The sequence below is a fragment of the Streptomyces sp. BBFR2 genome, from assembly GCF_044497305.1.
Taxonomy (GTDB): Bacteria; Actinomycetota; Actinomycetes; order Streptomycetales; family Streptomycetaceae; genus Streptomyces.
In genome coordinates, this window is record NZ_CP172415.1 from 5,383,089 (window position 1) to 5,498,431 (window position 115,343).

Below are 115,343 nucleotides of genomic sequence, written 5' to 3' on the forward strand. Positions count from 1 at the left end.
GCAACCGCCAGGCGATCGTCGCCGGAGTGGTGGTCCTGGCCTTGGCGGTGGCCGGCGCCATCGCCGTCTGGGCGTCCAACTCCGGCGGGGACGAGGAGAGCGCCAAGCCGCTGGCCGTGCCGAAGGGCGCGCGCGGCGGCGACCGGCCCACGGTGCCCGTCGGCGCGTCCGGCGCCCCCTCCACCCTGACGGTCTGGGAGGACTTCCGCTGCCCCGCCTGCCAGCAGTTCGAGACCGGCTTCCGCTCGGTCATCCACGAGCTGGAGGACGCCGGGCAACTGAAGAGCGAGTACCACCTCGTCACGATCATCGACGGCAACGGAGGCGGCACCGGCTCCCTCAACGCCGCCAACGCAGCGCTCTGCGCCCAGCACACCGGCCACTTCCGCGCGTACCACGACGTCCTCTACAGCAACCAGCCGCCGGAGCAGCAGGACGCGTTCGCCGACAAGAAGAAGCTGATCCAGCTCGCGGGCAAGGTCCCCGGGCTGACCACTGACGCGTTCAAGCAGTGCGTCGAGTCCGGTACGTACGACGCCTTCGTCCGGCGGTCCAACGACGCGTTCACCACGTCCGGCTACCGCGGCACCCCGACCGTGCTGCTCAACGGCAAGGATCTGGCGAAGGAGAAGAACGGCCAGTTCACGCCCGCGGACTTCAAGAAGATGGTGTCGGACGCCAACAAGGGCAAGAAGCCGGCCGAGTCCGCCTCGCCCCAGGGCTGATCACGCGGCGCCCGCCCGGGACGGCCTTGTTACGCAGCCGTTGCCGGGCGGGTTGCCGCCGACCCCGCCCGGCGGGGTAGCGTCGTGCCTGCCATGGACCTCGCATTCATTCCCAGCCCGTCGGTCGGCGTCGTACATCTCGGCCCGATCCCGCTCCGGGGCTACGCGTTCTGCATCATCATCGGTGTCTTCCTGGGCGTCTGGCTCGGCAACAAGCGCTGGGTGCAGCGCGGCGGCCGGTCCGGCACGGTGGCGGACATCGCCGTCTGGGCGGTGCCCTTCGGCCTCGTCGGCGGCCGGCTCTACCACGTCATCACGACGTACGAGCCGTACTTCGGCAAGGACGGCCATCCGCTCGACGCCTTCAAGGTGTGGGAGGGCGGCCTCGGTATCTGGGGCGCGGTGGCGCTCGGCGCGGTCGGCGCGTGGATCGGCTGCCGCCGCCGCGGTATCCCGCTGCCCGCCTACTGCGACGCGCTCGCCCCCGGTCTCGCCATCGGCCAGGCCGTCGGCCGCTGGGGCAACTGGTTCAACCAGGAGCTGTACGGCCGTCCGACCGATGTGCCGTGGGCGCTGAAGATCAGCGACGACCCGGCGATCGGCCGCATCGGCGGCACCTACCACCCGACGTTCCTCTACGAGTGCCTGTGGTGCCTGGGCGTCGCCGCGCTGGTGATCTGGGCCGACAAGCGGTTCCGCCTCGGCCACGGCCGGGCGTTCGCCCTGTACGTCGCGGCGTACTGCACGGGCCGCGCCTGGATCGAGTACATGCGGGTCGACGAGGCGCACCACATCCTGGGGCTGCGGCTCAACGTCTGGACCGCGCTCATCGGCCTGGTCCTCGCCGTGGTCTACCTGGTCGTCTCCGCCCGCCGGGTGCCGGGCCGCGAGGAGATCGTCGAGCCGGGCGCCCAGGAGGCCCTGGCCGGTGGTGAGCCGGCGGACGCGAAGGCGGCGGACGGCTCCGCGAAGGCCGAGTCCGGTGCCGCGGCGGAGAAGGACGCCGGGCCCGCGGAGGACGGGCCGGACGCCGGGGAGGCGGAGAAGTCCGCCGAGGGCGAGGCGAAGGCCGCCGGGAGCGGCAAGAAGAGCTGAAGAGCGCGCCGTCGCCCCGGGCGGCGGCCGTACGTCCACAACGCCGCGCCGGGCGGAACCGTAACGGGTTCCGCCCGGCGCGGCGTTGTGTGCGCCTCTCCCGGGCCGGTGTGCGCCGTCCGCGCCCGGCGGCCGGGCGCCGCCGTGCCGCGGTCCGCCGGCCCGTTCGGACGGCGGTGTGCGGGCGGCCGAGGACCGCCGTGCCGCGGGCCCTGTGAGCGGGATCTCATGGCGGGCTGCCGGAAGAAACCGCAGGTCAGAGAGGTAAGTTCGGCCTTCCTTGCTAGCGGTGGAGGGGCCGTCACGCCTAGTTTCGAGGTGTTGGAGGGGAAAGTGCCGAGCAGCGGCCCACACCTCGTTGAAGGGAGTAGGTCCCTATGTCCGTCATCGATGTCATGGATGTCCCGGCGTCCACCCACGCCGCCCACCGCGACAACCACACGCACCGCGACGTCAACGGCGGCTGGCTGCGCCCCGCCGTCTTCGGCGCGATGGATGGCCTGGTCTCGAACCTCGCGCTGATGACCGGCGTCGCCGGCGGCGCGGTCTCCCAGCAGACGATCATCATCACCGGACTGGCCGGGCTGGCCGCCGGTGCCTTCTCGATGGCCGCCGGTGAGTACACCTCCGTCGCCTCCCAGCGCGAGCTGGTCCTCGCCGAGCTGGACATCGAACGGGACGAACTGCGCAAGCACCCGAAGGACGAACGGGACGAGCTGGCGGCCCTCTACGTCTCGCGCGGGGTGGAGCCGGAGCTGGCCGGGAAGGTCGCCGAACAGCTCTCCCGCGACCCCGAGCAGGCGTTGGAGATCCATGCCAGGGAGGAGTTGGGTGTCGATCCGTCCGACCTTCCTTCGCCCGCCGTGGCAGCGGTTTCCTCCTTCGGATCGTTTGCGCTGGGCGCGTTGTTGCCCGTACTTCCTTACCTTTTGGGCGCTTCCGCGCTGTGGCCCGCGGTGGTGCTGGCGCTGCTCGGACTCTTCGCGTGCGGGGCGGTCGTGGCGCGGGTGACGGCCCGCTCGTGGTGGTTCAGCGGGGTGCGGCAACTGCTCCTCGGTGGCGCGGCCGCGGGTGTGACGTACATCCTGGGAGCGGTGTTCGGAACCGTCGTAGGGTGACGCTCCCATGCGGGAGTTCGCATAATTATTGAGTTACTCAGCGGTTTCGTCTCCGTGACCACCGGGCATAAGGCCGGGGCGCCACACGGGCAATGTCGCTCGGTGGGCGCCCCGTTTCCGGACCGGGTTGTCTGTCCGCGACCTCACACACCGCAGTCACGGTGTCCGCATGTTGGAAGGCTCTATCCGCTTCCTGAGAAGCGAGCCATCCTGTAACCTGCACGAAATTTCGCGGAGGGCCAACGTCGTCCCTCGGCAGTGCCTATGCCACGACGACGTTGGGAGAGCCGATGCGTTCCGCGTCCACGCACTCCGCGACCACCGCCGGCGCCACCCGCGCCGCCTGGTCGCCCATGGACGGGCGCCCCGCCCCGCAGGGGATGTACGACCCGCGCAACGAGCACGACGCCTGTGGTGTCGGCTTCGTGGCCACGCTCACCGGCGAGCCCGGTCACGCGCTGGTCGAGCAGGCGCTCACGGTGCTGACCAATCTGGAGCACCGCGGTGCCACCGGCTCCGAGCCCGACTCGGGCGACGGCGCGGGCATCCTGCTCCAGGTGCCGGACGCGTTCCTGCGCGAGGAGGTCGCCTTCGATCTCCCCGAGGCCGGCGGATACGCCGTCGGTATCGCCTTCCTGCCCGCCGAGGCCCATCAGGCGGCCGCGGCCGTCTCGCAGATCGAGACGATCGCCGGGGAGGAGGGCCTGACCGTTCTCGGCTGGCGCGTCGTCCCCGTCGCCCCCGAACTCCTCGGCAACGGCGCCCGCGCCACCATGCCGGCCTTCTCCCAGCTCTTCGTCTCCGACGGGGAGAGCACCGGTCTGGCGCTGGACCGCAAGGCGTTCGCGCTGCGCAAGCGCGCCGAGCGCGAGGCGGGCGTCTACTTCCCGTCGCTCTCCGCCCGCACCCTCGTCTACAAGGGGATGCTCACCACCGGGCAACTGGAGCCGTTCTTCCCGGACCTGTCCGACCGGCGGTTCGCGTCGGCCATCGCCCTGGTCCACTCGCGGTTCTCCACCAACACCTTCCCGAGCTGGCCGCTGGCCCACCCGTACCGCTTCGTCGCGCACAACGGTGAGATCAACACCGTCAAGGGCAACCGCAACTGGATGCGGGCCCGTGAATCGCAGCTCGCCTCGAAGCTCTTCGGCGACCTGGACACGGACCGGCTCTTCCCGGTCTGTACGCCGGACGCCTCCGACTCCGCCTCCTTCGACGAGGTGCTGGAGCTGCTGCACCTGGGCGGGCGGTCGCTGCCGCACGCGGTGCTGATGATGGTCCCCGAGGCGTGGGAGAACGCCCCGGCCATGGACCCGGCCCGGCGCGCGTTCTACCGCTACCACTCCACGATGATGGAGCCCTGGGACGGCCCGGCGTGCGTCACCTTCACCGACGGCACGCAGGTCGGCGCGGTCCTCGACCGCAACGGGCTGCGCCCCGGCCGCTACTGGGTCACCGATGACGGTCTGGTCGTGCTCTCCTCCGAGGTCGGCGTCCTCGACATCGACCCGGCCAAGGTCGTCCGCAAGGGCCGCCTCCAGCCGGGCCGGATGTTCCTCGTCGACACCGCCGAGCACCGCATCATCGAGGATGACGAGATCAAGGCGGAGCTGGCCGGCGCCCACCCGTACCAGCAGTGGCTGGACGAGGGGCTGATCGACCTCGCGGACCTGCCCGAGCGGGAGCACATCGTGCACACCCACGCCTCGGTCACCCGCCGCCAGCAGACCTTCGGCTACACCGAGGAGGAGTTGCGGGTCCTGCTCGCGCCGATGGCGAAGTCCGGCGCGGAGCCGATCGGTTCGATGGGTACGGACTCGCCGATCGCCGCGCTCTCGGCCCGTCCGCGGCTGCTCTTCGACTACTTCACCCAGCTCTTCGCGCAGGTCACCAACCCGCCGCTGGACGCCATCCGCGAGGAGCTGGTCACCTCGCTGATCTCCTCGCTCGGTCCGTCCGGCAACCTCCTGGAGCCGACCGCGGAGTCCTGCCGCAGCGTCACCCTGCCGTTCCCGGTGATCGACAACGACGAGCTGGCCAAGCTCATCCACATCAACGCCGACGGCGACATGCCCGGTATGGCGGCCGTGACGCTCTCCGGGCTCTACCGCGTCGGCGGCGGGGGCGAGGCCCTCGCCGCGCGCCTGGCGGAGATCTGCGCGGAGGCCGCCGCCGCCATCGAGGCCGGCGCCCGGCTGATCGTCCTCTCCGACCGGCACTCCGACGCCGAGCACGCCCCGATCCCGTCGCTGCTGCTCACCTCGGCCGTCCACCACCACCTCATCCGTACGAAGCAGCGCACCCAGGTGGGGCTGCTCGTCGAGGCCGGTGACGTCCGCGAGGTGCACCATGTCGCGCTGCTGATCGGCTACGGCGCCGCCGCCGTCAACCCGTACCTGGCGATGGAGTCCGTCGAGGACCTGGTCCGCGCGGGGACGTTCCTGCCCGCGGGCACCGACCCCGAGGAGGCCATCCGCAACCTCATCAAGGCGCTCGGCAAGGGCGTTTTGAAGGTCATGTCCAAGATGGGCATCTCGACCGTCGCCTCCTACCGCGGCGCGCAGGTCTTCGAGGCCGTGGGCCTGGAGGAGACGTTCGTCGACACGTACTTCCACGGCACCGCCACCAAGATCGGCGGCGCGGGTCTGGACATCGTCGCCCAGGAGGTCGCGGCGAGGCACGCCAAGGCGTACCCGGTGTCCGGTATCGCCGCCAGCCACCGCGCGCTGGACATCGGCGGCGAGTACCAGTGGCGCCGCGAGGGCGAGCCGCACCTCTTCGACCCGGACACCGTCTTCCGGCTCCAGCACGCCACCCGCTCGCGCCGCTACGACATCTTCAAGCAGTACACGGACCGGGTGAACGAGCAGTCCGAGCGGCTGATGACGCTGCGCGGCCTCTTCGGGATCAAGGGCGCGCGCCCGGCGGTCCCGTTGGACGAGGTCGAGCCCGCCTCGGAGATCGTCAAGCGGTTCTCCACCGGCGCCATGTCGTACGGCTCCATCTCCCAGGAGGCGCACGAGACGCTCGCCATCGCGATGAACCAGCTCGGCGGCAAGTCCAACACCGGCGAGGGCGGTGAGGACCCGGAGCGGCTGTACGACCCGGCGCGCCGCTCGTCCATCAAGCAGGTCGCCTCCGGCCGCTTCGGTGTGACCAGCGAATACCTCGTCAACGCCGATGACATCCAGATCAAGATGGCCCAGGGCGCCAAGCCCGGTGAGGGCGGTCAACTGCCCGGCCACAAGGTCTACCCGTGGGTGGCGAAGACCCGGCACTCGACGCCCGGCGTCGGTCTGATCTCGCCGCCGCCGCACCACGACATCTACTCCATCGAGGATCTCGCGCAACTGATCCACGACCTGAAGAACGCCAACCCGGCGGCGCGGATCCACGTGAAGCTGGTCTCCGAGGTCGGCGTCGGCACCGTCGCCGCCGGTGTCTCCAAGGCGCACGCGGACGTCGTCCTCATCTCCGGCCATGACGGCGGAACGGGCGCGTCTCCTTTGACGAGCCTCAAGCACGCCGGTGGCCCCTGGGAGCTGGGCCTGGCCGAGGCGCAGCAGACGCTGCTGCTCAACGGCTTGCGCGACCGGATCGTGGTGCAGACCGACGGGCAGCTCAAGACCGGCCGTGACGTGGTCATCGCCGCGCTGCTGGGCGCCGAGGAGTTCGGTTTCGCGACCGCGCCGCTGGTCGTCTCCGGCTGCGTCATGATGCGCGTCTGCCACCTCGACACCTGCCCGGTCGGTATCGCCACCCAGAACCCGGTGCTGCGCGAGCGGTTCAGCGGCAAGGCCGAGTACATCGTCAACTTCTTCGAGTTCATCGCCGAGGAGGTCCGCGAACTCCTCGCCGAGCTGGGCTTCCGTACTCTCGACGAGGCGATCGGTCACGCCGAACTCCTCGACACCACACGGGCGGTGGACCACTGGAAGGCCCAGGGCCTCGACCTCGGCCCGCTGCTGCACGTGCCCGAGCTGCCCGAGGGCGCCGTCCGCCACCAGGCCGTCGTCCAGGACCACGGGCTGGCGAAGGCGCTGGACAACGAGCTGATCCGGCTCGCCGCCGACGCGCTGGCCGCGGACACCCCCGAGGCCGCGCAGCCGGTCCGTGCGCAGGTCGCGATCCGCAACATCAACCGCACCGTCGGCACCATGCTCGGCCACGAGGTCACCAAGAAGTTCGGCGGCGCCGGACTGCCGGACGACACCATCGACCTCACCTTCACCGGCTCCGCCGGCCAGTCCTTCGGCGCGTTCCTGCCGCGCGGCATCACGCTGCGGCTGGAGGGCGACGCCAACGACTACGTCGGCAAGGGCCTCTCCGGCGGCCGGATCGTCGTCCGCCCGGACCGCGGCGCCGACCACCTCGCGGAGTACTCCACCATCGCCGGCAACACCCTCGCCTACGGCGCCACCGGCGGCGAGCTGTACCTGCGGGGCCGGGTCGGCGAGCGGTTCTGCGTCCGCAACTCCGGCGCCACGGTGGTCTCCGAGGGCGTCGGCGACCACGGCTGCGAGTACATGACCGGCGGCAGTGCGGTCGTCCTCGGCGAGACCGGACGGAACTTCGCCGCCGGTATGTCGGGCGGCACCGCGTACGTCATCGACCTCGACCCCGACCGCGTCAACAAGGAGCTGGCCGGTGCGGTCAGTCCGCTGGACGACGCCGACAAGGAGTGGCTGCACGGTGTGGTGCGCCGCCACCAGGAGGAGACCGGCTCGACCGTCGCCGCGAAGCTCCTCGACGGCTGGGACGCCGCCGCTGCCCGCTTCAGCAAGGTCGTCCCGCCCACCTACCAGGCAGTGCTCGCCGCCAAGGACGCCGCCGAGCAGGCCGGACTCTCCGAGTCCGAGACCCACGAGAAGATGATGGAGGCGGCGACCCATGGCTGACCCGAAGGGCTTCCTCAACCACGACCGCGAGGTCGCCACGGCCCGTCCCGTGACCGAGCGCGTCCAGGACTGGAAAGAGGTCTACCGGCCCGGCGCCCTGCTGCCGATCATCAGCGAGCAGGCGTCGCGCTGCATGGACTGCGGCATCCCGTTCTGCCACAACGGGTGTCCGCTGGGGAACCTCATCCCCGAGTGGAACGACTACGCCTGGCGCGACGACTGGAGCGCCGCGTCCGAGCGGCTGCACGCCACCAACAACTTCCCGGAGTTCACCGGGCGGCTGTGCCCGGCGCCCTGCGAGGCGGCGTGCGTCCTCGGCATCAACCAGCAGCCGGTGACCATCAAGAACGTCGAGGTCACCATCGTCGACAAGGCGTGGGACAGCGGCGACGTCACCCCGCGCCCGCCCGAGCGGCTCTCCGGCAAGACCGTCGCCGTCATCGGCTCCGGCCCGGCGGGACTGGCCGCCGCCCAGCAGCTCACCCGCGCCGGTCACACCGTCGCCGTCTACGAGCGCGCCGACCGCATCGGCGGGCTGCTGCGGTACGGCATCCCCGAGTTCAAGATGGAGAAGCGGCACATCAACCGCCGTATCGAGCAGATGCGGGCGGAGGGCACCAAGTTCCGTACGGAGACGGAGATCGGCCGCGACATCGACGCGAAGAAGCTGCGCAAGCGGTACGACGCCGTCGTCATCGCCGCCGGCGCCACCACCTCCCGTGACCTGCCGGTGCCCGGCCGGGAGCTGAACGGCATCCACTTCGCGATGGAGTACCTGCCGCTCGCCAACAAGGTGCAGGAGGGCGATCTGACCGTCGCCCCGATCACCGCCGAGGGCAAGCACGTCGTCGTCATCGGCGGCGGCGACACCGGCGCGGACTGCGTGGGCACCGCCCACCGGCAGGGCGCGGCGTCCGTCACTCAGCTCGAGATCATGCCGCGGCCGGGCGAGGAGCGCGGCGCGGGCCAGCCGTGGCCGACGTTCCCGATGCTGTACAAGGTGACCTCCGCGCACGAGGAGGGCGGCGAGCGGATCTACTCGGTCTCGACCACGCACTTCGAGGGCGACGAGGACGGCAACGTCCAGTGGCTGCACCTGATCGAGGTGGAGTTCAAGGACGGCAAGCTGGAGCAGAAGCCCGGGACCGAGCGGAAGATCCCGGCGCAACTGGTCACCCTGGCGATGGGCTTCACCGGTACCGACCGGGAGAACGGGCTGGTCGAGCAGTTCGGTCTGGAGCTGGACGCCCGCGGGAACATCGCCCGCGACGCGGAGTTCGCCACCAACGTCCCCGGTGTGTTCGTCGCCGGTGACGCGGGGCGCGGCCAGTCGCTCATCGTGTGGGCCATCGCCGAGGGCCGCTCCGCCGCCCGCGGGGTGGACCGCTTCCTCACCGGAGCCAGCGCCCTGCCGGCTCCCATCAAGCCGACGGACCGCGCACTCGCCGTGTGACGGTACGTCCCTTCCTGTCCCGTACAACGGCGTACGGCGGCATGGGTCCCGGGAGCGATACCGGGGCCCATACCGCGACGCCTGCCTGATTCCCCGACCGGCGGGCGGGCGTCGCGCGTCTCTTGGCGGGCCGCCCGCCCCTGACGTGGGGCGGACGGCCCGTACCGCTGAAGAGCCCGCCCGTACCGGAAGTGGTACGGGCGGGCTCCGCGCCGGTGGCCGGGGTGTTACTTCCCGGCTTCGTCGTCCTCGGCGACCAGCCGGGCCGGGAAACCGCCGGTGGCGATCGGGCCCCAGCGGCGCGGGGTGACCCGGATCAGGGACTTGCCCTGTGTGCGCATGGCCTCGCGGTACTCGTCCCAGTCGGGGTGCTCACCGGCGATGTTGCGGAAGTACTCGACCAGCGGCTCGACGGACTCCGGGGTGTCGATCACCTCGGCCTCACCGTCGATCTGCACCCACGGGCCGTTCCACTCGTCGGACAGCACGATCACGCTGACCGACGGCGCCCGGCGGGCGTTGTGCACCTTGGCGCGCTCGGGATACGTCGACATGACCAGCCGGCCGTCGTCGTCCACCCCGCAGGTCAGCGGCGAGCCCTGCGGTGTCCCGTCGGAGCGGCGGGTCAGCAGGATCGCGCGGTGCCGGGGACGGACGAACTCCAGCAACTCGGGCAGGTCCACTCGGGTGTTACGGGCGATGGAGGGGCTCATGGGCTCAGCCTAGGGGGTGGAGCGCACTCGAAGGCCCGTGTCGAACGGGTACGTACGGGGCGGGTGGGAGCGGTGTGGTCAAGGCGGGGGAGAGGACGTGCGCCGGTGCGCGGGCGTCCGCACGGCCGTCGTTTTCGAGCCGGCACGCAGCTCGGCCGTGCCCCGGGCGTGCGGGTGTCCGGTGCGGTCCCGCGCGGTCGCCCGGTGTGATGCCTGGTGCGGCCCCGGCGCGCGGGCGCTCCCGGTGTGACGTCCGGCGGACGGCCGCTCCCGGGGCCGCCGGGCCCGGTCGTGTCCCGGCGCCCGGCCCCGCATCACCGGAAAACGGGCCGGGGCGGGCCGGCAGAGGTACCGCGGCGCCCCACACGCCGCGGTACCCCTGCCGCCCCGCCCCGGCCCGCCGGAGCCGCCCGGACCGCCGTCCGCCGGGGCGTCGCGGGAAGGGGCGCGGCGCCGTGCGGACGGCGGGTGCGGCGGCGGTTCAGCGGTGACCGGCCAGCGGTTTGCCGGTGGCCGCGTCGACCAGGGTGCGGTGGCCCAGCGGCTGCTTCAGCTCCACCGTGACCTGGTCGGTGGCCAGTTGGGCGGTGCACATCTTCTTGTCGTCCTTCTTGCGGCTCCAGCCGGACACCACGACCAGCTTCTCCGACTCGCGTACGTGCGCGCCGTACTTCGCGTCGCAGGCGCCGTGCCCGACGGTCACCGTCACCTTCCGCGCCGAGACGCCCGGCTTGTCGGCCCCGGCCAGCGGCAGCAGCGCCTCCTTGTGCCCGGCGACCGGCTCGACCTTCGGCCAGTCCCGCACGATGGTGTCGGCGCGCTGCTCGAACGCGCTCCGCTTGCCGGGCGGCGCGGCACCGACGGTCTGCTTCGCCTGGCCGCACCCGGCCAGCGCCGTACCGGCGGCGGTCAGGGCGATCAGGGCGGCCAGGGTGCGCCGGGCGGCGCGGCTCTTCCCGGCGGGGGTGCGGGTCCGCGGTGCGGTGGGGTTCCACATGTCTGCCTCCTCGGGTCACGCATGGGACGGAGCCGGGGCCGATCGGGTTCCGCCCCCGTCCGCGGGATCCGCCGACGGCGGAGGACACCGCGCCGCGGCGGCCGGCTCCCGCTGCCCGGCGGCGGGAGCGCCGCCATGTCCTCTCCCGTACGGAGCCGCCGGCCGACCGGCACCCGCCGCTCGCCGTCGGGTGCCCGCTCATCGCGCCGCGCTGCCCGGGGCGGGAGCGCCGTCGGCGGCGTGGCGGCGGTCCGCGTGCCGTACGGAGATCCGCTGGTCGGCGGCGCGCGGGCGGTGCCGGGCGGGGTGACGCCGGAGCCGGGGCGGCGGTGATGGGGCGTGTGGGGCGGCCGGGGCCAAGGGAGTTGGCGGGTTGCACACCCTTGTCACGCTGAGCGTCCGCTCACATAATCACAGAGCGCTTTACGGACTCATCCCCCACTGGGTCCGCAGGCCGCACGGCAGGCTGCCTGTTCCGCAGCCGTGCCGCGCACCGGCTCCGGTGGGGCACGCGTTCGTCCTCGACGTGCAACCCCCCACGAAAGGAAGCCCGTTGCGCAGCTCCCTGAAGCACCTCAAGAGAACCGCCGCCGCCGGCGCCGTCGCCCTGGCCGCCTTCAGCCTCCTGCCCGGTACGGCCTTCGCGGCGCCCGCCCCCGACACCTCCGGCTCGGTGGGCACCAAGGTGGTCGGCGGCACCAAGGCCGACCAGGGTGAATTCCCCTTCATGGTCCGGCTGTCGATGGGCTGCGGCGGCGCGCTGTACGCCAAGGACATCGTGCTGACCGCGGCGCACTGCGTCGACGGCAGCGGCCCCAACACCGACATCACCGCCACCGGTGGCGTCGTCGACCTGGAGGACCCGGCCGCCGTGACGGTCAAGTCCACGGAGGTCCTCCAGGCCCCCGGCTACGACGGCAAGGGCAAGGACTGGGCGCTGATCAAGCTGGAGAAGCCGATCGACCAGCCCACCCTGAAGATCGCCCAGGACGACAAGTTCAACAACGGTGACTTCACCATCGCCGGTTGGGGCGCCGACAAGGAGGGCGGCGACCAGCAGCGCTACCTCCTGAAGGCGACGGTGCCGTTCATCGACGACGCCACCTGCGAGAAGGCCTACGGCGACTCGCTGACCCCGGGTGACGAGATCTGCGCCGGCAAGCTCGACACCGGCGGCGTCGACACCTGCCAGGGCGACTCCGGCGGCCCGATGTTCCGCAAGGACGAAGCGGGCGAGTTCATCCAGGTCGGCATCGTCTCCTGGGGCGAGGGCTGCGCCCGCCCCGGCAAGCCCGGCGTCTACTCCGAGGTGAGCACCTTCGCCGCGGACATCCAGAAAGCCGCGTCCGGCCTGGGCGCCTGAGCTCTCGCCGACGCGTCCCCCCACCGGTGTGGCGGACTTCCCCCGGTCCGCCGCACCTGACCGCCCCGGTACCGGCCGGCCCCGCCGGTACCGGGGCGGTGCGCGTACGGGGGCGGCCGTCCGCTCCGGCCCGCCTTCCGTTAGTCCAACTGCTCTCCTCCCTTTGTCCATAGGCGCGTCCGGCCCGGCGGCCGCACGCTGTCCGGCGACAGGCACCGCGGTCGCGATCAGGAGGACAGCGCGCGTGAACGAAGAGAGAACGGAGCCGGGCGGACCCGGCCGGCGGGCGGTCGTCGCCGCCACCGCACTCGCCTCGGCGGCGGCCGCCCTGCCCCTCGGCGCGGGCACCGCCCTCGCCGCGCCCGGCACCCGCCGCGGTACCGCGGTGCCCGGCGCCCGCGGCGGTGCGGAGCTGCGCTCCCCGGAGCTGACGGTCCGCGTCGCCACCGGATTCCCGCAGGTCGTCGCGTACACCGACCGGGCCACCGGCGCCGTGCTGCACGGCCGGGCGGACGCGGTGCGCGAGGTGCTGATCGACGGGCGGGCGCACACCCCCGAGGTCACCCACCGCGCCGCCGCCGACCGCGTCGCGTACACCCTCGATCTCGGCTCCGGTACCCGGATCGGGGTGGAGATCGCGGTGGCCGGACGGACCGTCACCTGGCGGGTCACCGGCATCGAGGACAGTGCGGCACTGCCCGTCGGCACGCTGGAGATACCGGGCCTCGCGTTGCTGAGCGTGCGCAGCGATCAGCCGGGCGCGCAGTTGCTCGCCGCCCGTATCGACCTCGACAAATCCCGCAGCGGCGACACCCTGGTCACGCCCCGGCCGGACACCGCAGCCGATCCGGAGCCGGTCGGCTGCGCCTACGCGGTCGTCGCGACCGGGGAGCTGGCCGCCGCCGTCGAGACCAACACCGTCCAGGACGTGCCGACGGCCGCGACGTCCTGGGAGAACGGCCGGCTGTGGCGGCGGACCGTCCGCGAGGGCGGGCTCGTCACGGCGCGGCTGGGCCCCGGGCAGTGGACCCACCGGGCGAAGGGCGCGCCCCGCGACGCCACCGAACCGCTGCCGTGGGCCACGGTGATCGTCACCGGGGACCGCAACGGCGACGGCGTCGCCGACTGGCAGGACGGGGCCGCCGCGCTGCGGGACATCATGACCGAACCGGCCGGCGCCGCCGAGCAGCATCTGCGGGTCGTCGCGCACATCCCGTTCAACTTCGCCAGCCAGGCCACCAACCCGTTCGCCGTCACCCTCGACAACGTCAAACGGATCGCGCTGGCCACCGACGGGCTGCGGCAGTTCACGCTGCTCAAGGGCTACCAGTCCGAGGGCCACGACTCCGCGCACCCCGACTACGCCGGGAACTACAACGTCCGCGCCGGTGGCCTCGACGGCCTCAACGCGCTGCTGCGCGCCGGAAGGACGTGGGGCAGCGACTTCGCGGTGCACGTCAACGCCACCGAGTCGTACCCGGAGGCGCACGCCTTCTCCGAGGAGCTGGTGGACACCGCCGATGAGCAGTGGGACTGGCTCGATCAGTCGTACCGCATCGACGCCCGCCGCGATCTGCTCTCCGGAAGGCACGCCGCCCGGCTGGCGCGGCTGCGCGCGGAGACCGATCCGGGGCTGACCACCCTCTACTTCGACGTCTTCCGCGAATCGGGCTGGAACTCCGACCGTCTCCAGCGCCATCTGCGCGACCAGGGCTGGCAGGTCGCCTCCGAATGGGGCCACGGACTGGAGCGTTCCTCCCTCTGGTCGCACTGGGCCAACGAGACCGACTACGGGCCCGACACCTCCCGCGGCATCAACTCCCGCCTGATCCGCTTCGTCCGCAACCACCAGAAGGACGTCTTCGCCGACAAGTGGCCGACGCTGCTGGGCGCGCCCCGGATGGGCAATTTCGAGGGCTGGACCGGCAAGACCGACTGGTACGCCTTCCTCGCCGTCGTCTGGCGCGACGCGCTGCCCGCCAAGTACCTCCAGGCGTATCCGATCCGCACCTGGGACGCGCACGAGATCACCTTCGAGGGGCCGGGCCGCACCACCGTCTCCGACGCGGGCGGCGTCCGGCGGATCACCACCGACGGGCGGCTCGTCCTGGAGGGCGGCCGCTATCTGCTGCCCTGGGAGCCGCGCCGCGCCGCCGACCCGGCGAAGCTGTACCACTACAGCGTGGACGGGGGCGCCTCCACCTGGGACCTCCCGCGCGGCTGGGCCGGCGCCGCCGAGGTGTACGTGTACCGCCTCACCGACCGGGGCCGGGCGGCACGGCGGCGGCTGCCGGTGCGCGGCGGGCGGATCACCCTCGACGCGGAGCCGGGAGCCGCGTACGTGGTGTACCGGCACGAGGCGCCCGCGGTCCGCGACCCGCGCTGGGGCGAGGGCACCCCCGTCGCCGACCCCGGCTTCCACGGCGGCACGGCACACTGGCGCACCGCGGGCCCGGTCTCCGCCGTCACCAGTGCGCTCGGCGATCCGGAACTCGTCGTCGCGGCGGGCGCGGCGGCCACGGTCTCGCAGCGCCTGGACCGGCTGCCGCCCGGCGATTACGCGGCGTCCGTGCAGGTCGAGGTGGGGGAGCGGGCCGGGCAGCGGCGCCGCGCCGCGCTGGAGGTGCGCACCGCCGACGGGGCACGCGCCGTCAACTGGGCCGACACCTCCACCGCCGTCAACCACGTCGCCGCCGACCGCAAGCACGGCACCCGTTTCCAGCGGCTGACCACCCGCTTCACCGTGCCCGAGGGCGGCGGCCCGGTCATCCTCGCGCTGACGGCGGCGGCCGGTGCGCCGCGGGTGCGGTTCGACAACGTCCGGGTGGTGCCCGCCGGGCGCGGCGGCCGGCCCGGCACGCTGGTGTACGAGGACTTCGCGCACGTCCCGCAGGGCTGGGGTGTCTTCGTCAAGGGCGACGCGGGCGGCGCCACCGACCCCCGCACCCACCTCAGCGAGCGCCACGCCCCGTACACCCGCCGGGGCTGGCACGGAAAGGCCGTGGACGACGTCCTCGACGGCGCCGCGTCGCTGAAGTCCCGCGGCGAGAACACCGGCGTGGTCTACCGCACGGTCCCCCACACCGTCCGCTTCCGCCCCGGCCGCCGCTACCGCGTCTCCTTCTCCTACGCCAACGAGAAGGCCGGCCAGTACGCCTGGATCACCGCCGTCGACGAGCCCGCACCCCGCGAACTGGACCGCCGCCCGCTCCCGGTGGCGACCGCACCGGCCACCTTCACCTACGAGTTCACCGCCCCGGACGACGGCGAGACCTGGGTGGGCCTGCGCAAGACCGGCGACGACGGGAAGGCCGAGTTCGTGCTGGACGGGTTCGAGGTGCGGGAGGTGTGAGGGCGGGGGCGGGGCGGCTCACGGCACCAGCCGCACCGCCCCCGCCCCCTCCGCCCCGGCCAGTTCCAGCAGCAGGACCTCGTTCGGGCCCTCGCGCAGCACCGGGCCGGGCACGTACAGGGTGTGCTGCGGGCCGGCCGACCAGTAGCGGCCCAGGGGGAAGCCGCCGAGCCAGGCGAAGCCGCGGGTCCAGCCGGGGAGTTCGAGCCGGGCGTCGCCGGTGCGGCCGGGCGGGACGGTGACCGTGCCGTGGTGCAGGCCGCGGGCGCCGGGGCGGGGCGGGGCGAAGGGGAGGCGGGCCACGGCCGCGGCGTCCTCGAACGCGTCGAGGCGCAGGCCGCGGGCGCGGACGCCGTGCAGATACTGGCGCTCGTGCAGCACCCCGCCGGTGAGGCCCTTGGGTTCGCCGAGGCGGGGGCCGTAGTTGACCCGGCCCAGGGACTCCACCCACAGCTCCACCTCCGCCGGGCCCGGTACGTCGCCGAGCAGCGCGTCCTCGGTGTCCAGCTCCGGGCCCGGCACACCGTCCACGAACGTCACGGCGCGATCCCGCAGGCCGCGGACCCGCAGCGGGTACGGCTGCCGGGGGCCGGGGACCCGCAGCCGGTAGCGGACCAGCCCGCGGTCCACGTCCAGCTCCTCGAAGGCGGGCGGGACGGGCGCGGTCACCTCCGGGCCGCCGAGCACGTCCAGGACCGCGCCGGGCGCCGCCCATCCGTCCAGGCGGACGTCGGCGGGCGCGCCCAGCACCGGCCAGGGCGCGGGCGGCTCGGGCGGCGGGGTGTCCGCGTACGGGGCGAGAGCGTCGCGGAAGAGGGCGAACTTGGCGGTGGGGCGGCCGCGTTCGTCGATCGGGGCGGCGTAGTCGTAGGAGGTGACGGTCGGCTCCAGCGGGCCGTCGTGCAGCGCGCCCGCGCGGTTGGCGCCCGCGTGGCCGCCGAAGCTGGTGCCGCCGTGCGCCATGTAGAGGTTGACGGACGCGCCGCACTCCAGGGCGGTCCGCAGCTCCCGCGCCGCGCGCCGCGCGTCGTCCGGCGCGGGCGTCTCGCCCCAGTGCGCGAACCAGCCGCACCACAGCTCCGCGCAGAACAGCGGACCGGACGGCCGGTGGCGGCGGAGCGCGGCGAACGCCTCCCGGGCGCCCGAGCCGAAGTTCACCGCGGCGAGCACGCCGGGCAGCGAGCCGCCGGTCAGCATGTGGTCCTCGGGCCCGTCCGAGGTGAACAGCGGCACCGTCACCCCCCGCTCGCGCAGCAGCCGCGCCAGCCACGCCAGGTAGCCGGTGTCCGACCCGTAGGAGCCGTACTCGTTCTCCACCTGCACCAGCACCACCGGGCCGCCGGTGGTGCACTGCCGGGAGACGATCTGCGGCAGCAGCGCCGTGAACCAGCGCTCCACCGCCCGCAGATACTCCGGGTCACAGGTCCGTACGCGGCGCCCCAGCGGTCCGGTCAGCCAGTGCGGCAGCCCGCCGTTCTCCCACTCGGCGCAGATGTACGGACCGGGCCGCACGATCGCCCGCAGTCCGGCGCGCCCGGCCGCGTCCAGGAACCGGCCCACCGCCGCGACGTCCCGCAGCTCCCCGGGGCGGGGCTCGTGGAGGTTCCACGGGACGTACGTCTCCACGCAGTTCAGGCCCAGTGCGCGCAGCATCGCGAGCCGGTGGTCCCACTGCGCCTCGTGCACGCGGAAGTGGTGCAGTGCGCCGGAGAGCAGCCGCACCGGCCGCCCGTCCAGCAGGAAATCCCGCTCGCCCACCGTGAATCCGGCCGCCTCGTACGCCACCGTGCCGCCCGCCCTCCGTCGCCGCCGTCCGTGCCGCCCACCCTCGCCCCCTGGCCAGGCGGCGGTCCATGGACAAAGATCGGCGCTGTTTGGACGGAGCGGCGGCGGACCGTACGGGCGGCCCGCGGGAGGGCCGGAGATGTACCACACCTGGATGCGCTACTTCACGCCCACGCCGCTCCACCACCGTCTCGGCCTGGTCTGCCTGGGCGTCGGCCTCCAGCACGGCACCCTGCCGCCGGTCGGGCCGCGCACCCTGGACCACCACGTCGCGCTGGTCATCAGCGCCGGACGCGGCTGGTACGCGGGGCCCGACGGCCGGATCCAGGAGATCACCGCCCCCGCCCTGCTGTGGCTGCTGCCGGGCGTCGTCCACCACTACGGCGCCGATCCGGACAGCGGCTGGGACGAGAGCTTCGTCGACTTCACGGGACCGGCCACCGCCACCTACCGGGAGCTGGGGTACATCGACGCGGACCGCCGCCCGGTGCCGCTCACCGACACCGTCGCGGCGCGCGCCGCCGTCGGCCGGATCGCCCGCGCCGCGCGCCGCGACAACCCGCTGCTGGAGGTGGAGACCTCCGCCGCCGTCCACGAACTCCTCGTGGCGCTGCGCCGGGCCCGCGCCGGGAGCGACGCGGACGGCGACCCGGTGCTGCGGGCGCTGGCCCGCGACGCCTTCGCACCGCTGACGGTGGCCGGGCACGCGGCCCGTAACGGCATGACCCCGGCCGCGCTGCGCGCCGCGGTGCGCGACGCGGCCGGGTGCACGCCCAAGGACTATCTGCTGGGCATCCGGCTGGGCCGGGCCAAGGAACTGCTGGCGGCGACGGAGCTGCCCGTCGCCGCCGTGGCCCGCCGGGTCGGGTACGACGACCCGGCGTACTTCAGCCGGCTGTTCGCCCGCCGGGTCGGCGTCTCCCCGGTCCGCTTCCGCGAGCGGCAGGGGCGCAGTGTGCCGGGCGGCTGGTCCGACACGGTGCCGGACCCGGACGATCCGCCGGTGCTGCGGTCAGGGGGAGACCTCCTCCAGCGGCCGGTCGCGGGTCTCCTCGGCGAAGAGGGCGGCGGCCGGCGCACCGGCGGCGGCGACCGCGGCGGGCGTTCCGAACGCCGCGGGCAGCCCGGGGAGGCCCGCCCTCCGCCGCGGACCGGACGTCCGCGCGGCAGCGGGACCACCCGCCCACACGGCCACGGAAGCTCCCCGTCCGCGAAGTTGTCCACACCCCGTGCGGCCGAACGGGGGTGTACGGCAGCATGAGCCCATGCCCGCACTCCAGCGCGACGAGGCGCAGACCCGAGCCGGACTCCTCGACGTCCGCCACCACTCCATCCACCTCGACCTCACCCAGGGCGAGAAGCACTTCGGCTCCCGCGCCGACATCCGCTTCGCCGTCCGCGACGGCGCCCCCGTCACCACGTTCTTCGAGGCCAAGCCCGCCGCGCTGCGCTCCGTCACCCTCGACGGCACCCCTCTCGACCCCTCCCTCCTCGACGACAACCGCTTCCCGCTCACCGGCCTCGCCCCCGGCGAACACGAGCTGTGCGTCGAGGCCCGTATGTCCTACTCCCGCACCGGCGAGGGCATGCACCGCTTCACCGACCCCGCCGACGGCGAGAGCTACGTCTACACCCAGTTGTTCATGGAGGACGTCCAGCGCGTCTTCGCCACCTTCGACCAGCCCGACCTCAAATCCGTCTTCGCCCTCACCGTCACCGCCCCCGAGGAATGGTCCGTCCTCGCCAACGGCGTCACCACCCACGAGGGCGGCGGTGTCTGGCGCGCCGCCCCCACCCCGCCGCTCTCCACCTACCTCGTCGCCGTCGCCGCCGGCCCCTGGCACTCCGTCCGCACCGAGCACGCCGGGCTGCCCTTCGGCATCCACTGCCGCCGCTCCCTCGCCCCGTACCTCGACGCGGACGCCGAGGAGATCCTCGACCTCACCCGCCGCTGTTACGACCGCTACCGCGACCTCTTCGACGAGCCGTACCCCTTCGACTCCTACGACCAGGCGTTCGTCCCCGAGTTCAACGCCGGCGCGATGGAGAACCCGGGCCTCGTCACCTTCCGCGACGAATTCGTCCACCGCTCCGCCGTCACCGACACCGAACGCCAGACCCGCGGCATGGTCATCGCCCACGAGATGGCCCACATGTGGTTCGGCGACCTCGTCACCCTCCGCTGGTGGGACGACATCTGGCTCAACGAGTCCTTCGCCGAGTACATGGGCTACCAGGTCCTCTCCGAAGCCACCCGCTTCACCGACACCTGGGTCGACTTCGGCACCGTCCGCAAGAGCTGGGGCTACGAGGCCGACCAGCGCCCCTCCACCCACCCGGTGGCCCCCGCCCCCGAGGACGTCCCCGACACCGCCTCCGCCCTCCTCAACTTCGACGGCATCTCCTACGCCAAGGGCGCCTCCGCCCTGCGCCAACTCGTCGCCTGGATCGGCGAGAAGGACTTCCTCGCCGGTATCAACGACCACCTCACCCGCCACCGCTTCGGCAACGCCACCCTCGCCGACTTCCTCGACTCCCTCGCCCGCCACACCGACCGCGACGTCCCCGGCTGGGCCGCCCGCTGGCTGCGCACCACCGGCCCCGACACCCTGACCGCCACCGTCGAACCGCAGGGCGACACCTGGCAGCTCGCCCTCACCCACCACGGCAGCCGCCCGCACCGCATCGCCATCGGCCTCTACGACCAGGACACCGCCGCCTCCGCGGGTGCGCCCCCCGCCCCGCCCCGCCTCGCCGCCCCCACGACCACGCGCGTCACCCCTCCCGCCCCTGCCCCCCTCGCCCTGCGGGACCGCTTCGAGGTCGACATCCCCCAGGACGAAGGCACCACCCGCCACACCCTCCCCGGGCCCGTCCCCGCCCTCGTCGTCCTCAACGACGGCGACCTCAGCTACCTCAAGATCCGCCTGGACACGGCCTCCTGGGAGACCGTCGCCCGGTCCCTGTCCGGCATCCCCGCCGCCGACGGCGGCGCGCTCACCCGGGCCGTGCTGTGGACGGCCGCCCGCGACATGGTCCGCGACGGCGACCTCGCTCCCGCCGCCTACCTCGACCTCGTCCGCCGGCACCTGCCCGCCGAGCCGGACCCCGCCGTCGTCGCCGGAGTGCTGCGGTTCGCCCGCACCCCCGTCGCCGACCGCTACCTCCCCGCCGCCGAACGCCACGCCGCACTGGGCACCCTCACCGCCCTGAGCCGCGACATCCTGCGCCACACCGAAGGCGCCACCGACCTCACCGCCACCAGCCTGCGCCTGATCGCCGTCCGCGCCTTCATCGACAACGCCACCTCACCCGAGGGCATCCAGGACTGGCTCGACGACGGCAGCGTCCCCGGCGGCCCCGGCCTCGACCCCGAACTGCGCTGGCGCATCCTCGCCCGCCTCGCCACCCTCGGCGCCCTCGCCCCCGAGCACATCGACGAGGAACTCGCCCGCGACCCCAGCGCCACCGGCACCGAGGGCGCCGCCCGCTGCCGCGCCGCCCTGCCCGACCCGGCCGCCAAGGAAGCCGCCTGGCAGGCCCTGTTCACCACCGACGCCGACGCGGCGCCCTCCAACTACCTCTTCACCGCCACCGCCACCGGCTTCTGGGCCCCCGAACAGCACGACCTCCTCCGCCCCTATGTGGCCCGCTTCTTCACCGACGCGGTCACCCTCGCCACCCACCGCGGCCCCGCCCTCGCCGAAGCCGCCACCCGCCACGCCTTCCCCACCCCCTTCATCGACGACGAAACCCTCCACCTCGGCCACGCCTGCCTCGCCACCGACACCCCCACCCCCGCCCTGCGCCGCGGCCTCACCGACCAACTCGACGACCTGGCCCGAGCCCTGCGCATCCGAAAAGCACAGCCTTCCGCCGACCGGGCCCCCGAAGCCTGACCTGGTTCTCCCGCAGGGCGGACCGACGAACGGCACGGGGCGCCGGCCTCACGTCCGCCCTGCCTTGAGCCGCCCCCGGCCTGCCTTCCGGCCTGTCCGGCCGGTCCTCCGGCCTGTCCGGCCGGTCCTCCGGCCTGTCCTGCCCGTCCTCCGGCCTGTCCCGGCTCGCCCTCTGGCCTGCGCTGCCCGTTCTCCGGCCTGCCTCGGCTCGCTTTCCGGCCTGTCCTGCCCGTCCTCCGGTCCGGGCCTACCCTGGCCCGTTCTCCGGCCTGCCTCGGCTCGCTTTCCGGCCTGCGCTGCCCGTTTTCCGGCCTGCCCGGCCCGCCTTCCGGCCTGTCCGGCCGGTCCTCTGGCCTGTCCCGGCTCGCCCTCTGGCCTGCGCTGCCCGTTTTCCGGCCTGCCTCGGCTCGCTTTCCGGCCTGTCCTGCCCGTCCTCCGGTCCGGGCCTACCCTGGCCCGTTCTCCGGCCTGCCTCGGCTCGCCTTCCGGCCTGCCCGGCCCGCCTTCCGGCCTGTCCCGGCCCACCCTCTGGCCTGGGGCAGGCCCGCCCTTGGGGCAGGCCCGCCTCGGTCCACTTGGCTCCCGCAGGCGCGGCCCGCCCCGCCTGCCCGATTCGCCGGCTTCCCGGCCCGAGACCCCGGCCGCTCCGTAGATACGGACGCGGGGCACCCGATCGGGCCCGCGATACGCGAGTCGCCCCCCTCGGCCTGGACATGACGGCTCGCCTTCCTCGGCCCGGACATACATGCGCGGGGCACCCCATCGTTCCGAGGCCGCACCCCGGCCCCACCCACGAGGTACAAGCCCCCACCCGGAGCCACCCCGGGCCCCGCCCCCGTCTTCCTCCCCGTCGACCGCCGACCCCACGGCGCCCCACTCACCAGGCAGGCCCCACTCCGTAGACCGCCAGGCCCGACGCACCCCCGCCCCGGGCCACACCGCCCAGACCGTCAGGCATGAGGCCGCACCGCCCCACCGGCCGCCCGGCCTGACACACCCACCTCACCTCGCCCGCCGCGCCCCAGGCCACCACGCCCGCCGACCGCCAGGCATGAGCCCCCCACCCCGCCTCGCCCGCCGCGCCCCAGGCCACACCACCGCCCCACCGCCCGCCAGGTACGAGCCCACCCCACCTCACCTACCGCCGGGCCCCGCCCCCCGCTCTCCCCACGAGGGACCGCGCAGCAGCCGGCCACGACATCGCCCTCCGGCCCCCGCCCCCATTCCGCCGCGCCCCACCCGAACACCTGCGGCACTCGCCTCCCACGAATGGGTGGAACCACCGCCCCCGGTGGCTACGTACCGTACGAGGAAAGTAACTTAGGGCCGCCTAATGACGGGCCGTCCGCGAGACGCGGGACGGCCGCTCCCACACCAACTCCCCACATGGAAGGGCACGTTCATGCCTGTGCCCGCCACCGACGCCGCCCTCGCGGGCGGTATCGAAGGCCCCCGCGCGCTCCGTCCCCTCCTCGACACCGTCCTCGGCGCCCTCGCCGACGGCGCCGCGGACCGCGCGGGCCCCCTCCCCGCAGGCGGACCGGACGCCGTCGCCCGCGCCGTCCGCACCGCCTGCGCGCCCCTCCTGCCCGACGACGGCGACGGCGCGCACACCGCGCTCGCCACCCTCATCCGCACCCTGGCCGCCGGCGCCGCCGACCCCGCCGATCCGCACTGCGCGGCCCATCTGCACTGCCCGCCGCTGGCCGTCGCCGCCGCGGCCGATCTCGCCGCGTCCGCCCTCAACCCCTCCATGGACTCCTGGGACCAGGCCCCCGCCGCCTCCGCCCTCGAAGCCCTCGCCACCCGCGAACTCGCCGCCCTCGTCTTCCCCCACGCGCCCCGGCCCACCCCGTCGAAGGACGACGCCCACGCGCCCGGCGACGGTCCGGACGCCCTGCTCACCACCGGCGGCACCGAGTCCAACCAACTCGCCGTGCTCCTCGCCCGCGAAGCCGCCCGCGCCACCCGGCCCGCCCAGGGGGAGCGGTACGCCGGGGGAGCGCGGCACCCCGTGGCGGCCGCCCGCACCCGCGAGCCCCGCACCGCGGGCGGCCCGGCCCCGGCCACGACCGCCCTCGCCCCCGCCATCGGCGCCCAGCGCCGCCCCGCCGACGCCCTCCCGCCACCCGCCGCGGCGGACGCGCCCCCGCTCCGTATCGTCTGCGGCGCCAACGCGCACCACAGCATCCACCGCGCCGCCTGGCTCCTCGGGCTCCCCGCACCCGTCACCCTCCCCACCCCGGACGGCGTCCTCGACCCCGCCGCCGTCGACGCCGCCCTCGCCCGCCTCCACGGCCCCGTCCTGCTCACCGCCACCGCCGGCACCACCGACTCCGGCGCCCTCGACCCGCTCGGGGCCCTCGCCGACCTCGCCGACCGCCACGGCGCCCGCTTCCACATCGACGCGGCCTACGGCGGCGCTCTCCTCTTCAGCGACGCCCACCGCGGACTCCTCACGGGCCTGGACCGCGCCCACACCGTCACCCTCGACCTGCACAAACTCGGCTGGCAGCCGGTCGCCGCCGGACTCCTCGCCGTCCCCCGCACCGCCGATCTCGCCCCCCTCGACCACCGCGCCGACTACCTCAACGCCGACGACGACACCGAAGCGGGCCTGCCCGACCTCCTCGGCCGTTCCCTGCGCACCACCCGCCGCCCCGACATCCTCAAGGCGGCCGTCACCCTCAAGGCCCTCGGCCGCCGCGGCATCGGCGATCTCGTCGACCGGACCCTGGCCGCCGCCACCACCCTCGCCGACCTCATCGAGGACCACCCCCACCTCGAACTGCACTCCCGCCCCACCCTCACCACCGTCCTCTTCCGCCCCACCGGGGTGGACGACGCCACCGTCGCCGCGATCCGCCGCACCCTCCTCGCCGACGGGCACGCCGTCCTCGGCCGCGCCGCCACCTCCACCGGACTCTGGCTCAAGGCCACCCTCCTCAACCCGCACACCGACGCCGGTGACCTCGCCCACCTCCTGAAGCTCGTGGAAGGCCACATCCCCTGATGACCACCGCGCACCCGGCCGGCTCCGCAGCCCCCACCGACCCCCTCGACCTGGCGGGCATCGGCATCGGCCCCTTCAACCTCTCCCTCGCCGCCCTGGCCCAGCCCCTGACCGGCCTGCGCACCGCCTTCTACGACCAGCGCCCCGCCTTCCACTGGCACCCCGGCCTCCTCATCGACGGCGCCACCCTCCAGGTTCCGTTCCTCGCCGACCTCGTCACCCTCGCCGACCCCACCAGCCCCTGGAGCTTCCTCAACTACCTCCGCGGCCGCGACCGCCTCTTCCCCTTCTACTTCGCCGAGCGGTTCCACATCCACCGCACCGAGTACGACGCGTACTGCCGCTGGGTCAGCGAGAACCTCCCCGCGCTCCACTTCGGCCACCAGATCGACGCCGTCCGCTGGAACGCCCCCCACGCCGTCTTCGAGATCGACTACACCCGCCTCGGCGCCGACGGTGAAGCCGAGGCCCTGGGCCGCGGTCACGCCCGCAACCTCGTCCTCGGCATCGGCACCGCCCCGTACGTCCCCAAGGCGCTGCGCCCCCTCGCCGAGGCCCCCGCCGCGCCGGTCCTGCACTCCGCCGACTACCTCGACCACCGGGAGCGGCTGCTCGCCGCCGACCACGTCACCGTCGTCGGCGCGGGCCAGTCCGGCGCCGAGATCTTCCTCGACCTGCTGCGCGCCCGCCCCGAGGGCCGCGAACGCCTGCACTGGCTCGCCCGTACGCCCGCCTTCGCGCCCATGGAGTACAGCAAGCTCGGCCTCGAACACTTCACCCCGGACTACACCCGCTACTTCCACGCCCTGGCCGAACCGGTCCGCGACGCCCTCGTCCCCGGCCAGTGGCAGCTCTACAAGGGCATCGACCACGACACCCTCGCCGCCATCCACGACGAGCTGTACCGCCGCACCCTGCACGGCGGCTGGCCGGACGCCGTCCTCACCCCGGGCGTCCACGTGGCGGCCGCCGACCGCACCCCGGGCGGCGGCGTCGAACTCCACCTCACCCACCCCGAACAGGACACCCGCACCCGCCTGACCACCGACGCCGTCGTCCTCGCCACCGGCTACCGCGAACGCCGCCTCGACACCCTCCTCGCCGCCCTCGACCCGTACATCCGCCGGGACGCCGCGGGCCGCCCCCGCATCGACGCCGACCACCGCATGGTCCTCGACCCCGCCGTCACCGGCGCCGTCCACGTCCAGAACGCCGAACGCCACAGCCACGGCGTCGGCACCCCGGACCTCGGTCTCGCCGCCTGGCGCAGCGCCACCATCCTCAACTCCCTCACCGGCGACACCCCTTACCCGCTGCCCGACCGCACCGCCTTCACCACGTTCGGCCTCCCGCACCCCACCGGTCCCGCAGCCGTCACCCCGCCCCGGACGGCCCCCGCCCACCACGCCTGACGCGGCGTCATATGACATCCGCGCGCCCCGCCCGCCGCTCATCGGAGCGGCGGGCCGCGCATTTCAATAGTCGTCAACAGCCTTTCATCCAGCGGCCGTTGGGCAGTCATCGAGGCACCGTTCTCTACCAGTGGGTACGGCATAGGGTCGCCTCATGCGCCGAGCGAAAATCGTTTGCACACTGGGACCGGCCACCGACACATACGAGCAGATCAAAGACCTCGTCGTCGCCGGTATGGACATCGCACGCCTCAACCTCAGCCACGGCGGCTACGCCGATCACGAAGCGCGCTACGCACGGGTCCGCGCGGCGGCCGAGGACACCCACCGCAGCGTCGGTGTCCTCGCCGACCTTCAAGGTCCGAAGATCCGCCTGGGCCGTTTCCGCGAAGGCCCCGTACTTCTCGAACGCGACGACACGTTCACCATCACCGTCGACCCCTCCGTCGAGGGCGACCGCCACCTCTGCTCCACCACCTACGACGGCCTCGCCGCCGACGTCACCACCGGCGAACGCATCCTCGTCGACGACGGCAAGGTCACCCTGGAGGTCACCGGCACCGACGGGCCCCGCGTCCACACCCGGGTCATCGAGGGCGGCATGGTCTCCGACCACAAGGGCCTCAACCTCCCCGGCGTCGCCGTCTCCGTCCCCGCCCTCTCCGGCAAGGATCAGGACGACCTCCGCTGGGCGCTGCGCACCGGCGTCGACCTCATCGCCCTCTCCTTCGTCCGCAGCGGTCACGACATCGAGGACGTCCACCGGATCATGGGCGAGGAGGGCCGCTTCCTCCCCGTCATCGCCAAGATCGAGAAGCCGCAGGCCGTCGAGAACATCGACGACATCGTCGCCGCCTTCGACGGGATCATGGTCGCCCGCGGTGACCTCGGCGTCGAAATGCCGCTGGAGGCCGTGCCGGTCGTCCAGAAGCGCGCCGTCAAGCTGGCCAAGCGCAACGCCAAGCCGGTCATCGTCGCCACCCAGATGCTGGACTCGATGATCGACAACTCCCGGCCCACCCGCGCCGAGGCGTCCGACGTCGCCAACGCCGTCATCGACGGCACGGACGCGGTGATGCTCTCCGGTGAGACGAGCGTGGGGAAGTACCCCACCGAGACCGTCCGCACCATGAGCCGCATCGTCACGGCGGCCGAGGAGGACATCCTCGCCAAGGGCCTGCCGCCGCTGACCGACCGCAGCAAGCCCCGCACCCAGGGCGGTGCCGTCGCCCGCGCGGCCGCTGAGATGGGCGACTTCCTCGGCGCGAAGTTCCTCGTCGCCTTCACACAGTCCGGCGACACCGTCCGCCGGCTCTCCCGCTACCGCTCGCCCATCCCGCTGCTCGCCTTCACCCCCGACCCGGCGACCCGCTCGCAGCTCAACCTCACCTGGGGCGTGGAGACTTTCCTCGGTCCGACCGTCGCCTCCACCGACGAGATGGTCGCGCAGGTCGACGAGCAACTGCTGAAGATCGGCCGCTGCGAACGGGGAGACCTCGTGATCATCACCGCCGGTTCGCCGCCCGGGGTCCCCGGCTCCACCAACCTCGTCCGCGTCCACCGCATCGGCGAGGACGACGGCGGGAAATAGCCGCCGCTCCGCCGGAGGAAACAACCGTCCGTGCGCGGGCGTTGATGCCGGGCCGAGGTTCTGACCGCCGTTCCTGTCAGCGCTTCGGCCCTCTGCGTGCCCGCGGCGGGAAACCGGTACGTACCGCCGTACGGGGAAAGGGGCACCGGGTCTCTCGCGAGGGGAGGGCTACCGGGCGCGCTCGTCACGACGGGTGAAGATCACCGATCGGCGGAGCGAGGACTGGCCTTCAAAAGTGAGGCGAAGTGCCCTGGGTGGGATTCGAACCCACACTGTCGGTGGTTTGAGCACCGTCCCTCTAACCGGTTGGGGTACCAGGGCCTTGGGAATCGAAGGCTGAGGAGCCCCCGTCGTGCTCCCACCATACAGGAGCTGGGTACGCTAAAGGGGCACCACCTGCCTGAACGAGGAGACCCGTGAGCGCCGCCGAGCCCGAGCAGCCCGCCGCCGATGATGACCGGTCGCACGTCCCGCCGCTGACGACGCGCGTCGTGATCGCCGAGGACGAGGCCCTCATCCGTCTCGACCTCAAAGAGATGCTGGAGGAGGAGGGCTACACCGTTGTCGGTGAGGCCGGTGACGGGCAGAAAGCCGTCGAACTGGCCCGTGAACACCGCCCGGATCTGGTCATCCTCGACGTGAAGATGCCGATCCTGGACGGCATCTCCGCCGCCGAGCGGATCGCCGGGGAGAGCATCGCCCCCGTCCTGATGCTGACCGCCTTCTCCCAGCGCGAGCTGGTGGAGCGTGCCCGGGACGCGGGCGCGATGGCCTATCTCGTCAAGCCGTTCTCCAAGAGCGACGTCGTCCCGGCCATCGAGATGGCGGTCAGCCGCTTCACCGAGCTGAAGACGCTGGAGAAGGAGGTCGCCGACCTCACCCAGCGGCTGGAGACCCGCAAGCTGGTCGACCGCGCGAAGAGCATCCTGCAGACCCAGTACGGGCTGACCGAACCGGCCGCGTTCCGCTGGATCCAGAAGACGTCGATGGACCGCAGGCTCTCCATGCAGCAGGTCGCCGAGGCGGTCATCGAGGACGCCGAGGAGAAGAAGCAGAAGGGCCAGAAGGAGCCGAAGGACCAGCCGGGGCAGTAGCCCGGAGTGTCCGTCCGCGTGGCCCCGTCACCGTCGTACGGTACGGGGCCACGCGTGTGTCCGGGACGGTACCGGGCCGTGCGGTCGAGGGCGGCGGGCGGGCGCGCCCTCAGCTCCGGTAGGCGTCCTCGGGGGCGTCCCGGAGCATGCAGGTCAGGCGGGCGGTGCAGACCCGCTTGTCCGCCTCGTCGGTGATCACGATCTCGTACGTCGCGGTGGACCGTCCCCGGTGCACCGGGGTGGCGACGCCGGTCACCAGGCCCGAGCGGACCCCGCGGTGGTGGGTGCAGTTCAGGTCCACGCCGACGGCCAGCTTCGACGGGCCGCCGTGCAGCATCGCGCCGACCGACCCGAGGGTCTCCGCCAGCACCGCGGACGCGCCGCCGTGCAGCAGCCCGTACGGCTGGGTGTTGCCCTCGACCGGCATCGTGCCGACGACACGGTCCGGACCTGCCTCGATGACCTGCACGCTCATCCGGCTGCCGAGATGCCCGGCGGAGAAGAGCGACGGCAGATCGAGGCCGGGCCCGGCCCACTGGTCGAGGACCTCCTGCGGGAACGTGGTGGTCTGCTGCGTGCCCAAGTGCTCGCTCCGTCCGCTCGTCCGTGCTGATCGGTGATCCGGATGTTCCTATCAGCCCGGCCCGGAGCCGCCGGGCCCGGGGTCACCGCTCCGGGGCCCCGCCAGCCCTGTTGTCCTGTGGCCGCTCCAGCCGGATCACCACGGACTTCGACGCCGGGGTGTTGCTGGTGTCGGCGGTGTGGTCGAGCGGGACGAGCACATTGGTCTCGGGGTAGTACGCCGCCGCGCAGCCCCGCGCGGTGGGGTAGTGCACCACCCGGAATCCGGGCGCGCGGCGCTCGCTGCCGTCCGTCCACTCGCTGACCAGGTCGGCGTAGTCACCGTCGGCGAAGCCGTGCTCCCGGGCGTCCTCGGGGTGGAGCAGCACGACCCGGCGGCCGTTCTTGATGCCGCGGTAGCGGTCGTCGAGGCCATAGATGGTGGTGTTGTACTGATCGTGCGAGCGCAGCGTCTGGAGCAGCAGCCGGCCCTCGGGGACGTGCGGGTACTCCACGGGCGCCGCCGTGAAGTTGGCCTTCCCGGTGGCGGTGGGGAAGCTGCGGCTGTCCCGGGGCGCGTGCGGCAGGGTGAAGCCGCCGGGGCGGGCGACCTTGGCGTTGAAGTCCTCGAAGCCGGGGATGACCCGGGCGATGCGGTCGCGGATCGTCCCGTAGTCGCGGGCGAACTCCTCCCACGGCGTACGGCTCCGCTCGCCGAGGACGCGGCGGGCCATCCGGGCCACGATCGCGGTCTCCGACAGCAGCCGCGGACCGGCCGGGGCCAGCCGCCCCCGGGAGGCGTGCACCATGCCCATGGAGTCCTCGACCGTCACGAACTGCTCGGCGCCGCCTCGCACATCGCGCTCCGTACGGCCCAGCGTCGGCAGGATCAGCGCCCGCGCGCCCGTCACCGCGTGCGAGCGGTTGAGCTTGGTGGAGACGTGCACCGTCAGCCGGGCGCGCCGCACCGCCGCCTCGGTGACGTCGGTGTCGGGGGTGGCCGAGACGAAGTTGCCGCCCATCGCGAAGAACACCTTGGCGTCGCCGTCGCGCAGCGCCCGGATGGCCCGGACGACGTCGTAGCCGTGCTCCCGGGGCGGCGCGAAGCCGAACTCCTTCTCCAGGGCGTCGAGGAAGGCGGGCGCGGGCCGCTCGAAGATGCCCATGGTGCGGTCGCCCTGGACGTTGCTGTGCCCGCGCACGGGGCAGACCCCGGCACCGGGGCGGCCGACGTTGCCGCGCAGCAGCAGGAAGTTGACCACCTCGCGGATGGTGGGCACCGAGTGCTTGTGCTGCGTCAGGCCCATCGCCCAGCACACGATGGTGCGCCGCGAGGCGAGGACCATCTCCGCCGCCGCGTCGATCTCCTCCTGGCGCAGCCCGGTGGCGCGCAGCGTCTCCTCGGGGTCGGTGGCGCGCGCGGCGGCCGCGAACTCCTCGAAGCCGTGCGTGTGCGCGTCGATGAACTCCTGGTCGAGCGCGCCCTCGGTCTCCAGGACACGCCGGCACAGCGCACGGAAGAGCGCCTGGTCGCCACCGATGCGGACCTGGAGGAAGAGGTCGGTCAGCGCCGTGCCGCCGCCCGCCAGACCGCGTGGCGTCTGCGGGTTCTTGAACCGCTCCAGACCGGCCTCGGGCAGCGGATTGACGGAGATGATCCGCGCGCCGCCGGCCTTCGCCTTCTCCAGCGCGGTCAGCATCCTGGGGTGGTTGGTCCCGGGGTTCTGCCCGGCGACGATGATCAGGTCGGCCTTGTAGAGGTCCTCCAGCAGCACGCTGCCCTTGCCGACGCCGAGGGTCTCGGTCAGCGCGGAGCCGGACGACTCGTGGCACATGTTGGAGCAGTCGGGGAGGTTGTTCGTGCCGAACTCGCGGGCGAAGAGCTGGAAGAGGAAAGCGGCTTCGTTGCTGGTGCGGCCCGAGGTGTAGAAGACCGCCTCATCGGGCGATCCGAGGGCCGTCAGCTCCTCGCCCAGGATGTCGAAGGCGCGCTCCCAGGAGACCGCTTCGTAGTGCTCGGCGCCCTCGGCGAGGTACATGGGGTGGGTCAGCCGGCCCTGCTGGCCGAGCCAGTAACCGCTGCGTCGGGCGAGGTCCGCGACGGGGTGCGCGGCGAAGAACTCCGGGGTGACGCGGCGCAGTGTCGCCTCCTCCGCGACGGCCTTGGCGCCGTTCTCGCAGAACTCCGCGGTGTGCCGCTGCTCGCCCTCGGGCCAGGCACAGCCGGGGCAGTCGAAGCCGCTCTTCTGGTTGACGCGCAGCAGCGTCAGGGCCGTACGGCGCACGCCCATCTGCTGCTGCGAGATGCGCAGCGCGTTGGTGATCGCGGGGAGGCCGACGGCGGAGTGCTGGGGTGCGCCGACCTCGGGCGCGTCCTGAACCGGATCGGATGCGGGCGGCTTGCCTGCCATGACGCTCTCCCTCGGGCCGTGGGCCGCCCGGCGCACGGAGGCCGGGCCGGATCGTTGCCGTGCACATCCGATCCTGTCATGGACCGCGGCGGGCGGGCAGAGCCTGTGGACAACGCCGCGACGGCGGGACGGACGCCTTTGGAAAACTCCGCGCGGAGCCCGCCGCGGGCGGGGTTGGGCCACCGGCCGCCGCCCCGCTCCCGGCCGCCCGCGCGCCGCCCGTCACGGTCGCGGCGTGGATTGTCAGTGGGGCGTGGCAGGATCGGGGGCGTGGCAGCAAAGGCAGCGAAGAAGAGCGAAACGACCGGCACCGCAGCGGTGGGGGACGACCGTCCCCGCCTGCTCCTGATGGACGGGCACTCCATGGCCTACCGGGCGTTCTTCGCCCTGCCCGTGGAGAACTTCACCACCGCCACGGGGCAACCGACCAACGCGATCTACGGCTTCGCGTCCATGCTCGCGAACACCCTGCGTGACGAGGCGCCCACCCATTTCGCGGTGGCCTTCGACGTCTCCCGCAAGACCTGGCGCTCCGAGGAGTTCCCCGAGTACAAGGCGAACCGCTCCAAGACGCCCGACGAGTTCCGCGGCCAGGTCGAGCTGATCGGCGAGCTGCTGGACGCGATGCACGTCAAGCGCTTCGCCGTCGAGGGCTTCGAGGCCGACGACGTCATCGCCACGCTCACCCAGCAGGCCACCGCCGAGGGCTTCGCCGTCTCCATCGTCACCGGCGACCGCGACTCCTTCCAGCTCGTCACCGACGACGTCACGGTCCTCTACCCCACCAAGGGCGTCTCCGAGCTGACGCGCTTCACCCCGGAGAAGGTCGTCGAGAAGTACGGCCTGACCCCCGCCCAGTACCCGGACTTCGCGGCGCTGCGCGGCGACCCGTCGGACAACCTCCCCGGTATCCCCGGCGTCGGCGAGAAGACCGCCGCGAAATGGATCAACCAGTTCGGTTCCTTCGCCGAGCTGGTGGAGCGGGCCGAGGAGGTCAAGGGCAAGGCGGGCCAGAACTTCCGCGATCACCTGGAGGCCGTCAAGCTCAACCGACGGCTGACGGAGATGATCCGCGACGTGGAGCTGCCCTGTGGCCCCGGTGAGCTGGTCCGCGAGGCGTACGACCGCGAGAAGCTCACCGCGTTCCTCAACGGCCTGGAGATCCGTAACCAGGGTCTGCGCGACCGGCTGCACGCCGTCGATCCGGGCGCGGACCAGGGCGCCGACGAGCCCGCCGCGGCCGGCGGCGTCGAGGTGGACGGCACCGTCGCCGGCGCCGGTGAGCTGGCCCCCTGGCTCGCCGAGCACGGCACCGGCCCGCTGGGCGTCTCCACCGTCGACGTCTGGTCCCTGGGCAGCGGCAGCGTCGCCGAGATCGCGCTGGCCACGGCCGGGGGCCCGGCGATCTGGTTCGACCCGGCGCAGCTCGACGAGGCCGACGAGCGGGCCTTCGCCGCCTGGAGCGCCGCCGCCGACCGCCCCAAGGTCATGCACAACGCCAAGGGCCTGATGCGGGTCTTCGGCGAGCACGGCTGGCGGATCGACGGCGTCACGATGGACACCGCCCTCGCCGCCTACCTCGTCAAGCCCGGCCGCCGCTCCTTCGCTCTCGACGCCCTCTCGGTCGAATATCTCGGCCGCGATCTGGCCCCGGCCGCCGAGGCGGGCGGCCAGCTCGCGTTCGGCGCCGACGAGGAGGCCGAGGCCGACGCCCTGATGGCCAAGGCCCGTACGGTGCTGGATCTCGGCGCCGCCTTCGAGACCCGGCTCGCCGAGGTCGGCGCCGCCGAGCTGCTGCGCGACGTCGAGCTGCCCACCAGCGCCCTGCTGGCCCGTATGGAGCGCGACGGCATCGCCGCCGACCGCGGCTGGCTGGAGCGGATGGAGCAGCAGTTCGCCGGGGCGGTGCAGCAGGCCGTCCAGGAGGCGCACGCCGCGGCGGGTCACGAATTCAACCTCGGCTCGCCCAAGCAGCTCCAGGAAGTGCTCTTCGGGGAGCTGGGCCTGCCGAAGACGAAGAAGACCAAGACCGGCTACACCACCGACGCCGACGCCCTGGCCTGGCTCGCCGCCCAGACCGAGAACGAGCTTCCGGTGATCATGCTGCGCCACCGCGAGCAGTCCAAGCTGCGCGCCACGGTCGAGGGCCTGATCAAGACCATCGCCGCGGACGGCCGCATCCACACGACGTTCAACCAGACCGTCGCCGCCACCGGCCGCCTCTCCTCGACCGACCCCAACCTCCAGAACATCCCGGTCCGCACCGACGAGGGCCGCGCCATCCGCCGCAGCTTCGTCGTCGGCGAGGGGTACGACACCCTGCTGACGGCCGACTACAGCCAGATCGAGCTGCGGGTGATGGCCCACCTCTCCGAGGACGAGGGCCTGATCGAGGCGTTCACCTCCGGCGAGGACCTGCACACCACCGTCGCCTCGCACGTCTTCTCCGTCGCCAAGACGGAGGTCGACCCGGAGATGCGCCGCAAGATCAAGGCGATGTCGTACGGCCTGGCCTACGGCCTGTCGGCGTTCGGGCTCTCGCAGCAGCTCGGCATCCAGCCGGACGAGGCGCGCAAGCTGATGGACAACTTCTTCGAGCGGTTCGGCGGTGTGCGGGACTACCTCCAGCGGGTCGTGGAGGAGGCCCGCGCCACGGGATACACCGAGACGATCCTCGGCCGCCGCCGCTACCTCCCCGACCTCAACAGCGACAACCGCCAGCGCCGCGAGATGGCCGAGCGGATGGCGCTGAACGCCCCGATCCAGGGCACCGCCGCCGACATCGTCAAGATCGCGATGCTGAAGGTCGACGAGGCGCTGCGGGCGGCCGGACTGACGTCCCGGATGCTGCTCCAGGTGCACGACGAAATCGTGGTCGAGGTGGCGCCCGGCGAGCGCGAGCAGGTCGAGGAGCTGCTGCGCCGCGAGATGGCGGACGCGGTCGAGCTGCGCGCCCCGCTGGACGTCTCCATCGGCGTCGGCACGGACTGGGAGTCGGCCGCCCACTGACGGCCCGTCGGCCACGGTCGCGCCACCCGCCGTGGCCGCTGGACCGGCTCCTCCCAGGCTCTGCCGCACGCCCCTCCGACCTGCTTCCTTCCGCAGGCCGGAGGGGCGTCGGGCCTCCCTGTCCCGCCAAGGTTCCCGGGTCTCACGGGGGCTGTCGCCCGCCGTGCCTCCGGATGGTCCAGGACGGCAAGAACGCGTTCCCGGTACCGGCGGCCTGATGAGCAGGCCGGAGGCCGTTGTCTTCCCGGTCCGGATCGCGACGGCCGACGGCCGACAGGCACGTGACGGGGCTTTCCTGAAGCGGCCGGCGAGTTCTTGAACGTACCGAATCCCGGAAAGGGGCAGAGCGTGCAGTGGGGTGGCCCGGGGCGCGACCGGGCGCCGCTCCCGCCCCGTGCGGCTCGCCGCGCCTGCCTCGCCGCTCCCGCCCGTGCGGCTCGCCGCGCCCGCCTCGCCGCGCCCGCCTTGCCACCTCCGTCGCCGTGCCCGCCCGGCCCTCGCCCGAGCGTGAACGACAAGTGATCGATAAGTGGTCAATTCTGACCGATACGGTTCACCATCTCGGCCGAGGATGGCGGTAGATGTGCGTCTCAAGGTGTCGTAGTGTCGCGTCCGTTGGCGCGCAGGGGAGCACGCAAACGGCGGCTCCGGCGCGGTCCACCACGGAGGGGGAGGCACGCATGGCAGCCACGTTCGGGCGGCGGGTCCGCCGAGGAGCCGGGTCGGCGGCGATCGCGGCCCTGGTAGTGGCCGCCCTGACGGCTTCTCAGGCCCCGGGCACCGTCGAACGCGCCGAGGCCCGGGAGCGCCCGCCGCAGCCGCCCGCCGACTTCACCGTCGACGGCGACTCGCCGTACTACACGGATCTGCCGCCGCTCAACAGCCCCGTACCGCCCGACGGTTCGGGGAAGAAGCCCGGCGGTTCACACGGGAAGCCCGGCCGGCCGGTCGTCACCGGGCCCGCCGAGGCCGGAATCCCCGCCACCGTCCTCGCCGCGTACAAGAAGGCCGAGGCGAGTGTCGGCGCCACCGATCCCGGCTGCCGCCTGCCGTGGCAGTTGCTCGCCGCGATCGGCAAGGTGGAATCCGGTCAGGCGCGCGGCGGCGCCGTCGACTCCGAGGGCACCACCCTGCGGCCCATCGTCGGCCCCCAGCTCAACGGCAAGGGCTTCGCCCGTATCACCGACACCGACCAGGGCCGTTACGACGGTGATCTCACCCATGACCGTGCGGTCGGCCCGATGCAGTTCATCCCGTCGACCTGGTCCCAGGGCGGCCCCGACGGCAGCGGATGGGGCGCTGACGGCAACGGCGACGGCAAGAAGGACCCCCACAACGTCTTCGACGCGGCGCTCGCCGCCGGCCACTACCTCTGCGGCGGTGGCCGCGACCTCTCCTCCGCCCGCGACCTGGACCGTGCCGTCCTCGGCTACAACCACTCCCAGGACTACCTGCGCACCGTCCTGTCCTGGTACGCCTTCTACCGCAAGGGCACCCACGAGGTCCCGGACGGCACCGGCGTCCTGCCCGCCCGCCACCGCGACGGCGGCACCGTCCGCCCCGGGACCGGACCGTCCGGACCCGGCCGCACACCGGACGACCCCACGAAGGGCGCCGCGAAGAAGCCCGGCAAGAAGCCCGGAAAGGCCCCGGCCAAGGACCACGACAAGAACCGGCCGGACGCGCACGACCCGTCCCCGGGCGGCACGCCGCCGGCCACCGGTGGCACCCCGGGCGACTCCGGCAACAACGGCACGGGCGGCACCAGCGACACCAAGCCGCCCACGGACCACTCCGACCCCGCGCCCCTCACCGCCCTCGTACGGACCGGGGACAAGGACCTCACCGCCACCACGGGCGAGAAGTTCACCACCCCGCCCCAGGTACGCGCCCAGGACGCCGCCGGTGAACCCGTCGCCGGCGCCCCCGTACGGTTCACCGTCACCGGCACCACCGGCAGCCGCTTCCCGGACGACGCCACCGACGTCACCGTCACCACCGGCAAGGACGGTCTGGCCACCGCCCCCGAGCTGTGCGCGGGCGACAAGGCCGGAACGTTCACCGTCCGCGCCACCGCCGTCGGCCGCGCCGTGCCGCCCGTCGACTTCTCCGCCACCGTCGAGGCGCCGCCCGCCCCGAAGGCCGACACCCTCACCCGCACCTCGGACAAGGCGCTGACCGTGACCGCGGGCGACAGCTACGCCGCGGGCAGCATCGCGATCAAGGCGAGCCACCGGGGCGAGCCCGTCGCGGGCGTCCCCGTCACCGCCACCATGGTCACCGGCGCCCCCGACCTCCCCGTCCCGAACCTCACCGGCCCCTACTTCGCCGACCCCCAGGACGGCGAGGCTCCCGGGGGCGCCGCGCGCCGCACCCTCACCGGCCTCACCACCGACGCCCACGGCCTGCTGAAACTCCCGGAGATCCGCACCGACGCCGACCACACCGGCACCTTCCGGCTCCGGCTGACCACCGACGACGGCGCCGTCCTCACCCTCGAACTCAAGGTCACGGCCCCCACCGGCTGACCGTCACCGCGCCGCCACCGCCGCCCCGCCCACCCCGGGCAGGGCGGCGGTGTCACGTGTTCTCATCTCGGCCGCCCGTTGCTACGGTGCCCCCTCCCTGACGACGCATCAGCTCCCGGGAGCCGCCCATGCGCGCCCTCACCGCGGCCGCCACCGGTCTCGCCGCCGCCCTCCTCCTCGTCCTGGCCCTCACGGCGATCGGCGCCCCCGACGGCACCACCTCCCCCAAGCCGCTGCGCACCACCGTCCCCGCCCACCCCTGACGGCACGGACGCCGCACACCCCGCAAGGGAAGGGACGCACCGCCATGCGCCGCAAAGCCAGCCTGATACTCCTCGCCGCCGCCGTCTTCTGCACCGCGCTCTCCCCGCTGCTGCGCTGGTACGCCTTCCCGCGTCTGGCGAAGATCCCGCCCAGCCAGTACCAGGACACCGTCCTGGTCGCCGAGCCCGCCACCCTCGTCGACTACGGCACCATGAAGGCGAAGAAGGTCCCCAGGCTCACCGTCGTCCAGACCCTCAAGGGCGACGTCGCCGCCGCCGACCGCATCGAGCGCACCGCGGACCGCGACGTCGTCGTCTGGGACACCCTCACCTACGTCGCCGGGCCCGATGGAAAAAGGGTCTCCCAGATCCCCGAGCGCTACATCTTCGACGCCCACAGCCAGGAACCGGTCCACGCCACCGGCGAAAGCGTCGACGGCGACGCCGTACGCCGCGACGGCATCGAGTACAAATGGCCCTTCCTCGTCGAGAAGCGCGACTACGCCTACTTCGACGCCCAGACCCGCACCTCCGCCCCCATCCACTACAAGGGCACCCGCACCTTCCACGGCATGGAGGTCTACTACTTCGAGCAGACCATCCCCTGGACCGAGGTCGCACTGCCCAAAAAACTGCCGGTCAAGGGCGTCACCGCGGACTCCGTACGGAAGATGGGCACCGCCCGCTGGTACACCACCAAGCGCATGTTCTGGGTCGACCCGGTCACCGGCGCACCCGTCAACGGCGAGGAGATCCACAAGGAGGAGCTGCGCGGCGGCGACCTGCTCCCCGGCGGCGGCAAGGTCACCGCCTTCGCCGGACACGTCAAGATGCGCCCCGACTACGTGGACGCCGTCGTCGACCTCGTCTCCTCCCAGCGCACCCTGGTCCTCCTCCTCACCAGCTACCTGCCCTGGGGCTTCCTCACCCTCGGCCTCGCCCTCCTCGCCCTCAGCCTCACCCTGGAGGCCCGCTCCCGCCCCACGGGCCCGCCCCCCACGGCACGGCCCGTTGTCAGTGGGGGACCGTAGGGTGAAACGGAGAGAGGGGAGGAGAGGGGAGGGGAGTACGGATGAACGCACCGCCGTCGCGGTCGAGTTGACCGGCCACAGTGCCACCCGGCGAGCCTCGTGCGGCGTCTCATACGCGACTGTCTGACGGCCCGGTCCCGCCTGCGTCTCCCCGGTGTCCAGCACGTCGCCGGGCATCCGATGGGCGTTCCCGACCGGGCCGGTTGTCCGTCACCCCGTTACAGCGAAGGCCCCGTCCGGCACGCCGCCCGCCGCCACCGTCCCTGCCGGAGCGACCCTCCGCCACCTCTGATACAGCCGTCTCTGCCCCCACCACGACCGGCCCCGTTCCTTCACCCCGGCAGCGCCCGCCCGGACCGGGGCACCTCAGCCCTGCCTTCCCTTCGCCTCCCTCGTCCCCTTCATCCGCGCCGTCGTGTACCGCGTCGGCTCGGCCGCCGACGGATCCTCCGGCCACGGATGCTTCGGGTAACGGCCCCGCAGCTCCGCCCGTACGGCCCGGTAGCCGTCCCGCCAGAAGGACGCCAGATCCGCCGTCACCGCCGCCGGACGCCCGGCGGGGGAGAGCAGATGGACGAGGACCGGTACCCGACCGCCCGCCACCCGCGGCGATTCCTGCTGCCCGAACATCTCCTGCACCTTCACGGCCAGCACCGGCTGCGCACCGCTGTAGTCGACCCGCACCCGTGAACCGCTCGGCACCTCGATCCGCTCCGGCGCCAGCTCGTCGAAGCGCACCGCGTCACCGGAGGCCCACGGCAACAGCCGCCCCAGCGCCGCCCCGGCGTCGATCCGCTCCAGATCCGCCCGCCGCCGCGCCCGCCCCAGCTCCACGCCCAGCCACTCCCCGGCCCGCTCCAGCAGCGCCGCGTCCGACACATCCGGCCACGGCTCCCCCAACTCCCCGTGGAGAAAGGCCATCCGCTGCCGCAGCGCCACCGCCCCCGCCGACCAGCGCAACAGCCCGACACCCTCCCGCCGCAGCCCCTCCACCACCGCCGCCCGCACCGCCCCCGCGTCCGGCGCCGCCAGCGGACGCGTCACCAGCTCGATCGCCCCCAGCCGCGCCACCTCCCGCGCCACGACCTCACCGTCCGCCCACCGGACCTCCTCGCCACGGGAGTACAGCGCACCCGCCGCCGCCCGAGCCGTCGCCTCGTCGATCACCGCCGCCAGCCGTACCCGCGCGGACGCCGAAGCCACCGGACGGTCCGCCACCGCGACCGCCAGCCACCGCGCCTCCCGCAACCGCGAACCCGCCTCGCCCGTCTCCGCCCGCGTCCCGGACGCCATCAGAAAACTGCCGCCACCCCGCGCCCGCGCCACCCGCTCCGGAAACGCCAACGCCGCCACCAACCCGGCCACCGCGTCGTCGTCCCCCGCGCCACCGGAGTGCCCGAGGGACCCTGCGGAGCCGTCCCCGGCGCTCGCCCCCTCACCCCCCGAACGCCCACGGACCCCCGGGGAACCGCCCGTGGCACCCGCCCCCGCGCCACCGGAGCGCCCGTGAGGTTCTGCGGAGCCGGCCCCAGCGCCCGCCCTCGAACCACCGGAGCGCCCGCGGGCCCCCGGGGAACCGGACCCGGCCCCCGCACCACCGAAGTCCCCCCGGCCCTCCGCGCCCCCACCCCCGTCGCCCGGACCGTCCGAGTCACCCTCCGGCCCCAGCCCCGTCACCGCCGACGTCAGCCGCCGGGCCTCCTGCCGCCACCGCGCGGCGTACGCGTCGCCGCCCCGCCGCGCCTGCCGCCACGCGGCCGCCAGATCGTCCCCGTACGATCGCGGCGGCTCCTCGCTCAGCAGCGCCACCACCTCGGCGGCCCGCCGTACCCCCACCTCCCGCGCACCGTCCAGCAACGCCCGCGCCAGCCGAGGCTCCACGCCCAGCCGCGCCAGCCGCCGCCCCCGCTCCGTCACCCGGCCGTCCGCGTCCACCGCGCCGACCGCGCCCAGCACCTCCCGCGCCGCCGCCATCGCCCCCGCGGGCGGCGGATCCAGCAACGCCAGCCCCGCCGCCGACGGATCACCCCAACACGCCACCTGCAACGCGAACGCCGACAGCTCCGCCACCTCGATCTCCGGGTCGGGGAACCGCGGCAACCGCCCGTCCTCCCCCTCCGACCAGCAGCGATACACCGCCCCCGGCGCCTCACGCCCGGCCCGCCCCGCCCGCTGCCGGGCCGCCGCCCGCGACGCCCGCACCGTCGCCAGCGCCCCCAGCCCCCGCGCGTGATCCGTCCGCGGCACCCGCGCCAGCCCGCAGTCCACCACCACCCGGACCCCCGGCACCGTCAGACTCGACTCCGCGACTGCCGTCGCCAGGACCACCCGGCGCACCCCGTCACCCCCGGCCAGCACGGCGTCCTGCACCTCCGCCGGAGCCCGCCCGTGGACCTGCAACACCTCCGCGTCCACCCCGGCCAGCAGCCCCGCGACCCGCCCGATCTCCCCGGCCCCCGGCAGAAAACAGAGCACATCCCCCGACCGCTCCCGCAGCGCCCGCCGCACCACGCCCGCCACATGCGCCAGCAACGCCGGATCCACCCGCATCCCGTGCGGCGGCCGCACCGGACGCTCCGGCGGCGCCCACACCACCTCCACCTCGTACGAGGTGCCCTCCGCCGTCACCACCGGAGCAGGCCCCTCCGCACCGCCCAGCAGCGCCGCCCACCCGGCCGCGTCCGTCGTCGCCGACGCCGCCACCAACCGCAGCTCCGGCCGCAGCGCGGCCCGTACGTCCAACAGGAACGCCGCCGCCGTGTCCGCGTCCAGATGCCGCTCATGGCACTCGTCGAGCACCACCACATCGACGCCCGCCAGCTCCGGATCCCGCTGCAACCGCTGAAGCAGCACCCCGGTCGTCACCACCTCCACGGCCGTACGCGGCCCCACCCGCCGCTCCCCGCGCACCGTGAACCCCACCCGCTCACCGACGCGTTCCCCCAGCAGCCACGCCATCCGCCGCGCCGCCGCCCGCGCCGCGATCCGCCGCGGCTCCGCCACCAGCACCCGCCGCCCCGGCCCCGGCCCCACGAGCCCCGCCAGCTCCAGCGGGACCAGCGTCGTCTTACCCGTACCGGGCGGCGCACACAGCACCGCGCTCCCCGGCCCGTCCAGGGCCTCACGCAGCGCAGGCAGCGCGGAACGGGCGGGCAGCAGACTCAGTACGTCATCGCGGATCACCCGCCCAGTCTGCCGCCCCCGCCGGCACCACCGGACGGGCCCGCCCGCTCACCGCAGCCGGCTCACTCCGCCTCGCACACGAAGATCGCCGTCCCCGGGATCAGATACCCGCGCAACGGCGACCAGCCGCCCCACTCCTGCGTGTTCTCGTCCGGCCACTCCGGCTCCACCAGATCCACCAGCCGGAACCCGGCCGCCACCACGTCCCGCACCCGGTCACCCACCGTCCGGTGATGCTCGACGTAGACCGCGCGCCCGCTCTCGTCCTGCTCGACGTACGGCGTCCGGTCGAAGTACGACGCCGCCACCGACAGCCCCTCGGGCCCCGGCTCGTCCGGGAACGCCCAGCGGATCGGATGCGTCACCGAGAACACGAACCGCCCGCCCGGCCGCAGCACCCGCCGCACCTCACGCAACACCCGCACCGGATCCGCGACGAACGGAATCGCGCCGTACGCGGAACACGCCAGGTCGAACGCGCCGTCCCGGAACGGCAACGCCCCCGCGTCCGCCTCCACCAGCTCCACCGCACCGCCCGGCGCGCCGTCCGCCCCGTCCGCGAGCCGCAGCGCGTGCTGCAACTGCCGGTGCGAGAGATCCAGCGCCACCGGGTGCGCCCCCTGCGCCGCCAGCCAGCGCGCGCACTGCGCCGCGCCCGCCCCGATCTCCAGGATCCGCAGGCCCTTCAGCCCCTCCGCCGGCCCGAGCAGCCCGGCCCGCTCCTCGTCCAGCCCCTCAGGTCCCCAGATGAACCGGTCGTCCCCGAGGAACGCGCCGTGCTCGTTCTGGTACTCGTCGGCGTTCCGGTCCCACCAGCCGCGGCTGGCCTGGCTGCTTTCCGTTGCCGAGGCATGACGTCGGGTCGCCTCCGGCTCGTACTCTTGGTTCATCGCGCCCGTCGTCGTAGTCTTCGCTGAACTTGCAGCAGTAGGGACGGCGAGGCCCTTCAGGCCCCGCGGAACATCACGCGTGCCGGTAATCGGGCGTTCTGCCCTGGGTGTGCGGCTTCGCGCATTGACCCTGCCCGGCTGCCCCCGTATGCTACAAGTTGCGCTGCGGGCTTGTGCGCCTCAGACGGAGCAGGTCGCGCTCGCATCTGTATGTATGTCCCCTCGGTTTTCGAGGCGTTTCGGTTGGCTCCGGTTCCATGCGGGGCTCTCGGGGAAACGCCTCTGACGCTGTCCGGCTTGTGCAGAAGCGATAACGGCTCTCGGCGTAGCAGTACCTACGACTTCAATGTCCGTACCGGAGCCCTTTCCCACATGACGAGCAGCACCGAGACCACCGCCACCACCCCGCAGGTTGCGGTCAACGACATCGGTAACGAGGAAGCCTTCCTCGCCGCGATCGACGAGACGATCAAGTACTTCAACGACGGCGACATCGTCGACGGCGTCATCGTGAAGGTCGACCGGGACGAGGTCCTGCTCGACATCGGTTACAAGACCGAAGGCGTGATCCCCAGCCGCGAGCTGTCGATCAAGCACGACGTCGACCCCAACGAGGTCGTCGCCGTCGGCGACGAGATCGAGGCCCTGGTTCTCCAGAAGGAGGACAAGGAAGGCCGCCTCATCCTGTCCAAGAAGCGCGCTCAGTACGAGCGTGCCTGGGGCACGATCGAGAAGATCAAGGAAGAGGACGGGATCGTCACCGGTACCGTCATCGAGGTCGTCAAGGGTGGTCTCATCCTCGACATCGGCCTCCGTGGCTTCCTCCCGGCCTCCCTGGTCGAGATGCGTCGCGTCCGCGACCTCCAGCCCTACGTGGGCAAGGAGCTCGAGGCCAAGATCATCGAGCTGGACAAGAACCGCAACAACGTGGTCCTGTCCCGCCGCGCCTGGCTGGAGCAGACCCAGAGCGAGGTCCGCCAGACCTTCCTCACCACCCTCCAGAAGGGTCAGGTGCGCTCCGGCGTCGTCTCCTCCATCGTCAACTTCGGTGCCTTCGTGGACCTGGGCGGCGTCGACGGTCTCGTCCACGTCTCCGAGCTGTCCTGGAAGCACATCGACCACCCCTCCGAGGTCGTCGAGGTCGGCCAGGAGGTCACGGTCGAGGTCCTGGACGTCGACATGGACCGCGAGCGCGTCTCCCTGTCGCTCAAGGCCACCCAGGAAGACCCGTGGCAGCAGTTCGCCCGGACCCACCAGATCGGTCAGGTCGTCCCGGGTAAGGTCACCAAGCTCGTTCCGTTCGGTGCGTTCGTCCGCGTCGACGAGGGCATCGAGGGCCTGGTCCACATCTCCGAGCTGGCCGAGCGCCACGTGGAGATCCCGGAGCAGGTCGTCCAGGTCAACGACGAGATCTTCGTCAAGGTCATCGACATCGACCTGGAGCGTCGCCGGATCTCGCTGTCGCTGAAGCAGGCCAACGAGTCCTTCGGTGCCGACCCGACGGCCGTCGAGTTCGACCCGACCCTGTACGGCATGGCCGCGTCCTACGACGACCAGGGCAACTACATCTACCCCGAGGGCTTCGACCCGGAGACCAACGACTGGCTGGAGGGCTACGAGGCCCAGCGCGAGGCCTGGGAGAACCAGTACGCCGAGGCCCAGCAGCGCTTCGAGCAGCACCAGGCGCAGGTCATCAAGTCTCGCGAGGCCGACGAGCAGGCTGCGGCCGAGGGCGCTGCGGCTCCCGTGGCCGGTGCCGGCAACACCGGTGGCGGCAACGCCGGCGGCGGCTCGTACTCCTCGGAGTCGGCGGACAACTCCGGCGCCCTGGCGTCGGACGAGGCCCTGGCCGCGCTCCGCGAGAAGCTGGCCGGCGGCCAGAGCTGAGAAGCTCCCCGCTAGGCACTAGCCGATAGGCGAAGGCCCGCCCCACTTCGGGGCGGGCCTTCGTCGTTCCCGGAGCCGACCGTGGCACGAGGAACGAGCACCGCGCCGGGGCTCAGCTCAGGGCCCGGGCCGCAGCCCTGCCGTTCGGCCTTCGCGGCTCAGCCCACCGGTATCCCCGGGTTGGCGATGCCGCGCCCGCCGGTCACGGTGTTGTCGCCCGCGATCGTCACGGAGCACTGCTTCGCGTCGTAGTTCGTGATGTTGAAGCCGTAGCGGCCCTTCCCGGAGGCGCCGCTCAGGTCGGACTTGTTTCCCTTGAAGACGGTGCCGCAGCCCCAGCCGTCCTCCTGGGTGTGGGTCTCGTAGCCGTTGTTGGTGGTGTGCTTGCCGGTGTTCTTCTCCACCAGGACGTCGTTGCCCTTCACATCGACCCAGGAGTCGTCGAAGTTCGCGCCGGTCAGCCCGCTGCCGTCGAAGGTGTTGCCGACGATCTTCGTGCCCGTCGTGCCTTCCTTCACGTCGACATTCTCACCGCCGACGCCCGGGCCGATGGTGTTGTTGAGGACCTGCACGTTGTCGCTGTGATCATCGGTGCCGCCCGCGCTGCCGACGTACACGCCCTCGCCCATTCCGCTGCCGCCCTTGCCGGTGTCGCGGATCGTCGAGTTCTTGATGACCCCGTTCTTGCTGGACTTACGGAAGTGGACGCCTTCCATGTCCAGATCGCGCACGGTCACCGAGTCGATCACGACGCCGTTCGCGCCGTCCATCATGATGCCCTTCTGGCCGCCGGAGACGGTGATGCCCTTGATCGTCCAGTACGAGGCGCCGTTCAGGTGCAGGCCGTAGCCGCCGCCTGCGGTGAGGATCGCTTTCGGTGATCCCGTGAGCGTGATCCGGGACCCGGAGCTGCCCGCGGCCGACGTCTTGAAGTTGCCTTTGTAGGTGCCGTCGGCGAGCTGGATCGTGTCGCCCGGCTTCGCGTCCGTGAGGGCGGACTTGAGCTGCGACGCGTTCGCGACGTCGATCACGCGGGCGGGGGAGGCGGCGGGGGAGGCGCCCGCCGTGCCGGCCACGACCGCGCCGACGGCCAGGGCGAGAGCGGCCGAGGTGGTGAGAAGAGGACCGGTGCGCATTCATCTGCCTTTCCGTATATGAACGTGGGGCGGAAATGTGAATCGCGAGAGTGGTCGAGAAGCTAGGGGCGCGGCAGTTCGAGCGTCAAGAGCCCTGCACGGGCATGAACGAAGACGCGGTTCAGAAGAGTGAACGAAAGGTGATGTGCGGGTGCACACGCCGCCATCCGGACCCCGTACCACCATGGGACCGTGTCACGTCATCGGAAGGACGCGAAGCGGCCGGATCCTCCACAATCCTCTGGAGCGTGCCGTTTCCCTTTCCCTGGCCGGAGACCCCGAGCCCGAGCGCGGGAAGACGGCGGTCCGACAGCCCGGCGACCCGGTCCCGCGACGGAACGGCGGCGGAAAACCTGGCCGGACGTTGTCGCGCCGACGATCACAACCGGGAATGTGGCACCCCGGCCGGATGTTGTCCCAGAGGACGCGAGGAGGAGCGGACACTGTGTTGGATCCCCAGGGATTGTACGAATGGGAGCCGAGCGGGCTCGCGGAGGTGGAAGCCATCACCGCCGAGGACTCCGCCGGGCTGGTGCTGCTGTACCACTTCGACGGCTACATCGATGCAGGCGAAACCGGCGACCAGATCGTCGAACGGTTGCTGGACGACCTGCCTCACCGCGTCGTCGCCCGCTTCGACCACGACCGGCTCATCGACTACCGGGCCCGCCGCCCCCTTTTGACCTTCGACCGCCACCGCTGGACGGCCTACGAAACGCCCAGCATCGAACTGCGGCTCGTCGAGGACACCACCGGCGCGCCCTTCCTGCTGCTGTCCGGGCCCGAACCGGACGTCGAATGGGAGCGGTTCGCCGCCGCTGTCCAGCACATGGTGGAACGCCTCGGCGTACGACTCTCCGTCAACTTCCACGGCATCCCGATGGGCGTCCCGCACACCCGCCCCGTCGGCATCACCCCGCACGGCAACCGCACCGACCTCATGCCCGGCCATGCCGACGTCTTCGAAGAGGCCAAGGTCCCCGGCAGCGCCGAGGCTCTGATCGAATTCCGGCTCGCCGAAGCGGGACACGACGTGCTCGGTGTCGCCGCACACGTCCCGCACTACATCGCCCGGTCGCCCTATCCGGACGCCGCGCTCACCGCACTGGAAGCGGTGACCGCCGCGACCGGCCTGGTCCTGCCCGGCGCCGCCCACTCGCTGCGCACCGAGGCACTCCGCACCCAGGAAGAGATCGAACGGCAGATCTCCGAAGGGGACGAGGAACTGGTCGCCCTGGTCAGCGGGTTGGAGCACCAATACGACGCGGTGGCGGGCGCGGAAACCCGCGGCAACCTCGTGGCGGAAGCGGTCGAACTGCCGTCCGCCGACGAGATCGGCGACGAACTCGAACGCTTCCTGGCGGAACGCGAGGCCGATGGCGGGGGCGCTTGACAGGCGGGGGAGACGGGGCGCGGCGGGGGCGATCTTTGAGGTTGGTGGACCTTGAGACCGGCGCTCTCCGGGATGGTGGCTTGCTCAGGGCTGCCGTGTGCTGACGGAGCGGTGGTTCAGGGGCCTGGGTTCCGCGGTGCGGGAGCCTGGCCTTCGGGCTTGGCGCCCCTGTGCTCGACGCCCCTTGTGCAGGGGCTTCCTGCGTCTGCGGAGGCCGATGCTTTTGATTCCGGTGGTCCCGAGCGGGGCCGTGAGCTCTGCGTATAGCGTGGGTGCATGGTGAAGGTGGGATTGACCGGCGGAATCGGAGCCGGCAAGAGCGAAGTCTCGCGGCTGCTGGCCTCCTACGGTGCGGTGATCGTGGACGCGGACAAGATCGCACGCGAAGTCGTCGCCCCGGGGACACCCGGACTGGCGGCAGTCGTGGCGGAGTTCGGCGATGACGTGCTGACGGAGGACGGGGCCCTCGATCGCCTCAAACTCGGCGGCATCGTCTTCTCCGACCCCGCCAAACTGCAGGCCCTCAACGCCATCGTGCACCCCCTCGTCGGAGCCCGCTCCGCCCAACTGGAAGCCGCGGCCGGGCCCGATGCCGTCGTCATCCACGACGTACCGTTGCTCACCGAGAACAGTCTGGCCCCGCTCTACGACCTGGTCGTTGTCGTCGACGCGGCCCCCGAAACCCAACTGGACCGGCTGGTACGCCTGCGAGGCATGTCCGAGGACGAGGCGAAAGCCAGAATGTCCGCCCAGGCCAGCCGCGAACAACGCCTCGCCGTAGCCGACCTGGTCATTGACAACGATGGCCCGTTGGAAGCTCTGGAGCCGCAGGTCCGTGAGGTTTGGGAGCGGGTGGGGGAGGGGTGAGGTGGGGGGCTTTTGGGCTTCCCCTCCCTCCCCCCGCCGCCCCTCCCGCCCCGCCCCTCCCCCTCCCCCCTCCCCCCTCCAGCCCCGCCCCTCTCTGCCGTGCTCACATCCGCGTCGTGTAGTTCTGCGTTTCGGTGACGACGGTCTGGTGTGCCTCGCTGATCTCTCGCCGACCTTCCCCCGGGAATGCGCGGGCGGATGTCGTGGTTGTGCGATGAGAATCCGACCGGGTGGTCCAAGAGGGGCACTCGGTACGTACCGGAAGGAGGCCGCCGTGCAGCAGCGCAGCCCCGAGACCTACGTCATCGACTACCGTGCCGCGGAGCAGTTGCTGGACGCCCGTGACCCCCGCGGCGCGATCCGGCTGCTCGATTCGGTCATCGCCGCGCACCCGGAGAACACCGCGGCGCGACTGCTGCGTGCTCGTTCCTTCTTCCTCGCTGCGCAACTCCGCCCGGCTGAGATGGAGTTCCAGGTTGTACTGGAGCGTGAGCCGGACAACGCGTTCGCGCATTTCGCCCTGGGGCGGACCTTTGAGCGGGCCGGTCGCCCGGACGAGGCGCAGCGCCACTTCCGCCTTGCCGCAGCCCTCGATCCGAGGCCCGACTTCATCGAAGCCGCCCGTTTCGGCTCCGGCGCTGACGAAGCCGGCCCCGGTCTGCCGCCTGCTTCCACTGTCTGAGCGTGCACTCCGGGAACCTGGAGCGGCCCCGCCTCGGCTTCCCTTCTTCTTCCTTTCCACGGGACGGTGACGTGGAAGGGGTGCCGGGGCGGCAGGGCTTTACGGGGGACGTGTTCTGCGTGGTCCGGATGGCCGAGGCCGGGTGAGAGCGTTGTTCTGCCCGCGGTCGGGCTCGTAGGGCGGTATGTCCTTGCCCGGCTGATAGTGCGGCCCCTGGTGGATGTGCCGGATGACCATGGCCAGGTCCATGAGCGTCACCATGGCCAGGGCGGCGCAGGCCGCTGCCCAGCCGGGTCTGCCGGTCATGACGAAAGCCACGGTTCCGGCGACGGCCCAGACCAGCCCCCAGATGATCAGGCCGAAGCGGATTTTCAGCGGACTGCGTGCGTGGAGAGGTTCATTTCCCGTGCGCATTGCCATCCATCTCCCGACTCCATGGTCCTCCCGAAACGCGACGTCGTCACTCACCAGCCCGTAGCGCCCCGTCACCCTGTGTATGAGGCGCGAGCCGTAGGTGGGGGCGGGGCGGTGAGGGGTGGGAGCCGCGGTACCGCTCCACTGCTTTCGCGCCGCTCTCCGTGCCTTCCGGTCAGCGCCAGGGGTGGGAGGCGCAAGGGCACTCCGGTATAGGTGCCGGAGGTCGTGCCGGTCCAGTGCCCCGAGGCCGGGGTGCGTCCAGCCGGGTCCGGTATCTTCTGCCGGCTTCGGAGTAAGGGGAGGGTGCGCGGTGGCGCGAGCGGTAGTGAGCCGACCGGAAGGCCTTCGTCGCTGCGGACTGTTCGGGACGGGGGCGGTCGTGGAGCGGGTGCGCATGAGTACCTCCTCGACGGAAAGCATCGTCACGTCGTCACGGAAAGTGATTTCGTGACTTACTGTAACTATCTTGTCGCTGATGCGCGAGACCTTTCATGGGCTGTGGACAACTCTCACGTCGGGGTTCGGTATCGAGCGGTGCGCGTGAGCACATGTGGCTGCGGACGGGAGGAAAGTCGCAGCTCAGGGGTGATTGTCAGTGGTGTCTGGTTCTATCGATTGCGGATCGGTCGAATCGATCCGCGGGCGTAAGGCGCTCGCGTCGGAGCGGAGTGAAGCGGGGGAGGAGGGGCTGTGCGGGCGACCGTAGACTCGCAGGCCGGGCTCGAATGGCGGACGGGGGCTGCTGGGCCGGCGAGGAATATGACCGTGAGTGATCAAGGGGCAGGGGTGAGTATGGCGGCGGAAGGCGGTCGGGCGGAGCATGTCGGCCCGACCGGAAGCGCCTCGCCGGGCGAGCCCTCTGCCGTCGGGGATGCGGCACGCAGGGACTTGGCCGCGTGTGCCGCGGTTTTTCTGCCCGGCTCGCCGCCACGCGCCGGAAGCGTCGCGTTCTGGCGGCCGGACGGGGCCCCGCTCCCGTACGGGAACGGTGACGGACGCGACGGTGGAGTGGGAAGCGGCGGGGTGGCCCCCTGCAATCCGGCCGCCCGCGCCGCGCGGCTGACCGTCGCCCGTCGCCATGGCAACGGCGCACGGAGCCGCACGGTCCCGGCCGTGCTCCTGCCGATCGCCGACGCGCTTCCGCTGCTGCTCGACGCCCGGAGCGTCCCCGGGGCCCACCCGGCGGTCGCCTGCTGGGGCGCCGCCGCCCGCCACGCACTCCACCTCGTGGCGCGGGGACGGCTGCTGCCCGGTCTCACCGAGGACGACATCGACGCCTGGCGCGCCGGGCCGCTCGACCCGGATGACGCCGCCCACCTCGCCGCCATCGCCGCGGCCATGCCCGGCGAGGCGTACGCCACACCCCTGCCCGGCACCCGCCCTTTGCAACTCCCTGACCCCGTCGCTCTCGTCCGGCTCTTCGTCGACGCCGTCACCGACACCCTGCCGCGCACACCGGGCGCCGCACTCCTCGCCGGGCCCGCCTTCGCCGCCCAGGCGCCACGGGCGATCCCGGGGGCACGGGAATGGGCGGCCGAAACGGCCGCCGGTGCGGACGCCGGAGTACGCCTCTCCCTCCGCCTGGGCCTCGCCCCGCACCGGCTCTTCGACAGCCCAGGCACACCGCAGCCCGGCGACGGACACGACACGGGCGGTCCGGAGCGGAACGCCGCCGCGGCCGTACTCCAGGTCCACAGCCTCACCGACCCCACCCTGGTGATGGACGCGGCTGACCTGTGGGACGGCGCCGGGGCCGACCGGTTCGGTCCCCGCTCGCGCGTCGATACGCTCCTCGCGCTCCGCCGGGCCGCACGGATCTGGGCCCCGCTCGGCCGACTCCTCGATCGGCAGGTCCCCGACGTCCTGCCGCTCGACGAGGAAGAACTCGGCGACCTGCTGGGCGCGGTGACGCCCCGGCTGAAGGCCGCCGGAGTGGCCGTCCACTGGCCCCGGGAGCTGGCCCGCGGCCTCACCGCCACCGCCGTGATCCGCCCCGCCCCCGGCACCGCAGCCGACGGATTCGGCTTCTTCGACACCGAACAGCTCCTGCAATTCCGCTGGCAACTGGCGATGGACGGGGTGCCGCTCACCGAGGCGGAGATGGACGAACTCGCCGAGGCGCACCGCCCCATGGTCCGGCTGCGCGACCGATGGGTGCCGGTCGACCCGGCCCTGGTCCGTAAGGCCCGCAAGCGTGAACTCGGACTGCTGCAACCGGCCGACGCGCTCGCCGCCACCCTCGACGGCACCACGGACATCGACGGCGAAAAGGTGGAGGTCGTCCCCCTGGGAGCGCTCGCCGCGCTGCGCGAGCGCCTCACCGGACCCGCCCGCCCGCTGCCCCAACCGCCCGCGCTCCGCGCCACCCTCCGCGACTACCAGCTCCGCGGTATGACCTGGCTCGACACCATGACCTCCCTCGGCCTCGGCGGCTGCCTCGCCGACGACATGGGCCTGGGGAAGACCGTCACCGTCATCGCCCTCCACCTCCACCGGAACCCCGCCGACCCGGTGCTCGTGGTCTGCCCCGCCTCCCTCCTGGGCAACTGGCAACGCGAGATCGAGCGTTTCGCCCCCGGCACCCCCGTACGCCGCTTCCACGGAGCGGGCCGCAGCCTCGACGGCGCGGACAGCGGATTCGTCCTCACCACCTACGGGACGATGCGGAGCAGCGCCGCCCAACTGGCCGGGCGCCGCTGGGCCTGGATAGTCGCCGACGAGGCCCAGCACATCAAGAACCCCGGATCCGGTACCGCCAGAGCGCTGCGTGGCATCGGGGCACCCGCCCGTATCGCCCTCACCGGCACCCCCGTCGAGAACAACCTCTCCGAGCTCTGGGCCCTCCTCGACTGGACCACCCCCGGGCTCCTCGGACCGTTGAAGACGTTCCGCGCGCTGCACGCCAGAGACGTCGAGGGCGGCGAGGTCCCCGGCGCCGCGGAACGCCTCGCGCGGATGGTGCGGCCCTTCGTCCTGCGCCGCAGGAAATCCGATCCCGGCATCGCCCCGGAACTCCCGCCCAAGACGGAGACGGACCACCCGGTGGCGCTCGGCCGCGAGCAGGCCGCCCTCTACCGGGCGGTCGTCCGGGAAACCCTTGCCGCCATCGAAGGCGCAGAGGGCATCGCCCGCCGCGGCCTGGTCATGAAGCTGCTCACCGCGCTCAAGCAGATCTGCAACCACCCGGCCCAGTACCTCAAGGAGGCCGCGCCGGGACTCGTCGCCCGCTCCGGCAAGCTCGAACTCCTCGACGAACTGCTCGCCACCATCCTCGCCGAGGGCGGCGCCACCCTGATCTTCACCCAGTACGTCGAAATGGCCCGGTTGCTCGAACACCACCTCCACACCCGTGGCATCCCGAACCAACTGCTGCACGGAGGCACCCCCGTGGCCCGGCGCGAGGAGATGGTCGACCGCTTCCAGTCCGGCGACATCCCGGTCTTCCTGCTCTCCCTCAAGGCCGCGGGCACCGGCCTGAACCTCACCCGCGCCGGCCACGTGATCCACTACGACCGCTGGTGGAACCCCGCGGTGGAGGAACAGGCCACCGACCGTGCCTACCGCATCGGCCAGACCCAGCCGGTCCAGGTACACCGCCTCATCACCGAAGGCACCGTCGAGGACAACATCGCGGAACTCCTCACCGCCAAGAGAGCGCTCGCCGACGCGGTGCTCTCCACCGGAGGCACCGCACTCACCGAACTCTCCGACGCCGATCTCGCCGACCTCGTCTCACTCCGGAGGCCCACGTGAGCCCACGCCCCACCTCCGGCCCTCCCGATCCGTTCACCGGCGGCCCCCGCCGTCGCCCGGCGGGCCGACCGGGCGCCCCCGGCGCCCCGCCGTTCCGCGACCGGCACGAGACCGGACGCAAAGCCGCCGAGGACCGTCTCGCCCGCGCCGACCGCTCCCGCACCTTCCCTCCACTGCCACCGCACACCACCGGTGACACCTTCGCCACCACCTGGTGGGGCCGCGCCTGGCTCGACAACCTCGAAACCATCGCCCTGGACCCCGCCCGGCTGAGCCGCGGCCGCGGCTACGCCCGCGACGGCCACGTCGACACCGTCAACATCACCCCCGGGCGCGTCCTCGCCACCATCCGCGGCAGCCGGCCACGCCCCTACAGCGCCGAGATCCGTCTCCGCACCCTCCCCGACGAGGAGTGGGACACCCTCCTGGAGACCGTCGCCGCCCAACCGGACCACCTGGCCGCACTCCTGGCCAAGAAGCTCCCCGAAACACTCGCGCACGGCACCGTCCCCCTGCTGCCAGGGTCCGGAGACTTCACGCTCCGCTGCTCCTGCCCCGACCACGGACGGCCCTGCAAACACGCCGCCGCCCTCTGCTGCCACCTGGCCCGCCTCCTGGACGCCGACCCCTTCGTCCTGCTGCTCCTGCGCGGCCGGGGTGAACGCGAACTCCTCGGCGAACTCACCCGCCGCAGCGCCGTCCACACCGCCCGGGAGACCCACCGGCACCGCGAGAGCCACACCACCGATACGCCCCGGGACACCGCCGGGCCTCACGCGGCGCACGGCCCCCGCCCGACGGAACCGCCCCCGGCTGACACGCACCGGACCGGAGGACCGCCCCGCCCCCTCGCCCCCGCCCCGCACCGGACGCCACCGGAAAGCCCTGGCCCGGCGGCAGAAGCCCCCTCCACCCCGGCGCCTCACCACGGGCACCCCCAGGCCCCCGCACCCCGATCCGCGAGCACCCCGCGCGGAGTGCCGGCCCGCGACGCCCTCGCCGCTCGCCCCCGCCCGCCGCTCCCGCCGCCCCTGCCGCTCCCCGACGCCCCGGGAACCACCCCGGCGCTCCCTGACGGCACCGGCCTGCCCTTCGACCCCGCCGCCCTCGAATTCCTCGCCGCCGACGCCGCGTCCCGGGCCCACACCCGTCTGGCCACCGCCGGACACCCCGGCGCCCGCCGCCCCGCGCAATCCGACCCGGCCACCGCACTCACCCCCTGGCAGGACGCCCTCCGCCTCGCCGCCACCGCCCACCCCACCGCCGGGCTCACCTCCGCCACCCGCGCCCTCTTCCGCGATCTCGCGGCAGCCACCGGCCGCACCATCGAGGACGTCGCCCGCTCCGTCGCCGCATGGCGCCAGGGAGGACGTGAAGGACTCGCCCTCCTCGAAGCCCCCTGGGACCCGCCCGCCGGAGACTTCGACCGGGCCCGCAGCGCCCTGCTCGCCGCAGGTCACCCGCCCCTGCGCCCCGAACACAACCGCCTCACCGACCCCGACCGCCGCCACCAGCTCCGCTTCGGCCACGACGGCCGCTGGTACCCGTACGAATCCGACCCCGGAGCCGACGTCTGGTGGCCCACCGGCCCCGCCGACCCCGACCCCGCGACCGCCCTCCGCAACCTCCGCACGCGATGACTAACCTCACTACGGTGGAAGGACTCGACACACTCACCCGCTCCCTCGCACAGCGCACCCCCGAGCAGCTCGCCGCACTCCTCACCCGGCACGCGGCCCCGCTCTCCCTGCGCCCCGCAGCCACCGGACTACGGGACCTCGCCACCGCGCTGTGGTCGTACGAAACCCTCCACCACCTGGTGCTCCATCTCGACCACCCCCGGCTCCAGGTCCTCGCCGCCACCGCCCGCATCAGCCAGGACCACGCCGGCCAGGACGCCCCGGCCCCCGCCGCCCCCTCGTCCGGCGCCGACTACCAGTCCCTCATGGCGCACCGGCTCTCCTTCGCCCGGCTGGCCAGCGAACCCGTCGCACCCGACGCCACCTACACCGCCCTCGGCGCCGCCTCCGGGCCCGCCCGGGCCACCGCCGAAGCCGCCCTGCGCTCCCTCTGCGACGACGGAATCGCCGCCCTCACCGAAGACGGCCACATCGTCGTCCCGCCCCGGACCGCCCAGCTCCTGGCCGCCGCCCCCCTCGGGCCGTTCACCGCGACCCCGCCACGACCGACCCCGTACTCCGCCCGGACCGGCACCCGGCCCCTCGCCCCCACTGCGCTCCACGACGAATCCGCCGCCGCGGCAGCCACCCTCGCCACCACCGCCGAACGCCTGCTCGCCGCACTCGCCATCCAGCCCGCCGCCCTCCGCAAATCCGGCGGACTCACCGTCCGCGAGACCAAACGCCTCGCCAAGGCCGCCGCCGCCACCGAAGCCCACACCCGTCTCCTCCTCGACCTCGCCCTCGCCGCGGACCTCATCGCCCTGACCCGCACCCCCGCCGGCATCACCGCGCTCCCCACCGCCGCCTACGACGACTGGCTCACCCGCACCCCCGGCGAACGCCTCGCCCCCCTCCTCACCGCCTGGTCATCCCTGTGGGGCCTCCCCACCCACACCCCGTACGGGGAAACCCCGACCGCCCTCGTCCGCGGCCACGACCGGCACGCCCCCGCCCTCCGGCACGCCCTGCTGGCCGCACTCGCCACCGTCCCCCTCGGTACGGGCGCGCCCCTCCCGCCGCTGCCGGACGCCGCACAACCGGACGCCGACACCGCCGCACACACCCCGCTGCGGGAACTCCTGGACACCGCCCGATGGCACCGCCCCCTCGCCTTCGACGCCCAGCCGCAGATCGAGGACCGCGCCCTCCACACCCTCCACGAAGCCGCCTACCTGGGCCTCGTCGCCCACGGCACGCTCACCCCGCTCGGCGAGGCCCTCCTCGCCGACCCCCGGCACCTCGACCCGGCGCTCCACGACCTGCTGCCCGCGCCCCTCGGCCACGCCCACTTCCAGGCCGACCTGACCGCCGTGGTCCCCGGCCGCCCCACCACCGCCCTCACCGACCTGCTCACCGCCACCGCCGACCGCGAATCCGAGGGCCACGCCGTCACCTGGCGCTTCACCCCCGCATCCGTACGCCGCGCCCTCGACGGCGGTCACCGCCCCGCCGACCTCCTCGACGCCCTCGCCGCGGCCTCGGCCGACGGCCGCCTGCCCCAGCCCCTCACCTACCTCATCGAGGACGCCGCGCGTGCCCACGGCCGGGTACGGGTGGTCCCCGCCGCCTGCTGCCTCCGCTCCGACGACGAGACCCTCATCGCCGAACTCGCCGCCCACCGCGCCCTGCGCCACCTCGGACTCCGCGCCCTCGCCCCCACCGTGCTCATCAGCAACCGCCCGCCCGCGGACACCCTCGAAGCGCTCCGCGCGGCCGGTTACGCCCCCGCCCTCGAATCCGGCACCGGCGTCACCGAGGTGGAACGCCGCCCCACCCACCGCACCCGGACACCCGTCCCCGTCCGCGACCCCGACGCCACACTGGCCCTCGCCCGCCGCCTCCTCGGCACCCCCGCACCCGCCTCCGCGGGTTATCCACAGCCCTGACACGCCACTGCTTGCGTCAAGTAGCGTTTCACCGTATGGAGTTGGGCATGGTGTAGCGGGGGAGGCGGGGATGGGGGCGGGTGGGCGACGGAAACGTGCCGAATGGTGTCTCGGGCGACGCCCAGCGCGAAGCGATTCAGGCGGGAGTGATCGAAGGGACGAGGCAAGCCCCGCCATACCCGAAAGATCCCAGTTCGTAGACCGCGAGCCGACGCTGGCTGTCATCGGCAGCTGGACCGGGGTCCCCATGGTGCGCCGCGCATCGCGGTCCTGAGCAGTACGGCAGGCGATGAGAAGAGCACCGTTGTACGCCGATTGGCACACCGGAGTGAAGCCCGCTACCTCGGTGGCGCCTTCTGAGTTTTCCTCGGTGATTCGTCTAAGCCGACTTTGCCGGGCTGTGGAGTACCTACCTCTCTCCCTGGGGAAGTTCTCCGCTCTGCTCCGCCGCTGCACCGTAAGAGACCAGGTGCTGATGACGCTCGACGACGTTACCCGAGCCTGATCAGGCCCGTGTCCTGATTCCGGGTCCCGGGGAAGTGTGGTTCTCGCGACGAGCCAGGGACGGCTCAGCGAGCTGATGATGGATGGAGCCCAGCCGATGTCCCTGGAACCGCTGACGCCGTATCACGGCCTCCAACTGCTGCGACGCCTGTGCGGAGAGAATCGCATCGTCCCGGACGATGAGGACGCCTGGCGCATAGTGGAGTACTGCGGCGGCCTCCCCGTGGCCCTCCACGTTGCAGCTGTCCGTCTCGCGACCCATCCCCGGTTGACCACTAAATCCCTCGCCGCCGAACTCGCCGATGAACACCATCGCCTGCAGGCCTTGCACATTGGCAAGGAACGTACGGTCTCTGCCGTCTTATCCATCACCTACGACGGCCTCCCTGCGGAAGCAGCCCGGCTCTACCGGCTCCTGGCCTTACACCCGGGGCACAGATGGGATGCCACCTCCGCTGCAGCGTTGACCGGAACGGCGCTCGCTGAGGTTCAGGAACAGCTCGACAGGTTGGAGCGCGCGACCCTGGTCACCGTCATGGCCGACGGCCGTTACTCCTTCCACGATCTTGTTCGCCTTCACGCCCTCGAGAAAGCCATCCACACGGACTCCGTCCCCGAACGCACCGAAGCCGTACGGCGAGTGGTGAACCACCTCCTGGCCCGTACTGTGCAGGCCAACCTCTCCGTGATGGCCCCAAGGATGCGCATCGGAACGTACGTCGAGCGACTGGACGGTGCAGAGAGAGCTCCGACCTTCGACAACGACCAGCAGGCTCTGGACTGGCTTGACACCTGGCGCGGCGAGCTCCTCGCCGCCCAGCACACCGCAGCGGAACACGGCTGGCACCGGCTGGTCTGGGAACTCGCCGAAGCTCTCACCGCGCTTTACATCAACAGGCGCTATGTCCATGATTGGGTGCGGTCCGGGGAACTGGGCGCCGCCCACGCCGCTGCTGATGGCAACCCGGCTGCTGAGGCCCGACTGCGCGCTCTCCTGTCCCGCCCGCTGATGGATCGCGATGAACCGGAGCGTGCTCGCAGCGAGCTGGAGATCGCCATTACCAAGGCCGACGCATCCGGCCATGCACTGCTCCGGGCCTCCGTCCGTGAGTTCTACGGCCGGTACTGGGACCGCTGCGATCCGGCCCGGGCCATCGTGACGTATGAAGAGGCGATGGTGTTCTACCGCGCAGCGGGGGACGCGCGGGGTATCGCCATGGGCAGCTACTTCATGGGCTGCGCCGAACACGCTCTTGGCCGTACCGAGCAGGCCCTAGGCACACTGCGGGACGCCTACAACCGGTTCATGACGCTGGGTGACCGCAGGATGGGCGCCCGTGCCCTGGCAGCCGTCGGAAACGCCAAGCGCAGTCTCGGTCGGAACGACGAGGCTGTCCTGCTCCTGGAAAAGGCGGTCGACATGCTGCGGGAGCGAGGTGCCCTCCACTACGAGGCGCCGGCACGCGAGACGCTGGCCGCGATAGCCGAGGAGCGCGGCGATCGCGCGCTGTGGCGACGCCACTTGACCGCGGCGCTGGCGATCTACGAGGCATACGGACTGTCCCGCGCGGAAAAGCTGCGCCGAAGCCTGACTCACGCCGCGGAGGAACCTGAGGGAGCGTTCGGGGCTGGTCTTCGCGGCCGTCCTGGTGCTTCTGAGACACGGTGACACCAGGCGGTGCTCAAAGCCGGTCCGCGAACTCTCCGACGGCCGGCGTCATCCGGTACGCATCTGGCTGCGTGGAAAAGCTCGAGGTCGCCGCACCGCCTCGCTGGACGATGCGGAGATCGGTGCGCCCGGCGAGGTCGCCGATAGTGAAAGCGACCGTTTCCAGGGGGCGCCCCGAGCTCACCAGTGTGTGGACGAGTGCTGCAGCGATCACCGCACCGTGACGGTTTTCCGAAAGCGCTGCTGTGACAGTCCGGCCGTCGCGGAGCCCTACCCGGCAGCTCGTGTCGGCGACAGCTGTCGAAGCGAGCAGACAGCCCGGATAGCGTGAGAGCACATCCGCGATCCACTGGTCGGCGATGGCGGCGGACCCCGCAACGGTGTCACGGACCAGCACGGATGCGTTCTCCGCCAGCTCTCGGTCCTGCTCCAGATCGCTGCAGGACAGATGGCGGAACGTGTTGGCGGAGGGCGACGGCCCAGCAGAAGCGAAACCGTTCTCGGCCTTGTGCGCGGTTCCGGGGGCGGTCTCCGGAGCTCCTCCTCCGCCTGCCCAATGGCGGACCACGGCGGGCGTCCGGCTGAGGACCACCTGCGGGCCAGTGCGAGAGTCATGGACCTCGCACGTGACGTTCACCGCGGTGATGCCAGGGCGCGGGTCCGCCGGACGCGGGCACTCGGGGGCGAAACGCGGCAGAGGGGTGGGGTGCTCAGGAAGGTCGAGGCGGAGGAGGCCGTAGATTGCGGTACGCAGTCGGTTCAGTGCGTGGCCAGGCGGGATGAGTGCCTTGGCCCCGAGTCGGCTGAGGGATTCGCTGTCGGTTGGCCCGAGGATATTGGTGTCCAGGGCGCGTTCGATCTGCGGACGAAGCGGGGCACGGGCTGCGAGCCGCGGCACCCGCCTGCCCAGTTCCGCCATCGGCGTACCGGGAACCGCCTCTTCCTCGCTGAACGCGCCGAGCAGCAACGGCTTGCCCAACGCGGCACCGTAGAACGTCACCGAGCCGTGGTCGCCGATCAGCAGATCTGCGGCGACCAGGGCGGCCTGCCAGCCGTCCGTCGGCGGGATGCGCAGCAGGCCCGCGCTGAGCGGGGAGGCGAGCAGCGAACGGAGCTGGTAGACGCCGTGCGCGGAAACGATGTTGGGGTGGGTCACCAGGGCCACCGCGTAATCGTCCATCGGCAGTTCGGCGAGCAGTCGGGCGGGCAGCGTGGGGTTCTGGCCGAGGAGCGACCGGTCGCGCCAGGTCGAACTGAGCACGATCAGGCGACGGCTGCCGGTGACGCCGAGCGCATCGCGGTAGGTGGCGCGCAGATCCACACCGTTGACCAGTGTGTCGTGGCAGGGGTCGCCGATGAGTAGCGTCCGGCCCTTGGTCAGGGGGTGAGCGGCGGCCAACTGCTCTGCCTGGTCGGGGTGGGAGACGGCGAGCCATGCCCGGCCGCTGCGCAGCAGTGCGTCGGGGACGACTCCGGCGAGACGGTCCTGGTCACTGCGGGAATCCGGTACGACCTTGTGGAACCCGACGCCGTGCGGCAGGACGAGGACAGGAGCGGTGTGGCCCTCGACGGCGAGGTCGGCATTCTCGGTGGCCGTGATGACCAGGTCCGGAGCTAGGTCCCGGTACTGGTGCCAGGGCAGTACCCGGGCGCCCACGGAGCGGATCAGGTCGTGGACACCGTCGTTGAAGGCGGAGCTGGGGTCGAAGGCGAAGACCAGATCGACACGGGACTCGTCACGGAAGACCGGGCCCAGGACATCGAGCACCCGGACGGTGGAGGTGACCGTCCGGGCGATGACCACGACGGTCCGCTCCGTGGGGAACGTCCGCCAGCGCTCGGGGTCCGCCCCGACCGGCACCCGTAGCGGAGGGATCAGACCGTGACTGGTATCGAGCATGTCCCCACACTGGCATCCACGCGCCTCCCTGCCCTTGTCCAGCCTGTCGTCAGCACCTCTCACCGGTTTCCGAAACCCCTGTCTGATCTTGGCGCTTCCGTGATTCACCACCGTAAGTCAGGGATGGGCACGTCGTCGTGTCAGGGCCTTCGCTCTGTCGGAGCAGGATCGCATCAGGTAGGGGGATGGAAGAGCAGGACCACGCGCAGGTCACGGCGAGGAAGACCGGTGGCGGTCAGAAACGCGGCGCCCCCTCACCACTCCGTCGCCGCCTCGCCCCCCGGCCCCGTCCGTCCTGGAGGCGGGCCCGATTCGTGCGGCGGGAGCGGCGGGTTCCCGTCCGCCGCAGCTTCGCCGTCGGCGACGCGCGCCCCGTCGACGAAGGGACTGGCAGGGGACACCGAACGGCCCGGTGGCAGGGCGGTTGAGGGGAGAGACCCCGAGGAGGGCGGAGTGATCAACGGGAGTGGGGAGACGACGGGCAGCCGCCCCGCGGGCGCGGGACGGGTACCGAGTGCGGCCGGAGCCGCGAGGTCCGGGTGGCCACCGCGGCCCGTGGACCGGTTCGTGGCCGAACGCAGCATGCGGTGCACCGGTCCCCGGGCGAGGCGCGCGACCGTGGAAGGGAGCGGCCCGGTGGCGCCCGGCCGACGCGTGTCCTGGCCGGTGGCGAGCGTCCACGGCGTGTGGAGGAGACGGCCGACGGTCCGCTGCAGACCGCGGGCGAGCGCCGGAGCGTCCAGCCCGTGGCGGTGCAGCCCGTCGCGCAGCGCCACTGCGGCGTGCGCGGTGGCGCTCAGCCCCCGGCCGTCCGTGGCGGGGAACGTGGCCACGGCGTCGCCCAGCACGAAGAACCCTGTGGGCCAGGCCGTCAGCTCCTCGTACCACCGCCGGTGGCCGGTCGTGCTCCGGGAGAGCCGTACCTCGCTCAGCGGCTCCGCGTCGGCGATGAGTTCCCCGATGGCGCCGTCCCCCACGCCACGGGCGAAAGGCACGAAGCGGTCGGCGGTGTGCGACGGTTCCGCGCCGGGCGCTCCCGCCAGCGTGACCAGCCAGCACCCGTCCTCGATCGGCACCAGGCTCGCGTACCGGTCGAGCCCGCGCCCGGCGCCGGGGCCCGTGCCGAGCACCGCGGGACAGCTTCCGGAAGGGGCGCGGAAGACGCGGGTGGCAAAGGTGAAGCCGTCGTCCACGACCGTCTCGCGGACCTCCGGAAGGCCCAGGGCGACCAGGTGCTCCGGGGTCCGGGAGGCCCGCCCCGTCGCATCGATCACCAGATCCGCGTCGAGCCGCTGGGCGGCGCCGCTGAGCGTCTCCCGGATCCGTACGCCCGTGACATCCTCCGGCGTGCCGGTCAGGCCCTCGGCCTCGGCGCCGTCGAGGAGGGTGACACCGGGCAGCGACAGCACCTGCTCGCGGACCACCCGTTCGAGCAGGTCATGGGAGGAGGAGAGGAGCGAGCCGGGAGGTGTCCGGCGGCGGATCCGGCTCGCCGCGGGGGCGGGGCCCGCGGCCGGCGGCAACCGCCGGGCGCCCACCTCCAGCAGCCGCCCCGTCACCCCCGGCAGCAGTTCCTCGACGGTTTCGGCGACCGCGGTGGTGAGGAACGACGCCTGCCGAGGGTGGGGGAGCGCCCGCCGTGACGCCGGCTCCCGGGGCACCGTCTCCTCCTCGACGATCACCACATCGGCGTGCCCGGACAGCGCCGCCGCCGCGAGCAACCCCGCGACGCCGCCCCCCGTCACCACGGCGAGATACGGGTGGGTGAAGTGGAGCCCGCCGCTGCTCATACCGCTGGGCGTGTTCATGGGCAGCCTCTTTCTCCGCAGGTGCGCGCGATGACCGGGCGGGCGAGGGGCGCCGGGAGGAACGGGGGAACCGGCGCCGGGCGTGCCCTGCGCCGCGCGGCCGCCACGACGGCGCCGGAGGCAGCAGTGAACGCGGCCGATACCGACGGGAGGGCGGACAGCCTCGCGCGCACCCGGCGGACCCCCGCAGTCAGGGGTAAATCCGGGAGCTGAACGTCCTGACATCGCGGCGCGAACGCCGGTACGCCGACGGATTTCCGCATCATGACCCCCCTCAGCCCGTGCACACCCCGTGAACCCGCCCGGTGGTGCGCCCCGTCGTCCGCCCGTCGCGCACCCCGTGGGCGGCTGCCCCGTGGCGGAGCGCGTGCGGCCCCTGGGAGCGTGGCCGTCCCGACCTGGAGACGGCGGACACGACACCGGATCGTAGGCCGCGGAGATCGCATGCGATACCCGCAAGTATCCGAGGGGCACACGGGAGCCACCCCGCCGATACCGGTGCGTAGATCTGATGCAAAACGACGCAATGGGCGGAAAGCGCGCGGGCAGTTTCTCGCGAGGTGAGAAAAGCCGGCGGACTTTCTCGTCTGACGCGGCACAACGGGCCGGGAAACCCACTGGGGTTGGCGTGAAATGGTCGGACGGAACCCCGCACACGGGAGGCGTGCCTACCCTGTGCGGGCACAGCACCGAGACCCCTGAGGGAGAGTCGTGCACGCGATCGTGATGCGAGAATTCGGCGGCCCCGAGGTGCTGCGGACCGAGGAGGTCCCCGAGCCCGGCCCCCGCGCCGGCCACCTGGCGGTCGAGGTGCACCTCGCCGGGATCAACTACGCGGACATGCACGTCCGGGGCAACACTTACCTGGCGCCGGTCGATCTGCCGTACATCCCCGGCAACGAGGTCATGGGGACGGCGGACGGCGGACGCCGCGTCATCGGGCTCTCCCGGGGCGGCGGTTACGCCGAACGGGCCCTGCTGCACCGCCGCGTCACCTGGGACGTCCCCGACGGCGTCAGCGACGAACAGGCCGTCGCGCTGGCGCTCCAGGGCAACAGCGCCTGGCACCTGCTGTTCACCACGCTGGGCGTCAGCGCCGGGGAGAAGCTGGTGGTGCCCGCCGCCGCGGGCGGGGTCGGCTCGCTGGCCGTCCAGCTCGCCGCGCACGCCGGGGTCGAGGTCATCGCCCTCGCCGGGAGCGAGGAGAAGCGGAAGCTCGCCGTGGACCTCGGCGCCCACGCGGCCGTCGACTCGACCGCCGAGGACCTGACCGAACGGATCCTGGAGGCCGCCGGCGGACCCGTCCACGCCGCCCTGGAGATGACCGGCGGCGACACCTTCCACCGCACCCTCGACGCCGTCGCCCCGCGAGGCCGCCTCGCGGTGTACGGCTACGCGAGCGGCGAGATGGCACAGGTGCCCACCCGCCACCTGATGGAACGGTCCCTCACCGTCTCCGGCTTCTGGCTGCCGCAGCTCTACGGCGACCGGACCGCCCTGCCGACCTCGATGCGGGCGCTCTTCGACGCGGTCGAGGCCGGAACCCTCACCCCCCTCACCGGCGCCCGCTACCCGCTCGACCAGGCGGCGCGCGCCCACCGCGATCTGGCCGCCCGCACCCCGACCGGCAAGCTCACGCTCGACGTCAGGAACCGGACCTCCGCGGCCACGCCGGGCAGCGTGGCCTGAGACCGGCCCGGGCATCCGCCACCGGCGAGCCGCGTGGCATCCGGCGGCGCCCGGCACCACCACCGTGCGCCCACGGGCGCTGACCACTGCCAGGGGAGAGAGCACACGATGGGTAACCGCATCACCGCGCCCGACACCGTCGCCATGTCCGCCGGTCCGGCCCCTGCGGGCGCCACCACTCGCAGGAAGACCGCGCGCCGTCCGCGCGTCGCCGGGGGCACCGCACGGACGACAGGATCCGGCCATGCGGAGCGGGTCTTCCTCGTCCAGACCGCCTTCGCCGAACTCGGCGGATCCGCCCACGGCCCCGGCGAGATCGCGGAGTTCACCGGCCTGGACGACTCCGTCGTCTACCGCATCCTGCAGTCCGGCATCTACCAGCAGATCTTCGAACGCGTCGACCGCGGCCTCTACCGGCTGCGCACCTCGGCCGCCCGGCTCGCCTTCACCGCACTCGACCACCGCCTCGACGGCGCCATCTCGCAGACGGTGCTGCGCGAACTGCGGATGGCCACCGACGGCGGTCTGGCGTTCCTCTACATGGTGGCGCCGTTCTCCGGGGCGCAGCGGCAGTGCGTCGACATGGCCGTCGGCGACTCCGACCTCGCCGAACTGGGCATGACGCCCCGCGATGTGCTGTCCGTGACGCGTTCCCTGCGCACCGGGGCCTCCGGCCGGACGATCCTGGCGTACCTGCCGGAGAAGCTGCAGCAGCGGGTGCTGGCCGAGCCCGTGCCCGACCAGGCGGGGCCCGGCGTCTACCGGGACAACGACGCGCTGAGCGCCTCGCTGGCCGAGGTCCGCGACCTCGGCCACGCCCTGGGCTACGAGGAGTGCATGGCCGGGTGGAACTCCTGCGCGGCGCCCATCATCTGGGACGGCGCGATCATGGGGGCGGTGCTGCTGCTCAAGCTGAAGTCGGTGATGCCGGAGGCGCCGCACAGCGTCATCGAGGCGACGAAGGAGGCGGCGGCCGAACTCAGCCGCTACGGCGCGGCCCGCCCGGGAGCCGACGAGAGCTGAGCCGCCGGACGGCACCGGTCCGGGCCGCCCCGGCACCCGCTCACCGCCCGGTGGACCGGACGCGGTGTCGCGGACGGCCGCCGCGGCGTACGGTCGGACGGCCGCCGCACCGACGGCGGCACCGGAACGGCAACGGGGACAAGGGGAACCGATGGACGCGGAGTTGACGGCACTCGCCACGGCCGGGGCGACGGCCCTCGTACAGCAGATGGCCACGGAGGGCTGGGCGCAGGTGCGAGGGCGGTTCGCCGCCTTCCTCGCCCGGCGGCGCGGGGACGACGAAGAGGCGCTCCGGGAAGAACTCGACGCCTCGCGGGACGACCTGACGGCCGCGCAGCGGGACGGGGACGAGGACCCGGCTGCCGACGTCATCGCCACCTGGCGGAGCCAACTGCGCCGACTGCTGCGCGAGGATCCGGACGCCGCCGAGGAGCTGGCGGCCCTGGAGGCGGAGTGGCGGCCCGCACCGGACGCGGTGTCGGTCCGCGAGGTGCACAACGTCATGAGCGGCACCGTGCAGCAGGGCACGGTGATCCAGGCCGGGGTGATCTCCCACCTCCACCACGGGAACGGTCCCTCCCCGCGCTGACCCACGGGAGGCCGCACCCCGCCGGCGTGCACAATGACGGGGTGCGGCTCCATCCGATCACCTGGGAACGACTGACCGACGCGCTCGCCGAACGCATCGCCGCCACCCCGGCGCAGGACGGCGGCCCCTGGCTGCGGATCGCCATCGACGGCGCGCCCGCCGCCGACCCGGGACAGCTCGCCGGAGCGCTCACGGAGGCACTGCGGCTGCGCGGCCGGCCCGCCCTCCCCATCAGCACCCACGGCTTCCTGCGCCCCGCCTCGCTGCGTCTTGAGTACGGGCACACCGACCCGGACGCCTACCACGACGAGTGGTTCGACCGGCGCGCCCTGTGGCGGGAGGTCTTCCAGCCGCTGGACCCCGGCGGCACCGGCCGGATCCTGCCGGATCTGTGGGACCCGGCCGCCGACCGGGCCACCCGCAGCGACTACGTGACCCTGCCGCCCGGCGGCGTCCTGCTGCTGCACGGGCCGCTGCTGCTCGGTCATTGGTTCCCCTTCGATCTCACGGTGCACCTGAGGCTGTCCGCCGCGGCCCTCGCCCGTCGCACTCCGCAGGAGGAGCGCTGGACGCTGCCGGCCTTCGCGCGCTACGAGGACGAGACCCGTCCGGCCGACGCCGCGGATGCCGTCGTACGGGCCGACGATCCGCGCCGCCCGGCCTGGAACGGACCGGCCTGACCGGCGGACCTGGGGGTGCTCCGTGCCGGGGCCCGGCTCAGACCAACTGCCGGATCTCGCCCCGCACGCGGTAGAAGCCCCCTGCCGCCGGAGCGAGTCCGTCGACGACATAGCGCGCTCCGGGGCGGCGTATGTGCCGGGGGAACTGCACGTTCCAGGACGGTTCGAAGCCGTCGGACACGACGTGCACCCGCAACCGCCCGCCCTCCTGGGCGCACTCCACGACGATGCCGGAGGCGGCGGTGGCCGTCACCGTCTGCACCGTGGCCGACGGGGTGTAGGTGGGCAGCGCGGCGGCCGACTTCACGTCCTTGGCGACCGGGACCGTACCGGCCCGCGCGGCCGTCACGGCGGCTTCGCTCGCGTCCACACAGACCAACGAGCCGTCCGTGGTCACCATGTACAGCTTCTCGTCGAGGTACTGCATCGACAGGGCGGAGCCGCCGCCGGTGCCGAGCTTCCACAGCCGGGTGCCGTCGGCGGCGAAGCAGTACACCGAGGACGCCGAGTCACCGGCGAAGACGTACCGGCCGCCGGGCGCCGTGGCACAGGAGTAGACGACGGTGTCGCAGGTGTACGTGGCCTCGACCGCACCGTCCCGCTTCGCCAGCCGCTGCACCACACGGCGGTCCGTACCGGCGTAGACCGAACCCTCCTCCTGCCAGCCGAAGAGGACCGCGCCCCGGGTGGGGGCGTGCCACATCTCGCGGCTGCCGTCGGCGGCGTACGCGGTCACGCCTCCGCTGTGGCCGTGGAAGACGGCGCGGTCGTCGCGCCGCACCATCCAGGCGGCGCTGCCGCTGCTGCGGCGCGACCACTGGTACTCGTCCTCGTGATCGATGACCGTCAGGCCGCCGTCGCGGTCCGCGACGTTGAGGATGCCCTCACGGATGTCCAGCCAGAAGATGTCGACGTCGGGGGCGATGTCGTACGCGGCGAACGGCAGTTTCGAGGAGAGGTCGTACACCGAGCCGTCGTCGCAGCCGGCGTAGATCCAGAAGTCGTCCGCCACCAGGCATTTGACGCCCGCCGGGAGCTGGTAGCGGGCCAGCACCTCGCCGTCGTGGCCCAGGGTGTGGACGTCGCCGTTCTGATTGCCGACCCAGCAGCGGTCGGCGTCGACGTGGATGCCGAACGCGGCGGAGCCGGTGCGGAACCGCCACAGGACGGGGGCGACCGCGCGCGCCGTCGACGGCGTCGAGGTGACCTGGCGGCGCGTCACCGGCCGGGCGGCGCGCTGCCCCTGGACCGCAGGGGCGTATCCCTTGCGGACCTTCTCGCCGATCTTCTTGGCGGCCGCCGCCCGCGCCTTCTCCGCCGTCGGGAAGGAGGAACGCTGCGACTGCCCGGCCGCGCCGATCCGGCCGTAGCGGACCGCCACCTCCGTCCCGCTCACCGTCACCTCGTAGAACTTGTGCGCCCCGCCGCCCTCCTGGGACAGCTCCAGATACGTCGTGGATTCGGACATGGCGATCCCCTCCCCGGGCGGTCCCGTTGACCTTCCCCGCTGCTGAGAACCGTAGGGCCGACCACTGACAACGGACCGGTTCCGCGGCCGCCGCCCGGCCCCTGACGGCCTCTCACCGGGCGGCGGTTAGCGTGGGCCCGTGACGTTTTCGAGCAACGCGACCGGCGACAGCCCGGCGCTCCCCGGCAGTCGCGGACCCCACGCGACCACGGACGCCCTGCCCGCCTCCGTCGGCGCCGTACGGATGTCCTACGCGCCCGATCCCGACGGCGACCCGGACCCGGGCGAGATCGTGTGGACCTGGGTGCCGTACGAGGAAGGGGACGGGCGGGGCAAGGACCGGCCGGTGCTGGTCGTCGCCCGGGAAGCGGCGGGGACGCTGCTCGCCGTCCGGCTGTCCAGCAAGCCGCACGACCAGGACCGGGAGTGGCTGGCCATAGGCACCGGACCGTGGGACCGGGCGGGCCGTGCCTCGTGGGTCGATCTGGACCGGGTCCTGCGGTTGCACGCCCAGGGCATGCGCCGGGAGGCGTGCGCGCTGGACCGGGCCCGCTTCGGTCTCGTCGCACGACGGCTCCAGGAGCGCTACGGCTGGCGCTGAACCGGCCGGCCCGGTCCGCGACCGGCCGGTCCACGGGACGGCCGGTCGCGCGGCAGCGACCACGGCGCCCCGGGACCGGCCGGTCAGGCCCCGGTCAGCGCCAGGATCTTGCTCACGGTGTTCCAGTTCCGGGAGGTGGCGGTGACGCCGAGCGGGGCCCGGCCCACCGCCTGCGCGAGCTTGGAGCGGCCGATGCCGTCCTGGCAGTACAGATACAGCTCCCGTCCGACCAGCCGGAAGCTGTCGGGGGCGAACGCCGCTTGGTCGAGGGCGTCCAGCCGTGAGGTGTCGGCGGGCGCCGCGGACAGGAACGTGACGTGCAGGGTCCGTGGCTCCGCCACCGCCCGCGGGTACGGATTCGCCGCGACGGTCGCGGCGAACTCCGCCGCGGTGCGTACCACCACCGGCACCGTCAGCCCCAGATCGGTGAGGATCCGCTCCTGGAGCAGACGTGCGGTCTCCTCGGGAGGCGTGCCGGGATCGGCGAAGACGAGGTTGCCCGTCTGGAGGAGGACGGTGACGTCCCGCAGCCCCGCCGACCGCGCCAGCTCCAGTTGGCGGGCCTTGGGGAAGGAGTTGTGCCCTCCGACGTTGATACCGCGCAGCAGCGCGATCTGTGTGGACATGGTGCCGCCTTCCGGGCGCCGCGCGGTCAGAACAGGGGAGCGGGCAGGACGCCTTCCAGGGCCAGCAGGATGCGCTTGGCCTCCAGACCGCCGCCGAAACCGCCGATACCGCCGTCGCTGGCCACCACCCGGTGGCAGGGGACGACGACGGGCAGCGGATTGGCGCCCATCGCCGCACCGACCGCCCGTGCGGCGCCCGGCTCACCGACGCGGTCGGCGAGGTCCTGATAGCCGACGACGTTGCCGTACGGCACACCCGCGTCGAGCGCGTGCAGCACCCGGGCGTTGAACCCCGAGGTCAGCGACCAGTCCAGGGGAACGGTGAAGGCGGTCAGCTCGCCGGAGAAGTACGCCGTCAGCTCCGCCACCGCCACGGACAGATGCGGTATCTCCGCGCGCGGGCCCGTGCCGAAGAGCCCCTCCAGCCGGGCCAGGGCCCGCCGGGTCGTCCGCTCGTCGGCATGGAAGGAGACCTGGACCAGGCCCTGCTCCGTCGCCGCGAGCAGCAGCGGCCCGATGGGGGAGTCCGTCCGCGTCCACGCCCAGTCGCGCCGCGGGTTCCGCGCTGAGTCCTGCGCTGCATCCGTCACGCCTTCAGCGTAGGGCGTGGCACTGACAACGCGGCGGCGGGCGGATCCGGGAGCCGGTCCCCGGATCCGCCCGCCAGGCCGTACGGCCAGGTCAGAGACCGTTCTCGCGCAGCGCGGCGCGGATCGTGTCCGCGGTGTTGCTGATGACGCCGTCCGCACCGGCACCGGCCAGCTTCACGGCCGTGGCGGTGCTGTCGACGGTCCAGGTGTAGACCTCCAGCGGGCGGCCGTGCGGCCCGCGCAGCGCGTGCACCGCCTTGATGTATGCCGGGGTGGTCACCGTGTACGACGGGTTGATCTGGTCGCAGAACCGCGCGTACTCGGGCAGCTCGGCGACGGTGGGGTTGCCGAGGAAACCGGTCTTGATGTCGGGCCGCAGCAGGTGGACGGTCTTCATCGCGTCCCCGTTGAAGCTCTGGATGATCAGGCGGTTCTTGACGTGGGCGCGGTCGAGCCAGCCCTGGTGGCGGAGCTGGGACAGGACCTGGAGCTCGATGCCCGGGTACAGCTCCGGCGACTTCAGCTCCAGCAGGAGCCGCTGGTGGTTGTGGGTGACCGCGGTCATGTACTGCTTGAGGGTCGGCACCCGCTCGCCGGTGAACTTCGCGCCGAACCAACTGCCCGCGTCCAGCTTCTTGATCTCGCTCAGCGTGAAGTCGGCGACCTTCCAGGGCGCGCGGTCCGGGAACACCTTCTCGACGTCGGTCGTCCGGTTGAGCGTCGTGTCGTGCATGACGATCAGCTCACCGTCCTTGGTGCGCTGCACATCGTTCTCCACCCAGCGGGAGCCGCGCCGGTGGGCCTCGTCGATGGAGGCCAGGGTGTTCTCGGGCGCGTGGGTGGGGGCGCCGCGGTGGGCGACCGTCACGGTTCTGTGGCCGCCGCCGGCGGCCTGGGCGGTGGCTGGGGGCAGGACGAGCGTGGACAGCCCCAGGAGTGCGCCGGTGAGGGCGGTGGCGACGGTGCGAAGACGCATACGGACTCCTCGTGGACGTCGTGGACGTGACCGGGTGTGAGGTGTGCGGAGAGGGGTGCGACGTGGCCTGACGCCGTGCCGGACGGCCAGAGGTTCGCAGCCGGGCGGTACGGAGAGGGAGGCGAGGGATGGACAGAAACTGAACGAGAAGTGGCCGGTGTTCCGTGTTTGAGGCGCGCGGTGACAGGTTGTCCGGAATCGCCGTGCAACAGATGGACGCTCCGGCGCCGTCCAACTTGCCGGAGTGACGGCGAACCCGCATCCCGACCGACGGTTCGTCACCCTTAGCGCCTCTGACCGGTTTTGGCCTTACCGGAAGACCGGAGGGTGTGACTCCGGATCACGGGTGGGACACCGGACGGCCACGGGGGAGGGTGAGGCCCGCGGGGTCCGACGGATCAGGCCGCCGCGGGGCGGCTCCGGGGGCGCCCGGGCCCCGGCCCTACGCCTGTGCGCCGGGCGTGCGCACCCGTCCCCTCCGTCCCGCCGACCGCTCCCTGCTGTCCGACCCCTTCGCCGGGCACCTCTGCCGGCGCGCCCGTCCGTGCGGTACCCGCCCCGTACCGCCCGTCTCCCGCGCCCGCCGCGCTCGCCGAGGGAGAGGGGCGGGCCGTTGCGCCGTACGGGCGTGTGCTCCGGAACCGCGTGTGGCCCGGCGGCCGCCCCGGGGTCGTCCGGCGGGCCGGGCGTACCGCGCGGCAGCCGGGACGTCCCGCGCCGACGGCCCGCCCACCGGATGAACGCGCTGGTCGGACGGGTTTCCCGGCCGGATGTCAGTGGTGGGTCGTACGGTGGTTTCCATGCGGCCCGTATCGAAGATCGAACGCACGGTGGCGCCTTTCGAGGTCGTCAGCCCCTATCAGCCCAGCGGCGACCAGCCGGCGGCCATCGCCGAGCTGGAGCAGCGCATCCGCGGCGGTGAGAAGGACGTCGTCCTGCTGGGCGCGACCGGCACCGGAAAGTCGGCGACCACCGCGTGGATGATCGAGAAGCTGCAGCGCCCGACGCTCGTCATGGCGCCCAACAAGACCCTCGCGGCCCAGCTCGCCAACGAGTTCCGCGAGCTGCTGCCCAACAACGCCGTCGAGTACTTCGTCTCCTATTACGACTACTACCAGCCCGAGGCGTACGTCCCGCAGTCCGATACGTACATCGAGAAGGACTCCTCCATCAACGAGGAGGTCGAGCGGCTGCGCCACTCCGCGACGAATTCCCTGCTCACCCGGCGGGACGTCGTCGTGGTCGCGTCGGTGTCCTGCATCTACGGCCTGGGCACCCCGCAGGAGTACGTCGACCGCATGGTGCCGCTCAAGGTCGGCGACGAGATCGACCGCGATCAGTTGCTGCGCCGCTTCGTCGACATCCAGTACACCCGCAACGACGTGGCGTTCACCCGCGGCACCTTCCGGGTGCGCGGCGACACCATCGAGATCTTCCCGGTCTACGAGGAGCTGGCCGTCCGGATCGAGATGTTCGGCGACGAGGTGGAGGCGCTGTCGACGCTCCATCCGCTGACCGGCGAGGTGATCAGCGAGGACCGGGAGCTCTACGTCTTCCCCGCCAGCCACTACATCGCCGGTCCCGAGCGCATGGAGCGCGCCATCGCCGGGATCGAGGCGGAGCTGGCCGGCAGCCTCGCCACCATGGAGAAGCAGGGCAAGCACCTGGAGGCCCAGCGGCTGCGGATGCGCACGACCTACGACATCGAGATGATGCGCCAGGTCGGCTCCTGCTCCGGTATCGAGAACTACTCCATGCACATGGACGGCCGCGAGCCCGGCTCCGCGCCGAACACCCTGCTGGACTACTTCCCCGACGACTTCCTGCTGGTCATCGACGAATCGCATGTGACGGTGCCGCAGATCGGCGCGATGTACGAGGGCGACGCCTCGCGCAAGCGGACCCTCGTCGAGCACGGCTTCCGGCTGCCGTCCGCCATGGACAACCGCCCGCTGAAGTGGGAGGAGTTCCTGGAGCGCATCGGCCAGACCGTCTACCTCTCCGCGACCCCGGGGAAGTACGAGCTGGCGCGGTCCGACGGCTTCGTGGAGCAGATCATCCGCCCGACCGGGCTGGTGGACCCGGAGGTGGTGGTCAAGCCCACCGACGGGCAGATCGACGATCTGGTCCACGAGATCCGGGCCCGGACGGAGAAGGACGAGCGCGTCCTCGTCACGACCCTCACCAAGAAGATGGCCGAGGACCTCACGGACTACTTCCTGGAGCTGGGCATCCAGGTCCGCTATCTGCACAGCGACGTCGACACCCTGCGCCGGGTGGAGCTGCTGCGCGAGCTGCGGGCGGGCGAGTACGACGTCCTGGTCGGCATCAACCTGCTCCGTGAGGGGCTGGACCTCCCCGAGGTGTCCCTCGTCTCCATCCTGGACGCCGACAAGGAGGGCTTCCTGCGGTCCGGTTCGGCGCTGATCCAGACGATCGGACGGGCCGCGCGGAACGTCTCCGGCCAGGTCCACATGTACGCCGACAAGATCACCCCGGCGATGGAACGGGCGATCGACGAGACCAACCGCCGCCGGGAGAAGCAGCTCGCCTACAACAAGGCCCACGGCATCGACCCGCAGCCGCTCCGGAAGAAGATCGGCGACATCGTGGCGACCCTCGCGCGCGAGGAGATCGACACCCAGGAGCTGCTGGGGACGGGCTACCGCAAGGGCGACTCCGGGGCGCCGGCCAAGGCGCCCGTCCCGGAGCTGGGCGGCAAGGCGGCGAAGGGCGGCAAGCGCGCCAAGGCGGGCAAGGCCGCGGCGCCGACCGACCGGCCCGCCGCCGAGCTGGCCGAGCTGATCGAGGAGATGACCGAGCGGATGCGGGCCGCCGCCGCGGACCTCCAGTTCGAGGTCGCGGCGCGGCTCCGGGACGAGGTCGGCGAGCTGAAGAAGGAGCTCCGTCAGATGCGGGAGGCCGGTGTGAGCTGACCGCCGGGTGCCGTACCGCCGCGCGCCAGGCCCCGCCGGGCGCGCGGCACACCCGCTTCACCGCACGAGAGACCGGCACCCACCAGCGGTTTTTACCTTTCCATTTACTTTCCCTTGGTCTTCTTTTACTCTTGCTTCGCGGAGGGGAGTATTCCTGCAACGACGTCCCCGTCATCACGGATCACGAGTGTGACGCGATCCCGGGGCGGCGGCCCGGCGGCCTTCGGGAGCCGGGCGGAAGAGACCTCCGGCAGCCACGACGCTGTACGTGCCGTTCGACTCTGCCGGAGGAGCAGTGGACGTTTCCCTGACCCTGTGGGTGCTGACCATCCTCGGTCTCAGCGCCCTGATCGCCGCCGATTTCTTCATCGGCGGCCGTACCCCGCACGAGGTCTCCCTCAAGGAGGCCGGAATCTGGACCGGCGTCTGGATGACGCTCGCCGCGCTCTTCGGACTCGGGCTGCTGCTGTTCGGCGGCAGCGGTCCGGCCGGTGAGTTCTTCGCCGGATTCATCACCGAGAAATCCCTGAGCGTCGACAACCTCTTCGTCTTCGTCCTGATCATGGCGAAGTTCGCGGTCCCGGCCGTCTACCAGCAACGGGTGCTGATGGTCGGCGTACTGATCGCGCTCGTGCTGCGGGCCGGTTTCATCGGCGCCGGCGCCGCGATCATCGCCAACTTCTCGTGGGTCTTCTACCTCTTCGGCGCGTTCCTCATCTGGACCGCGTGGAAGCTCGTCAAGGAGGCCATGGCCGGTGAGGAGGACGAGGAGTTCGAGGAGAACCGCTTCCTGAAGACCGTCGAGAAGCGCTTCCCGTCGACGGACGTCTACCACGGCACGAAGCTCTTCGTCGTGGAGAACGGCAAACGGCTGATGACGCCGATGCTGATCGTCATGCTGGCGATCGGCACCACCGACGTCCTCTTCGCCCTGGACTCCATACCGGCGATCTTCGGCCTCACCCAGGACCCGTACATCGTCTTCACGGCCAACGCCTTCGCCCTGATGGGGCTGCGGCAGCTCTACTTCCTGATCGGCGGGCTGCTCAAGAAGCTGGTCCACCTCTCGTACGGGCTGTCGGTCATCCTCGGCTTCATCGGGGTGAAGCTGGTGCTGCACGCGCTGCACGAATCGGGGGTCGCGGTCCCGGAGATCAGCATTCCGGTCTCGCTGGGCGTCATCTGCGCGGTCCTCGTCGTCACCACCGTCACCAGCCTCCTCGCCTCCCGGAAGCAGACGGAGCGGGAAGCGGAGCAGCGGGACACCGCGGGCGTCTGACGGCGCTGCCGTACGGGCCGGGGCGTCCGGCCACCGGACGGCAACGGCGGGCCCCGCACGCCGGAGCGTGCGGGGCCCGCCGCCCGGGATACGCGGGCGCGGCTACCAGCCGCGCCCGCGCCACTCGGCGAGATGCGGGCGCTCCGCGCCGAGCGTGGTGTCGGCGCCGTGCCCCGGATAGACCCATGTCTCGTCGGGGAGCTGATCGAAGAGCTTGGCCTGGACACCGTCGATCAGGCTCGTGAAGCGCTCCGCGTCGCCCCAGGTGTTCCCCACGCCGCCAGGGAAGAGGCAGTCCCCGGTGAACACATGGGGAGCGCCGTGCGGGTCGTCGTAGATCAACGCGATGCTGCCCGGGGTGTGGCCGACCAGATGCCGTGCGGTCAGCTCGACCCGGCCGACGCGCAGCACGTCGCCGTCGTCGACCGGTACGTCCGTGGGCACCGGAATGCCCTCGGCGTCGTACCGCCCCGCGTACGTCCGGGCGCCTGTCGCGTCGACGACCTCGCGCAGGGCGCCCCAGTGGTCACCGTGCCGGTGGGTGGTGACCACCGAGGCGATACCGCTGTCGCCGATCAGGGCGAGCAGGGTGTGCGGCTCCGCCGCCGCGTCGATCAGCAGTTGCTCATCGGTCGCCCGGCACCGCAGGACGTAGGCGTTGTTGTTCGCCGGACCGACCGCGACCTTCGAGATCATCAGGTCGGTCAGCTCGTGCACGTCGGCCGGTCCGCCGACCTTCACTGCTCCGCTGTAGGCCATGACGCCAGCTTAGAGCGGGGGTACGACGGGCAGCGCGCCGCCGTCGACGGTCAGCTCGTCCGGCTCACCGCGCCCGGTGAGCCAGCCCAGCAGCGCGGTGGCGGGACCCGTCACCACCAGCGGCGAGGCGCCCTCGGCTGACTGCCCGGTGCGCCGCGACCGTCCGTCCGCCGTGCGCAGCTCCAGTGCCGGAAGCCCCGGGTGGCCCGCGAATTTCACGCCGGTCAGGAAGTCCAGCTCCGCGTCGGTGAAGGCGGCGGGCAGCCGGTCGAGGGTGTAGCCGATCCCCAGGTCGACGTGGTGCAGCTCCACCTCGCCGAGCCGTCGCAGCGGCAGCCGGTCGGCGCGCTCCGTCACGCCGTTGCGCATCTCCACCCGGAATCCCCACCGGTCCGCCGGGAGCGCCCGCGCGGCGGCGGTGAACCGCTCCCCGCTCTCCCGCAGGTCGTCCAGATGTGCCGCCAGCGGGCGGACCGCGTCCCGCCGGATGTCGGCGGTACGGGTCTCGGCGTCGGCGTACATCGGTGTGGGGACGTCCGTATGCGCCCAGGTGAAGAGGTTGACCAGGGCGTCCGCGTTACGGGACAGATGGGCCAGGACGTGGCCGCGGGTCCAGTCGGGAAGCAGGGACGGTTCGGTGACCGCGGCATCGTCGAGACCGGCGACGGCGGTCAGCAGCCGCTCGGTGGCCTCGTTGACGGCGGCCACATCGTGCGCGAAATCAGGCGCGTTATCGGTCATGCCCCGACGCTAACGCCGCGGACGCGGCTGCGGGAGACCGCCGGAACCGGCCACACCGCTCCCCCGCGCGCCCCGGGACGAGACCGGTGCGCCCGGGGGAGCCCGGCCACGTACGGGGTACGCCGAGGGCGCGGCGCCACGGCTCACCAGGCCCGGGGCCGGTACGCGCCGATCGCCGCCCGGGGCCGCACCGCGCGCGCCATCCCGGAGTGCGCCCCCTTCCTGAGGAGTGCGCCCCGCCTGCCATCGGGTGCGCCGCTATACCGCGGCCTCGCGGGGGGCGCCGAACCACCGCAGCAGCGCGTCGTCCAGCCCGTCCGGCGACACCGGGGAGCCGTCCCCCGGGGCCGCCACGGCCCACGCCGTACAGCCGTCGGGTCGTATCAGCAACGCGGCGGGCGCGGGCCCGGTGGGGCGGACGGTGAGTACCCGCAGCCGGTCCGTGTGGCCGGCGGCGCGGGCGCGCAGCGCGGCGTCGTCCGCCAGGTCGAGCAGCAGACCGTGCCCGGAACGCAGATGGTCGCCGAGCCGGGTGCCGTCGGAGAACAGCAGGTCGGGGGCGCTGCGGCCGATCAGGGGATGGTCGCCGGGCAGATCCACGCGGTGCAGGACGCCGGAGATCCGCTTCACGAAGAAGGCGGTCGCCTCGGCGGTCCCGGCCAGCTCCGCGAGGACGCCGCGCAGCGCCCGGGCGTGCGACTCCGGCCGCATCAGCGCCACCTGGGCCCGCGTCCAGTCCAGCACCCAGGCGCCGAGCGGGTGCCGCTCCGCCGTGTACGTGTCCAGCAGGCCCTCCGGGGCCCATCCCCGGAGCGTCGCGGCCAGCTTCCAGCCGAGGTTCACCGCGTCGCCGATGCCGAGGTTCAGCCCCTGGCCGCCGAAGGGCGCGTGCACATGGGCGGCGTCCCCCGCCAGCAGCACCCGTCCCTTGCGGTACTCGGGGACCTGCCGGGCGTTGTCCGTGAAGCGGGTCGCCGACAGCACCTTGGTGACCGTGACGTCGACGCCCGAGGTGCGCCGCAGCGACGCCTGCAGCTCCGCCGCGGTGACCGGCGCCCCGCGGTCGGCGGGCGGGCCGTCGAACTCCACGGTGAGCATCCGCCCCGGCATCGGCCCGTACGCGTAGACGCCGGTGTCCGTGCCGTTCCACCCGGTCTTCAGGCCCTCGCCGCCGGTCATCTCGACGAGCGCCTGCCGGCCGGTGATCTCCGGTGCGGTGCCCGGGAACGGGAAGCCCGCGAGCCGCCGGACCGTGCTGCGCCCGCCGTCGCAGCCGACCAGCCACCCGGCGCGCAGTGTCCCGCCGGTGGTGTGGACGGTCACGTGGTCGGCCGCCTCGTCGAAGCCGGTCAGCTCCACGCCGCGGCGGACGGTGACGCCCAGCTCCGCGGCGCGGTCGGCGAGCAGCCGCTCCAGCTCCGCCTGGGGGACGAGATGGATGCCCTCGACGGCACCGGCGGCGCGGAAGTCCGGGTCCTCGGGGTCCAGCAGATCGCCGTGGAGCATGATCCCCGCGAAGTGCCCGGCGAAGCGCGGCGGCCGTACCGGACCGTCCCCGTCCGCCACCCCCCGCTGCCGCCGGAACGACGCGAACCGCTCCAGGGCCGCGCGCTGCACCTCCTCCAGGGCGGGCAGCAGGCCGCGACGGTAGAGGGCCTCCGCGGTCGGTGTGTTGATCGCTCCGGCCTTGATGGTGGTGTCCACCTCCGTCAGCCGCTCCAGAACCACGACGCCGACCTTCGCCAGCGCGAGTTCGCAGGCCAGCATCAGCCCCACCGGCCCGCCGCCCGCCACGACGACCTCCGTGTCCGGTCCGGTGCCCGTTGCGGTGTCCGTGCGCATGTCCCACCCCTGTCCGTATCGCTTACCGAACCAAGAGTGTAGTGACTAAAAAAATAGGGCAAGTAAAATATCGCCCATGGGAGCGATGGGAACGGTGAGCGAGGGGCGCGCGGGCGGACCGGCGGGCGTGGATCCGGAGGAAGCGGGCCTCACGCTGCGGGAACGCAAGAAGCGGCGGACGCGGCAGCGGATCTCGGGCGAGGCGACGCGGCTGTTCATCGAGCGCGGCTTCGAGCAGGTCACGGTCGCCGAGGTGGCCACCGCCGCCGAGGTCTCCGCGATGACGGTCTTCAACTACTTCCCGCGCAAGGAGGACCTCTTCCTCGATCGCGTGCCGGAGGCCGCCGGACTGCTCGTTCACGCGGTACGGGACCGGGGGCCGGGCGAGGCGCCGCTCGCCGCGCTGCGGCGGCTCGCGACCGGGCTGCTGGCGTCCGGGCACCCGCTGGCGCAGGTGGGGGAGGGGTTCGGGAGCTTCTGGCGTACGGTTCTCGACTCGCCCGCGCTGCGGGCCCGGGGGCGCGAGGTCCTGGAGGAGCTGGAGGAACTGCTCGCGGTGGAGCTGGGCCGGGCCACCGGTGCGGCGCCGGGCGATCCGGAGCCCCGGCTCGCGGCCGCGCTGATCGCGGCCGGGTGGCGGGCCGCGTACGCGACAGCGGTGCGGCGGCAGCTCGACGGTGACCCCGCGGAGGCGGTCGCCGTTGAGCAGGCGGAGGTGCTGGAGCGCACTTTCGACGCGCTGGAACGTGCCCTGCCGGTGCTCGGCGGGGAGCGACGGCCCGGCTGACCTGCGCGGGTGCGGGCGGGGCCGGAGGTGGCGGTGATCGGGAAGGATCCGGCGCCGCCACACGTTCGAGTGAAGCGGGGCAACGACGACCAGAATTCGAATGCGCGTGCTATAGGCTCGTGCGTGGCATCACTCAGACAGTGCCGTGGCGGTCCCCATACCCTGGGAAGGGGTTCCGCTCCGCTCCGCCGCCTCCGCTCATCACCGGGCGGCGGACGCGGTCCCGCGGCTCCCCGCCCACTCCAAGAAAGGTGCCGACCGGCGTGGCCGACCGTCTCATCGTCCGTGGCGCTCGCGAGCACAATCTCCGCAACGTCTCGCTCGACCTCCCCCGCGACTCCCTCATCGTCTTCACGGGGCTCTCCGGGTCGGGCAAGTCCTCGCTCGCCTTCGACACGATCTTCGCCGAGGGGCAGCGGCGCTACGTCGAGTCGCTGTCCTCCTACGCCCGGCAGTTCCTCGGGCAGATGGACAAGCCCGATGTGGACTTCATCGAGGGGCTCTCCCCCGCGGTCTCCATCGACCAGAAGTCGACGTCCCGCAACCCCCGCTCGACGGTCGGCACCATCACCGAGGTCTACGACTACCTCCGCCTCCTCTTCGCCCGTATCGGCAAGCCGCACTGCCCCGAGTGCGGCCGCCCGATCGCCCGGCAGTCGCCCCAGGCCATCGTCGACAAGGTGCTGGAGCTGCCCGAGGGCAGCCGCTTCCAGGTCCTCTCGCCGCTGGTCCGCGAGCGCAAGGGCGAGTTCGTCGACCTCTTCGCCGACCTCCAGACCAAGGGGTACAGCCGTGCCCGGGTCGACGGTGAGACGATCCAGCTCGCCGAGCCGCCGAAGCTGAAGAAGCAGGAGAAGCACACCATCGAGGTGGTCGTCGACCGCCTGACGGTGAAGGAGACCGCCAAGCGCCGGCTGACCGACTCCGTCGAGACCGCCCTCGGGCTCTCCGGCGGCATGGTTATCCTCGACTTCGTCGACCTCGACGCCGACGACCCGCAGCGCGAGCGGATGTACTCCGAGCACCTCTACTGCGCCTACGACGACCTCTCCTTCGAGGAGCTGGAGCCCCGCTCCTTCTCCTTCAACTCCCCCTTCGGCGCCTGCCCGGACTGCACCGGCATCGGCACCCGGATGGAGGTCGACCCGGAGCTGATCGTCCCCGACGAGGACCGCTCGCTCGACGAAGGCGCCATCCACCCCTGGTCGCACGGCCACACCAAGGAGTACTTCGGCCGTCTGGTCGGCGCGCTCGCCGACGCCCTCGGGTTCCGTACCGACATCCCGTGGGCCGGACTGCCGCAGCGCGCCAAGAAGGCCCTGCTCAACGGCCACCGCACGCAGATCGAGGTCCGCTACCGCAACCGCTACGGCCGTGAGCGCGCCTACACCACGCCGTTCGAGGGCGCGGTGCCGTTCGTCAAGCGGCGCCACAGCGAGGCGGAGAGCGACAGCAGCCGCGAGCGCTTCGAGGGGTACATGCGCGAGGTGCCCTGCCCGACGTGTGAGGGCACCCGGCTGAAGCCGATCGTCCTCGCGGTCACCGTGCAGGGCAGGTCGATCGCCGAGGTCGCGGCCATGTCGATCAGCGACTGCGCCGACTTCCTGCGCGAGATGACGCTCAACGCCCGCGAGAAGAAGATCGCCGAGCGGGTCCTCAAGGAGGTCAACGAGCGGCTGAAGTTCCTGGTCGACGTCGGTCTGGACTACCTCTCGCTCAACCGCGCCGCGGGCACCCTCTCCGGCGGCGAGGCCCAGCGCATCCGGCTCGCCACCCAGATCGGCTCCGGTCTGGTCGGCGTCCTCTACGTCCTCGATGAACCGTCGATCGGCCTCCACCAGCGCGACAACCACCGGCTGATCGAGACGCTGGTGCGGCTGCGAGACATGGGCAACACCCTGATCGTCGTCGAGCACGACGAGGACACCATCAAGGTCGCCGACTGGGTCGTGGACATCGGTCCCGGCGCCGGTGAGCACGGCGGCAAGGTCGTGCACAGCGGCCCCATGCAGGAGCTGCTGGCCAACAAGGAGTCGATCACCGGCCAGTACCTCTCCGGCCGGCGGTCCATCGTGACGCCGGAGATCCGGCGCCCCGTCGATCCGGCCCGCTGCCTGACGGTGCGCGGCGCCAAGGAGAACAATCTCCGCGACATCGACGCCTCGTTCCCGCTGGGCGTGCTGACCGCCGTCACCGGAGTCTCCGGCTCCGGCAAGTCCACGCTGGTCAACGACATCCTCTACACCCACCTGGCGCGTGAGCTGAACGGTGCCAAGACGGTGCCCGGCCGGCACACCCGGGTGGACGGCGACGACCTCGTCGACAAGGTGGTCCACGTCGACCAGTCGCCCATCGGCCGTACACCGCGCTCCAACCCGGCGACGTACACCGGGGTGTTCGACAACATCCGCAAGCTCTTCGCCGAGACGATGGAGGCGAAGGTCCGCGGCTATCTGCCGGGGCGTTTCTCCTTCAACGTCAAGGGCGGCCGCTGCGAGAACTGCTCGGGCGACGGCACGATCAAGATCGAGATGAACTTCCTGCCGGACGTGTACGTGCCGTGCGAGGTCTGCCACGGGGCGCGCTACAACCGCGAGACGCTGGAGGTGCACTACAAGGGCAAGTCCATCGCCGAGGTGCTGGACATGCCCATCGAGGAGGCGCTGAGCTTCTTCGAGGCGGTGCCGGCCATCGCCCGTCACCTCAGGACGCTGCACGACGTCGGTCTGGGCTATGTCCGCCTCGGCCAGTCCGCGCCGACCCTCTCGGGTGGTGAGGCGCAGCGCGTCAAGCTGGCCAGCGAACTCCAGAAGCGGTCCACGGGCCGCACGGTCTACGTCCTGGACGAGCCCACCACCGGGCTGCACTTCGACGACATCAGCAAGCTGATCACGGTGCTGTCCGGGCTGGTCGACAAGGGCAACACGGTCATCGTCATCGAGCACAACCTCGATGTGATCAAGACCGCCGACTGGATCGTCGACATGGGTCCCGAGGGCGGCAACGGCGGCGGCATGATCGTCGCCGAGGGCACCCCCGAGCAGGTCGCCTCCACCCCGGCCAGCCACACCGGCAAGTTCCTGCGGGACATCCTCGGCGACCGGGTCAGCGACGCCGCCACCTCGGGTGCCCTCGCTGCGGCGAAGCCCGCCAAGAAGCCGGCGGCGAAGAAGGCGACCGCCAAGACCACCGCCGCCAAGGCCACGGCCAAGAAGACCGCCGCCAAGAAGACCGTGGCGAAGACCACGGCGAAGAAGGCGACCACCAAGGCCCGCCGGTCCTCCTGACACCGCGCCGGCACACGGGCCGCCGCCCCCACGCTCCCCGGAGCGAGCAGGGCGGCGGCCCGTCCGTCTACCACTGCTCCGAGCCGACCGCACCGCCCCGCTGATACCTGCGGGGGAGATCCGGCCGCACCATCCCGCAGATATCCGCGGGGGAGCCCCGGCCGTGTCGCACCTCCCGTACGGCCCCCGTACGGCCCGTACGAACACGACCGAACCGAGGGCCGCACACAGCCCCGAGCACCACAGGAAACCCGCATGCCGCCCCCGGCCCCGGGCACCCCTGGCCCCGGGCACCCGCGGCCCCAGGCACCCGCGGCCCCGGAAATCCACAGCCCCAAGCACCCCCGGCCCGGCGCACCTCACGGCCGCAACGCGGCCCGATCCCCGGTGCGTTACCGCGTCAGTTCCGAGGCCCACGGCGGCTCGGCGCCCGCGCGGGCGCAGGTGAGGGCGGCCGCGCGCGCCGCGAAGGTCAGGATGTCGCGCCAGTCGTCGGTGCCGAGCGTGGTCAGAGCCGCGCGGGAGAGCGCGTCGTGGCCATGGAGCCGGTGGAGCAGCGCCGCGTTGACGGTGTCCCCCGCGCCGATGGTGTCCACCACCGGGCCCCGCACCGCGGGCACCGACACCGCGGAGCCGCCCTCGGTCCACACCGTCAGCCCGTCGCCGCCACGGGTCAGCACCACCGCGGCGGGCCCGGCGGCCAGCCACTCCCGGACCGCGGACTCCACCACGGAACCGTCACCGTCCCCCGCCCCACAGCTCTCCTCCGCCCCCGCGAGCCACCGGGCGTCCTCCTCCGACAGCTTCAGCAGCGTCACGTAGGGGAGCCAGGAGCGGAACCGGGCACGGTAGGCCGCCGGATCGGGGATCAGGGCGGGCCGGACGTTCGGGTCCAGCGCGGTGAAGAGCCCGCGTCCGGCCTCGCGCCGCAGCAGCGTCTCGTACGCCGTCGCGCCCGGCTCCAGCACCAGCGAACAGGTGCCGAAGGAGAGCGCGCGCACCGCGTCGGGCAGCGCCTCCGGCACGGTGAACAGGCGGTCGGCGGTACCGTCGGCGTAGAAGCCGTAGCCCGCCGAACCGCCGGGGGAGATGTCCGCCACGGCCAGCGTGGTCGGCTCGTCCCCCCGCTGCACCAGCGTGGCCTCCACCCCGGCCGCGTGCAGACCGTCGAGGAGCGCGGTCCCGAAGGTGTCCCGGGAGAGCCGCGAGCAGAAGGCGACCGCGGAGCCGAGGCGGCCCAGGGCGATGGCGGTGTTGTACGGTCCGCCCCCGCGCCGGGGCAGCAGGGCGGGCAGTTCCTCCTCGGGAGAGCCGCCGCGCGGCGCGGGGACGAGGTCGATCAGTGCCTCACCGGCGACAACGATCACGGGGCGGACTTCCTTCCGTCGGTGGCCGGGGCGGTCGGTGGCGCCGTGCCCGGCCGGGGGGTGGTGACGGCGCCGTCAGGGGGTTCGGGGCAGCCGCACGAGGTGCGGTGTGCCAGCGTGCACGGCAGCCGCAGGGTGCGCGGCGCCCGCCCGGGGTCGGCCAGCCGGTCCAGCAGCAGCCGGACCGCCGCCGCCCCGATCTCCTTGCCGGGCTGGGCGACGGCGGTCAGCCGGGGCGTGAACAGATCGGCCCAGGAGAAATCGTCGAAGCAGGCCAGCGCCACGTCGTGCGGCACCCGTAGTCCACGGGTGCCCAGGGCGCGCAGCGCGCCGATGGTCATCGCGTTGTTGGCGGTGACCAGGGCGGTCGGCGGGTGGGCGGCGGCCAGCACCTGATGGGTGGCGGCCTCGGCGCCCGCCGCCTCGGAGTTGCCGCCGGCCAGCAGCGCCGGGTCGTTCGGCAGCCCGCGCGAGCGGAGCCCCGCGCGGTATCCGGCGACGCGTTCGGTGGTGGTGCTCAGCCCCGGCAGCCCGGCGATCAGCCCGATACGGGTGCGCCCCAGGTCGGCGAGGTGTTCGACGAGTTGCCGCATGGGCGCGGTGTTGTCGGCGCACACCTGATCGTGGGCGTCGCCGGCCAGCCGGTCCAGGAAGACGGCGGGCACGGACCGGCGGGTCAGATAGCCGACCATCTCCGACGGCTCGGCGGACGGCGCGACGATCACGCCGTCCACCCGCCGCTCGTGCAGCAACTGGACGACCTTCCGCTCGTGGACGGGGTCGTCGTGCGGATCGGCGAGCAGCAGGCCGTACCCCGCCTCCAGCGCGCTCGCCTCGACGCCCTGGAGGATCTCGGTGAAGTACGGATTGCTGATCGGGGAGACCGCCAGCCCGATCGAGCGGGTCCGGGCGGTCACCAGCGAACGGGCCAGCGTGTTGGGGGTGTAGCCGAGTTCGTCGATGGCGCGGAGCACTGCGGCGCGGGTGGTGTCACGCACCGGACGGGTCCCGTTGAGGACGTGCGACACCGTGGCGACGGAGACCCCCGCGTGCCGTGCCACGTCGGCCATCGTCGTCATCCGGCTCTTCCTTCCGAACGTGCGGCGCCGTGGCCGGGTGCCGCGGCGGTTCCGGCACCGCGGGGGCGCGCGGCCGGGCACCGGGCGCCCCGTACGGGCCCGCCCCGTACGGGCCCGGGTGCGTGGCCGGGAAGGCTCCGGCCGTCCGCCGCCGCGGGCGGCGTACGGCGCGGGAACCGGGCATGGGTGCGGGGGTCGGGGCGGTGCACCCGCCCACCGTAGCGGTCCCCGCACTGGCGCGTAAACGCTTGCGTAAGCGTTTACGCGCGGGCTACCTTCCCGGCATCGAACCCGCACGACGTCGTGAGGAGGCGCCGATGCGCGCTCTTGTGGTCACCGAACCGGGCACCCCCGACGGCATCGCCGTCACCGAGGTGCCCGATCCCCGTCCGGGGCCAGGTGAGGTGCTGGTGCGCGTCGCGTCCTGCGGACTGTGCGGTACGGACATGCATCTGCTGGACGGTGAACTGCCCGCCGCGCGCTACCCGTTGATCCCCGGGCACGAACTGACCGGCGAGGTCGTCGAGTTGGGTGAGGGGGTGACCGCCCCGGCCGTCGGCACCCGGGTCGCGGTGGATCCCAACATGCCGTGTGGCACCTGCCATTACTGCCGGATCGGCCGCGGCAACCTCTGCGCCGACTACCGCGCCGTCGGCGTCACCCGGAACGGTGGCTTCGCCGAACTGGTCGCGGCGCCCGCGAGCTGCGCGTACGCACTGCCCGACGGGCTCTCGGCGGCCGCCGCCGGGCTCGTCGAACCGCTCTCCTGCGCGGTGCACGGCCTCAACCGGCTGCCCCGCCGCCCCGGGGAGCACTACCTGATCTACGGCGCCGGGACGATGGGCCTGATGATGGCCGCGCTCGTCCGGACCGCCGGCGCCGCCTCGGTATCGGTGGTCGACCTCAACGCGGACCGGCTGGCCTTCGCCGAGTCGTTCGGCGTGGACGCGGCGGTGACCGACGCGAGCGCCCTGGGGCGGGCGCCCGGTTTCGAGGTGGTGATCGACGCCACCGGGGTCGTCGCGGCCATCGAGGACGGTCTCGGACGGGTCCGGCGCGGCGGGACGTTCCTCCAGTTCGGCGTCGCCGATCCGGCCCGTACGGCGTCGTTCTCGCCGTACCGCGTCTACCACCACGAGATCGACATCCTCGGTTCGATGGCGGTGCACCACAGCTTCGGGCCCGCGATCGACGTGCTGGCGGCCGGACTGGACCTCGACCCGCTGGTCAGCGATGTGCTGCCGCTCGACGACGCCGCCGAGGCGGTACGCCGCTTCCGCTCGGGCACCTGCCGGAAGATCCACCTGACGCCCGCCTGACACGGCCGGACCGGAACTCCCGGCCCTCCGCCCACGGACGTCCCACGCCGGCCCGGCACGGCCGGACGGGAGGCGCCGAGGGGGTGCCGGTAGGGTCGGGAACCGGTAGACGCCGACCCCGTGACACCTCTGGAGCAGCCATGAGCCAGCCACCCGCCCGCCGAACCGTCCTGCGTGGCGCCGCGCTGGTGGGCGCCGCGGGCTTCGGGGTGGCGGCGTGCTCCGGCGGTGCGCAGAAGGACAACGGCATGCCCGACAAGGCGATCGCGCTGGGAGACGCCGCCGACGTCCCGGTGGGCGGCGCCAAGCTCTACCGCGAGAACCGGCTGGTCGTCTCGCAGCCCTCCGAGGGCACGTTCAAATGCTTCAGCGCCAAGTGCACCCACGCCGGCTGCGTGCTCTCCCAGGTGACCAAGGAGGAGGGCGACTGCTCCTGCCACGGCAGCCGCTTCGACGTCACCACCGGTCAGGTCCTCCAGGGCCCGGCCACCGAGCCGCTGCCGGAGATCCCGGTCAGGAACAAGGGCGGCAAGCTGATCGTGGGCTGAGACGGGGCGCCCGGCAGGCGCGCTCCTGGGCGCCCGTCCGGTGGCTCATGTCTGTGAGGCGGGGCGCACCGATCAGCAGTGTGCGCCCCCTTCGCCGGGGCGCGCGGACCGGCCGCTCACGCCCCGGCGCGGACCGTCCCCGGCGCCGGGCACGCCGCCGCTCGGGGCGCCGTCCGGCCGCTCACCCCCAGTCCCACGCGATCCCCACGATCCCGGGCCGTACGCCCTGTTCCACCAGGTGGACGGCGCGGTGGCGGCCGCTCAGTGTCAGCTCCTGGCGGCCGGCGGGCGGGGCGCCGGCCGAGGAGCGGGTGAAGCGGCGGCACCGTACCGGGAGCGCCGTCTCGTCGAAGCGCACCTGGAGGACGTACTGTCCGCCGGCGAAGCGGAAGCCGCGGAAGTACTCGGCGCTGGGGCCGCCGGTGCCGTCCTCGAAGGCGTAGCCGAAGACGTGGGTGTCGCCGGCGCGCAGCCGGGTGTCGAACAGCAGCTCCGCGACCACCACCCCGGCCTCGGCGTCGCCGCGTACCCGTCCCAGACGGCAGTTCTCCGCCGCCCGGACCGTGACCCGGGACGGATCGCAGCCCACGTCACCGCGGTGGATGGCCACATAGCGGTCCACACCGTCCCGGTGCGCCCGGACCACCTGGAGCGATTCGCGTTCGCCCAGCTCCCGCCGGGGGCCGATGCGGACCCGCTCGTGGTGGCCCACGGTGTGCAGCCCGTCGTCGGCGGGGGTCTCCAGCTCGGCGAAGAGCTGCTGGAGCGCGTCGGCGGGCTCCACCAGCGCGCGGTACGAGCGCGCCGACGGGCGGTCGCCGTCCCGGGCGCCGCCCTCCGGGACCAGCAGCCGGTGCAGTGACCGCTCGGGCAGCTCCAGCACCTCCTCCAGGGCGCGCACCGCCCGCAGCGACTCGGGACGCTGCGGGCGCCGGGCGCCCTGCTGCCAGTAGCTCAGGCTCGTCACGCCCACCTTGATGCCGCGCTGCGCGAGTTTGTGCTGCACCCGGTTGAGCGCCAGACCGCGGACGCTCAGCGCGCTGCGCAGGGCCAGGTGGAAGGGGCCGGTCCGCAGCAGTTGCGCCAGCTCGGCCGTCTCGGGAGTGTTCCGTGCCATCTCTCAACCTCCGGCGCGCGGGTGAACGTTCACTACCGGATCGCACGGCGCGCGCCCTGACCGCGAATTCACTGCGGTACGCCGGGCACCGGCCGTTCACACCCGGGCCCGTCCGTCCACACCCCCATGTCACCCCGCATTGAAGCGTGTTGACCTGCCTGCGACAACACCCGATGCTCCTTCGCAGCATCCGGATGCGCTCCTCCACACCCCACCGCCCCGTTCGGGAGGAACGCCATGTCCCGTCCCCGCACCGTACGCCGCAGACGGCTGCCGGCCGCCGCGCTCGCCGCCGTCGCCCTCACCGCCTTGCCCGCCGCCTCCGCCACCGCGGCGCCCGCCGCGCCCCGTTCGTCCACCGCGTCCGCCACGGCGCACCGGGCCGCCCCGCGCGCCGCCGCGAACAGCCTGGACATCGCCATGCAGGCCCAGGAGAACAGCAACTGGTGCTGGGCCGGCTCCGGCAGCACCATCGCCGCCTGGTTCGGCAGGAACTACAGCCAGAACCAGTTCTGCAACGCCGCTTTCGGGCGCCCTCAGAACACCGACTGCCCCAACGACCAGGCCACCTTGGGCAACGTCCAGAACGCCTTCGACTGGATGGGCCTCAACCCCGGCTCGTACGTCAGCGGCTACCTCAACTACGCCACCGTCCGCGGCGAGATCGATGCCCGGCGCCCCGTCGAGACCCGCATCCAGTGGGCCTCCGGCGGCGGTCACATGCACGTCCTCTACGGGTACGACGCCGACCGCAACTGGGTGCGCTGGGGCGACCCCTGGCCCTCCAACAACCGCTACAACTGGGGCGATTACGGCTACTACGTCAACGGCAGCGACTTCTCCTGGACCCACTCCCTCTACCGGATAGGAGCCTGAGGCCATGACGCAGCGCACCGCCCTCAGGGCCGCGGCCGCCGGCGCCCTCGCCACCCTGCTCTGCGGCTTCGCCGCCCAGACCTCCTGGGCCGCCGTGCCCGCGCCGCCCGCGGCGCCGTCCCGGGCGAGCGTCACCGCCGCGCACGAGGCCGCCGCCGCCCCCGCCACGGTCGCCACCCTCGCGCAGTTCTTCGCCCACGACGGCTCCCTGACCGCGGCGAAGGCCGCCCCGCGCGTCGGGGACCGCACCGTTCCGGTCTACACGCTGTCGCCCGACTTCGTCCGCCGTACGCCCGGCGCCCCCGTGGCCCGGCTGGACTTCCTCGCCACCGGAGCCGTCGCCTCCGACGGCCGCACCGCCTCGGTGTGGACGGTCCGGCGCGGCGGCTCCTGGAAGGTCGTCAACATCGCCACCGGGGACGACGAGACCCGCGCCGCCGCGGCCGGATCCCGCCTCGCCGCCGGGGGCACCGTCTTCCACGAACCGCAGATCAACGCCTGGTACGTCCAGCAGGGCGACCGCATCCGGCCGCTCGGCGCCGAGGCGCGCGAGGCCATCGGCGACCGGGGCACCACGGTCGCCGCCTACCAGCGCCGGGTCGCCGCCGCCTACGGCGACAAGCTCCCCGGCTCCGCCTACGACCGGCGCGGCGAGGCCGGCGGCTACGGCGCCCCCGCCGCGGCGGAGCACCCCGCGCCGCGGACCGGCGCCCGGGAGCGGACCGCCGCCGCGGCCGGTGACACCGTCCCGGTGACCGCCGCCTCGGCCGTCGCGGGCGCCGCCGCCCTGGTCGCCCTGGGCCTGACCGGCGCCACCGCGGTACGCCGCCTGCGCCGCCGCTGACCGGGCGCCCCGTCCGTCCGCCTCCCCGCGGCGGGCGGGGCGCCCCGCCCGCCGCGGGGAGGCGGACGGCCCGGCAACATCCCCGGGCCGTGCCCCCCCCGCGCGCCGCCCTCCCCGGACCCGCCGCCGCGGTCCCGCCCCCGCCCCGCACGGGCCCGCGGATTGTCAGTGGCGGTCAGTAGGGTGGTGGTCATGGCAGACCCCAGCAGCTACCGACCCAAGCCGGGACAGATCCCCGACTCGCCGGGGGTCTACAAATTCCGCGACGAGCACGGCAGGGTCATCTACGTCGGCAAGGCCAAGAGCCTGCGCCAGCGCCTGGCCAACTACTTCCAGGACCTGGCCGGCCTCCACCCCCGCACCCGCACGATGGTCACCACCGCCGCCTCCGTGGAGTGGACCGTCGTCTCCACCGAGGTCGAGGCGCTCCAGCTCGAATACAGTTGGATCAAGGAATTCGACCCGCGTTTCAACGTCAAGTACCGCGACGACAAGAGCTATCCGTACCTCGCGGTCACCCTGGGCGAGGAGTTCCCCCGCGTCCAGGTGATGCGCGGCGCCAAGAAGAAGGGCGTCCGCTACTTCGGCCCCTACGCCCACGCCTGGGCCATCCGCGAGACCGTCGATCTGATGCTCCGCGTCTTCCCCGTCCGCACCTGCTCCGCGGGCGTCTTCAAACGCTCCGCGCAGATCGGCCGCCCCTGCCTGCTCGGCTACATCGGCAAGTGCGCGGCGCCCTGTGTGGGCCGCGTCTCCCCCGAGGAGCACCGCGAACTCGCCGAGGACTTCTGCGACTTCATGGCCGGCCGCACCGGCGCCTACCTCCGCCGCCTGGAGCGCGCCATGCAGGAGGCCGCCGAGGAGATGGAGTACGAGCGCGCCGCCCGTCTGCGGGACGACATAGGGGCGCTCAAGCGGGCCATGGAGAAGAGCGCCGTGGTCCTCGCCGACGCCACCGACGCCGACCTCATCGCCGTCGCCGAGGACGAGCTGGAGGCCGCCGTCCAGATCTTCCACGTCCGCGGCGGCCGGGTCCGCGGCCAGCGCGGCTGGGTCACCGACAAGGTCGAGGCCGTCACCACCGCCGGTCTCGTCGAGCACGCCCTCCAGCAGCTCTACGGCGAGGAGCGCGGCGACGCGGTCCCCAAGGAGGTGCTGGTCCCGGCGCTGCCCGAGCCCGTCGAGCCCGTTCAGCAGTGGCTCTCCGAGCGCCGCGGCTCCCAGGTCTCGCTGCGCATCCCGCAGCGCGGCGACAAGAAGGACCTGATGGCCACCGTCGGCCGCAACGCCCAGCAGGCCCTCGCGCTCCACAAGACCAAGCGCGCCTCCGACCTGACCACCCGCTCCCGCGCCCTGGAGGAGATTGCCGAGGCCCTCGGGCTGGACGCGGTGCCGCTGCGTATCGAGTGCTTCGACATCTCCCACCTCCAGGGCGACGACGTCGTCGCGTCCATGGTGGTCTTCGAGGACGGTCTCGCCCGCAAGAGCGAGTACCGCCGCTTCCAGATCAAGGGCTTCGAGGGCCAGGACGACGTCCGCTCGATGCACGAGGTCATCGGCCGCCGCTTCCGGCGCTACCTCCAGGAGAAGCAGAGGTCGGGGGAGTGGACGGAGGAGCCCGCCGCTCCCGAGGAGGGCAACGGCGAGGCCGGTGCCGCCGACCGCGCCGAGGCGGCGTCCGGGGAGCCGGACCCGATGGCCGGCCGCCCCACGGACGAGGAGGGCCGCCCCAAGCGGTTCGCCTACCCGCCGCAGCTCGTCGTCGTCGACGGCGGCGCCCCCCAGGTCGCCGCCGCCCGCCGCGCCCTGGACGAGCTGGGCATCGACGATGTCGCCGTCTGCGGTCTGGCCAAGCGGCTGGAGGAGGTCTGGCTGCCGGAGGAGGACGATCCGGTCGTCCTGCCGCGCTCCAGCGAGGGCCTCTACCTCCTCCAGCGCGTCCGCGACGAAGCCCACCGCTTCGCCATCCGCTACCAGCGCACCAAGCGCGGCAAGCGGCTGAAGTCCTCACCGCTGGACGCCGTGGCCGGGCTGGGCGAGAGCCGCCGCCAGGCGCTGCTCAAGCACTTCGGCTCGCTCAAGAAGCTCCGGGCGGCCACGGTCGAGGAGCTGTGCGAGGTCCCCGGCGTCGGCCGCAAGACCGCCGAGTCGGTCCTCGCCTCACTGGCCGGTGCGACACCCGCCGGGCCCGCGGTGAACACCGCCACAGGAGAGATCATTGAGGATGACGGGGCCGCCCCGGCCACGTTGTCATCGGAACGGGGGCGGGATTGATGAGCACACCGCACAACACGCACGAAACCGCGACATCCGAGAAAGACGGTGCACAGGTGAGTACGGGCACGATGCGCGAGTCCGACCAGGGGGAGAGCGCCGCCATCCCCGAACTGGTGATCATCTCCGGTATGTCCGGCGCCGGCCGCTCCACCGCGGCCAAATGCCTGGAGGACCTCGGCTGGTTCGTCGTCGACAACATTCCGCCCGAGCTGATCCCCCCGATGGTCGACCTCGGCGCCCGCTCCCAGGGGAACGTCGCCAAGATCGCCGTCGTCGTCGACGTCCGCGGCCGCCGCTTCTTCGACAACCTCAAGGAATCCCTCGCCACGCTCGACGCCCAGAACGTCAAGCGCCGCATCGTGTTCCTGGAATCCTCCGACGAGGCACTGGTCCGCCGCTTCGAATCGGTCCGCCGCCCGCACCCCCTCCAGGGCGACGGCCGGATCGTCGACGGCATCGCCGCCGAGCGTGACCTGCTGCGCGAGCTGCGCGGCGACGCCGACCTCGTGATCGACACCTCCAGCCTCAACGTCCACGAGCTGCGCGCCAAGATGGACGCCCAGTTCGCCGGCGAGGAGGTCCCCGAGCTGCGGGCCACGGTCATGTCCTTCGGTTTCAAGTACGGCCTGCCGGTCGACGCGGACATGGTCATCGACTGCCGCTTCATCCCCAACCCGCACTGGGTCCCCGAACTGCGCCCCTTCACCGGCCTGAGCGAAGAGGTCTCCGACTACGTCTTCGACCAGCCCGGCACCAAGGAGTTCCTCGACGGCTACGCCGACCTGCTCCGCATCGTCGCCGAGGGCTACCGCCGCGAGGGCAAGCGCTACGTCACCATCGCCGTCGGCTGTACGGGCGGCAAGCACCGCTCCGTGGCGATGTCCGAGAAGCTCGCCCGCCGCCTCGTGGGCGAAGGGGTGGAAACCGTCACCGTCCACCGCGACATGGGGCGCGAGTGACCGGCCGTGCCCTGCGGCTGCGCCGCGTCCGCAAGCTGGTCCCCGGCGCCCGCCCGCACAAGGGGACACCCAAGGTGGTGGCGCTCGGCGGCGGCATGGGACTCTCCGCGTCGCTGACCGCGCTCCGCCGGATCACCGGCGATCTGACCGCCGTCGTCACCGTCGCCGACGACGGCGGCTCCAGCGGTCGCCTCCGTGACGAGCTGGGCGTGCTGCCCCCGGGCGATCTGCGCAAGGCGCTGGCCGCCCTGTGCGGCGACGACGACTGGGGCCAGACCTGGGCGCGCGTCATCCAGCACCGCTTCCAGAGCGGCGGTGAGCTGCACGACCACGCGGTCGGCAACCTCCTCATCGTCGCGCTGTGGGAACAGTTGGGCGACCACGTCCAGGCGCTCGACCTGGTCGGCAAGCTGCTCGGCGCGCACGGCCGGGTGCTGCCCATGTCGGCGGTCCCGCTGGAGCTCCAGGCCCAGGTCCGCGGGCACGACGCGGCGCGGCCCGAGGAGGTCACGACCGTCCGCGGCCAGGCCACCGTCGCGCTCACCCGCGGTGAGGTGCAGTCCGTCCATGTCGTCCCCGAGGCGCCGCCGGCCGTCCCGGAGGCGGTCGCCGCGGTGCGCGACGCCGACTGGGTGGTGCTGGGCCCCGGCTCGTGGTTCTCCTCCGTCATCCCGCATCTGCTGGTGCCGCAACTGCGCGAGGCGCTGGAGGAGACCAAGGCGCGCAAGGTCCTCTCGCTCAACCTCGCGCCGCAACCCGGCGAAACCGATGGCTTCTCCCCGCAGCGTCATTTGGAGGTTTTGGCCCGACACGCCCCTAAACTCGCCTTCGACGTGGTGCTGGCCGACCGGGACGCCGTGCCCGACATCGAGGGTCTGACGACTGCCGCCAAGCAGCTCGTCGGCAGCGAGGTCGAGCTGGCGGCGGTCGCCGCCCGGGGCGACGCCGCCCGGTCGCCGGGCGGCGCCCCCGACCGGCACGACCCCGAGCTGCTGGCCGCCGCGTACGACCGTATTTTTCGGATGCATGGAAGGATCGGCCCATGGCGATGACGGCAGCGGTGAAGGATGAAATCTCCCGGCTCCCCGTCACCCGGACCTGCTGCCGGAAGTCGGAGGTCTCGTCGATCCTGCGGTTCGCGGGCGGTCTGCACCTGGTGAGCGGGCGCATCGTGATCGAGGCGGAGCTGGACACGGGCATCGCGGCCCGCCGGCTCCGCAAGGACATCCTGGAGATCTTCGGGCACTCCTCCGACCTGGTGGTGATGGCCCCTGGCGGGTTGCGGCGCGGCAGCCGGTACGTCGTCCGGGTGGTGGCGGGCGGTGATCAGCTCGCCCGTCAGACCGGACTGGTCGACGGCCGCGGCCGCCCGATCCGCGGCCTGCCCCCGCAGGTGGTGTCCGGGGCGACCTGCGACGCCGAGGCGGCCTGGCGCGGGGCCTTCCTCGCCCACGGTTCGCTGACCGAGCCGGGCCGCTCCTCGTCGCTGGAGGTCACCTGCCCCGGCCCCGAGGCGGCGCTGGCGCTGGTCGGCGCGGCGCGGCGGCTGGGCATCGGCGCCAAGGCGCGCGAGGTCCGCGGGGTGGACCGCGTCGTGGTCCGGGACGGCGACGCGATCGGCGCCCTGCTGACCCGGCTCGGCGCCCATGAGTCGGTGCTGGCCTGGGAGGAGCGCCGGATGCGCCGCGAGGTGCGGGCCACCGCCAACCGCCTCGCCAACTTCGACGACGCCAACCTCCGCCGCTCGGCCCGCGCCGCGGTCGCCGCCGGAGCCCGGGTCCAGCGGGCCCTGGAGATCCTGGGCGAGGAGGTCCCCGAGCACCTCGCGGCGGCCGGGCGGCTGCGGATGGAGCACAAGCAGGCGTCCCTGGAGGAGCTGGGCGCCCTCGCCGATCCGCCGCTCACCAAGGACGCGGTGGCCGGCCGGATCCGCCGTCTGCTGGCGATGGCCGACAAGCGCGCGCAGGACCTCGGCATCCCCGGCACCGAGTCGAATCTCACCGAGGAGCTGGCCGACGGAATGGTCGGCTGACCCCGTCACAGCATGCGTGAAAACCTGCTCCATCGCAGGTCAGAGGCGGTTTGCCCCCGGTGTCCGAGGTGATGCCGGGGGCTTTGCGTCTCCGGTGGTGAGTGTGCGGTGGCGGCCGATGTCAATGTCACGTATGTCTCGCAATGGGGGTAGGGTCGAAGTCGGTCGGGGACATCCCATACAGCTCGCCGGTATCGCTGCCGGCGCACCAACGAGGAGATCGGTTTCGTGACGATCCGCGTAGGCATCAACGGATTCGGCCGCATTGGTCGCAACTACTTCCGCGCGCTCCTGGAGCAGGGTGCGGACATCGAGATCGTCGGTGTCAACGACCTGACCGACAACGCCACCCTGGTCCACCTGCTGAAGTACGACACCATCCTGGGCCGCCTCAAGCAGGACGTCAGCCACACCGACGACACGATCACCGTCGGCAACATGACGTTCAAGACCATGGCGGAGCGCGACCCCGCCAACCTCCCGTGGGCCGAGCTGGGCGCCGACATCGTCGTCGAGTCCACCGGCATCTTCACCAAGCGTGCCGACGCCGCCAAGCACCTCGCCGCCGGCGCCAAGAAGGTCCTGATCTCCGCGCCCGCCAAGGACGAGGACATCACCATCGTCATGGGCGTCAACCAGGACAAGTACGACGCGTCGAAGCACGACGTCATCTCCAACGCCTCCTGCACCACCAACTGCGTGGCGCCGATGGCCAAGGTCCTCCTGGAGAACTTCGGCATCGTCAAGGGCATGATGACGACGGTCCACGCCTACACCAACGACCAGCGCATCCTCGACTTCCCGCACAAGGACCTGCGCCGTGCCCGCGCCGCGGCGGAGAACATCATCCCCACCACCACCGGTGCCGCGAAGGCCACCGCGCTGGTGATCCCGGAGCTCGCCGGCAAGCTGGACGGCATCGCCATGCGCGTGCCGGTCCCCACCGGCTCCGTCACCGACCTCGTCATCGAGCTGGAGCGCGAGGTCACCAAGGACGAGGTCAACGCCGCCTTCCAGAAGGCGTCCGAGGGCCAGCTCAAGGGCATCCTGGAGTACACCGAGGACGCGATCGTCTCCTCGGACATCGTCAACTGGCCGGCGTCCTGCACCTTCGACTCCTCCCTGACCATGGTCCAGGGCAAGAGCGTCAAGGTCATCGGCTGGTACGACAACGAGTGGGGCTACTCCAACCGCCTGGTGGACCTGACCTCCTTCGTCGGCGGTCAGCTCTGATCTCCACCGGCTGAGGCCGGCGGGTGCCCCGTGCCACGGGCGCCCACGCACCGAGATGTACGGTCGGGGCTCGTACGACGCGACGACGCGTCGTACGAGCCCCGAGCCATGGCTGATCTGATGCAACGGAGTCATTCCTCAATGAAGACGATCGACGAACTCATCGCCGACGGGGTCGGGGGCAAGCGGGTGTTCGTCCGCGCCGACCTGAACGTGCCGCTCGACGGCGCGACCATCACCGACGACGGCCGTATCCGCGCCGTCCAGCCGACGATCGCCAAGCTCGCCCAGAACGGCGCCAAGGTCATCGTCGCCTCCCACCTGGGCCGCCCCAAGGGCGCCCCGGACCCGGCGTTCTCGTTGGCCCCCGCCGCCGCCCGGCTCGGCGAGCTGCTGGGCCGCGACGTCGCCTTCGCCACCGACACGGTCGGCGACTCCGCCCGCGCCACCGTCGCCTCCCTGGGCGACGGCGAGGTCGCCGTGCTGGAGAACCTGCGCTTCAACCCCGGCGAGACCAGCAAGGACGACGCCGAGCGCGGCGCCTTCGCCGACCGGCTGGCCGAGCTGGCGGACCTCTACGTCGGCGACGGCTTCGGAGCCGTGCACCGCAAGCACGCCTCCGTCTACGACCTCCCCGCGCGCCTCCCGCACGCCGCCGGCGACCTGATCGCCACCGAGGTCGCCGTCCTCAAGCGCCTCACCGAGAACGTCAAGCGCCCCTACGCCGTGGTACTCGGCGGCGCGAAGGTCTCCGACAAGCTCGGCGTCATCGACCACCTGCTGGAGCGCGCCGACCGCATCCTCATCGGCGGCGGCATGGCATACACCTTCCTCGCCGCCCAGGGCCACGAGGTCGGTATCTCGCTGCTCCAGAAGGACCAGATCCCGGCCGTCCAGGGCTACCTGAAGCGGGCCGAGGAGAAGGGCGTGGAGTTCGTGCTCCCCGTCGACGTGCTGGTCTCCGCGGACTTCCCGGACCTGAAGACGAAGGCCCCGGCCAACCCGGACACCGTCGCCGCGGACGCCATTCCGGCGGACAAGGAGGGCCTGGATATCGGCCCCCGCACCCGCGAGCTGTACGCCGCGAAGCTCGCCGACGCGGCCACCATCTTCTGGAACGGCCCGATGGGCGTCTTCGAACACCCCGATTACGCGGGCGGCACCAAGGCCGTCGCGCAGGGACTGCTGGACTCGTCCGCCTTCACGGTCGTCGGCGGTGGTGACAGCGCCGCCGCGGTCCGTCAGCTCGGCTTCGACGAGAATGCTTTTGGCCACATTTCGACCGGCGGCGGCGCCAGCCTCGAATACCTCGAAGGCAAGACGCTCCCCGGCCTCGCCGCTCTGGAGGACTGAACCACCGTGACTGCTCGTACCCCGCTGATGGCGGGCAACTGGAAGATGAACCTCAACCACCTGGAGGCCATCGCCCACGTCCAGAAGCTCGCCTTCGCGCTCACCGACAAGGACTACGACGCCGTCGAGGTCGCGGTCCTGCCGCCCTTCACCGACCTCCGCTCGGTGCAGACCCTGGTCGACGGCGACAAGCTGAAGATCAAGTACGGCGCCCAGGACATCTCCGCGCAGGACTCCGGCGCCTACACCGGTGAGATCTCCGGCGCCATGCTCGCCAAGCTGAAGTGCACGTACGTGGCGATCGGCCACAGCGAGCGCCGCCAGTACCACGGCGAGAACGAGGAGATCTGCAACGCCAAGGTCAAGGCCGCCTACAAGCACGGCCTCACCCCGATCCTCTGCGTCGGTGAGGGCCTGGACGTCCGCAAGGCCGGAAACCAGGTCGCGCACACCCTCGCCCAGGTCGACGGCGCCCTCAAGGACGTCCCCGCCGAGCAGGCCGGGACCATCGTGATCGCCTACGAGCCCGTCTGGGCCATCGGCACCGGCGAGGTCGCCACGCCCGAGGACGCGCAGGAGGTCTGCGGGGCGATCCGCGGCCGCCTCGCCGAGCTGTACAGCCAGGAGCTGGCGGACAAGGTCCGCATCCAGTACGGCGGTTCCGTCAAGTCCGGCAACGTCGCCGCGATCATGGCGCAGCCCGACGTCGACGGTGCCCTGGTCGGCGGCGCGGCGCTGGACGCGGACGAGTTCGTGAAGATCGTCCGCTTCCGCGACCAGTAGCAGCTATGACGACGGGCCCGGCCCGTCGTACCCTGTCGGGGCCGGTCCGGCGCTCAGCGCGCGGTCCGGCCCCGCACGATGTCGCCGCCGTGTGCCGCGCGGCCCGCACCGGCGTCATCCCTACCGTCCGCAGTCCTAGAGAGTTGGTCCAGCCGTGGTCATCGGGTTCTCGATCGCCCTCATCGTCTTCAGCCTGCTGATGATGATGCTGGTGCTCATGCACAAGGGGAAGGGCGGCGGCCTGTCCGACATGTTCGGTGGCGGTATGCAGTCCTCCGTCGGCGGCTCCTCCGTCGCCGAGCGGAACCTCGACCGCATCACGGTCGTCGTGGGTCTCCTGTGGTTCGCCTGCATCGTCGTGCTCGGTGTCCTGATGAAGCTCGGTAGCTGACACGGTGTCGGGGACGCGGCCTATCATGAGGGCGGCGTCCTGTCGCGGGCGGTAACTCCCGTCGCGGGGCGCGCGTTGGGCCTTTCAGAGACCGGAGCGCCCGCAGCGCAGCTGCCGCGCGATGCTGTGCAGCACCATTACGCAGGGAGTTACGACCGTGGCAAGTGGCAACGCGATCCGAGGAAGCCGGGTCGGGGCGGGGCCGATGGGGGAGGCCGAGCGGGGCGAATCCGCGCCGCGTACCCGGATCTCCTTCTGGTGCGCCAACGGGCACGAGACGCAGCCCAGCTTCGCCGGCGACGCGCAGGTTCCCGACACCTGGGACTGCCAGCGCTGCGGTTTCCCGGCGGGCAAGGACCGGGACAGCCCGCCGGACCCGCCGCGCACCGAGCCGTACAAGACCCACCTCGCGTATGTGCGCGAGCGCCGCAGCGACGCGGACGGTGAGGCGATCCTCGCCGAGGCACTGGCCAAACTCCGCGGCGAGATCTGACGCCGCATCGCCTGTACGAACGGCCCGGCCGGAGAGGGAACACCCCTCTCCGGCCGGGCCGTTGGCGTTCCGGGTGCCCCGCGGAGCGGTGTGCGGCGCCGTCCGGCCACCCGTGTGCCGACAGCGGACAGACCCCTCATATCGCGCCCTGATCAACTAAATTGGAGGACGGCGGGGCCGGTACGAGACGAAGAAGGCTGATGTCCGAGATGAACGCAGAAGGCCGCAGCAGGCTCGATCAGATGCCTGAGTGGACGGCGCTGGGCGCGCACCGCGCGCAGTTGGGCGATCCCCAGTTGCGTGATCTGTTCGCCCAGGAGCCGGAGCGCGCCGGGCGCTACACCCTTCAGGTGGGTGACCTGCACATCGACTACTCCAAGCATCTGATCACCGACGAGACGCTGCTGCTGCTGAGGGAGCTGGCGGCGGCGACGGGCGTGAGCGAACTGCGGGACGCCATGTTCCGCGGCGGGAAGATCAACGTCACCGAGGGCCGTTCGGTGCTGCACACCGCGCTGCGCGCCCCCGGCTCCGCGGTGATCGAGACCGACGGGCAGAACGTCGTCCCCGCCGTCCACGCCGTCCTCACCAAGATGGCGACCTTCGCCGACCGGGTCCGCTCAGGCGACTGGACGGGCCACACCGGACGCCGTATCAAGACGGTCGTCAACATCGGCATCGGCGGTTCCGACCTGGGTCCCGCCATGGCGTACGAGGCGCTGCGCGCCTACACCCACCGGGACATGCAGTTCCGCTTCGTCTCCAACGTCGACGGTGCCGATCTGCACGAGGCGCTGCGCGATCTGGATCCGGCCGAGACGCTGTTCGTCATCGCCTCGAAGACCTTCACCACCATCGAGACGCTGACCAACGCCACCTCGGCGCGCGCCTGGCTGCTCGACGGGCTGGGCGCCGACGAGAAGGCCGTCGCCAAGCACTTCGTGGCGCTCTCCACCAACGCCGAGAAGGTCGCCGCGTTCGGTATCGACACGGCCAACATGTTCGAGTTCTGGGACTGGGTCGGCGGCCGCTACTCCTACGACTCGGCGATCGGTCTGTCGCTGATGATCGCCATCGGTCCGGAGCACTTCCGGGAGATGCTGGCCGGGTTCCACCTCGTCGACGAGCACTTCCGTACCGCCCCCGCCGAGGAGAACGCGCCGCTGCTGCTGGGCCTGCTCGGCATCTGGTACGGCAACTTCTTCGACGCGCAGTCGCACGCCGTCCTGCCGTACAGCCACTATCTGTCGAAGTTCACCGCCTATCTCCAGCAGCTCGACATGGAGTCCAACGGCAAGTCGGTGGACCGCGAGGGCCGTCCGGTGCGCTGGCAGACCGGCCCGGTGGTCTGGGGCACGCCCGGCACCAACGGTCAGCACGCCTACTACCAGTTGCTCCACCAGGGCACGAAGATGATCCCGGCGGACCTCATCGGCTTCGCGCGGCCGGTGGCGGACCTGGAGCCCCGTCTCGCCGCCCAGCACGATCTGCTGATGGCCAACCTCTTCGCCCAGGGCCAGGCACTGGCCTTCGGCAAGACGCCGGACGAGGTGCGCGCCGAGGGCGTCGCCGAGGAGCTGGTGCCGCACAGGACGTTCCGCGGCAACCACCCCACCACCACGATCCTCGCCGCCGAACTCTCCCCGTCCGTCCTGGGCCAGTTGATCGCCCTCTACGAGCACAAGGTGTTCGTCCAGGGCGCGGTGTGGAACATCGACTCCTTCGACCAGTGGGGCGTGGAGCTGGGCAAGGTCCTCGCCAAGCGGGTCGAGCCGGCGCTCACCGAGGGCGCCGAGGTGCCGGGCCTGGACGCCTCGACGGCCGCTCTGGTCACCACGTACCGCGAGCTGCGCGGCCGGTGATCCCACGGGCGGCCCGCGCGCCCGTATGACGAAAGGGCTCCCGCACCAGGCCGGTGCGGGAGCCCTTTTCGCCGTGTGTCAGGCGGAGGCCGGCGGGTAGAGGTCGCGCGGCAGCCGGGCGGCCGCCGCCTCGTCCAGCAGCCACAGGGTGCGGCTGCGGCCCCGGGCACCGGCGGCCGGGGCCTGGATCTCCCCGGCACCGGACAGTGCCATGGCCGTGGCCTGCGCCTTGTCCTCACCGGCGGCCAGCAGCCACACCTCCCGCGCCGCGCGGATCGCGGGCAGCGTCAGCGAGACGCGGGTGGGTGGCGGCTTCGGCGCGCCGCGCACCCCGACCACCGTGCGTTCGGTCTCCCGCACCCCCGGCAGCTCCGGGAAGAGGGAGGCGACATGGGTGTCCGGGCCGACGCCCAGCAGCAGGACGTCGAACGACGGCACCGGGCCGTGGTCCTCCGGGCCCGCCGCGGCGGCCAGTTCGGCGGCGTACGCCTCGGCCGCGGCGTCCACGTCGTTGCCGTACGGGCCGCCGGCCGGGGCCATGGCGTGGACCCGCGCCGGATCGAGCGGGACGGAGTCGAGCAGCGCCGTGCGGGCCTGTGTCTCGTTGCGCTCCGGGTCGCCGTCCGGCAGGAACCGCTCGTCGCCCCACCACAGGTCGAGGCGGGACCAGTCCACGGCGTCCCGGGCGGGCGCCCCGGCGAGGGCCGCGAGCAGCCCGTTGCCGTTGCGCCCGCCGGTCAGCACGACGGAGGCGGAGCCCCGGGCGGCCTGGGCGTCCACGATCTTCGTGATCAGCCGGGCGGCCGCGGCCTGGGCCATCAGCTCCTTGTCGCGGTGGACGACGACCTGCGGTGCGCTCACTTGGCGGCCGCCTTCTTCGCCGCGGCCTTCTTCGGCGCGGGCTTCGCCGCCTCCTGGCCGTCCTCGGCGGCGGCCTTGGGCGCGGCGGTCCGGGCCGCCTCGCCCAGCCGCTCCACGCCGTACTTCAGCGCGGCGGCGAAGGTGTCGTCCGGGTCGAGCCGGCGCAGCTCCTCGGCGAGCAGCTCGGAGGTCTCCCGCCGCTTGAGCGCCACCGCCCGGTCGGGCTGGCCCTGCATCGACAAGGTGGCCAGCGAACCGTCCGCCCGGTCCAGCACGATCGGCCCGCCGTCCGTCTCCAGCCGTACCGCGGTCAGGCCGGGGCCGGACGAGACGGTGCGCTCGACGGGGACGTCCAGCCGGCTGGCGAGCCACATGCCCAGCAGCTCGCAACTGGGGTTGAACTCCTCGCCCTCCACCACGGCGGAGGTGATCCGGCACGGCATCTGATCCAGCGCCGCGGCCAGCATCGAACGCCACGGCGTGATCCGGCTCCAGGACAGGTCCGTGTCGCCGGGGGTGTACGTGGCGGCGCGGTCGGTCAGTTCCTGGATGGGCTGCTCGGAGGCGTAGGCGTCGGTGACGCGGCGCTGGGCGAGCGCGCCGAGCGGGTCCTTGGCCGGGTCCAGCGGGCCGTTGACCGCCCACCAGACGACGACGGGCGCGTCCGGCAGCAGCAGCGGCAGCACCACGGACTGGGCGTGGTCGATCGCCTCGCCGTACAGCCGCAGCACGACCGTCTCGCCCGTACCGGCGTCCGCGCCGACCCGGACCTCGGCGTCCAGCCGGGCCTTGGCCCGGTCGCGCGGGGTCCGGCTGACCCGCTTGATGACGACCAGGGTCCGCGAGGGGTGCTCGCGGGACGCCTCGTTGGCCGCCTTCAGGGCGTCGTAGGCGTTCTCCTCGTCGGTGACGATGACGAGGGTGAGCACCATGCCGACGGCGGGCGTGCCGACGGCGCGGCGGCCCTGCACCAGCGCCTTGTTGATCTTGCTGGCCGTGGTTTCCGTCAGGTCGATCTTCATGGGCGACGCCAGCTCCGTCCGTCTCGTGCGAGCATTTCGTCCGCCTCGGTGGGCCCCCAGGTGCCGGCCGGGTACTGCGCCGGCTTGCCGTGGCGGTCCCAGTACTCCTCGATCGGGTCGAGGATCCGCCAGGACTGCTCGACCTCCTCCAGCCGCGGGAAGAGGTTGGCGTCGCCCAGCAGCACGTCGAGGATGAGCCGCTCGTACGCCTCGGGGCTCGACTCCGTGAACGACTCGCCGTACGCGAAGTCCATGGAGACGTCCCGCACCTCCATGGAGGTGCCGGGGACCTTCGAGCCGAAGCGCACGGTCACGCCCTCGTCCGGCTGCACCCGGATGACCAGGGCGTTCTGGCCCAGCTCCTCCGTCGCGGTGTGGTCGAAGGGGGAGTGCGGCGCCCGCTGGAAGACCAGTGCGATCTCGGTGACGCGGCGGCCCAGCCGCTTGCCGGTGCGCAGGTAGAAGGGGACGCCCGCCCAGCGGCGGTTGTCCACCTCCAGCTTGATCGCGGCGTAGGTGTCGGTCTTCGACTTGGGGTCGATACCGTCTTCCTGGAGGTAGCCGACGGCCTGTTCACCGCCCTGCCACCCCGCGGTGTACTGGGCGCGCACCGTCTCCTTGCCGAGGTCGGCGGGGAGCCGTACGGCGCCCAGCACCTTGGTCTTCTCCGCGACCAGCGCGTCCGCGTCGAAGGAGGACGGCTCCTCCATCGCGGTCAGCGCGAGCAACTGGAGCAGGTGGTTCTGGATGACGTCACGCGCCGCGCCGATGCCGTCGTAGTAACCGGCCCGGCCACCGATGCCGATGTCCTCGGCCATGGTGATCTGCACGTGGTCGACGAACGAGCGGTTCCACAGCGGCTCGAACATCGTGTTGGCGAAGCGGAGCGCCAGGATGTTCTGGACGGTCTCCTTGCCGAGGTAGTGGTCGATGCGGAAGACCGCCTCGGGCGGGAAGACCTCGTGGACGACCTGGTTCAGCTCCTGGGCGCTCTTGAGGTCGTGGCCGAAGGGCTTCTCGATGACGGCGCGCCGCCAGCCGTCCTTCTGGTCGGCGAGCCCGTGGTTCTTGAGCTGCTTGACGACCGTGGGGAAGAACTTGGGCGGCACGGACAGGTAGAAGGCGAAGTTGCCGCCGGTGCCCTGCTCCTTGTCCAGCTCCTCGATCGTCGCCTTCAGCGTCTCGAACGCGGCGTCGTCGTCGAAGTTGCCCTGGACGAAGCGCATCCCCTGGATGAGCTGCTGCCAGACCTCCTCGCGGAACGGCGTACGCGAGTGCTGCTTGACGGCGTCGTGCACCACCTGCGCGAAGTCCTCGTCCTGCCATTCGCGGCGGGCGAAGCCGATGAGGGAGAAGCCGGGCGGGAGCAGACCGCGGTTGGCGAGGTCGTAAACCGCCGGCATCAGCTTTTTACGCGACAAATCGCCCGTGACGCCGAAGATGACCAGGCCCGACGGCCCCGCGATACGCGGGAGCCGTCGGTCCGCGGCGTCACGAAGCGGGTTCGCTCCATGAACTGCGGTCAAGGTGTCAGCCCTCCGAAGGAGCGAGGCGCTTGAGCTCCGCCTCGGTGGACTTGAGCAGGTCGTTCCAGGAAGCCTCGAACTTCTCCACGCCCTCGTCCTCCAGGAGCTGCACGACCTCGTCGTACGAGATCCCGAGCTTCGCGACGGCGGCGAGGTCCGCACGGGCCTGCTCGTAGGTCCCGCGGACGGTGTCGCCGGTGATCTCGCCGTGGTCACCGGTCGCCTGGAGGGTGGCCTCCGGCATGGTGTTGACCGTGCCCGGGGCGACCAGCTCGTCGACGTAGAGGGTGTCCTTGTACGCCGGGTCCTTGACGCCGGTCGAGGCCCACAGCGGACGCTGCTTGTTGGCCTGCGCCTTGTCGAGGGCGGCCCAGCGCTCCGAGGAGAAGACCTCCTCGTACGCCTCGTAGGCCAGCCGGGCGTTGGCGAGCGCCGCCTTGCCCTTGAGGGCCTTGGCCTCGTCGGTGCCGAGGGCGTCGAGCCGCTTGTCGATCTCGGAGTCGACGCGGGAGACGAAGAACGACGCCACCGAGTGGATCTTGGAGAGGTCCAGGCCGGCGGCCTTCGCCTTCTCCAGACCCGTCAGGTAGGCGTCCATCACCTCGCGGTAGCGCTCCAGCGAGAAGATCAGCGTGACGTTGACGCTGATGCCCTTGGCGATCACCTCGGTGATCGCCGGCAGACCCGCCTTGGTGGCCGGGATCTTGATGAGGGTGTTGGGCCGGTCCACCAGCCACGCGAGCTGCTTCGCCTCGGCGACGGTGGGCGTGGTGTGGTGGGCCAGGCGCGGGTCGACCTCGATGGAGACCCGGCCGTCCTGGCCGTCGGTGGCGTCGAAGACCGGCCGCAGGATGTCGGCGGCGTCCCGGACGTCCGCCGTCGTGATCATGCGGATGGCTTCCTCGACGGTGACCTTGCGGGCGGCCAGATCGGCGACCTGCTGGTCGTAGCCGTGGCCGTCCGAGATCGCCTTCTGGAAGATCGACGGGTTGGTGGTGACGCCGACGACGTGCTGCTGGTCGATCAGCTCGGCGAGGTTGCCGGACGTGATGCGCTGGCGCGACAGGTCGTCCAGCCAGATCGCGACGCCTTCATCGGAGAGGCGCTTGAGTGCGTCTGTCATGGGGATTGCATCTCCTACTTGTTCGTGTACCGGCGTCAGCGCGCGGTGGCTTCCAGCGATTCCCGGGCGGCGGCGGTCACCGCGTCGGCGGTGAAGCCGAACTCGCGGAAGAGGACCTTCGCGTCGGCCGAGGCGCCGAAGTGCTCCAGCGACACGATCCGCCCGGCGTCGCCCACGTAGCGGTGCCAGGTCAGGCCCACGCCCGCCTCGACGGCGACGCGCGCCTTGACCGAGGGCGGCAGCACGCTGTCCCGGTAGGACTGCTCCTGCTCCTCGAACCACTCGACGCAGGGCATCGACACCACGCGTGTCGGGACACCCGCGGCCTGGAGCTGCTCGCGCGCCTCGACGCAGAGCTGCACCTCGGAGCCGGTGCCGATCAGCACGACCTGCGGGGCGCCGCCCTCGGAGTCGAAGAGGACGTAGCCGCCCTTGGCCGCGTCGTCGTTCGCCTCGTACGTCGGCACGCCCTGACGGGTCAGCGCCAGGCCGTGCGGGGCGCCCACGCCGAACTCCTTCGTGTAGCGCTTGAGGATCTCGCGCCATGCGATGACGGTCTCGTTGGCGTCGGCCGGGCGTACGACGTTCAGGCCCGGGATGGCGCGCAGCGAGGCCAGGTGCTCGACCGGCTGGTGGGTCGGGCCGTCCTCGCCCAGACCGATGGAGTCGTGCGTCCAGACGTACGTCACCGGCAGGTGCATCAGCGCGGAGAGCCGGACGGCGTTGCGCATGTAGTCGGAGAACACCAGGAAGGTGCCGCCGTAGATGCGGGTGTTGCCGTGCAGCGCGATGCCGTTCATCTCCGCGGCCATGGAGTGCTCGCGGATGCCGTAGTGGATCGTGCGGCCGTACGGGTCGGCGCCCGGCAGCGGGTTGCCCACCGGCAGGAACGACGACGTCTTGTCGATCGTGGTGTTGTTGGAGCCGGCGAGGTCGGCGGAGCCGCCCCACAGCTCGGGCAGCACCCCGCCCAGCGCGGCCAGCACCTTGCCGGAGGCGGCGCGGGTGGCGACCGCCTTGCCGGTCTCGAACGCCGGGAGGTGCTCCTCCCAGCCGGCCGGCAGCTCGCCCGCGGAGATGCGGTCGAACTCGGCGGCGCGCTCGGGGTTGGCGGTCCGCCAGGCGGCGAACGCCTTGTCCCACTCGGCGCGGGCGTCGCGGCCGCGGTCCAGCGCCTCACGGGTGTGGGCCAGGACCTCGGGGGCGACCTCGAAGGACTGCTCCGGGTCGAAGCCGAGCACCCGCTTGGTGGCGGCGACCTCGTCGGCGCCCAGGGCCGAGCCGTGCGCGGCCTCGGTGTTCTGCGCGTTCGGTGCCGGCCAGGCGATGATCGAACGGGCCGCGATGAACGACGGGCGCTCGGTCTCCGCCTTCGCCGCCTCCAGCGCGCGGGCCAGACCGATCGGGTCCAGGTCGCCGTTGGGGAGCTGCTCGACACGCTGGACGTGCCAGCCGTACGCCTCGTACCGCTTGAGGGTGTCCTCGGAGACCGCGGTCTCGGTGTCGCCCTCGATCGAGATGTGGTTGTCGTCCCAGAGGAGGACGAGGTTGCCGAGCTTCTGGTGGCCGGCGAGGGAGGACGCCTCGGCGGAGATGCCCTCCTGGAGGCAGCCGTCACCGGCGATGACCCAGATGGTGTGGTCGAACGGGGAGGTGCCCGCGGGCGCCTCCGGGTCGAACAGACCGCGCTCGTAGCGGGCGGCCATCGCCATGCCCACGGCGTTGGCGACACCCTGGCCCAGCGGGCCGGTGGTGGTCTCGACGCCGGTGGTGTGGCCGTACTCCGGGTGGCCCGGGGTCTTGGAGCCCCAGGTGCGGAACGCCTTCAGGTCGTCCAGCTCCAGGCCGTAGCCGGCGAGGAAGAGCTGGATGTAGAGGGTCAGGCTGGAGTGGCCGGCGGAGAGGACGAACCGGTCGCGACCGGTCCACTCCGCGTCGGCCGGGTCGTGCCGCATCAGCTTCTGGAAGAGAAGGTAGGCGGCAGGAGCCAGGCTCATGGCCGTACCAGGATGGCCGTTTCCGACCTTCTGCACGGAATCCATGGCCAGGACGCGGCCGGTATCGACGGCCCGCTTGTCCAGTTCGGTCCACTCGATGTCTGTGGTGGTCGGCTTGGTGCTCACCCTGATTCAGGGCTCCTCTCCACATGTCGAATACCGCGGACGGTATGTCCGCCAGGCGGTGTCGAGCCTACCCCTGCCGGTGCGTGCGTCTTTTCGACTTCTCGACGCGGAACCGGCGCCGCCGCCCGGTGGAGTACACCTCCTTCGGGGGAACCGGCGCCGTATCCCCGGCATTCCGGACGTGCGGGACGCGGCCTCCGTCCCCCAGACTGCCGGGCGCGGTCCGCCTTCGCCTCTTGTAGGAGGAGAGCGGGGCGGCGGAGCGGTTACCCGGCGGCGCGGTCGGCGAACCCAACACGAGCGGACCCCCGCGAAGATCGCGGTATGGCCAACGTCTAAAGTGGCGTGGTACGCGCAAGCCTCACGGTCGCCAGGGCCGGATGTGCTTGCTGGCCTTTATCTCCGCGGTGAAAGCCGCTGATGTTACTTCCAGGGGTGTGCGTGACGGCCGTCGAATCCCGTCCTGCGGGGGCGCTCTCTCAGAGCCCCGGGAGTCCGAACCCCGGCCACCGGCCGTTCGGCGCCCGCGTCAAGGCGTTCATCGCGCTCACCAAGCCGCGCGTCATCGAGCTGCTGCTGATGACGACGGTCCCGGTGATGTTCCTGGCCGCCGGCGGCGTCCCGGACCTCTGGCTGGTGCTCGCCACCTGTATCGGCGGCTATCTCTCGGCGGGCGGCGCCGCGGCGTACAACATGTACATCGACCGCGACATCGACGCGCTGATGGACCGCACCGCCCAGCGCCCGCTGGTGACGGGCATGGTCTCGCCGCGCGAGTGCCTGGTCTTCGCGACCGCGCTCACCGTCGGCTCCACCGCGTGGTTCTGGTACCTCGTCAACCCGCTCTCGGCGATGCTCTCGCTGGGCGCGATCCTCTTCTACGTCGTCGTCTACACGATGATCCTCAAGCGGCGCACCAGCCAGAACATCGTCTGGGGCGGTATCGCGGGCTGTCTGCCGGTGTTCATCGGCTGGTCCTCGGTGACGAACTCCCTCTCCTGGGCCGCGGTCATCCTCTTCCTGGTCATCTTCTTCTGGACGCCGCCGCACTACTGGCCGCTGTCGATGAAGGTCAAGGACGACTACGAGCGGGCCGGTGTGCCGATGCTCCCCGCCGTCGCGGGCAACAAGGCCGTCGCCCGGCAGATCGTCCTCTACAGCTGGGTGATGGTCGGGGTGTCGCTGCTGCTCCAGCCGCTGGGGTACACGGGCTGGTTCTACACCGTGGTCGCGCTGGCCTGCGGCGCGTTCTGGCTGCGGGAGGCGCACGGCCTCCAGGCCCGCGCCAAGGCCGGCATCACGGGCTCCAAGCTCAAGGAGATGCGGCTCTTCCACTGGTCGATCACCTACGTCTCGCTCCTCTTCGTCGCCGTCGCGGTGGACCCCTTCCTCCGCTGACCTCGTACGTTCCTCCGCAAGGCCCGTCCGGCACGCTCCGGGCGGGCCTTCGCGCCGTCCGGGGGCGCCGCACGGGCGGGATGCGCGGGCACCTCTCCCCAAGAGCCCTACCGGTGGGTAGCATCGGGGTATGGCAGACACCAAGCAGGCGGACGAGCAGCCGGCGGCCGAGGAGCGGGCGGACGCGCGGGCACAGAAGCGGACGGAGCGGCACGCGGCGCGGCTCGCCAAGGAAATGCGGTCCTTCGCCGCCGCGCACGGCGGCAGCGCCGAGGGGCAACTGGCGCACATCGGCCGCGGCCGGATCCGTATCGCCCTCGTGGGCGCCGACGGCGGGTGGGGCAACCTCGTCGCCGGCTCCCGGGAAGAGGCGCGGGCGGGCGCCGAGCGGGCCGGGATCACCCTCCAGGACGACTTCGACGGCGACCTCGCCGCCAAGGTGCGCACCGGCCGCTACGAGTGGACCCGGATGGCCGGGATCCAGATCGGCGGCCCGGCCGACGGCTGAGCCCGGCCGGCGCGGACGTACGAAGGAGCCCACCGGGCGCGTGACCTGCACGCGCCCGGTGGGCTCCGTTCCGTACGGGGTGCCCCGAGGGGCGGCGGTCAGCCCGCGGCGGCCGGTTCGGCGGAGCGGACCGGCTCGGCACCGTCGCCGCTCTGCTGCTCCGGCAGCTCCACGAGCGGGCCGCGGTCGCGCAGCGCCAGCACCACGCGCAGCGCGGCGATCCACACCAGCGTCGAGCCGAGCATGTGCAGCCCGACGACCAGTTCCGGCAGCCCGAAGAAGTACTGGACGTAGCCGATGACGCCCTGGAGGAGCAGGCAGACGACGAGGTCGCGGACGGCGCGGCGGGGCGCGGCGGGCGCCTTGACCGCGCGCAGCGTGAACCACAGGGCGATCGTCAGACCGACGACGATGTAGACGAAGTCGACGTGCAACTGGGTGACCTCACGCCAGTCCAGCGGGATGCGGTGGACCTTCCGGGCGTCGCCCGCGTGCGGCCCGGTGCCGGTGACGAGGGTGCCGACCAGCGTCAGCACGGCGGTCGCGCCCAGCAGCACCCAGGCCAGTTGGCGCACCGGCCGCGCGACCAGGTCCCGCGGCGCGTCGTCCCCCTCGGCCGCGCGCCGCCAGGTGATCACGGCCACCGTGAGCAGCCCGGTGGAGAGCAGGAAGTGCCCGGCGACGATGTACGGGTTGAGGCCGGTCAGGACGGTGATGCCGCCGACGACGGCGTTGCCCATGACGATCCAGAACTGCGCCCAGCCCAGCCGGGTCAGCGACCGGCGGTGCGGGGCGCGGGCCCGGGCCGCGATGATGAACACGCCGATCACCACGCAGAGCACGTAGGTGAGCAGGCGGTTGCCGAACTCGATCAGGCCGTTGACGCCCATCGCCGCCGTCGGCGTCAGGCTGTCCGGCGTGCAGCGCGGCCAGGTGGAGCAGCCGAGGCCGGACTGGGACAGCCGCACCGCGCCCCCCGTGACGACGATGACGACGGCCATCACGACGGTGGTCAGCGCGGCCCGTCGCACCAGGCGCGCGGAAGGCTGCCAGACGCGGGCGATCAGCTCGAGGGGGTTCAGCGTTTTCGGCACGGGGGACATCGTAGGCGCCGCCTTGTGCAAAGTTTCACGAGGGGTGCACAGGGCCCAGGGCGGTACGTAGTGCGACGGAACGGCCGGGGCGGCGGGCCGGGCGCGGGGGCACGGATCCCGGGGCGCCGGAGCGTCACCCGATGACGGTCCCGTGGCCGGGTGACCGGGCCGACCCGGGCGCGCCGGGGTGGCCGCCGCGCCCGGGGCAGCCCGTCACTCCCAGCGGAAGAACCGTGCCGCGGCGCCCAGCCCGAGCACCGCCCAGACGGCGAGGACACCGACGTCGCCCCAGGGGAGCGCGGCCCCGTGCTGGAGGACGGCGCGCAGCCCGTCGGAGAGCGCGGAGATCGGCAGCAGCCCGAGGACCGTCTGCGCCGCCTGAGGGAACTTCGTCAGCGGCACGATGACGCCGCCGCCCACCAGGAGCAGCAGGAAGACGAGGTTGGCGGCGGCCAGCGTCGCCTCGGCCCGCAGCGTCCCGGCCATCAGCAGCCCGAGCCCGGAGAACGCCGCGGTGCCCAGGACCAGCAGCGCGGCGACCGCGAGCGGGTTGCCCCGCGGCGACCAGCCCAGCGCCAGCGCGACCACGGTCAGCAGCGCGATCTGGAGCACCTCGGTGACCAGCACCGCGCAGGTCTTCGCGGTCATCAGGCCCCAGCGCGGCAGCGGCGAGGCGGCGAGCCGCTTGAGGACGCCGTAGCGCCGCTCGAAACCGGTGGCGATGGCCTGCCCGGTGAACGCCGTCGACATCACCGCGAGCGCCAGCACACCGGGCGCCAGGAAGCCGACGGCGCTGCCCGCGCCCGTGTCGATGATGTCGACGGCGGAGAACAGCACCAGCAGCAGCGTCGGGATGACGACCGTCAGCAGCAACTGCTCGCCGTTGCGCAGCAGCATCCGGGTCTCCAGCAACGCCTGCGCACGGATCATCCGCGCCAGCGGCGCGGCCCCGGGCCGCGGGGTGAACGTACCGGTCGCGGTCATACCCGCAGCTCCTTGCCGGTCAGGTCCAGGCTGTGCTGTCCCGGGGGGCGACCCCAAGGCCCCCGGTCGGACGGTGTGTGGTGCCGGCTCATACCCGCAGCTCCTTGCCGGTCAGGTCCAGGAAGACGTCTTCCAGGGTGTGCCGTTCGACGGCGATGGAATCGGGCAGGACGCCGTTCTGGGCGCACCAGGAGGCGACGGTGGCCAGCATCTGGGGGTCCACGGCGCCGGTGACGCGGTAGTTGCCGGAGGCCGGTTCGGCGGCGGTGCTGTCCTCGGGCAGCGCCTTGCGGAGCGACGCGAGGTCGAGACCGGGCCGCCCGGTGAAGCGCAGGGTGTTCTCCGCGCCGCCCCGGCACAGCTCCTCGGGGGTGCCCTGGGCGATGACCCGCCCGCCGTCGATGATCGCGACATCGTCGGCCAGTTGCTCGGCCTCGTCCATGAAGTGCGTGGTCAGCACCACACTGACGCCGTCGGTCCGCAGCTCGCGGACGAGGTCCCAGGTGGCGTGGCGGGCCTGCGGGTCGAGGCCGGCGGTCGGCTCGTCCAGGAAGACCAGCTCCGGGCGGCCGACGACGGCCATCGCCAGCGCGAGCCGCTGCTGCTGGCCGCCCGAGAGCCGCCGGTAGGTGGTGCGCCCGCAGCTCCCCAGGCCCAGCCGCTCGATCAGCAGCCCGACGTCGACCGGGTCGGCGTGCAGGGACGCGGTGTGCCGCAGCATCTCCTCGGCACGGGCGCCGCTGTAGACGCCGCCGGACTGCAGCATCACGCCGATCCGGGGCCGCAGCCGCGCGGCGTCGGCGACCGGGTCCAGACCCAGCACCCGGACCGTTCCGGCGTCCGGGCGGCGGTAGCCCTCGCAGATCTCGACGGTGGTGGTCTTCCCGGCGCCGTTGGGGCCGAGGAGGGCGGTGACGCCGCCGCGCGCGACGGTCAGGTCGAGGCCGTCCACCGCGGTCTTGGGGGACCGGGAGCCGTACCGCTTGACCAGGCCGGTGACCTCGACGGCGGGCGCGCGGCCGGAGGTCCGGGGGCTCCCCGGGGAGGTGCTGGGCATGCCCGGCAGTCTACGGAGCGCGCGGCGGGCGGCCGCCGCCGGGCCGGGCTCGCGGAGCGCGGGGCGGCGGCGGGGCGGCCGTCCCCGGGTGCGGCGGTCCGGCGAAGTTTTTTTTCCGGGCTTTCCCGGGCGTCCGCGCGAAGATCGCGGTCTGCCGCGGTCCCGCTCAACAGAGGGCTTCCGGGCCTCCTGGCACCCCCGCATTTAGGTAACCCTAAGTGATCGAGGACACCGTTGGGTGGCCCCGCCGAGGGTTGTCGCGGCTCATGGAATTACGCAACAATGGCGTTGTGAAAAACGCGAGCGAGGAACGGAAGGGGTCCCCGGCCGGTACGGCCGCCGGGGCGCGCCCGGCCGTGTCCGAGCAGTCCGCCCGGGGCGTCGCCGCGCAGGACGAGCAGCAGGGCACGCGTAACCGCGTCGCCCGCTCCATCCTTGATCACGGTCCGTCGACCGCCGCCGAGCTGGCCCTGCGTCTGGAGCTGACCCAGGCGGCCGTCCGCCGTCACCTGGACGCACTGGCCGCCGACGGCGTCGTCGAGCCCCGTGAGAAGCGGGTCTACGGCGCCCGTGGCCGCGGCCGCCCCGCCAAGGCGTTCGCCCTCACCGACTGCGGCCGGGACGCCTTCGACCAGTCCTACGACGAGCTGGCCGCCGCCGCCCTGCGCTGGATCGCGGAGAGCGCCGGCGGTGGCGGGAAGGGTGAGGCGGCGGTCGCCGAGTTCGCCCGCGCCCGGCTGGCCGCGCAGGCCGAGGGATACCGCCGGGCCGTCGAGGCCGCCGGCCCCGAGGACCGCACCCGGGCCCTGGCCGAGGCATTGACCGCGGACGGGTACGCTGCTACGGCGCGCAGCGCGCCCAATTCCCAGCTCGGTGAACAGCTCTGCCAGCACCACTGCCCGGTCGCCCATGTCGCCGAGCAGTTCCCGCAGCTGTGCGAGGCGGAGACCGAGGTCTTCTCCCGTCTGCTGGGGACCCACGTACAGCGGCTCGCCACCATCGCCCACGGCGACGGGGTGTGCACGACCTTCATCCCGAAGGCGGGCGCGCACGGCACCACCGCGCCCGACACCACGAAGACCACCACAGCATCTGCAAGCACGGCCGGGAGGAACCCCGCATGACGCTCCCCACGGAGACTGCCCACCCCGAGCTCGACGGACTGGGCAAGTACGAATACGGCTGGGCCGACTCCGACGTGGCCGGCGCCTCCGCCAAGCGCGGTCTGTCCGAGGCCGTCGTCCGCGACATCTCGGCCAAGAAGAACGAGCCGGAGTGGATGCTCAAGCTCCGTCTCAAGGGCCTGAAGCTGTTCGACAAGAAGCCCATGCCCAACTGGGGCTCCGACCTCTCGGGCATCGACTTCGACAACATCAAGTACTTCGTCCGCTCCACCGAGGAGCAGGCCGCCTCCTGGGAGGACCTGCCCGAGGACATCAAGAACACCTACGACAAGCTGGGCATCCCCGAGGCGGAGAAGCAGCGCCTGGTCGCCGGTGTCGCCGCGCAGTACGAGTCCGAGGTCGTCTACCACCAGATCCGCGAGGACCTGGAGGAGCAGGGCGTCATCTTCCTGGACACCGACACCGCGCTCAAGGAGCACCCGGAGCTGTTCCAGGAGTACTTCGGCACGGTCATCCCGGTCGGCGACAACAAGTTCGCGTCGCTGAACACCGCGGTCTGGTCCGGCGGCTCCTTCATCTACGTCCCCAAGGGTGTCCACGTCGACATCCCGCTCCAGGCCTACTTCCGGATCAACACCGAGAACATGGGCCAGTTCGAGCGGACGCTGATCATCGTCGACGAGGGTGCCTACGTGCACTACGTCGAGGGCTGCACCGCCCCGATCTACAAGTCGGACTCGCTGCACTCCGCGGTCGTCGAGATCATCGTGAAGAAGGGCGGCCGCTGCCGCTACACGACGATCCAGAACTGGTCGAACAACGTCTACAACCTCGTCACCAAGCGCGCCGTCGCCTACGAGGGCGCGACGATGGAGTGGATCGACGGCAACCTCGGCTCCAAGGTCACCATGAAGTACCCCGCGGTGTACCTCATGGGCGAGCACGCCAAGGGCGAGACGCTGTCCATCGCCTTCGCCGGTGAGGGCCAGCACCAGGACGCCGGTTCCAAGATGGTCCACATGGCGCCGAACACCTCCTCCAACATCGTCTCCAAGTCGGTGGCGCGCGGCGGTGGCCGTACCTCGTACCGTGGTCTGGTCGAGATCGGTGAGGGCGCGGCGGGCTCCAAGTCCAACGTGCTGTGCGACGCCCTGCTCGTCGACACCATCTCCCGCTCGGACACCTACCCCTACGTCGACGTCCGCGAGGACGACGTGTCGATGGGCCACGAGGCGACCGTCTCCAAGGTGAGCGAGGACCAGCTCTTCTACCTGATGGCCCGTGGCCTGACCGAGTTCGAGGCCATGGCGATGATCGTGCGCGGCTTCGTCGAGCCGATCGCCAAGGAGCTCCCGATGGAGTACGCGCTGGAGCTCAACCGGCTGATCGAGCTGCAGATGGAAGGCGCGGTCGGCTGACGGCCACGGAACACCACTGACCGACGCGGCGGCCTTCCTCGGGGAAGGCCGAGTATCGCAACCAGAAAGCGAGCACGACGACAGCCATGGCTGAGGCTCAGAACATCCCGGCGGGTTCCACGACCACCGGTTCCATCGCGGTGGCCGCGGAGTCCACCGTCGCCACCCGCATGAGTGCGCCGCCCTCCTACGACGTGGCGGACTTCCCGGTGCCGCACGGCCGGGAGGAGGAGTGGCGGTTCACCCCCCTCGCGCGCCTGAAGGGTCTGCACGACGGCACCGCCGTCACCGAGGGCGGCGTCCTCGTCGAGGTGGAAACCCCGGCGGGCGTCACCCAGGAGACCGTGGACCGCGACGACCCGCGGGTCGGCAAGGCCGGCAAGCCCGTGGACCGCGTCGCCGCGCAGGCGTACAGCTCGTTCGACAAGGCGTCTGTCGTCACGGTTCCCAAGGACACCCAGCTCACCGAGCCGATCCGGATCTCCGTGCACGGCCAGGGCGGCACCGCCTTCGGCCACCAGGTCATCGAGCTGGGCGCGTTCGCCGAGGCCGTCGTCGTCATCGACCACACCGGTGACGCCACCCTCGCCGCCAACGTCGATTACCTCATCGGGGACGGCGCCAAGCTGACCGTCGTCTCCGTCCAGGACTGGGACGACGCCGCCGTCCACGTCGGCCAGCACAACGCGCTGGTCGGCCGCGACGCGAGCTTCAAGTCCGTCGTCGTCACC

The 115,343-nt window shown here is 72.4% G+C and carries 81 protein-coding genes, 1 tRNA gene and 1 pseudogene (2 of these 83 cut by a window edge); 53 read left to right on the plus strand and 30 right to left on the minus strand.

Features of this window, described 5'->3' with window-relative positions:
• The 5 genes from ACGH2B_RS21925 to ACGH2B_RS21945 form a co-directional block, all read left to right on the plus strand.
• Window positions 1-725, plus strand: partial view of a DsbA family protein gene (locus ACGH2B_RS21925; protein ID WP_399092470.1) — the 3' portion only. Its footprint begins 85 nt before the window's first position; 725 of the gene's 810 nt are visible here — the last part of the coding sequence; its start codon lies off the left edge, out of view; it ends in the stop codon at window positions 723-725.
• A 93-nt stretch (window positions 726-818) separates the two neighbouring features.
• Entirely contained in the window at window positions 819-1,820 is a 1,002-nt protein-coding gene (lgt, locus tag ACGH2B_RS21930; RefSeq protein WP_399092473.1) for a prolipoprotein diacylglyceryl transferase, read from the plus strand.
• A gap of 377 nt (window positions 1,821-2,197) precedes the next feature.
• Window positions 2,198-2,938, plus strand: coding sequence for a VIT1/CCC1 transporter family protein (locus ACGH2B_RS21935; protein ID WP_399092476.1), 741 nt, complete (start codon window positions 2,198-2,200; stop codon window positions 2,936-2,938).
• A gap of 290 nt (window positions 2,939-3,228) precedes the next feature.
• Window positions 3,229-7,836, plus strand: a complete 4,608-nt coding sequence (gene gltB, locus ACGH2B_RS21940) for a glutamate synthase large subunit (RefSeq protein WP_399092479.1) — start codon at window positions 3,229-3,231, stop codon at window positions 7,834-7,836.
• Window positions 7,829-9,289, plus strand: coding sequence for a glutamate synthase subunit beta (locus ACGH2B_RS21945; protein WP_399092482.1), 1,461 nt, complete (start codon window positions 7,829-7,831; stop codon window positions 9,287-9,289). The genes gltB and ACGH2B_RS21945 overlap by 8 nt, the downstream gene beginning before the upstream one ends.
• 227 nt (window positions 9,290-9,516) lie before the next feature.
• Here ACGH2B_RS21945 and ACGH2B_RS21950 read toward each other — a convergent pair whose 3' ends face one another.
• Both ACGH2B_RS21950 and ACGH2B_RS21955 read right to left on the minus strand, forming a co-directional pair.
• Window positions 9,517-10,002 carry a PPOX class F420-dependent oxidoreductase gene (locus ACGH2B_RS21950; protein WP_399092485.1) on the minus strand — a complete coding sequence of 162 codons (486 nt, stop codon included), beginning with the start codon at window positions 10,000-10,002 and terminating at the stop codon, window positions 9,517-9,519.
• Between the two features lie 481 nt (window positions 10,003-10,483).
• The gene (locus ACGH2B_RS21955) at window positions 10,484-10,999 is read right to left on the minus strand and encodes a hypothetical protein (RefSeq protein WP_399092488.1); all 516 of its coding nucleotides are present in this window, start codon (window positions 10,997-10,999) and stop codon (window positions 10,484-10,486) included.
• Between the two features lie 553 nt (window positions 11,000-11,552).
• Between ACGH2B_RS21955 and ACGH2B_RS21960 the strand changes: the two genes are divergently transcribed.
• Complete coding sequence (locus ACGH2B_RS21960) at window positions 11,553-12,362, plus strand: S1 family peptidase (protein WP_399092491.1); 810 nt, start codon at window positions 11,553-11,555, stop codon at window positions 12,360-12,362.
• 244 nt (window positions 12,363-12,606) lie between these two features.
• On the plus strand, window positions 12,607-15,714 hold the full coding sequence (locus ACGH2B_RS21965; RefSeq protein ID WP_399092494.1) for an endo-alpha-N-acetylgalactosaminidase family protein: 3,108 nt from the start codon (window positions 12,607-12,609) through the stop codon (window positions 15,712-15,714).
• Between the two features lie 18 nt (window positions 15,715-15,732).
• Here the strand turns inward: ACGH2B_RS21965 and ACGH2B_RS21970 are convergent, their stop codons facing one another.
• A complete protein-coding gene (locus ACGH2B_RS21970) occupies window positions 15,733-17,499 on the minus strand; it encodes a beta-galactosidase family protein (protein ID WP_399092498.1) in 1,767 nt (588 codons plus the stop codon).
• Between the two features lie 139 nt (window positions 17,500-17,638).
• Between ACGH2B_RS21970 and ACGH2B_RS21975 the strand changes: the two are divergent.
• From ACGH2B_RS21975 to pyk, 5 genes and pseudogenes are all read left to right on the plus strand, one after another.
• A pseudogene (locus ACGH2B_RS21975) lies at window positions 17,639-18,508 on the plus strand (helix-turn-helix domain-containing protein); the annotation flags it as partial.
• 256 nt (window positions 18,509-18,764) lie between these two features.
• Entirely contained in the window at window positions 18,765-21,398 is a 2,634-nt protein-coding gene (gene pepN, locus ACGH2B_RS21980) for an aminopeptidase N (RefSeq protein WP_399092501.1), read from the plus strand.
• 1,402 nt (window positions 21,399-22,800) lie between these two features.
• Window positions 22,801-24,411 (plus strand): pyridoxal phosphate-dependent decarboxylase family protein, encoded by a 1,611-nt coding sequence (locus ACGH2B_RS21985; RefSeq protein ID WP_399092504.1) that lies wholly within the window; start codon window positions 22,801-22,803, stop codon window positions 24,409-24,411.
• Entirely contained in the window at window positions 24,411-25,823 is a 1,413-nt protein-coding gene (locus ACGH2B_RS21990; RefSeq protein ID WP_399092507.1) for a lysine N(6)-hydroxylase/L-ornithine N(5)-oxygenase family protein, read from the plus strand. The genes ACGH2B_RS21985 and ACGH2B_RS21990 overlap by 1 nt, the downstream gene beginning before the upstream one ends.
• Before the next feature lie 154 nt (window positions 25,824-25,977).
• Window positions 25,978-27,414 (plus strand): pyruvate kinase, encoded by a 1,437-nt coding sequence (gene pyk, locus ACGH2B_RS21995; RefSeq protein ID WP_399092510.1) that lies wholly within the window; start codon window positions 25,978-25,980, stop codon window positions 27,412-27,414.
• A 246-nt stretch (window positions 27,415-27,660) separates the two neighbouring features.
• On the opposite strand, the gene ACGH2B_RS22000 is transcribed toward pyk, so the two are convergent.
• Window positions 27,661-27,735, minus strand: a tRNA-Leu gene (locus tag ACGH2B_RS22000).
• Between the two features lie 95 nt (window positions 27,736-27,830).
• Between ACGH2B_RS22000 and ACGH2B_RS22005 the strand changes: the two genes are divergently transcribed.
• Window positions 27,831-28,508, plus strand: a complete 678-nt coding sequence (locus tag ACGH2B_RS22005; protein ID WP_399092513.1) for an ANTAR domain-containing response regulator — start codon at window positions 27,831-27,833, stop codon at window positions 28,506-28,508.
• 109 nt (window positions 28,509-28,617) lie between these two features.
• Here ACGH2B_RS22005 and ACGH2B_RS22010 read toward each other — a convergent pair whose 3' ends face one another.
• Together ACGH2B_RS22010 and ACGH2B_RS22015 are read right to left on the minus strand one after the other, a co-directional pair.
• Window positions 28,618-29,091 carry a PaaI family thioesterase gene (locus ACGH2B_RS22010; RefSeq protein WP_399092516.1) on the minus strand — a complete coding sequence of 158 codons (474 nt, stop codon included), beginning with the start codon at window positions 29,089-29,091 and terminating at the stop codon, window positions 28,618-28,620.
• Window positions 29,092-29,173: 82 nt separating this feature from the next.
• Window positions 29,174-31,480 (minus strand): FdhF/YdeP family oxidoreductase, encoded by a 2,307-nt coding sequence (locus tag ACGH2B_RS22015; RefSeq protein WP_399092519.1) that lies wholly within the window; start codon window positions 31,478-31,480, stop codon window positions 29,174-29,176.
• Between the two features lie 270 nt (window positions 31,481-31,750).
• Between ACGH2B_RS22015 and polA the strand changes: the two genes are divergently transcribed.
• From polA to ACGH2B_RS22035, 4 genes are all read left to right on the plus strand, one after another.
• Entirely contained in the window at window positions 31,751-34,489 is a 2,739-nt protein-coding gene (gene polA, locus ACGH2B_RS22020; RefSeq protein WP_399092522.1) for a DNA polymerase I, read from the plus strand.
• A 680-nt stretch (window positions 34,490-35,169) separates the two neighbouring features.
• On the plus strand, window positions 35,170-37,017 hold the full coding sequence (locus ACGH2B_RS22025) for a lytic transglycosylase (RefSeq protein WP_399092525.1): 1,848 nt from the start codon (window positions 35,170-35,172) through the stop codon (window positions 37,015-37,017).
• Between the two features lie 128 nt (window positions 37,018-37,145).
• The gene (locus ACGH2B_RS22030) at window positions 37,146-37,280 is read left to right on the plus strand and encodes an SPW_0924 family protein (RefSeq protein WP_399092528.1); all 135 of its coding nucleotides are present in this window, start codon (window positions 37,146-37,148) and stop codon (window positions 37,278-37,280) included.
• Window positions 37,281-37,324: 44 nt separating this feature from the next.
• Window positions 37,325-38,311 carry a DUF3068 domain-containing protein gene (locus ACGH2B_RS22035; protein ID WP_399092531.1) on the plus strand — a complete coding sequence of 329 codons (987 nt, stop codon included), beginning with the start codon at window positions 37,325-37,327 and terminating at the stop codon, window positions 38,309-38,311.
• A gap of 366 nt (window positions 38,312-38,677) precedes the next feature.
• Here the strand turns inward: ACGH2B_RS22035 and ACGH2B_RS22040 are convergent, their stop codons facing one another.
• Window positions 38,678-41,494 carry an ATP-dependent RNA helicase gene (locus ACGH2B_RS22040; protein WP_399092534.1) on the minus strand — a complete coding sequence of 939 codons (2,817 nt, stop codon included), beginning with the start codon at window positions 41,492-41,494 and terminating at the stop codon, window positions 38,678-38,680.
• Window positions 41,495-41,556: 62 nt separating this feature from the next.
• Window positions 41,557-42,384 carry a class I SAM-dependent methyltransferase gene (locus tag ACGH2B_RS22045; protein WP_399092537.1) on the minus strand — a complete coding sequence of 276 codons (828 nt, stop codon included), beginning with the start codon at window positions 42,382-42,384 and terminating at the stop codon, window positions 41,557-41,559.
• Between the two features lie 372 nt (window positions 42,385-42,756).
• On the opposite strand from ACGH2B_RS22045, the gene rpsA reads away from it, so the two are divergent.
• Complete coding sequence (gene rpsA / locus ACGH2B_RS22050) at window positions 42,757-44,271, plus strand: 30S ribosomal protein S1 (RefSeq protein ID WP_399092540.1); 1,515 nt, start codon at window positions 42,757-42,759, stop codon at window positions 44,269-44,271.
• 158 nt (window positions 44,272-44,429) lie between these two features.
• Here rpsA and ACGH2B_RS22055 read toward each other — a convergent pair whose 3' ends face one another.
• Complete coding sequence (locus ACGH2B_RS22055) at window positions 44,430-45,407, minus strand: right-handed parallel beta-helix repeat-containing protein (RefSeq protein WP_399092544.1); 978 nt, start codon at window positions 45,405-45,407, stop codon at window positions 44,430-44,432.
• Window positions 45,408-45,852: 445 nt separating this feature from the next.
• Here ACGH2B_RS22055 and ACGH2B_RS22060 point away from each other — a divergent pair, with 445 nt between their 5' ends.
• The 3 genes from ACGH2B_RS22060 to ACGH2B_RS22070 all read left to right on the plus strand — a co-directional run bounded on the left by ACGH2B_RS22060 (window position 45,853) and on the right by ACGH2B_RS22070 (window position 48,349).
• Window positions 45,853-46,800: a proteasome assembly chaperone family protein gene (locus ACGH2B_RS22060; protein ID WP_399092547.1), complete on the plus strand. Its 948-nt coding sequence runs from the start codon at window positions 45,853-45,855 to the stop codon at window positions 46,798-46,800.
• Between the two features lie 276 nt (window positions 46,801-47,076).
• Window positions 47,077-47,667: a dephospho-CoA kinase gene (gene coaE / locus ACGH2B_RS22065; RefSeq protein ID WP_399092550.1), complete on the plus strand. Its 591-nt coding sequence runs from the start codon at window positions 47,077-47,079 to the stop codon at window positions 47,665-47,667.
• A 274-nt stretch (window positions 47,668-47,941) separates the two neighbouring features.
• On the plus strand, window positions 47,942-48,349 hold the full coding sequence (locus ACGH2B_RS22070; RefSeq protein ID WP_399092553.1) for a tetratricopeptide repeat protein: 408 nt from the start codon (window positions 47,942-47,944) through the stop codon (window positions 48,347-48,349).
• A gap of 99 nt (window positions 48,350-48,448) precedes the next feature.
• On the opposite strand, the gene ACGH2B_RS22075 is transcribed toward ACGH2B_RS22070, so the two are convergent.
• Window positions 48,449-48,763 carry a DUF6343 family protein gene (locus ACGH2B_RS22075; RefSeq protein ID WP_399092556.1) on the minus strand — a complete coding sequence of 105 codons (315 nt, stop codon included), beginning with the start codon at window positions 48,761-48,763 and terminating at the stop codon, window positions 48,449-48,451.
• 795 nt (window positions 48,764-49,558) lie between these two features.
• Here ACGH2B_RS22075 and ACGH2B_RS22080 point away from each other — a divergent pair.
• The 4 genes from ACGH2B_RS22080 (at window position 49,559) to ACGH2B_RS22095 (ending at window position 58,260) form a co-directional block, all read left to right on the plus strand.
• The gene (locus ACGH2B_RS22080) at window positions 49,559-52,519 is read left to right on the plus strand and encodes a DEAD/DEAH box helicase (RefSeq protein ID WP_399097214.1); all 2,961 of its coding nucleotides are present in this window, start codon (window positions 49,559-49,561) and stop codon (window positions 52,517-52,519) included.
• Entirely contained in the window at window positions 52,516-54,159 is a 1,644-nt protein-coding gene (locus tag ACGH2B_RS22085) for an SWIM zinc finger family protein (RefSeq protein ID WP_399092559.1), read from the plus strand. The genes ACGH2B_RS22080 and ACGH2B_RS22085 overlap by 4 nt, the downstream gene beginning before the upstream one ends.
• Window positions 54,156-56,087: a helicase-associated domain-containing protein gene (locus ACGH2B_RS22090; protein WP_399092562.1), complete on the plus strand. Its 1,932-nt coding sequence runs from the start codon at window positions 54,156-54,158 to the stop codon at window positions 56,085-56,087. Before ACGH2B_RS22085 ends, ACGH2B_RS22090 begins: the two co-directional genes overlap by 4 nt.
• Before the next feature lie 541 nt (window positions 56,088-56,628).
• On the plus strand, window positions 56,629-58,260 hold the full coding sequence (locus ACGH2B_RS22095; RefSeq protein ID WP_399092565.1) for a hypothetical protein: 1,632 nt from the start codon (window positions 56,629-56,631) through the stop codon (window positions 58,258-58,260).
• A 13-nt stretch (window positions 58,261-58,273) separates the two neighbouring features.
• Here the strand turns inward: ACGH2B_RS22095 and ACGH2B_RS22100 are convergent, their stop codons facing one another.
• Both ACGH2B_RS22100 and ACGH2B_RS22105 read right to left on the minus strand, forming a co-directional pair.
• On the minus strand, window positions 58,274-60,160 hold the full coding sequence (locus ACGH2B_RS22100) for a CDP-glycerol glycerophosphotransferase family protein (RefSeq protein ID WP_399092568.1): 1,887 nt from the start codon (window positions 60,158-60,160) through the stop codon (window positions 58,274-58,276).
• Between the two features lie 254 nt (window positions 60,161-60,414).
• Window positions 60,415-61,968, minus strand: a complete 1,554-nt coding sequence (locus tag ACGH2B_RS22105; RefSeq protein WP_399092571.1) for an FAD-dependent monooxygenase — start codon at window positions 61,966-61,968, stop codon at window positions 60,415-60,417.
• Between the two features lie 711 nt (window positions 61,969-62,679).
• Here ACGH2B_RS22105 and ACGH2B_RS22110 point away from each other — a divergent pair.
• The 4 genes from ACGH2B_RS22110 to ACGH2B_RS22125 all read left to right on the plus strand — a co-directional run bounded on the left by ACGH2B_RS22110 (window position 62,680) and on the right by ACGH2B_RS22125 (window position 65,949).
• Window positions 62,680-63,657, plus strand: a complete 978-nt coding sequence (locus ACGH2B_RS22110; protein WP_399092574.1) for a zinc-binding alcohol dehydrogenase family protein — start codon at window positions 62,680-62,682, stop codon at window positions 63,655-63,657.
• A 108-nt stretch (window positions 63,658-63,765) separates the two neighbouring features.
• Window positions 63,766-64,680 carry an IclR family transcriptional regulator C-terminal domain-containing protein gene (locus tag ACGH2B_RS22115; protein ID WP_399092577.1) on the plus strand — a complete coding sequence of 305 codons (915 nt, stop codon included), beginning with the start codon at window positions 63,766-63,768 and terminating at the stop codon, window positions 64,678-64,680.
• A gap of 151 nt (window positions 64,681-64,831) precedes the next feature.
• On the plus strand, window positions 64,832-65,269 hold the full coding sequence (locus ACGH2B_RS22120) for a hypothetical protein (RefSeq protein ID WP_399092581.1): 438 nt from the start codon (window positions 64,832-64,834) through the stop codon (window positions 65,267-65,269).
• 41 nt (window positions 65,270-65,310) lie between these two features.
• A complete protein-coding gene (locus tag ACGH2B_RS22125; RefSeq protein WP_399092584.1) occupies window positions 65,311-65,949 on the plus strand; it encodes a uridine kinase in 639 nt (212 codons plus the stop codon).
• A gap of 37 nt (window positions 65,950-65,986) precedes the next feature.
• On the opposite strand, the gene ACGH2B_RS22130 is transcribed toward ACGH2B_RS22125, so the two are convergent.
• Window positions 65,987-67,417, minus strand: coding sequence for a WGR domain-containing protein (locus tag ACGH2B_RS22130; protein WP_399092587.1), 1,431 nt, complete (start codon window positions 67,415-67,417; stop codon window positions 65,987-65,989).
• 139 nt (window positions 67,418-67,556) lie between these two features.
• Between ACGH2B_RS22130 and ACGH2B_RS22135 the strand changes: the two genes are divergently transcribed.
• The gene (locus ACGH2B_RS22135) at window positions 67,557-68,018 is read left to right on the plus strand and encodes a type II toxin-antitoxin system PemK/MazF family toxin (protein ID WP_399092589.1); all 462 of its coding nucleotides are present in this window, start codon (window positions 67,557-67,559) and stop codon (window positions 68,016-68,018) included.
• Between the two features lie 83 nt (window positions 68,019-68,101).
• Here the strand turns inward: ACGH2B_RS22135 and ACGH2B_RS22140 are convergent, their stop codons facing one another.
• The 3 genes from ACGH2B_RS22140 to ACGH2B_RS22150 all read right to left on the minus strand — a co-directional run bounded on the left by ACGH2B_RS22140 (window position 68,102) and on the right by ACGH2B_RS22150 (window position 70,210).
• Window positions 68,102-68,644 carry a DUF1697 domain-containing protein gene (locus ACGH2B_RS22140; protein WP_399092592.1) on the minus strand — a complete coding sequence of 181 codons (543 nt, stop codon included), beginning with the start codon at window positions 68,642-68,644 and terminating at the stop codon, window positions 68,102-68,104.
• A 26-nt stretch (window positions 68,645-68,670) separates the two neighbouring features.
• A complete protein-coding gene (locus ACGH2B_RS22145; protein WP_399092595.1) occupies window positions 68,671-69,234 on the minus strand; it encodes a methylated-DNA--[protein]-cysteine S-methyltransferase in 564 nt (187 codons plus the stop codon).
• A gap of 91 nt (window positions 69,235-69,325) precedes the next feature.
• A complete protein-coding gene (locus tag ACGH2B_RS22150; RefSeq protein WP_399092598.1) occupies window positions 69,326-70,210 on the minus strand; it encodes a glycerophosphodiester phosphodiesterase in 885 nt (294 codons plus the stop codon).
• Window positions 70,211-71,010: 800 nt separating this feature from the next.
• On the opposite strand from ACGH2B_RS22150, the gene uvrB reads away from it, so the two are divergent.
• Entirely contained in the window at window positions 71,011-73,146 is a 2,136-nt protein-coding gene (gene uvrB, locus ACGH2B_RS22155) for an excinuclease ABC subunit UvrB (protein ID WP_399092601.1), read from the plus strand.
• A gap of 295 nt (window positions 73,147-73,441) precedes the next feature.
• A complete protein-coding gene (locus ACGH2B_RS22160) occupies window positions 73,442-74,425 on the plus strand; it encodes a TerC family protein (protein WP_399092604.1) in 984 nt (327 codons plus the stop codon).
• Window positions 74,426-74,527: 102 nt separating this feature from the next.
• On the opposite strand, the gene ACGH2B_RS22165 is transcribed toward ACGH2B_RS22160, so the two are convergent.
• The 3 genes from ACGH2B_RS22165 to ACGH2B_RS22175 all read right to left on the minus strand — a co-directional run bounded on the left by ACGH2B_RS22165 (window position 74,528) and on the right by ACGH2B_RS22175 (window position 77,767).
• Entirely contained in the window at window positions 74,528-75,184 is a 657-nt protein-coding gene (locus ACGH2B_RS22165; RefSeq protein ID WP_399092607.1) for an MBL fold metallo-hydrolase, read from the minus strand.
• Window positions 75,185-75,193: 9 nt separating this feature from the next.
• Complete coding sequence (locus ACGH2B_RS22170) at window positions 75,194-75,925, minus strand: maleylpyruvate isomerase family mycothiol-dependent enzyme (protein WP_399092610.1); 732 nt, start codon at window positions 75,923-75,925, stop codon at window positions 75,194-75,196.
• Between the two features lie 258 nt (window positions 75,926-76,183).
• Window positions 76,184-77,767: an FAD-dependent oxidoreductase gene (locus tag ACGH2B_RS22175; protein WP_399092613.1), complete on the minus strand. Its 1,584-nt coding sequence runs from the start codon at window positions 77,765-77,767 to the stop codon at window positions 76,184-76,186.
• An 85-nt stretch (window positions 77,768-77,852) separates the two neighbouring features.
• Here ACGH2B_RS22175 and ACGH2B_RS22180 point away from each other — a divergent pair, with 85 nt between their 5' ends.
• Complete coding sequence (locus ACGH2B_RS22180) at window positions 77,853-78,554, plus strand: TetR/AcrR family transcriptional regulator (protein ID WP_399097216.1); 702 nt, start codon at window positions 77,853-77,855, stop codon at window positions 78,552-78,554.
• A gap of 263 nt (window positions 78,555-78,817) precedes the next feature.
• Entirely contained in the window at window positions 78,818-81,841 is a 3,024-nt protein-coding gene (gene uvrA / locus ACGH2B_RS22185) for an excinuclease ABC subunit UvrA (protein WP_399092616.1), read from the plus strand.
• Between the two features lie 392 nt (window positions 81,842-82,233).
• Here the strand turns inward: uvrA and ACGH2B_RS22190 are convergent, their stop codons facing one another.
• Together ACGH2B_RS22190 and ACGH2B_RS22195 are read right to left on the minus strand one after the other, a co-directional pair.
• Entirely contained in the window at window positions 82,234-83,208 is a 975-nt protein-coding gene (locus ACGH2B_RS22190; protein ID WP_399092620.1) for a carbohydrate kinase, read from the minus strand.
• Window positions 83,205-84,287, minus strand: a complete 1,083-nt coding sequence (locus ACGH2B_RS22195; RefSeq protein WP_399092623.1) for a LacI family DNA-binding transcriptional regulator — start codon at window positions 84,285-84,287, stop codon at window positions 83,205-83,207. Before ACGH2B_RS22195 ends, ACGH2B_RS22190 begins: the two co-directional genes overlap by 4 nt.
• Window positions 84,288-84,604: 317 nt before the next feature.
• Between ACGH2B_RS22195 and ACGH2B_RS22200 the strand changes: the two genes are divergently transcribed.
• Together ACGH2B_RS22200 and ACGH2B_RS22205 are read left to right on the plus strand one after the other, a co-directional pair.
• Entirely contained in the window at window positions 84,605-85,606 is a 1,002-nt protein-coding gene (locus tag ACGH2B_RS22200) for a zinc-dependent alcohol dehydrogenase family protein (RefSeq protein WP_399092626.1), read from the plus strand.
• Window positions 85,607-85,746: 140 nt separating this feature from the next.
• Entirely contained in the window at window positions 85,747-86,154 is a 408-nt protein-coding gene (locus tag ACGH2B_RS22205) for a Rieske (2Fe-2S) protein (protein ID WP_399092629.1), read from the plus strand.
• 181 nt (window positions 86,155-86,335) lie between these two features.
• Here ACGH2B_RS22205 and ACGH2B_RS22210 read toward each other — a convergent pair whose 3' ends face one another.
• Window positions 86,336-87,271, minus strand: a complete 936-nt coding sequence (locus ACGH2B_RS22210) for a hypothetical protein (RefSeq protein WP_399092632.1) — start codon at window positions 87,269-87,271, stop codon at window positions 86,336-86,338.
• A 237-nt stretch (window positions 87,272-87,508) separates the two neighbouring features.
• Between ACGH2B_RS22210 and ACGH2B_RS22215 the strand changes: the two genes are divergently transcribed.
• The 12 genes from ACGH2B_RS22215 to pgi all read left to right on the plus strand — a co-directional run bounded on the left by ACGH2B_RS22215 (window position 87,509) and on the right by pgi (window position 100,374).
• The gene (locus ACGH2B_RS22215) at window positions 87,509-88,147 is read left to right on the plus strand and encodes a papain-like cysteine protease family protein (protein WP_399092636.1); all 639 of its coding nucleotides are present in this window, start codon (window positions 87,509-87,511) and stop codon (window positions 88,145-88,147) included.
• A 4-nt stretch (window positions 88,148-88,151) separates the two neighbouring features.
• Window positions 88,152-88,991 carry a hypothetical protein gene (locus ACGH2B_RS22220; RefSeq protein ID WP_399092639.1) on the plus strand — a complete coding sequence of 280 codons (840 nt, stop codon included), beginning with the start codon at window positions 88,152-88,154 and terminating at the stop codon, window positions 88,989-88,991.
• Between the two features lie 192 nt (window positions 88,992-89,183).
• The gene (gene uvrC / locus ACGH2B_RS22225) at window positions 89,184-91,265 is read left to right on the plus strand and encodes an excinuclease ABC subunit UvrC (RefSeq protein WP_399092642.1); all 2,082 of its coding nucleotides are present in this window, start codon (window positions 89,184-89,186) and stop codon (window positions 91,263-91,265) included.
• Between the two features lie 71 nt (window positions 91,266-91,336).
• Entirely contained in the window at window positions 91,337-92,227 is an 891-nt protein-coding gene (rapZ, locus tag ACGH2B_RS22230) for an RNase adapter RapZ (protein ID WP_143939888.1), read from the plus strand.
• On the plus strand, window positions 92,224-93,279 hold the full coding sequence (yvcK, locus tag ACGH2B_RS22235) for a uridine diphosphate-N-acetylglucosamine-binding protein YvcK (RefSeq protein ID WP_399092645.1): 1,056 nt from the start codon (window positions 92,224-92,226) through the stop codon (window positions 93,277-93,279). Before rapZ ends, yvcK begins: the two co-directional genes overlap by 4 nt.
• Entirely contained in the window at window positions 93,270-94,259 is a 990-nt protein-coding gene (gene whiA / locus ACGH2B_RS22240; RefSeq protein ID WP_030282946.1) for a DNA-binding protein WhiA, read from the plus strand. The genes yvcK and whiA overlap by 10 nt, the downstream gene beginning before the upstream one ends.
• Window positions 94,260-94,487: 228 nt before the next feature.
• Complete coding sequence (gene gap, locus ACGH2B_RS22245; RefSeq protein ID WP_399092648.1) at window positions 94,488-95,492, plus strand: type I glyceraldehyde-3-phosphate dehydrogenase; 1,005 nt, start codon at window positions 94,488-94,490, stop codon at window positions 95,490-95,492.
• 141 nt (window positions 95,493-95,633) lie between these two features.
• Window positions 95,634-96,845: a phosphoglycerate kinase gene (locus tag ACGH2B_RS22250; protein WP_399092651.1), complete on the plus strand. Its 1,212-nt coding sequence runs from the start codon at window positions 95,634-95,636 to the stop codon at window positions 96,843-96,845.
• A 6-nt stretch (window positions 96,846-96,851) separates the two neighbouring features.
• On the plus strand, window positions 96,852-97,628 hold the full coding sequence (gene tpiA, locus ACGH2B_RS22255; protein WP_399092654.1) for a triose-phosphate isomerase: 777 nt from the start codon (window positions 96,852-96,854) through the stop codon (window positions 97,626-97,628).
• A 154-nt stretch (window positions 97,629-97,782) separates the two neighbouring features.
• Window positions 97,783-98,019, plus strand: a complete 237-nt coding sequence (gene secG / locus ACGH2B_RS22260; protein WP_399092657.1) for a preprotein translocase subunit SecG — start codon at window positions 97,783-97,785, stop codon at window positions 98,017-98,019.
• Between the two features lie 157 nt (window positions 98,020-98,176).
• Window positions 98,177-98,512 (plus strand): RNA polymerase-binding protein RbpA, encoded by a 336-nt coding sequence (locus tag ACGH2B_RS22265; RefSeq protein ID WP_078653942.1) that lies wholly within the window; start codon window positions 98,177-98,179, stop codon window positions 98,510-98,512.
• 209 nt (window positions 98,513-98,721) lie between these two features.
• Complete coding sequence (gene pgi, locus ACGH2B_RS22270; protein WP_399097219.1) at window positions 98,722-100,374, plus strand: glucose-6-phosphate isomerase; 1,653 nt, start codon at window positions 98,722-98,724, stop codon at window positions 100,372-100,374.
• A gap of 78 nt (window positions 100,375-100,452) precedes the next feature.
• On the opposite strand, the gene pgl is transcribed toward pgi, so the two are convergent.
• Genes pgl through tkt form a run of 5 tightly spaced genes read right to left on the minus strand, consistent with a single transcriptional unit; the run spans window position 100,453 to window position 107,029 of the window.
• Window positions 100,453-101,235, minus strand: a complete 783-nt coding sequence (pgl, locus tag ACGH2B_RS22275) for a 6-phosphogluconolactonase (protein ID WP_399092661.1) — start codon at window positions 101,233-101,235, stop codon at window positions 100,453-100,455.
• On the minus strand, window positions 101,232-102,257 hold the full coding sequence (gene opcA / locus ACGH2B_RS22280) for a glucose-6-phosphate dehydrogenase assembly protein OpcA (protein ID WP_399092664.1): 1,026 nt from the start codon (window positions 102,255-102,257) through the stop codon (window positions 101,232-101,234). The genes pgl and opcA overlap by 4 nt, the downstream gene beginning before the upstream one ends.
• Window positions 102,254-103,783 carry a glucose-6-phosphate dehydrogenase gene (gene zwf, locus ACGH2B_RS22285; protein WP_399092667.1) on the minus strand — a complete coding sequence of 510 codons (1,530 nt, stop codon included), beginning with the start codon at window positions 103,781-103,783 and terminating at the stop codon, window positions 102,254-102,256. The genes opcA and zwf overlap by 4 nt, the downstream gene beginning before the upstream one ends.
• Before the next feature lie 4 nt (window positions 103,784-103,787).
• The gene (gene tal, locus ACGH2B_RS22290; protein ID WP_399092671.1) at window positions 103,788-104,906 is read right to left on the minus strand and encodes a transaldolase; all 1,119 of its coding nucleotides are present in this window, start codon (window positions 104,904-104,906) and stop codon (window positions 103,788-103,790) included.
• Between the two features lie 35 nt (window positions 104,907-104,941).
• Window positions 104,942-107,029 carry a transketolase gene (tkt, locus tag ACGH2B_RS22295; RefSeq protein WP_399092674.1) on the minus strand — a complete coding sequence of 696 codons (2,088 nt, stop codon included), beginning with the start codon at window positions 107,027-107,029 and terminating at the stop codon, window positions 104,942-104,944.
• Between the two features lie 441 nt (window positions 107,030-107,470).
• Between tkt and ACGH2B_RS22300 the strand changes: the two genes are divergently transcribed.
• On the plus strand, window positions 107,471-108,427 hold the full coding sequence (locus ACGH2B_RS22300; RefSeq protein WP_399092677.1) for a heme o synthase: 957 nt from the start codon (window positions 107,471-107,473) through the stop codon (window positions 108,425-108,427).
• Between the two features lie 130 nt (window positions 108,428-108,557).
• Window positions 108,558-108,935 carry a hypothetical protein gene (locus ACGH2B_RS22305; protein ID WP_399092680.1) on the plus strand — a complete coding sequence of 126 codons (378 nt, stop codon included), beginning with the start codon at window positions 108,558-108,560 and terminating at the stop codon, window positions 108,933-108,935.
• A gap of 98 nt (window positions 108,936-109,033) precedes the next feature.
• Here the strand turns inward: ACGH2B_RS22305 and ACGH2B_RS22310 are convergent, their stop codons facing one another.
• From ACGH2B_RS22310 to ACGH2B_RS22320, 3 genes are all read right to left on the minus strand, one after another.
• Complete coding sequence (locus ACGH2B_RS22310) at window positions 109,034-110,029, minus strand: heme A synthase (RefSeq protein WP_399092683.1); 996 nt, start codon at window positions 110,027-110,029, stop codon at window positions 109,034-109,036.
• Window positions 110,030-110,242: 213 nt separating this feature from the next.
• Window positions 110,243-111,013: an ABC transporter permease gene (locus ACGH2B_RS22315; RefSeq protein ID WP_399092686.1), complete on the minus strand. Its 771-nt coding sequence runs from the start codon at window positions 111,011-111,013 to the stop codon at window positions 110,243-110,245.
• 88 nt (window positions 111,014-111,101) lie between these two features.
• Window positions 111,102-112,070, minus strand: coding sequence for an ABC transporter ATP-binding protein (locus tag ACGH2B_RS22320; RefSeq protein WP_399092689.1), 969 nt, complete (start codon window positions 112,068-112,070; stop codon window positions 111,102-111,104).
• A 290-nt stretch (window positions 112,071-112,360) separates the two neighbouring features.
• Between ACGH2B_RS22320 and ACGH2B_RS22325 the strand changes: the two genes are divergently transcribed.
• From ACGH2B_RS22325 to sufD, 3 genes are all read left to right on the plus strand, one after another.
• Window positions 112,361-113,194, plus strand: a complete 834-nt coding sequence (locus ACGH2B_RS22325; RefSeq protein WP_399092692.1) for a helix-turn-helix transcriptional regulator — start codon at window positions 112,361-112,363, stop codon at window positions 113,192-113,194.
• Window positions 113,191-114,612, plus strand: a complete 1,422-nt coding sequence (gene sufB, locus ACGH2B_RS22330; protein WP_399092695.1) for a Fe-S cluster assembly protein SufB — start codon at window positions 113,191-113,193, stop codon at window positions 114,610-114,612. Before ACGH2B_RS22325 ends, sufB begins: the two co-directional genes overlap by 4 nt.
• 86 nt (window positions 114,613-114,698) lie before the next feature.
• Window positions 114,699-115,343 carry the 5' portion of a Fe-S cluster assembly protein SufD gene (gene sufD, locus ACGH2B_RS22335; RefSeq protein WP_399092698.1) on the plus strand. Its footprint extends 537 nt past the window's final position, so only the first 645 of its 1,182 coding nucleotides appear in the window; its start codon is at window positions 114,699-114,701; the stop codon falls past the right edge of the window.

Coding starts and splice junctions, on each gene's coding strand:
- rapZ (WP_143939888.1), top strand. CDS start 91,337: ATGCGCGAGTCCGACCAGGGGGAGAGCGCCGCCATCCCCGAACTGGTG.
- ACGH2B_RS22015 (WP_399092519.1), bottom strand. CDS start 31,480: ATGGCAGGCAAGCCGCCCGCATCCGATCCGGTTCAGGACGCGCCCGAG.
- ACGH2B_RS22055 (WP_399092544.1), bottom strand. CDS start 45,407: ATGCGCACCGGTCCTCTTCTCACCACCTCGGCCGCTCTCGCCCTGGCC.
- pgi (WP_399097219.1), top strand. CDS start 98,722: ATGAACGCAGAAGGCCGCAGCAGGCTCGATCAGATGCCTGAGTGGACG.
- sufB (WP_399092695.1), top strand. CDS start 113,191: ATGACGCTCCCCACGGAGACTGCCCACCCCGAGCTCGACGGACTGGGC.
- ACGH2B_RS21985 (WP_399092504.1), top strand. CDS start 22,801: ATGCCTGTGCCCGCCACCGACGCCGCCCTCGCGGGCGGTATCGAAGGC.
- ACGH2B_RS22170 (WP_399092610.1), bottom strand. CDS start 75,925: ATGACCGATAACGCGCCTGATTTCGCGCACGATGTGGCCGCCGTCAAC.
- lgt (WP_399092473.1), top strand. CDS start 819: ATGGACCTCGCATTCATTCCCAGCCCGTCGGTCGGCGTCGTACATCTC.
- ACGH2B_RS22080 (WP_399097214.1), top strand. CDS start 49,559: ATGGCGGCGGAAGGCGGTCGGGCGGAGCATGTCGGCCCGACCGGAAGC.
- ACGH2B_RS22195 (WP_399092623.1), bottom strand. CDS start 84,287: ATGACGACGATGGCCGACGTGGCACGGCACGCGGGGGTCTCCGTCGCC.
- ACGH2B_RS22215 (WP_399092636.1), top strand. CDS start 87,509: ATGTCCCGTCCCCGCACCGTACGCCGCAGACGGCTGCCGGCCGCCGCG.
- pyk (WP_399092510.1), top strand. CDS start 25,978: ATGCGCCGAGCGAAAATCGTTTGCACACTGGGACCGGCCACCGACACA.
- ACGH2B_RS22130 (WP_399092587.1), bottom strand. CDS start 67,417: ATGTCCGAATCCACGACGTATCTGGAGCTGTCCCAGGAGGGCGGCGGG.
- tal (WP_399092671.1), bottom strand. CDS start 104,906: ATGACAGACGCACTCAAGCGCCTCTCCGATGAAGGCGTCGCGATCTGG.
- ACGH2B_RS22120 (WP_399092581.1), top strand. CDS start 64,832: ATGGACGCGGAGTTGACGGCACTCGCCACGGCCGGGGCGACGGCCCTC.
- uvrB (WP_399092601.1), top strand. CDS start 71,011: ATGCGGCCCGTATCGAAGATCGAACGCACGGTGGCGCCTTTCGAGGTC.
- ACGH2B_RS22320 (WP_399092689.1), bottom strand. CDS start 112,070: ATGCCCAGCACCTCCCCGGGGAGCCCCCGGACCTCCGGCCGCGCGCCC.
- ACGH2B_RS22150 (WP_399092598.1), bottom strand. CDS start 70,210: ATGCGTCTTCGCACCGTCGCCACCGCCCTCACCGGCGCACTCCTGGGG.
- uvrC (WP_399092642.1), top strand. CDS start 89,184: ATGGCAGACCCCAGCAGCTACCGACCCAAGCCGGGACAGATCCCCGAC.
- ACGH2B_RS22105 (WP_399092571.1), bottom strand. CDS start 61,968: ATGAACACGCCCAGCGGTATGAGCAGCGGCGGGCTCCACTTCACCCAC.
- rpsA (WP_399092540.1), top strand. CDS start 42,757: ATGACGAGCAGCACCGAGACCACCGCCACCACCCCGCAGGTTGCGGTC.
- ACGH2B_RS22035 (WP_399092531.1), top strand. CDS start 37,325: ATGCGCCGCAAAGCCAGCCTGATACTCCTCGCCGCCGCCGTCTTCTGC.
- whiA (WP_030282946.1), top strand. CDS start 93,270: ATGGCGATGACGGCAGCGGTGAAGGATGAAATCTCCCGGCTCCCCGTC.
- ACGH2B_RS22250 (WP_399092651.1), top strand. CDS start 95,634: ATGAAGACGATCGACGAACTCATCGCCGACGGGGTCGGGGGCAAGCGG.
- ACGH2B_RS21935 (WP_399092476.1), top strand. CDS start 2,198: ATGTCCGTCATCGATGTCATGGATGTCCCGGCGTCCACCCACGCCGCC.
- ACGH2B_RS22210 (WP_399092632.1), bottom strand. CDS start 87,271: ATGGCACGGAACACTCCCGAGACGGCCGAGCTGGCGCAACTGCTGCGG.
- ACGH2B_RS22075 (WP_399092556.1), bottom strand. CDS start 48,763: ATGCGCACGGGAAATGAACCTCTCCACGCACGCAGTCCGCTGAAAATC.
- ACGH2B_RS21945 (WP_399092482.1), top strand. CDS start 7,829: ATGGCTGACCCGAAGGGCTTCCTCAACCACGACCGCGAGGTCGCCACG.
- ACGH2B_RS21955 (WP_399092488.1), bottom strand. CDS start 10,999: ATGTGGAACCCCACCGCACCGCGGACCCGCACCCCCGCCGGGAAGAGC.
- ACGH2B_RS22315 (WP_399092686.1), bottom strand. CDS start 111,013: ATGACCGCGACCGGTACGTTCACCCCGCGGCCCGGGGCCGCGCCGCTG.
- ACGH2B_RS22305 (WP_399092680.1), top strand. CDS start 108,558: ATGGCAGACACCAAGCAGGCGGACGAGCAGCCGGCGGCCGAGGAGCGG.
- ACGH2B_RS22100 (WP_399092568.1), bottom strand. CDS start 60,160: ATGCTCGATACCAGTCACGGTCTGATCCCTCCGCTACGGGTGCCGGTC.
- ACGH2B_RS22200 (WP_399092626.1), top strand. CDS start 84,605: ATGCGCGCTCTTGTGGTCACCGAACCGGGCACCCCCGACGGCATCGCC.
- ACGH2B_RS22180 (WP_399097216.1), top strand. CDS start 77,853: ATGGGAACGGTGAGCGAGGGGCGCGCGGGCGGACCGGCGGGCGTGGAT.
- ACGH2B_RS22165 (WP_399092607.1), bottom strand. CDS start 75,184: ATGGCCTACAGCGGAGCAGTGAAGGTCGGCGGACCGGCCGACGTGCAC.
- coaE (WP_399092550.1), top strand. CDS start 47,077: ATGGTGAAGGTGGGATTGACCGGCGGAATCGGAGCCGGCAAGAGCGAA.
- ACGH2B_RS22115 (WP_399092577.1), top strand. CDS start 63,766: ATGGGTAACCGCATCACCGCGCCCGACACCGTCGCCATGTCCGCCGGT.
- ACGH2B_RS22025 (WP_399092525.1), top strand. CDS start 35,170: ATGGCAGCCACGTTCGGGCGGCGGGTCCGCCGAGGAGCCGGGTCGGCG.
- pepN (WP_399092501.1), top strand. CDS start 18,765: ATGCCCGCACTCCAGCGCGACGAGGCGCAGACCCGAGCCGGACTCCTC.
- ACGH2B_RS22205 (WP_399092629.1), top strand. CDS start 85,747: ATGAGCCAGCCACCCGCCCGCCGAACCGTCCTGCGTGGCGCCGCGCTG.
- ACGH2B_RS22090 (WP_399092562.1), top strand. CDS start 54,156: ATGACTAACCTCACTACGGTGGAAGGACTCGACACACTCACCCGCTCC.
- opcA (WP_399092664.1), bottom strand. CDS start 102,257: ATGAAGATCGACCTGACGGAAACCACGGCCAGCAAGATCAACAAGGCG.
- ACGH2B_RS21950 (WP_399092485.1), bottom strand. CDS start 10,002: ATGAGCCCCTCCATCGCCCGTAACACCCGAGTGGACCTGCCCGAGTTG.
- ACGH2B_RS22045 (WP_399092537.1), bottom strand. CDS start 42,384: ATGAACCAAGAGTACGAGCCGGAGGCGACCCGACGTCATGCCTCGGCA.
- ACGH2B_RS22030 (WP_399092528.1), top strand. CDS start 37,146: ATGCGCGCCCTCACCGCGGCCGCCACCGGTCTCGCCGCCGCCCTCCTC.
- ACGH2B_RS21990 (WP_399092507.1), top strand. CDS start 24,411: ATGACCACCGCGCACCCGGCCGGCTCCGCAGCCCCCACCGACCCCCTC.
- ACGH2B_RS22140 (WP_399092592.1), bottom strand. CDS start 68,644: ATGTCCACACAGATCGCGCTGCTGCGCGGTATCAACGTCGGAGGGCAC.
- gltB (WP_399092479.1), top strand. CDS start 3,229: ATGCGTTCCGCGTCCACGCACTCCGCGACCACCGCCGGCGCCACCCGC.
- ACGH2B_RS22220 (WP_399092639.1), top strand. CDS start 88,152: ATGACGCAGCGCACCGCCCTCAGGGCCGCGGCCGCCGGCGCCCTCGCC.
- ACGH2B_RS22175 (WP_399092613.1), bottom strand. CDS start 77,767: ATGCGCACGGACACCGCAACGGGCACCGGACCGGACACGGAGGTCGTC.